Genomic DNA, 111,215 nt, shown 5'->3' on the forward strand with positions numbered 1-111,215 from the left:
CGAGTTGGAGATCACGCATGCCATCCAGTGGCTGATCGACGCCGGGCGCGATGTGCGCTCCACGACGATCTCCGGGTACTGGAAGGACACCGGGAACGTCACCGACATGCTCGAGGTCAACCGCTCGGTGCTGGAGACCCTGGAGCGCCGGATCGACGGCACGGTCGACGACGACAGCGAGATCATCGGCCGGGTGCGGATCGAGCCCGGGGCGAAGGTGACCGGCAGCCGGATCGTGGGCCCGGTGGTCGTCGGCGCGAACACCGTGATCACCGACTCCTATGTCGGCCCCTTCACCTCGATATCCGGCGACTGCCGGATCGAGGACAGCGAGATCGAGTACTCGATCGTGCTGCGCGACTCCTCGGTGAGCGGCGTCCGGCGGGTGGAGGCCTCCCTCATCGGCCGCAACGTCGAGGTCACTCCCGCGCCCCGCAAGCCCGCCGCCCACCGTTTCGTCCTCGGCGACCACAGCAAGGTGCAGATCTCGTCATGACGACCCCTTCCTCTCCCGCCCGCCCGACCCGGATCCTGGTGACCGGCGGCGCCGGTTTCATCGGCTCGCACTACGTCCGCACGCTCCTCGGCCCGGCCGACCCGGGCGATGTGGCGGTCACGGTGCTGGACAAGCTCACCTACGCGGGCAATCCGGCCAACCTCGACGCGGTGGGCGATCACCCCGGATTCGCCTTCGTCAAGGGCGACATCTGCGACGCCGAGCTGGTCGACGAGTTGCTCGCCCGGCACGACGAGGTCGTCCACTTCGCCGCCGAGTCGCACGTGGACCGATCCATCGACGGCGGGGCGGAGTTCGTCCGCACGAACGTGGTGGGCACGCACACCCTGGTCGACGCCGCCCACCGGGCCGGGATCAGGACCTTCGTGCACGTCTCCACCGACGAGGTGTACGGCTCCGTCGACTCCGGCTCCTGGCCGGAGACCGACCCCCTGCGCCCCAACTCCCCGTACGCCGCATCCAAGGCGTCCAGCGACCTGATCGCCCTCGCCTACCACCGCACCCACGGTCTCGACGTACGGGTGACCCGCTGCTCCAACAACTACGGGCACCACCAGTTCCCCGAGAAGGTCATCCCGCTCTTCGTCACCAACCTGCTGGACGGCAGGAAGGTCCCGCTGTACGGCGACGGCGGCAACATCCGTGACTGGCTGCACATCGACGACCACGTCCAGGGCATCGAGCTGGTGCGCACCAAGGGGCGGGCCGGTGAGGTCTACAACATCGGCGGCGGCACCGAGCTGTCCAACAAGGAGCTGACCGCCCTGCTGCTGGAGGCCTGCGGCGCGGGCTGGGACACGAGCGTCGAGTACGTCGCCGATCGCAAGGGCCACGACCGCCGCTACTCCGTGGACTGCGCCAAGATCCGCACGGAACTCGGCTACGAGCCCCGCAAGGACTTCGCCACCGGCCTTGCGGAGACGGTCACTTGGTACCGCGAGAACCGCGCCTGGTGGGAGGCGCTGAAGGAGCGCGTGGCGCCGTGACCTCCACGTGGCTGATCACCGGCGCCACCGGGATGCTCGGGCAGGACGTCGTGGCGCGGCTCCGCCGGGACGGCGAGAAGGTCGTCGGCCTGGCCCGGGAGGGTCTCGACATCACCGACGCCGGCGCGGTCCACGACGCGGTCGACGCGCACCGGCCCCGGATCGTGGTCAACTGCGCCGCGTGGACGGCCGTCGACGACGCCGAGGCGCGCGAGGCGGACGCCCTGCGGGTCAACGGCGACGGGCCCGGGCACCTCGCCGAGGCGTGTGCGAAGACCGGCGCCAGGCTGGTTCAGGTCTCCACGGACTACGTGTTCGCGGGCGACGCCGCCGGCCCGTACCGCGAGGACGCCCCGACGGCACCGCGCAGCGCGTACGGACGTACGAAGCAGGCGGGGGAACAGGCCGTGCTGGCCGCGCTCCCGGACGCGGGGTATGTCGTGCGTACGGCCTGGCTGTACGGGGCGGGGGGCCGGAATTTCGTCAGCACGATGATCGGACTCGAGTCCGTCAAGGACACCGTCGACGTGGTGGACGACCAGTACGGACAGCCCACCTGGACCGTGGACCTCGCGGACCGGCTGGTACGGCTCGGGCAGGCCGCCCTCGCCGGTACCGCGCCCGCCGGGATCTACCACGGCACCAGCGGTGGGGAGACGACCTGGTGCGGCCTGGCCCAGGAGATCTTCCGGCTGCTGGGCGCGGACCCCGGACGCGTCCGGCCGACCACCAGCACCGCTTTCGCGCGGCCCGCTCCCCGCCCCTCGTACAGCGTCCTGGGGCACGACCGCTGGCGCCGGGCGGGGATCGAACCCATCCGTCCCTGGCGCGAGGCGCTGGAGGCGGCTTTTCCGGCTCTGCTCGACGAAAAGAGAGGTCCAGCCCGGTGAGCTTCACGATCCAGCCGACCGCACAGGTCGACGAGACGGCCACGGTCGGTGACGGAACGACGGTCTGGGATCTGGCCCAGATACGGGAGGACGCCCGGCTGGGCAGCGGGTGCATCGTGGGCCGGGGAGCCTATGTGGGGCCGGGGGTGCGGATCGGCGACCACGTGAAGCTCCAGAACTACGCCTTGGTCTACGAACCCGCGGTGCTCGGTGACGGGGTGTTCGTCGGCCCGGCGGCGGTGCTCACCAACGACTACTTTCCCCGTTCGGTGGACCCGGAGGGCCGGCTGAAGCGCGGTGGTGACTGGCAGGCCGTGGCGGTGGTGGTGGCCGAGGGGGCGTCGCTGGGGGCCCGTTCGGTGTGTGTGGCGCCGGTACGCGTCGGTCGTTGGGCGCTGGTCGCGGCGGGTGCCGTGGTGACGCGGGACGTGCCGGACTTCGCGCTCGTGGCCGGCGTTCCGGCGCGCCGGATCGGCTGGGTCGGCCGGGCCGGCGTACGACTGGTCGAGCGCGAAGGGGAGTCGGGCGGATGGGAGTGCCCGGAGACGGGCGCGCTGTACGACGAGAAGGACGGCGAACTCGTGGAACGCGCATGACACCTGATTCTCCCAAAACGCCAATCCTCGAACATCCGCAGGCATAACATGTGTGCGAACTGTGCAGGCCGGGCACAGTGAGCACACATGCCAGTAGTGCCCAGGGGGGGTACCGGGTGGGGACACCTGTGTCTGCAGCGAGGAGTGACGACCGCTCCGGCGCCTGACGTCTGACGTCTGCCTTCCGCCGCGTGACCTTCGGCGACGCGGCGATCACGAGTCTGTTCAAAACACAGGACCCACAGGGGGGTTGGTGTGTCCCAACGATGACCATCACACGTCTGCAGGCGCTCGGTCATGAGGAACCGCCGCTGCTCGCACTCGCCCAACGACTCCTCGCGGTCGCCGAGTCGGGGCTCGGGTCGATGCTGCTCCCCGGCGGCGAGGTCTTCGCCTTCACCATGGCCGGGCGGCAAGCCCCCGACGGTTCCTGGACCTTGGAGCGGCGCGGGACCAGTACCCGGTACGCGGCCATCACCGCGCTGGGCACCCGGTTCCTCCCCGAGGACCGCCAGCGTGCGGTGCTCGCGGGACGTACCGCCCAGGAGTTCACGGGTCTGCTGATCGAGTCACTGCCCGCGGTGACCAACCTCGGTGACGCGGCGCTCATCGCCTGGGCCGCCGCCGAGACCGGGCACCCCAAACTGTCCGACGCCCTCGCGCGGGTCGAGGCCCTGGACGAGGAGGGCCGGCCGCAGTACACCGTCGAGGCGGCGTGGGTGCTGTCCGCCCTCGCGGCGGCTCGCGACACGGTCGACGTGGAGAGACGTTTCACCGCAGCCCGCGACCGTCTGCTGCGGGCCCGGATCGGCGACAGCCCGCTGTTCCCGCACGCCACCGGGCCCGGTCTGGTGCCCTGGTACCGGGCGCATGTGAGCTGCTTCGCCGACCAGACCTACCCGCTCCAGGCCCTGGCCCGCGCACACGCCAGTGGCGACGGCGACCCGGAGGCGCTGGCCGCGGCCGAGGCGTGCGCGGCACGCATCTGCGAGCTGCAGGGGGACGGCGGGCAGTGGTGGTGGCACTACGACGCGCGCACCGGCGGTGTCGTGGAGGGCTACCCGGTCTACAGCGTCCACCAGCACGCGATGGCACCGACCGCCCTGTTCGATCTCACCGACGCCGGCGGCACCGACTTCGGCGCGTCGATCCGCAAGGGCCTGCGCTGGATGACGGACGTGCCCGAACTGGCCGGCGCGGAACACCGGGAGCCGTTGATCCTCGACAAGCTGGGCGTCACCTGGCGCAAGGTCTACCGGGGCGATCCGAAGAAGGCCGTACGCGCCGCCCGAGGGCTCGGGACCCGCATCGCTCCGAACCTCCGGCTGAAGTCCCTGGACCGGGTGTACCGCCCGGTCTCCGTGGACCGCGAATGCCGGCCGTACGAGTTCGGCTGGATGCTCTACGCCTGGCAGGGGGGCCGGATATGAGCGAGCGTCAGTCTCTGTTCGGGATCGAGCTGGACCCGCTGACCATGGACGAGACCGTACAGCGCTGCCTGGAGGCGGTCCGGGACGGCAGACAGCTCGAGGTCGGGGTGGTCAACGCCGCCAAGCTGGTGAACATGCGGCGCGACCCCCGGCTCGCCCGGGCCGTGGCCGGCTGCGATCTCGTCGTCGCCGACGGGCAGGCCGTGGTCTGGGCCGGCCGGGTCCTGCGCGCCCCGTTACCGGAACGGGTGGCCGGGATCGACCTGTTCCTGCGGCTGCTCGCCGAGGCGGAATCGGCGGGCATGTCCGTGTACTTCCTCGGCGCCAGACAGGACGTGCTGGAGGAGATGCTGCGCCGGGTCGCCGACCGCTTCCCCGGCCTGAAGGTGGCCGGCAGCCGCAACGGCTACTTCGACGACTCCCAGCAGGAGGCCGTGGCGGACGCGATCGCCCGCAGCGGCGCCCAGATGCTGTTCCTCGGCATGACCTCGCCGAAGAAGGAGATCTTCACCGCCGCCTACGGCGCACGCACCGGCGCCCGCGTCGTGCACGGAGTCGGAGGCTCCTTCGACATCCTGGCCGGAGTCACCAAGCGGGCCCCCGAGACCTGGCAGCGGTGGGGACTCGAATGGCTCTACCGCGCGCTCCAGGAGCCGCGCCGCCTGGGCCGGCGCTATCTCACCACCAATGCTGCCTTCCTCGTCATGACGGCGCGCGAGTTCATCCGGCTCACCCCGTCGCCCGCTTCCGCGAACAGGAGTCACTGATGCGCGTCGTCGTGGTCGGACAGGGATACGTCGGCCTGCCACTGGCCATCCGCGCCGCCGAGGTCGGACACGAGGTGATCGGCTACGACGTCGACGCCCGGCGGATCAAGAGCCTTTCCGCCGGTGAGTCCTTCGTCGAGGACGTCTCCTCCGAGCGGATCCGCGCGGCACTGGACCGCGGTGCCTACCGCCCGAGCGAGTCGGCCCGCGACTGCGGCGGTTTCGACATCGCCGTCGTGACCGTCCCGACCCCGCTGCACGAGGGCAGCCCCGACCTGCGGTACATCAAGGAGTCGGCGGCCACCCTCGCCCGCTACCTTCGCCCGGGAGCCACCGTGGTCCTGGAGTCGACCACCTATCCCGGCACCACCCAGGAGCTGTTCGCCCCGATCCTGGAGGACGGCTCGGGCCTGACCGCGGGCACCGACTTCCACCTCGGCTACAGCCCGGAGCGGATCGACCCCGGCAACGCCGTCTGGGGCCTCAAGGAGACCCCGAAGGTCGTCTCCGGCGTCGACGCGGCCTCCCTCAAGGCAGTTCAGGACTTCTACGGCCAACTCGTGGACACCACCGTGCCGGTGGGCTCGCCGAAGGAGGCCGAACTCGCCAAGCTGCTGGAGAACACCTTCCGGCATGTGAACATCGCGCTGGTCAACGAGATCGCGATGTTCGCCCACCACCTGGACATCGACGTCTGGCAGGCCATCGACGCCGCCTCCACCAAGCCGTTCGGCTTCATGAAGTTCACGCCCGGACCGGGCGTCGGCGGTCACTGCCTGCCGATCGACCCCTCGTACCTGTCCTGGCGCGTCCAGCGCGAACTCGGCCAGAGCTTCCGCTTCGTGGAACTGGCCAACGACATCAACAACCACATGCCCGAGTACGTGGCACGCCGTATCAGCGACCTGTTCAACGAGAGACGTCGTTCCGTGAACGGCTCGCGCATCCTGCTGCTCGGCCTGGCGTACAAGAAGAACACCGGTGACGCCCGCGAGTCGCCCGCCCTGCGCATCTCCCAACTGCTGCTCGACATGGGGGCCAAGGTCAAGGCGGCGGATCCGCACGTCGTCGAGAGTCTGCCGGTGGACACCCGGCTGGTGCGGGTCGAACTGACGGCGGAGGAGCTGACGGATTCCGACGTCGTGGTCCTGCTCACCGACCACGACAGCTTCGACTACGAACTCGTCGCCGAACACGCCCCCTTCGTCCTGGACTGCCGCCGGCGGCTGTCGTCCGGACCCACGATCGAGGTGCTCTGACCCATGCCGCGAGTCGTCTGCGTCGCCGGGGCGCGGCCCAACTACATGAAGATCAAACCGGTGATGGACGCCCTGGAACGCCGGGGCGCCGAGGTGCTCCTCGTCCACACCGGCCAGCACTACGACCCGGCCATGAACGACGTGTTCTTCGCCGACCTCGGCATCCGGCCGCCCGACCGCTTCCTCGGGGTCGGCTCCGGCACCCACGCCGAGCAGACCGGACGCGTGATGACCGCGTTCGAGCCACTTCTCGGCGAGGTGTCCCCGGACATCGTCGTCGTGGTCGGCGACATCAACTCCACGCTGGCCTGCGCCCTGGTCACCGCCAAGGCCGGACCGCTGCTGGCGCACGTGGAGGCCGGCCTGCGCAGCCGCGACTGGAGCATGCCGGAGGAGGTCAACCGCGTAGCCACCGACCGCGTCAGCGACTACCTGTTGGCCCCCTCGCCCGATGCCGTCGTGAACCTGCGCGCGGAGGGCTACCGGGACGACCAGATCCATCTCGTCGGCAACGTCATGATCGACACGCTGCTGACCAACCTGGAACGGGCCCGGGCCTCGGACGTCCTCGGCCGATACGGCCTGTCCAGAGGCGAGTTCGGCCTGGTCACCCTGCATCGCCCCGCCAACGTGGACGACCCCGAGGTCCTCGCCGGGCTACTGAAGGCCCTGGGCGAGATCGCCGACCGCTGCCCGCTCCTGCTGCCCGTGCACCCGCGCGCGGCCGGACGGCTGGCCGAGATCGGCGTCCCCGGAGGCGTCCGGCTCGTACCGCCCGCCGGATACCTGGACTTCATCGCCCTGCAGGACGCCGCCCGCCTCGTGCTGACCGACTCGGGCGGCGTACAGGAGGAGACCACCGCGCTGGGCGTGCCCTGTGTGACCCTGCGGGACAACACCGAGCGGCCCATCACCGTCGAGCAGGGCACCAATGTGCTGGCCGGCCGGGATCCGGCGCGGATCGTGTCCACCGTGCACCGGGTGCTGGACGATCCTCCGGCGCCGCGCCGGCCCGACCTGTGGGACGGCCGCGCGAGCGACCGTATCGCCGAGGTGCTGCTGGAGGGAGGCACCGCGCGCACCCGGCCGAGACCGACCGACCAGCCGAGGCCCACGGACCGAACGCTCCCCATATGATCCGCTTGCAACATATGCTCGTCGAACGTCTGGTCGTAAGGGGGGACCACCATGGATCTCGCTGAGATCTTCCGGGTCATGCGCAGGCGCTGGTACGTCCTGCTGCCCGGACTGCTGCTGACCGCCGGCCTGATCGTCGGCGTGACCATGCTGGTTCCGGTCAACTACCAGTCGCAGAGCACGGTGGTCCTGCTGAACTCCCAGAAGGCCACGCTGGCTTATGACGGCAACCCCTTCCTCAGCACCCAGACCTCGCTCACCGGCATGGCCGACAGCCTGGCCCGCAACCTCAACTCCGACGACTCGCTCCGGGAACTCAAGTCCCGTGGCGCCAAGGGCACGTTCGCGGCCAAGCTCGCCGACAACGCGCAGGGGCCGCTGATGTGGCTCACCGTCACCGGCACCGACAGGGCCTCCGTCCTGGCCTCGGACAAGATCCTTACCGCGTATGCCAAGGAGCGGCTGGACCAGTTCCAGCAGCAGCAGTCGGTCGCCCCGAAGGCCATGATCCGTATGACGACGATCGTGCCCCCGCAGAACCCGGTGGCGCAGACCAAGACGCGGATCGAGTACCTGGTCATGGCCGGGGCGCTGGGCCTGGTGGTCACTCTGGTCGCCGCCTTCTACGTGGAGGCGCGCAAGCGGCCGCGCAAGCCGGAGCCGGCGCCGGAGACGACCGCCCCCGTCCCCTCGACCCCCTCGACCCCCTCGAACGTCTCGACCCCCTCGACCGGGGAATCGGTCGTGGAAGAGACGCTCGCCATCCGGCGGCCGCCGAGCTGGTCGCGGTCCGCCGAGGACGAGGACGGTCCGGACGCCGCAGAGCCCACAGCGCCACGGCCCGTCATGGCCGGGGCGTCCGCCACAGAGCCGCTCGACGAGGAGTCGACTCATGGACACCGCCCGCGCACCGGGCAGCGAGACCGGTGAGACGAGCGACGCCCCCGCTCCTCCCCCTCCCGCACCCCCCGCTGCCAACTCCCTCGGCCGCAAGGTCCGTTCGGCGGCCCGCTGGAGCCTGATCAACACGGTCGTCCTGCGCCTGGGCAACTTCGCGACCGGCATCGTGCTGGCGCGCTTCGCCCTCGGCCCCGCGGAATGGGGCGTGTACGGCATCGCCCAGACCGTGCTGCTGGTCCTGCTGTCCGCGAACGAGCTGGGCGTGGGACTGGCCATCGTGCGCTGGGAGGGGGACGCACGGCGGTTCGCGCCGACCGTACTGACCCTCAGCACCCTCTCCAGCGGCCTGCTGTACGTGGCGCTGTTCTCGGCGGCCCCGGCGGTGGCCGGCCTGCTCGGCTCGCCGGACGCCGCGGGCGTCCTGCGGGTGATGTGCCTGTGCGTGGTGATCGACGGGGTGGCACAGGTGCCCGGCGGCTTCCTCACCCGTGAGTTCGCCCAGGGCAGGCGGATGATCATCGATGGGCTCAACTTCGTGGTCGGTACCGCGGTGACGCTGGTGCTGGCCTTCGAGGGCTGGGGCGCGATGAGCTTCGCCTGGGGCGCCGTGGCGGGCAACGTCGTGACGCTGATCGGCTGCGGGCTGGCGGCGCCGGGCACCCTGAAGTTCGGCTGGGACCCCGGGCAGGCCCGGGCGCTGCTGCGGTTCGGGCTTCCGCTGGCCGGGGCGAGCCTGCTGGCCCTGGCGGTGGTCAACGTCGACACCATGGTGGTGGGCGCGACGCTGGGCAACGTGTCCCTGGGCTTCTACGTGCTCGCCTTCAACATCTCCGGCTGGCCCGTGCGGATCATCTCCGAGGCCGCCCGCCGGGTCTCCTTCGCCGGATTCTCCCGCCTGGCCGACTCGCCGCAGGCGCTCGCCCAGGGATTCAGCCGTGCCCTGGGGGTGGTGATCACCGGCACCGTCCCGCTGTGCGTCCTGCTGGCCGGCCTCGCGGAGCCGGCCATCCAACTGATCTACGGAAGCCAGTGGACCCCCGCCGCCGCGGCACTGCCCTGGCTGATGGCCCTCGGCCTGATCCGCATCGGCTCCGAACTCGCCTACGACTGCCTGGTCGCGATCGGACAGCGTCGTTCGCTCTTCCTGGTGCAGGGCCTGTGGCTGGCAGCCCTGATCCCGGTGCTCCTCGTCGCCGCCCGGCTGAACGGCATCGTCGGCGTCTCACAAGGCCATGTGCTGGTCGCCGGCGGCATGGTGGTGCCCGTGTTCCTGATCGCCCTCAGCCGTGGCGGCATCGGCGTCGGCCGGATCGCCAGGGCCTGCGCCTGGCCCTTCCTCGGCGGGGCCGTGATGGCCGCGATCATCCTCGGGCTGCAGGGCCCGTTGGGCGACGGCCGGCTCGCGCTCCTCGCCATCGGCACGATCGCCCTGGCCGGTTACACGGTGTGCGTACTGCCCAGCCGCGACTTCCTGCGCGGCGTCGACCGCGGCGACCGGCCCCACCGCGGCCGGCACCGGGCGTCCGCACCGGTTCGGTCTACCCAACAGGACATGAGGTGAGCCGGATGTCACGGCGTATCAGCCGGAACTCGCTCGCGTGGGTGATGCTCGCGGCCTTACTCGCGGTCGTGGGCGTGGCCTGCTCGGGATCGGACCGGGCCGCGGCACCGGACTGCCCGGACGACGCGCTCACCTGCCCTGCGAGCGGGTCCTCGGCGGCACCGAGCGCCGGCCCGTCGGCCTCGGCCGGCGAGACGACCGGGAACCCCGCCGCCTCGCCGTCCCCGACGAAGACGCCCACCGCGACGACCGGTACGAGCGGCGCGTCCGGGAAACCCGCCGCCAAGAACGCGTGCGCCTCTCCCAGCGCCTGCGGCTTCCCCGACGCCCGCACCACCGGCCCCCGCATCCCCCTCAAGCCCCACAAGACCGGCTACCTGGCCGTCCGTAAGAACGGGCTCGTCATCCGGGGCTGGGACATCACCGGCTCGCTCGACATCTACGCGAACGACGTCACCGTCATCGACACCAGGATCACCTCGGACAGCTGGTGGGGCATCAACCTGCGCCCGGGCTACAGCGGCCTGCGGATCCTGCACACCACCATCACCGCCGTACCCGGCAAGGGGCCGGACAACGGCGGTGTGGACTACGCGGTGTCGAACATGGGGACCAGCTCCATCGAGGTCGGCTGGTGCGACGTCTCGGTGTTCGGCGACGCCCTGGCCATGGGCCAGGGCAATCTGCACGACAACTACGTGCACGACATCGCCCCGTTCATCAACAAGGGCGGCGAGTGGCAGCACACCAATGCGGTGATCAGCAGCGGCGGCAACACCGGCCACCTGATCATCCGCCACAACACCCTGCTCAACCCGACGAGCCTCAAGCAGGGCGCCTCGGGAAGCATCGGTCTGTTCGCGGACACCGGAGTGGTCCGCAACGTCACCGTCGACGACAACTGGATCGCCGGCGGCGCCTACGCCCTCTACGGCGGTGACACGGGCGCCACCGGGATCACGGTCACGAACAACGTCTTCTCGACGCAGTACCACCCCGCCTCCGGCGGCTACGGCACGGTCGCCCACTGGAACGCGGGCGGCGCCGGGAACGTGTGGCGGAACAACCGGATGTCCGACGGCCGCCCGGTCCAGCCGGAGCCGGCCTCGTGAGCGGGGCAATCACGCGCCGTGTCGCGCGGGCGCCCTGGACGCTGCTCAAGGCGGTGTTCGGCTGGCTGGTGCTCTTCGAGGCCAGGAACAAGGTCCTGCTGGCCTCCACCGCGGTGCGGCTGCGCCGGTTCGAGGACGCCGAGACCCGACGGCTGGCCGCCGGTCTGCCGTCGCCGCCCTCGGCGCTGGTCGCCACGGTGATCGCCACCCACCGGCGTCCCGAGGCGCTGCGTGCCGCGGTGCGCTCGGCCCTGGACCAGACCGTTCGCGACCAGGTCGTCATCGTGGTCGACGACGGCGCCGGACTACCCGAACTCCCCGACGATCCACGGCTGTTCGCCGTCTCGCTGGCGCACAACACCGGCGTGGCGGGCGTCGTGCGCAACGTGGGCATCCGCCTCACCCGCTCGCGGTACGTGGCGTTCCTGGACGACGACAACCTGTGGGAACCCGACCATCTGGAACGGACGTTGGCGGTCCTGGAGTCCCCCGACGGACCCGACGGCGTCTACACGGCACTGCGCCGCGTCCTGCCCGACGGAAGCGAGAAGGACGTCCTGTCGGTGCCCTTCGACCGGCGCCGGGCCGCCCGCGAGGCCTTCCTGGACACCAACGCCTTCGTCGCCCGCCGCACCCGCTCCCTGCACTTCAGCCGCCTGCGCCGGACGCCCGAGGTGCTGCCCCGGGAGGACTGGGAGCTGATCCGCCGGTACGGCCGCAGGCACCGGGTGCGCCATGTGCCGCACCCCACCGTCCGGTACCTGATGAACCCGGCCAGCTTCTACACCCAATGGCGACAGCCCAGTTGAGGCTTGCTCCCTCCCTTTCCGCTCCGACCTCAGGTGGTTGATCCGATGCCCCGCTCCCGCGCTCTCAGAAACAGATTCGTCGACGCGCCCGGCTCGCTGGGCGAACGACTCCGCATCGCCCGCTGGGAGCGGTTCCGGCGCTGCTTCCCCGGCATCGAGAACATGAGCGTGGTGGACCTGGGCGGGACGGCCGAGATGTGGCTGCGCGCACCGGTGCGCGCCAAGCACGTCCACCTGATCAACCTGGAGGCACACCCCGCCGAACTGCCCGACTGGATCACCGCGGAGAACGCCGACGTCACCGATCCGGCGGTCGCCGCCGAACTGAGCGCCGACGGCGGCTACGACCTGGTGTTCTCCAACTCGACCATCGAGCACGTCGGCGGCCACAGCCAGCGGCAGAAGTTCGTCTCCGCCGTCGAGCAACTGGCGCCGCTGCACTGGATCCAGACGCCCTACCGCTACTTCCCCGTCGAGCCGCACTTCGTGGCCCCCGGCTTCCAGTTCCTGCCCCTGAACGCCAGGGCACGTCTGGTACGGCACTGGCCGCTCGTCCACAGCCGTCCCGACAGTCCGGAGTCGGCGATGAACGCCGTGATCAACATCGAGCTGCTGACCCGCGCCGAGATGCGCTACCTGTTCCCCCGGTCGGCGCTCCTCAGCGAGCGGGTGCTCGGTGCACCGAAGTCGCTCATAGCCGTAAGAACGGAGCCCGCATGCTGAACAACCTGATCAACAGACATGACGCGGACCGGCTGCTGCGCAAGGTGCGGAAGCTGGACCTGGACCCGGTGCTGGCCAAGCTGCGGGTGCGCGGGGGCGCCCGGGTCGTCCAGCACTGGTCCCAGGTCGACCCGTCGCTGACCGAGTGGTGGGCGATACCGGCGGTCATCAAGCGGTGGAACCTGCTGATGACCGGCGACGCGGACACGTCGTTTCCCGAGTACGTGGCCGCCAAGCACTTCGCGCCGCACACCGATCTGCGCGGCCTGTCGCTGGGGTGCGGCACCGGCGGGAACGAGCTGCTGTGGGCGAAGACCGGCGCGTTCGGCCTCCTGGAGGGCGTGGACGTGGCACCAGAGCGGATCGACTTCGCCACCCGGGCCGCCGCCGAGCACGGCCTCGCGGACGTCCTGCGCTTCCGGGTGACCGACGTCAACCAGATGACGAGCGACGGGGAACGCTTCGACGTCCTGCTGGGCCTGCAGTCGCTGCACCACTTCGACAACCTCGACGAGACCCTGCCGCGCCTTGCCCAACTGATCGAGCCCGGCGGGACGTTCGTGATCGACGAGTTCGTCGGACCCACCCGGTTCCAGTGGACCGACGGTCAACTGGAGGCGGCGAATGCGCTGCTGGCGCGTCTCCCCGAGGAGCGGCGGCGCCTGGCCGACGGGCGGATCAAGCGCCGTGTCGTACGGCCCAGCAGGCTGTCGATGGTGCTGGACGACCCCTCGGAGGCGGTCGACGCGGCGGCGCTGCTGCCGGGCCTGCGGCGCCATTTCGAGGTGGTCGAGGAACGGCCGTACGGCGGCACGGTGTTGCACATCGCGTTCTCCGGCATCGCGCACAACTTCCGTGACCAGGAGCCGGAGACGCTGGCCCTGCTGGAGCGGTGCTTCGCCGCGGAGGACGCGGCCCTGCCGGAGGTGGGGCACGACTTCATCGCCATGGTCTGCCGACCGCGGGGTGCGAGCTAGTACTACTGCTTACGGGGCTCTTGGGGGGTTCATGAGTGCAGTTGAGGTCACCGACAGATCGGACAGACCCGCCAGAACGCAGGCCGACGGATCGAGGCTCCCCTCGCTGACGGGGCTCCGGTTCGTCGCCGCGTTCCTCGTCTTCTGCTTCCACATCTCGATATCGGGGCTGTTGGCCCCGTCGTCGACGCAGCACGCGTTCGCTCGCACGGCGGGTGCCGGCGCCGTAGGCGTCTCGTTCTTCTTCGTCCTCAGTGGCTTCGTCCTGACGTGGTCAGCGCGGCTGGGCGACACCGCTCGTGCCTTCTGGCGGCGTCGAGCGGCGAAGATCTACCCGAACTACTTCGTGGCCTTCGTCATCTCCGTCGCCGGCCTGTACGCGACCGGCCACGCCGTCGGGTTCCTCGTCGGAGCGGCGAACCTGGGGCTCGTTCAGGCGTGGTGGCCGGACCCGGGCGTCTACTTCGGCGCGAACTCGGTCAGTTGGTCGCTCGCGTGCGAGGCGTTCTTCTACGCCCTCTTCCCGGCGCTGCTGCCCGTGTTGAGCCGCATTCGTCCGGAGCGGCTGTGGGCGAGCGCCACGGTGTGCGTAGCGGCCGTGTTCGCGGTGCCCGTGGTGGCGATGCTGCTGCCTGCCGAGCGGCACTACTGGTTCGTCTACATCTTCCCGCCGGTCCGCTTGCTGGAGTTCGTGCTCGGGATGCTGATGGCGCTCATCGTGAAGAGCGGGCGTTGGCCGCGGATTCCTGTGTGGTCCGTCGCGGTACTGCTCGTCGTCGCGTATGCCGTGACGCCGTACTTCCCGCCGGACGCGGAAACGTCGGCCGTCACCGTGATCCCGTTCGCGTTGCTCATCCCCGCCGTGGCTGTGGCCGACGTCGAGGGGAAGCGGAGCGTGTGGCGGAGCCGGTCCGCGGTGTGGCTGGGTGAGGTCTCCTTCGCCTTCTATCTGATCCATCAGTCGGTGATCGTGGATCTGATGCGGGGGCTCGACGCTCAGGGTTCGGCACCGGCCAAGGCATGGACGCTCACCGTCGGAGCGCTCGCTCTGTCAGTGGCGCTCGCGGGGCTCATGCACCGGTTCGTCGAGGTGCCGGTGATGCGGCGACTCGGACGCCGGAAGACGCGCCCCTGAAGTCACGGCCCCGGCGTGGCCCGCAGGGCGCCCGGTCGGGCGAGGGCGGCGGCGGCGGCTCGGCTGGCCGGGCGGCCGAGCACGGCGCGTGAGGTTTCCCGGAGCAGGACGGCGGTGCGGAAGGCGGCCGTGGCGAGGGGGCCGTGCCGGCGCCGGTACAGACGGACACGGTTGAGGGTGAGCAGCGTCCACAGCCGGGGCGACACCTGGGAGTCGCCCCCCAGGTGAACGGCCTCGGCCGTCGGCTCCAACCGCGTGCCGTATCCCCGGTCCCGCGCCCGCAGGCAGTACTCGGTCTCCTCCGAGTAGAGGAAGAAGGACTCGTCCCAGGGACCGCAGGCGGCCAGGCAGTCCCCCGATATCGCCATGAGCGCGCCGGTCGCCCAGTCCGCGCGCGTGGGCCGCCGATATGCGGCGGGGTCGGTGACCATCTCGCTCAGGGCCGGGAAGCGCCCGGCCCGGGTGTTGCCGATCACGGCCTCGCCGAGGGCCCGGAGCACGCTCGACTCGCGGCGCAGCGAGTGATGGGGCGTGTCCCTGCCCTCTTCGTACAGGAGGGGTACGGCGATCCCGACCCCGTCCCCGAGGCCGTCGACGAGACGTTTGGCGCAGCCCTGCCGCATCCGGATGTCGGGGTTGCAGATGAGCGCGGCCCCGTACGCACCGGCCGCACGCAGCGCCGCGTTGACCCCGGCCGCGTACCCGGCGTTGCGGCCGGTCTGGACGACGGTGGCGTCGGGGGCCAGCGCCCGCAGGACCTCGACGGTGTCGTCGGCGGAGTCGTTGTCGGCCACGACGAGCCGCCAGTCGAGGCCGGCCATGCCGTCGGGGAGCGCGGCGAGGAACCCGGGGAGCACCGAGGCGCTGTTCCAGGTGACGACGATGACGGCGACGGGGTTCATCGGGACTCCGCGAGTTGGGGGAGCTGGGCTTCGGCTGTCTTACGGGGGGCGGGGACCTCTACGGGTACCGCGGCGGCGGCCTCGCGGCGGATGAAGCCGAGGTAGCTGCCGCCGGCGCCCAGGGTCAGGAAGAACATCCCGGCGTACATGGGGAAGCTGAGCGCGTCGAAGGTGGCGCTGATGACCAGGGCGACCAGGGCCGAGGCGAGGAAGGCCTGCCCGAGCTCCCGGTCCGACTCGGTGCGCGCGAGCCGGCGGATGGCACCGCCTTGGTGTATCCCGGTGACGAACAGGACGAGCAGCGCGACCAGCCCCACGGCGCCCATCTCGGCCAGGGTGAGCATGTACTGGTTGTCCGTGAAGAAGTACAGGTCGGGGGTGAAGGTGCCGAATCCCCGTCCGGAGCAGGGGCGTTCGCTGAGGTAGGGGACGATCGCGCTGTACTTCACCGTGCGCGCCTGGGTGCTGCTGTCGGAGTTGGACAGGAAGCTGGCGAACAGGTCGGTGATGGTTCCGATCAGCCCGGGAATGATCACCTTGAAGCCGGCCACCGAGCCCAGGATGATGCCGAGCGCGGCCCAGCGCCGCTGCGGCTTCCAGCGGGGCACCATCACCAGGATGACGATGAAGACACCGATGATGGACGTCCTGGACACCGTCAGCGGAAGAGCCCCCGCCATGATCGCCACCGGGGCCCAGCGGCGCAGCGCGCCGGCGTGCCGGCGCACCGGGTCGAACGCCTGGTGGACGGCGAAGGGAACCAGGATGGCCAGCATCCCCCCGAACTCCAGCGGATGGGCCGTGGTGGAGCGTGGCCGGGTGAACGAGCCGCGGTCCATGGCGCTCATCCCGGCGGTGCTCGAATGCAGGCCCGGGATGTGGATGGAGTCGGCGATGTTGGTCGCGGCGAAGAAGTCGTAGTAGCCGATCAGGGCGACCACCGTGCCCAGGACGACGAGCCGGCGCATCAGGGTCTCCAGCCGGCCGCGCTCCTGGATGCCGGCCGAGGCCAGCACCACCAGCGCCACCCACACCCCGAGTCCGATCAGCCCCCGGTCGGCCCCGAGGACCTCCTCGTGCGAGCTCTCGCGGGTCGCGGCCGCGAGGTACGACAGCAGCACCGCCGCGGCGAGCACGCACATCGCCACGCGCGGCAGCCTGGTGCCCGGCGCCGGCAGGATGCGGCCGCCCAGCCAGGTCGCGAGGTACCAGAGAAGTCCCAGCAGGGCGAAGACGTTGGCCGGGGTGCCCACGCCGCCCAGCGCGGGCAGGGTGAGGTTCGACGGGACGAAGAAGGCCAGCGCCAGATAGCCGGTGAGGATCGTCGTCGCGTCCAGTCTCCGCACCAGCAGGCCCTTGGGCCGCTCGGGGGGCCGGGCGCGATGGCGCCGGGGCACGTATCCGGCCAGGGCGCGTCCCCGGCGGCGGACCACCGCGACACCCTCGGCCAGGATGGACAGCAGGAACGCGCTGACCATCCCGACGATGACGACCGCCGCGATGCCCTGGTACCGGCCCTTCGACTGCGAGACAGGTGTCTGCGGCAGGACGACCGGCGCGGTCTGTACCGCGTACACCGCCGGCACCTTGGAGGCGGCCTGCAGGGCCTTCAGCTGCTCCCCGGTGAACTTGGTGAGGATGGTGGTCTCCCGGAGCACCTTCGCCCGGTCGGTTCCGGTGACGCTCAGGGTGAGCAGCGGGCTGTCGGCCTGTGGCGCGAAGCCGACCGTGTACTGGTCCGTGACGCCGCGGGAGTGCAGTTCCTTGGCCGAGTCGCTGGACTGGAGCGTCCTGATCAGCACGTCGGCCGTGACGACCAGCGAACCGCCCGCGTTCGACAGGGGGTTGCCGAAGGTCGGCGCCAGATCGGCGATCGCCGTGGAGTCGAGGAGCGTGACGGAACTCTGCGACTCGTAGGACACCGGGATGGTCCGGTACAGATACCCGCCCGCGAGAACACTGAGCAGCGTGAGGGGCACCATGAAGTACCAGCGCCTGCGCATGATGGCCAAGAGGTCGGCAAGGCTCACGAGAACTCCCATGGGGTGGCGGCTCGTCCCGGCGCCTGCGAGGATCGGTGGCGACGGAAGGAATCCCTGTGTCGCCTCGTGACGTCGCCGAAGCGCTGCTCCGCCGCTGGTACGTTCTGGTGCTCTCGCTCGTGCTGACGGCCGGCGGAGCCTACCAAGTGCTGCACCCCGCACCGCAGTACCTGAGTTCGGCGGTCGTCGTCCTCAAACCGCCCGTGACGGGCAACCAGCCGAACCAGCTGACGAATCTCCAACCGCCGCTCGCCACCCTCTCGTACGGGGTTATCCAGCAGCTCGAGTCGCCCGCCGGGCGCAAGGAGCTGGACTCCGTGGGCGTGCACGGGACGTACCAGCTGATCCCGCGCAACAGCGGCACCAGCGCGACGCCGCGCTATCTGATCCCCTCGGTGCAGGTGCAGGCGCAGCGGTCCGGCGCCGTGGAGGCCGACACGGCGGTCCGCCGGGTCATCGAGGTCTACACCCAGCACGTGACGGCCCTGCAGGACGCCCAGGGGATCGCGCCCGCGTCGCGGATCAGCGCATCCGTCCTGGTCGCCCCGAGCGCCGCACCCGTGCAGGGCACCAGGTCCCGCGCACTGGCCGGTACGGCACTGCTGGGCGGCATCGCCGGGATCCTGGGCGCCCTGTGGCTCGACCGGTACGCGCTGCGGCGCAGGAAGCGCACGGGCGGCTTCCCGGACCCGGTCCGCCGCACCGCCGGGGTTCCGGTGGCCGGCTGAGCTGAACTGATCACGCATCAGATACCGCGGCGCTTCCACGACTCCCACCACAGCCACTCCCGTCCGCGCTCGGCCACGGCCGACCACACCAGGGGCTGCAGATACGGCATGGCCTTCGGCCCGATGCGTCTGCGCAGCCGCAGCGCGCGGTACTCGGGCAGCGCCGCGTATCCGGGCAGGCACTCCTCGGCGAACGCCACGCACGCGTCGACGGGTACGACTTCGGTGCGGCCCCGGTCGTAGGCCCGGTAGGCCCGGCGCAGCGCGTAGCGGGCGAGGCGGGTGTGGACCTGGTCGGCCAGGCGGTCGGCGTGGGGCAGCCGGTCGCCGCACTTGGCGAGCACGGAGTCGAAGGCGACGAGGCGCTGGCGCAGGTCGTCGAGCTGGCCGCCGAAGTCGACGGTGGACATGTTCTTGCCGTGGACGCGGTAGAAGGCCTGGTCGGCGCCGCGGATGTAGCCGACGTCGGCGTGGGCGGCGAGCCGCATCCACATCTCGATGTCGCCGGCGTGCGGAAGGGCGGGGTCGTACCCGCCGACCTCGCGCTGGAGGCCGGTGCGCACGACGACTTCCGGCGAGGTGATGCAGCCGGTGCCCTCGCGGAAGCGGCGCTCCAGCCACCACTGGCCGGGGTAGACGACCGAGCCGGTGCTCTGGGTACGGGCCTCGGGCAGCGGGCCGCCGTGCTGGAAGCGCAGGGGGCGCCCGTAGGCGAACCCCGCCTCGGGATGGGCGTCCAGGAGCGCGGCGGCCCGCACCAGCGCGCCCGGGACCAGCCGGTCGTCGGCGGACAGGAGGGCTACGTAGTCGCCGTCGGCCCACTCCAGCAGGCCTTCGTTGTATGTGGCGATGTGGCCCCTGTTGGTTTCGTGGACGTGGACCTCGATGCGCGGGTCGGCGGCGGCCAGCTTGAGCGCGACCTCCGCCGAGTCGTCGGGCGAGGCGTCGTCGATGATGAGTACCCGGACGTCAACGCCGTCCTGCTCGTCCAGGACGCTGCTCACGCAGTCGGCGAGGAAATGGCCGTACTTGTAGCAGGGGATCACAACACTGACGGTGCTCATCTGATGGGGGCAGCCAATCCCCGGTGGTGGTCTCTCGCGCGTTCGCGGGAGACCACCACCGGTGGGTTCCGGTCGGTCAGTTCTTCTTCTTGTGGACGGTCGTCTTGCTGGTCAGCGTCCAGCTGGGGGACTTCACCGTGTTCCGGTGCCTGTCCTTGGCCGTGACCGTGATCGTGAACCGGGTGCCGTCCGGCAGCGGGGCGGACAGATGGACGGACACCTTGTGGGTGGCCCGGTCGTAGGAGACGACGGCCGTGACGTGGAGCTTCCTGGCGGCCTTGGAGCCCCGCAGGATGGTCACGGTCGCCTTGACGGACGACACCTTGGCGTCGGCGGGCAGGGTCGTGACGAGCGGACTGCCCGCGTCGGCGGTGTGCGACAGCAGGGACGCGGTCACCTCCGAGGAGGTGGCCGTCGTCAGCTGTGTGCCGGGATCGTCGGCGGTGAAGACGGGGCCGACCCAGTAGTTCGCGGATCCGTAGGAACCGTTGGGGAAGGCCGAGTCGGTGCCGTACTTGTAGAGCCCGTTGTGGTGCGTGGTGGTGTCGGCCGTGGCCGTCAGCGGGTAGGACTTGTGGGCCGCCGCGAAGTAGCCGCCGTCCACCGCGTAGTTGCCGTGCGGCGCGTGGTAGGAGACGACGTACGGGGTGTCGGCGGTGATCGCCACCGGAGTGGCGAAGGTCAGCGTCTGCCAGCCGGAGGCCGTCTCGCCCGTGAAGGTGCCGCTGGCGAGCAGCGTGCCGCCGTCGGTCCACAGGCTGCCGGTGTGGGTGCCCGTGTTGCCGGTGCCCTTGTAGAAGGTGACACCGGTGACCCAGCCGGCCGCCGAGGACGTGAACCGGGTGCCCAGCTCCACGGAGTTGGGATCGGCGGTCATGTCGGTGTTGGCCGGCACGGCGGAGGAACTCCACAGCGTGCAGGGGCAGGTGACCGCGGGAGGGGTGGAACTGGTGGTGAAGGACCAGGTCACCGGGTTCGCCATGGCGTTGCCCCACACGTCGGAGGCCTGGACGGACGCGGTGTACGTGGTGTGCAGCTCCAGCTCCGTCGACGGAGTGAAGGTCGCCTTGTTCGACGCGGGGAAGGTGACGGCCCCCGGCACGGTGTTGCCGTCCGGGTCCTTCAGGGTGAACGTCACGCTGTCGGTGTCGACGGCCGAGCTGAAGGTGGCCGACACCGGTGCCGTGATCGCCGCGACGGTCGCCCCGGACGTCGGGGAGGTCGAGGAGACGGTGGGCGGGGTCGTGGAGGCCGTCGAGGTGTCCAGCACCACGTCGACCCAGTAGTTGCTGCCGGAGGACGCCGAGGACGGGAAGGCGCTGGTCGAACCGTAGTGGTAGACGCCGTTGCCGCCGTCGGTGCCGGTCTTCAGGGCCGTGAGCGGGGCCAGTCCGGCGTCGCTGCCCGCGAAGGTGCTGTCGTAGGAGTATCCGCCGTTGGGGGCGAAGTACGAGGCGACATAGGTGGTGTTGGCCTTGACGGTCACCGGGGTGGAGAAGTTCAGCTGCTGCCAGCCGGAGGCCGTCTCGCCGGTGAAGGTACCGGTGGCCAGGCGGGTGCCGGAGGCGGTCCACAGGCTGCCGATGTGGGTGCCGGTGTTGGCGGGCGACTTGTAGAAGCGGACGCCGGTGATCGAACCGGCCACGGTGGTACGGAACTTGACGCCCAGCTCCACCGAGCCGCCGTCGCCGGCGTTGACGGTGCCGGGCACGGCCGAGGCCGGCCAGATGGTGCAGGGGCAGGCCTGGGGGCCGACGGTCAGCGGGACGGTGGTGACGGCGCCGATGTTGACGCTGTCGTCGACCGCGCGGACCTTGATGGACGCGGAACCCGGGGTCGTGGGCGTCCAGCTGTAGCTCCAGGACGCAAGACCCTTGGCGGCCTGCCAGGTCGATCCGCCGTCGGTGGACACCTCCACGCGGGCCACCACTCCCCCACCGGAGTCGGCGGCGGTGCCGGTGATGGTGACCGGCTTCAGCGCCGGGACGGTGGCCCCGGAGGCCGGGCTGGTCACGGTGACGGCCGGGCCGGTGGTGTCGGTGGAGGCGGTGGCGGCGACGAGGTTGCTCTGCAGGGTCTTCGGCTGGGCCCCCATGTCGGCCAGGACGTTCACCGTCGCCTGCTGCATACGGGAGTCCTCGGTGACCACCGTGTCATCGGGATTGTAGGTGGGCACGTTGGTCAGACCCCACGACCACTGCACGGTCCCGGTCCCGAACACCAGGGCCCCGGAGTCCTGGTCGCGGAACTCGACGAGATTGTGCGTCGCCGTGCCGTTGCCGTACAGGTTGCCCCAGTCCAGACGGTACGTGCCGTCGGTGATGTCCACCGTCGTGGACGACACGTCGATCTCCCCGGCGGGTCTGGTGCTGTTGTCGAGGTCGCTGTCCCACTCGTAACCGAGCGTGCCGGTCGGGAAGGTCGCGGTCTGGCCGGAGGTGAGGTTGGCGATGGAGGTGTTGCGCCAGATCCGGTTCTTGCCGTACGAGCCGGGGACGGTGATCGCGTCGCTGCGGTAGCCGTTCGCCTGGAACATGGAGCCGGTGAGGATGTTCGGCGGCTGGTAGGTCTGGCCGTAGTTGGTGCTGGCCGGATCCATCCAGGTGCCGGTCCAGGTGCCGCTGGGGTCGGCGATGCCGTTGTTGAACGCCATCTTGGTCATCTTGTAGCAGGCGAGGGTGCGGTCGGCCGTGTTCGTGCCGTCGATGCTGGGGGCCAGCCGCGTCTTCCAGAAGACCTCGTTGCCGCTGAAGAAGCCCTCGCGGACGCCGGCCTTCCGCGCCGCCAGGACGTTGGAGTACTGGCTCTGCGTCCAGTACTCGTCATGGCCGGACGACATGTACACCTTGTGCTTCTTCAGCAGGGTGGCGCCGTTCGACGACGACACGTCCACGCCGGACGTGTAGCTGACGTCGTAGCCGTTGCGCTCCAGCCAGGACAGCATCATGAACTCGGAGCCGTAGATGCCGTTGTCGCCGCCGATGTCCAGCGGCCGGTTGTAGCTGACCTCGTAGGCGCGGCCGTCCGGAGCGGGCCCGGTGCCGCCGTACAGGTCCTGGCCGCCGTAGTCGTTGTACGCCTGCCAGGTCTGGTCGCTGGTCTGTACGACGATGTCGGAGGTGCTGGAGTCGTTGCGGACGACGAAGGGGTACGGCATCAGGCCGTCGCCGTTGGTCTGCGTGATGTTCGCGATGTACAGGCCGGACACGGCGTCGCTCGGCACGGTCCAGGTCGCCGTCACCGGCCAGTTGCCACAGTCGACCAGGCCGGTGCTGCTCTTGGTGGTGCAACTGGCGGGCTTGGAGATGAAGTTGGCCGGGTAGGTCACGGCCGCCTGGGCCGCGGTCGACATCTGACGCGCGCCGTCGCCGCCGTACCAGCCCAGCCGGTAGATCTGGATGTTGTACGAGACCGGCGACTGGACCTTGAACTGGACGGTGTCACCGGCCTGGACACTTTCCTTGGTGGTGAAGCCCTTGATGTCACCGTAGGCGTTGGGCGAGAACCATTCGGACTTGGGGGTGCCCGTCTTGGAGTTCTCGCAGACGACCGGGTTCGAGCCGGAACCGCACGGATCGGAGGCCGCCTGGGCGGACCCGGCCAGCGGGAGCACCGCCAGTATCAATGCTGCTGCGACGGCGAGGCGCCCGCCCCGGATCCGTCTGCTCCATTTTTTCATGTGTACCTCTCAGCGGTGCTGTGCTGGGCCCGACCGTGGGGTGGTCGGAGGTGGAGCGTGAAACTCTGGGGACCGGGTCAGCTGCCGAGCGCGTCGGTGAACGCGTCCACGACGCGCTGCTGCTGGTCGGGGGTGATCTGCGGGTAGAGCGGAAGCGACAGGATCCGGTCCGCCGCCTTCTCGGCGTTCGGGAAGTCGCCCCGGACGTGGCCGAGATGGCGGTACGCCGGCGTGAGGTGGACCGGGGCGGGATAGTGCACCCCGGCGCCGATGCCCTCGGCGTTGAGTTTGCCGACGATGTCGTCGCGATCGGCGTCGGCGACCTGGACGACGTACAGGTGCCAGACGTGGACGTTGCCGGCCGCCGCCGTCGGGAGCACGACCCGGCCGGCCGTCGCGAGGTCGGCGAGCAGCGCGTCGTAGCGGGCCGCGGCCGCACGCCGGGCCGCGTTGCCGGCCGCCAGCCGCGCCAGCTTGGCCCGCAGGACAACCGCCTGCAGTCCGTCCAGGCGGCTGTTGAACCCGGGTACGTCGTGGCGGTACTTGGCGACGCCGCCGTGGTTCGCGATGGCGCGCACCAGGCCGGCCAGCTCCTCGTCGTCGGTGAGCACGGCACCCGCGTCGCCGTAGGCACCCAGGTTCTTGCCCGGGTAGAAGCTGGTGGCCGCGATGCCGCCGCTGCCCGGCGTACGGCCGTCGCGGGTCGCGCCCTGGCACTGTGCGGCGTCCTCCACGACGCGTACGCCGTCGGGCAGTCGGGCGGCCAGCTCCGTCACCTCGGCCAACTGCCCGTAGAGATGAACGGGTACGACCGCGCGGGTGGCCGGGCCGACCGCGTCCAGGGCGGCCTGGGGGTCGAGCAGGTAGGTGTCGGGCAGGCAGTCCGCCAGAACCGGTCGGGCGCCGATTCTGGCGACCGCGCCGGCGGTGGCGATGAAGGTGTTGGCGGGCACCACGACCTCGTCGCCCGGGCCGACCCCGCTCGCGCGCAGGGCGAGTTCGACGGCGTCGGTGCCGTTGGCGACGCCCACGCAGTGCGCGACACCGCCGAAGTCGGCGTACTCCCGCTCGAACTGGCGGACCTCTTCGCCGCCGATGAACGCGGTGCGGGCCAGGACCCGTTCGAATCCGGCCCGTACGTCGTCGGCGACTTCCTCGTGGGCCGCCTTGAGGTCCACGAGCGGAATCTGGTTCATGTCAGCGGTCCCCCCACTGTTCGCGACGCGAGTTCTGTTCGCATCGCAAGTTCGTCGAGCGCGGGCGCGTCCGCCGCGCGCAGCCGTCGGGCCGGGCTCCCCACCCAGACCTCGCCCGGCGGTACGTCGCCGAGCACGGCGCTCCCCATGCCGATCAGCGACCAGGCGCCGACCGTCGTAGCCTCCCTGACCAGGGCCCCGGAGCCCACGTAGGCACCCCGTTCCAGCCGCGCTCCCCCGCCCAGGCGGACGCCGGAGGCGATCGTCGCGTAGTCCTCCACCACGTCGTCATGGGTGAGGACGACCTGCGGCATCACCGCGACATGCGCGCCCACCCGTACGGCGGCGGTCAGGACGCAGTGCGCGAGCAGGACCGATCCGGGGCCGACCTCGGAGGTCGCCGACACCGCCGCCGTCGGGTGGATCACGGTGGCGTAGCGTTCCTCGGTCAGGCCGAGCCTGCGGACCAGACGGGCGCGGGCCGCGTAGTCCCTCGGGTTGCCCACGCAGATCACCACCCGGGCCCCGGGCAGGTCGTGGACCAGGTCGCAGCCGCCGAGGACGGGTACGCCGTCCACCTCGGTGCCGTGCAGGGCGGGGTTGTCGTCCAGGTGCCCGAGCAGCTTGAACGCGCCCGCGTCCGCTACGGCCTGGGCGGTCTCCCGGGCGAAGCCGCCCGCGCCGATGATCACAAGTTCGTTCATCTACGGGCCTGTTCGCGCAGTGCTGCCACGACGCGGTCCTGCTGGGCCTCGGTCATCGTGTGGAACAGCGGCAGGATCAGCGAGTCGCGGGTGAGGTGCTCGGTGACCGGCAGCGGAGCGCGGGGGTGGTCCGCGTAGGCGGGTTCGAGGTGCGCGGCCATGATCCCGCGCCGGGCGGAGACGCCGGCCTCGGCGAGCGCGGCGAGCAGGTCGTCCCGGCCGACGGGGAAGTCCTGGTCCAGGAGCACCCAGTAGGACTGGAAGTTGCTCTGCCCGTGCGCGGGGTCGCGTACGGGGGTGAGGCCTGGGACATCGTGCAGCAACGCGTCGTAGCGGGCCGCCAGTTCGCGGCGGCGGGCGATCATCGCGTCGAGTTTCCCGAGCTGGACCAGGCCGATGGCGGCCTGGACGTCGGTCATCCGGTAGTTGAAGCCGACCTCCAGGTAGCTCTCCAGGACCGGCCTGTTGCTCGCATGGCGCTCGGCCGCCGAGGCGTTCATCCCGTGCTCGCGCAGCCGGCGCAGGCGGGCCGCCCACGTGGCGTCGTCGGTGGTGACCATGCCGCCCTCGCCGGTGGTGACGAGCTTGCGGGGGTGGAAGGACCAGGCGGCGATCAGCGCGCCGTGCCCCACCGGCTTGCCGCCGACGGTCGAGCCGATGGCGCAGGCCGCGTCCTCGACCAGGGGCAGGTCCCACTCGGCGCAGGCGGCGCGCAGGCTGTGCACGTCGGCCGGCACGCCGCCCTGGTGGACGGCGAGGACGGCCTTGGTGCGGGGCGTGCGAACCGCCTCCACGGTGGCCGGGGTCAGGTTGCCCGTGACCCCGTCGACGTCGGCGAACACGGGCTCGGCGCCGACGTAGCGCACGGCGTTGGCGGTGGCGATGAACGACAGCGAGGGCACCACGACCTCGTCGCCCGGCCCCAGCCCGAGCACGACGAGCGACAGGTGCAGGGCGGTGGTGCACGAGCTGACCGCGATGCCGTGCTCGGCGCCCACCCGCTCCGCGAAGGCCCGCTCGAACTCGGCGACCCGGGGCCCCTGGGCGACCCACCCGGACAGCACCGCGTCCGAGGCGGCTCTGGCCTCCTCCTCGCCGAGCCAGGGGATCATCACCGGGATGCGGTCGGTGCTCACTGGGCCGCCTCCCGCTCCGCGCGCCACCACTCGACCAGGTCCCGCAGACCGGTGCGCAGGTCTATCTGTGCGGTGAAGCCGAGCCGCTCGGTGGCCTGCGAGGTATCGGCAAGCCGCCGTACCACCGAGTTCACGCTGCGAGCGGGCCCGTGCACCGGCTCCAGACCAGTCGCCCCCATCGCCTCCAGCAGGCCCTCGGCGAGTTCCTTCAGCGAGGTCTCCGTGCCGCCCGCGATGTTGAACACCTCGTCGGTGAGATCCGACTCGGCGGCCAGCACATTGGCCCTGGCGATGTCCCTGACGTCGACGAAGTCCATGGTCTGCGTGCCGTCGCCGAGGATCAGCGGCGGCTCGCCGGCCTCGATGCGCTCCATCCAGCGGATGAGCACCTCGGTGTAGAGGCCGTGGATGTCCATCCGGGGGCCGTAGACGTTGAAGTAGCGCAACGCCACGTAGTCCAGTCCGTACATGGCGTGGAAGCTGCGCAGCATGCCCTCGTTGAAGGCCTTCGCCGCGCCGTAGAAGGTGTCGTTGTTGTACGGGTGGTGGCGCTCGGTCGTCGGGAAGGTCTCGGCCATGCCGTAGACGGACGCCGAGGACGAGGCGATCACCTTGGCCACCCCGGCCTCGGCCGCCGCCTCCAGGACGTTGAAGGTGCCGTCGACCAGGACCTCGTTGGCGAGCCGCGGCTCCTCGGCGCACTGGGTGATGCGTATCGCGGCGAGGTGGAACACCAGGTCGGCGCCCTCGGTGACCTTCCGTACGGTGGCGGCGTCCCGGATGTCGCCCTCGACGACCTCCACGACGCCGCTGGGCAGGGCCTGGGCGAGGTTGGCCCGCCGCCCGCGCACGAAGTTGTCGAGTACGACGATCTCGCGGGCGCCGCCCTCGGCCAGGAGGTCGACGAGGTTGGAGCCGATGGTGCCCGCTCCCCCGGTGACCAGGATCTTCTTCCCTCGTACGCTGCTCAACTGCCTTGCCCTCTCGGTGAAGTGACTTCGCTCAACGCCCGGCCCGCAGGCCGACGACCGCGCCCTTGAATTCCAGGCTCCGGGACGCCGCCTCGAGAATGTCCAGCACCCTGAGGCCCGCCCGGCCGTCGGTCAGCGGCGCCCGGCGCTCCCTGATCGCGCCGCCGAACTCCTCGACCATGCTGCGCAGCGCTTCCTTCTCGCCGATCGCGGGGGCGACCATGTCCCCGGAGCGGTACGAGACGAGCATCTCCCGGCGCTCGTCCGCGCCGATCTCCTGCGGCGCGGCCAGGTCCACACCCCGGTCGTAGATCGCCACCCGCTGCACGGGGTTGAGGTCGTCCCAGATCAGGGTGCGTTTGGCGCCGCCCACCATGGTGGTCCGTACCTTGGTCGGGGACAGCCAGTTGACGTGCACGTGGGCGATGGCCCCCGTGTTGAGCTGGAGCGTCAGATAGGCCACGCAGGCCTGTCCCGCGCCGATCGGGTCGGCCCCGTGGGCGGCGACGGCGACCGGCTCGACGTTGTCGGGGAGGATGAAGTCCAGGATCGACAGATCGTGCGGGGCCAGGTCCCACATCACGTCGATGTCCTTCTGGACGAGCCCGAGGTTGATGCGGACCGAGTCGACGAAGTGGATCTCGCCGAGTTCACCGGAGCGGACCAGTTCCCGGATGCGGCCCACGGCGGGTGTGTAGCAGTAGGTGTGATCGCACATCAGGGTGAGCCCGCGCTCTTCCGCCTCGGCCACCAGGCGCATCCCGTCGGCGTAGGTCGCCGCGAGCGGCTTCTCCACGAGGACGTGCTTGCCGGCGCGCAGGGCGGCCAGGGCGATGTCGAGGTGGGTTCCGGCGGGCGTGGCCACGGCGACGGCGGCCACGGAGGGGTCGGCGAGGACGGCCGCGTAGTCCGAGGTGGCCTGGACCGTCGAGTAGCCGCCGAGGACCCGCTGGGCCCGGTCCACGTCGAGGTCGCACAGCCAGCGCAGCCGGAACTGCTCGCTGCCCTGGAAGTTGCGTACGAGGTTGGGGCCCCAGTAGCCCGCCCCGACGACCGCGACCCCCAACGGCTCTGTGGTCTGCGCCACTTGACTCCTCTTCCCTCGGTCCATCAGTAGGCCCCCGTTCGTCGCACCACCACGGACCCGGTGCGCAGCAGGATCGACAGGTCGAGGCCCATCGACCAGTTGTCCACGTATCCGAGATCGAGCCGGACCGCCTCGTCCCAGGGCAGGTCGGAGCGGCCGCTCACCTGCCAGAGCCCGGTGAGGCCGGGCTTCACGAGCAACCGGCGCTTGATGTCCGGCGTGTACTCGTCCACCTCCTCGGGCAGCGGCGGGCGCGGGCCGACGAGCGACATGGTGCCCCGGACCGCGTTGATCAGCTGGGGCAGTTCATCGAGCGAGCTTCGCCGCAGAAACGATCCGACCCGGGTGATCCGCGGGTCTTCCTTCACCTTGAACAGCAGTCCGTCGCTGTTCTGGTTGAGGTGCGCCAGTTCCGCCCGGAGCGTCTCCGAGTCCTGCCGCATCGTGCGGAACTTGAGCATGGTGAAGTGGTCGCCGTACCGGCCCACCCGCTGCTGCCTGAACAGTGCGGGGCCGGAGCTGTCCAGCCGGACGATCAGGGCGATCAGCAGCATGGGCAGCGCGAGGAACACCAGGAGCACCGCCGCGAGCGACCGGTCCAGCAGTTCCTTGGGCACCCGGGAGATCCGGGAGAGGTTCGGCGCCTGTATCCCCACCAGCGGTATCCCGTTGGTGGGCCGTACCGCGAGCCGGGAGGCGGACACGTCGGTCAGCACGGGGGCCAGCAGGAAGTCGACCTCCTGCACGGCCGCGATCCAGGACATCCGGCGCAGGACGGAGGCGTCGAACTCGGGCGCGGGCAGCACCGCCACGGTGCTGATGCCCAGGGCCCGGAAGACATCGGCCATGTCGTCGACGCCACCGAGGAGGGGAAGCCCCAACTTACGGATCTCTGTGGCGTTCTCCGGATCGCTCAGGCACACTCCGGCGACCTGCAGTTCCTGTGCGCCACCGCGCCGCAGCACGGTGACCAGCTCGACGATGCCGTGCGACGGCCCGACCAGCAGGGTCGCGCTCCGGTCCCGGCCGCGTGCCCAGCGTCTGTGCATCCGGCGGCGGAGCAGGTACCGGCCCGACAGTGCGATCGCGACAGCCGGCACTGTGGCCATGATCATGTCATGAAAGAGTCCTGAATCGTGCGTGAACAAGTAGTACGCACCCGCGGCCAGCGCCGGCAGTGCCACGGCGCCGCGCAGCACCCGTCGGTACTCCTCGGTCCCCAGACCCAGGGTGCTGCGATCGTAGGAGCGATGGGCCAGCATGGCCACGATCCATGTCGGGGGCAGCACCAGGGCCACCGCCCAGCGGCCGTATGCCGCGTGGATCACGAAGGCCGCGACAGCGGCCGCCGAGCCGTCCGCGACCAGCAGAACTAACCGGTACCTCTGCTCCCAGCGTCTTCGGCGAACGCGCGGACTCCTGCGTTCCACAACCAAGTGCTCATGCGTGACCTCAATGGTCATGCTCCCCCCACCACATGCGCGGCTACCCCTGACCGAAGTGCCCTCCACACAGCGGCACCGGAAAGCGAGGGAGCTTCAGCGGTTCCCCAACCGCCCCATGCCCCCAGCATGCTGGTTACTGACTGCTCAAATCGGTTCTCGAAGCCGTACCGTGACATGCAGTCAAGGACAAGAATCCCCACCCAAACCGGTCCGGCGGACCTCAATCTAGACCACGGGACGCAGTCGCGGGAACAGTTGGACGAAACACACATCGCAATAGCGACACCGGCGCCATACTGCCCAGGTGACGAGCATCGTGATCCCGGCCCACAACGAGGCGCGAGTCATCGGCCGGCTCCTCGATTCACTGCTGGCCGACTCCTCCGAGGACGAGGACGAGACCGACATCGTGGTCGTGTGCAACGGCTGCACGGACGACACCGCGCGGATCGCGACCGCTCGCGGCCCGCGCGTGCGGGTGGTCGAGATCCCCGTCCCCTCCAAGCACGCCGCCCTGCGGGCGGGTGACGATCACGCGCACGGCTTTCCCCGTGTCTATGTGGACGCCGACGTCGTGATCACGGGCGCCGACGTACGGGCGCTGACCGAGCCCCTGCACGACGACGCCTCGGGCGTCCTCGCCACCGCCCCCGAACGGCAGATCCCGCTGGACGCCTGCGCTTGGCGGGTGCGTGCCTACTACCAGGTGTGGCAGCGACTGCCCGCCGTACGCGAGGGGCTGTTCGGCCGAGGGGTCATCGCGGTCTCCAAGGCCGGGCACGCCCGGATCGCCGCGCTGCCTCCGCTGATGGCGGACGACCTGGCGGCGTCGCTGGCCTTCGCTCCTCAGGAGCGGCTCGTGGTCGGCGCGGCCCGTGTCGTGGTCCACCCGCCGCGCACCTGGCCGGACTTGATCAAGCGGCGGATCCGGGCCGCGGTGTCCACCGCCCAGGTCGAACGGCATCAGAGTCCGGAAGAGGCCTCGGCGCGCACCAGCAAGGCAGACCTCACAGGGCTCCTCCGCAGGGAGCCGAAGCTGTTCATGGGTGTCGTAGTCTTCGTCGCGGCGGCGGTCGTTGCCCGGCGGCGGGCCGGAAAAGCCATCCGGGCACAGGACTTCGGCACCTGGCTGCGGGACGAGAGCAGCCGGCAGACCTGATCGCACCGCGTCTGGAGTCCTCGATCATGTATCTCACCGACCGCTCCGCGTCTCCGGGGGCGGAGACCGGCCAGGGCCGAAGACGCGGCGCGGGGCCCAGGGTCGCCCCGGTCGTGCTCGTGCTGGGCGCGGTCAGCCTGATCACCGACATCTCCTCGGAGATGGTCACCGCCGTCCTGCCGCTCTACCTCGTCACCAACCTCGGCTTCAGCCCGCTGGGCTTCGGCACCCTCGACGGCGTCTACAACGGCGTCAGCGCGCTGGTCCAGCTCACCGGCGGCCACCTCGCCGACCGCATACGCAACCACAAGCTGCTGGCCGGGCTCGGCTACGGCCTGTCCGCGGTGTGCAAGCCGCTGCTCCTGCTCGCGAGCAGTATCGGCGCGTTCGGCACGGTCCTCGCGCTGGAACGGATCGGCAAGGGCCTGCGCACCGCCCCGCGCGACGCCATGATCTCGCTGTCCACGCCGCCCGAGAACCAGGGCCGGGCCTTCGGCGTGCACCGGGCGATGGACACCACCGGCGCGATGCTCGGCCCCCTGGCGGCCTTCCTCATCCTGCGCGCGGCGGCCGACGGCTACGACGCCGTGTTCGGCGTGAGCGGGTGCGTCGCCGTGTTCGGCGTGCTCGTACTGGTGCTGTTCGTACCCCGTAGACAGCAGGCCGCGCAGACGGACGAAGCAAGTGCGCCGGGCGGTGGACAGCCCGTCCGCGTACGCGAGGCGCTGGCGCTGCTGGGCCTGCCGCGGCTGCGGGCGCTCGCCGGCTGTGCCGCGCTGCTCGGCCTGACCACCGTCAGCGACGCCTTCGTCTACCTGCTCCTGCAACGGCGGGCGGGCATCGGCGAGCAGTGGTTCACGCTGCTCCCGCTGGGCACCGCCGTCGTGTTCCTGCTGCTGGCCGTGCCCGTCGGGGCGCTGGCCGACCGGGCCGGGCGGCGCACCGTGTTCCTCGCCGGGCACGTGGGTCTGCTCACCGCCTACGCCCTCCTGCTGTGGGCCCCGGCCACGCCGGTCCTCCCCTTCCTCGTACTCGCCCTGCACGGCACCTTCTACGCGGCCACCGACGGTGTGCTCCCGGCCGCCCTCGCCGGCATCGTGCCCGAGCAGCTGCGCGCCAGCGGTCTCGCCATCGTCGGCACCAGTCAGGCACTGGCCCGGTTCTGCTGCTCGCTGGCCTTCGGAGCCGCCTGGACGGTGTGGGGAGACGGCCCGGCGCTGGCCGGATCGGCGGTCGGCCTGCTGTGCTGCGCGGCTGTCGCGGGCCTGGTGCTGCGACCCGCCGGCGGGACCCGATGACCACCTCAGCCACAAGGATCCACATGACATCACTGCGCCGTCGCCTGCTCATACTCGTCGCGGCGGTCCTGGTGCTCGCCGGCGTCGGTACCGGTGTGGTCCTGCACGCCGCCGACCGCGCGGACCGGGCGAACCGGCCGCAGTCGGGCGGTCCCGCCGTCGGCATCGGCAAGTTGACGCTCGGCCAGAAGAACCGCCTGACGTTCATCAACACGGCCGCCGGCCCGCACCGCACCGCGGTCGCCTCCGTCCCGTCGACCGATCCCAGGGCCGGACGGACCGCGTCGAGCCTGAAGTGCGCGCGTTTCTATGCGGCAGCCGGCACGGGCATCTGCCTCCAGTCCAACCCCGGCGTCCTCAAGCAGAGCAACCGCGCCCTGCTCCTGGACGCCGGCCTCCGTACCAAGCGCACCTTCCCGCTCGCCGGCACCCCCAGCCGGGCCCGGGTCTCCCCGAGCGGCCGCTTCGCCGCCTGGACCGTCTTCGTCTCCGGCGAGTCCTACTCGTCGGCCTTCTTCACCACCAGGACGTCGATCCTGGACACCCGCGCCATGCGGCTGACGCCCAGTCTGGAGACGTTCTCCATCGTCAAGGACGGCAAGCCGTACCACGCCAAGGACATCAACTTCTGGGGCGTCACCTTCGCCTCCGACGACGACACCTTCTACGCCACCCTCAACACCGCCAACACCACCTATCTGGTGCGCGGTTCGCTGTCCCGGCGTACGGTCACCATCCTGGTCCAGAACGTGGAGTGTCCCTCGCTCTCCCCGGACGGGACCCGTGTCGCCTTCAAGAAGCGGATCCTGTCCCGTACGAATCTGTGGCACGAGTACGTCCTCGACCTGCGCACCCTGAAGGAGACGGCGCTGGCCGAACGCCACAGCGTCGACGACCAGGCGACCTGGCTCGACAACGACACCGTCGCCTACGCGCTCCCGACCAACGGCAAGGTCGGCAGCAGCGACCTGTGGAGCGTGCCCGCGGACGGCACGGGCACCCCCCGCCTGCTGATCGCGGGTGCCTCTTCCCCGGCGCCGTTGTAGACCCCGATCGCCTCGTCCCGCACGGCCCGGGGTGTGTCACGGGTTGAGGCTGCGGAAGTCGCCGGGGGTGGTGCCGGTGTGGCGGCGGAAGAACTTGCCGAAGTCGGCCGGTTCGGAGAAGCCCAGGCGGTGGGCGATGGTGGCGACGGGCTCGTCGGTGTGGGCGAGCAGGCGCTGGGCCTGGAGGGCGACGCGGGCGTCGATGACCTGCTTGACGGGCTTGCCGGTGGCGGCCTGGCAGGCGCGGGTGAGGGTCTTGACGGTGTAGCCGAGGCGGTGGGCGTAGTCCTCGGCGCGCCGGCTGGTGGCGTAGGAGCGTTCCAGTTCGGCGCGGAAGCGAGCGTAGACCTCGCCGCCGGCCTGCGGGTCGGCGTGCGGTCCGTGGCGGGGCAGACGGTCGATGTGCAGCAGCAGCGCGCCGACCAGCAGGCGCAGGATCTCGGGGGAGGATCGAGACCCCGCGCCACCTCAACCGCCGCTTCACCGGCGGCTACTGACACGCGACCAGGTGGCCGACCCAGAAAGGGTGGGCGGGAGCTTTCCATCCGGCGGTTCCTGAACCGCCTCGCCCACTTCACCACCGTCTTCCCCCTGCCCTCCGCTCCAGGAGAAGGCTCCTTCACTGTGTGTCGTGCCCCGACTACCCGTCCGGGTCCGATCGATGCGGCCGTCCGTCACCGGGCGGCACGTGTGCCGGCGGTACGGCCGTACGGGCGTGGGTACCCGGCCGTCGCGGATCGCTCGGCCGCTGGAAGGGGCGGAGCGGCGCCTCGACGACCTCACGTGAAGGGACAGGAGCAGAGCCGCATGAGACTTTCCTTCCTCGAACCCCTGTACAAGCAGCCGGGTCCCTTCGCCTCGGTCTATCTGGACACCTCCCGCGACAGCGTCGTCGAGGATCCCGACGCCGCCATAGAACTGCGCTGGCGACATCTGCGGGACGCCCTGACCTGCGAGGGAGCCGACCAGGACTCCCTCGCCGCGGCGGCGGAGGCCGTGGGCAGCGACACCGACGTCCCCGGCGCCCACGGGCAGGCGGTGTTCACCGCGCACGGCCGGCTGGCCCTGCTGGACGAACTGCCCGACCCGCCCGCACGGGACACCGCGCACTTCGGAACCCTGCCGTACACCCTGCCGCTGATCGTCCAGCACTCCCCCGGGATCCCCTACCTGGCGGCGTACGTCCACTACAGCGGCCGGCACTCCACGGACGCCCCGGGCAGTGTGCGGATCGAGGCGGAGATCGGCGTATGGCCCCTGACCAGGGTCACGCCGGGGCACCGGCTCGACGAGGAGATACCGGTGACCGACTGGCTGAACGCCGCCCAGGTCATCGGCCGGGAGCTGGAGGGCCACGCGCGGCGCATCGACGCCGAGGATGTGGTCGTGGCGGGAGATGTGTGGGCGCGCGGCATTCTCGTCCGCCGGCTCCCCCAGGCCCTGCTCGGACGGGTCGTCACCGTCGAGGGCGCCGGTGAGTCCCGGCCGGGCCGGGCACTGCTGGAGCACCGGCTCGAAAGCCTCTTCGGCGGACGTATGGCCGCGCACGACCGGTCCCTGCTGGCGGCCTTCCTCGCCGAGTGCGCCCACGGCGGAGCGTCGGCCGAAGGCCTCGCCCCGGCCGTGTCGGCTCTGCAGCGCGGTCAGGTCAAAGCCCTCTTCCTCAACCACCACCCCGAGTCGCCGCTCCGTCTGTGGGCCGGCCCGGAACCCGGCCAACTCGCCCTCGCCGAACAGGAACTGCGCTCCTACGGCGTCCAGGACGTCCGCGAGGAGCGTGCCGACGCGGTACTCACCCGCGCCCTGGTCGGTACTCGGGCCGAGCTGGTCCTGGTGCCCGAGCAGCAGGTGAGGCTGTACGAGGGCGTGGGGGTACTGCTCCGCTACACCGAACCGGAACCCCGCGTGTGACCGCACGACGCGTCCCGCTCGTGCCGTCGGCGGTTCGACGAACAGGCAGCGTGACAATCGTCATTGACAAGCCAAATCCCCGAAGGTTGTCATGAACACATGATGCGCCACCCACAGAACACAGGGTGGGCGGCTGCCGGGGGCGTACGGGTGTTGACGGGGCGCCGCGAGCTGCTCGACACCGCCGGGGCCGAGCTGACGGCCCGTCCCGGAGTGCTCTTCCACGGTCCGGCGGGGATCGGCAAGTCCATGCTCGTGGCTGCCCTCATGACGTCCGCGGCCAGGCAACCGGGCGGCACGGTGCTGCACTGCTCGCCCGCCGAGGAGGACGCCCGGCTTCCGTTCGCCGGCCTGATCGACCTGCTCGCGCGGGTGCCGGAGAGCTTCCTCGGGACCCTGCCGCCCGAGCCCCGGGCGGCGCTGAGGGCGGCCCTGATGCGTGGCCGGGAACCGGACGGCGACCAGAGCCGGCTCGCGTTGCGCGTCGCCGTCGTAGAAGTGCTGCGCACGCTCGCTGCCACCGGCCCCGTTCTGCTGGTCGTCGACGGCCTCCAGTGGCTCGACGAGCCGAGTGCCGAGGCGCTGGCCTTCGCCGTGCGCCGCGTCGGGGGTCTCGACATACGGGTGCTGGCCACCGAGCGCGTGGCCCATGGGGAGCAGCCGGAACGGCTGTGCTGCTGCCCGCCCGGCACCGTCGAACTTCCCGTGCCGCCGCTGACGGACGACGAGGTGGCAGATCTCGTGCGCACCGGCGTCGGTGCCGACCTGCCATCGGCGGTGACGCGGGCGATCCAGGACACCGCTGCCGGAAACCCTTGGTACGCACTGGAGTTGGGGCAGGTCGCCCCGCGCGACGGAGCCTCCGTCGGCTTGGGCCGGACGCTGCCCGTACCCAAAAGGCTGCGTAACCTGCTGCTGAACGACCTGCGTACGCTGCCGGAAGCGGCGCGGCGCACCCTCCTCGTCACGAGCGCCGCCGCCCGCCCGAGCCTCACTCTGCTGCGTGGCGCCGGGATCCCTGACCCCGTCGCGGACCTCGCGGAGGCCGAACGGCTCGGCATCGCGACGGCCGACGCCCACGGAACCGTGCGTTTCGCGCATCCGCTGATCCGGGCCGCCGTCTATGCCGACGCCCCGGAGTACGGCCGCCGGGAGGCACACGCCCTGCTGGCCCGCGCGGTCACCGAGCCCGTGGAGCAGGCCCGCCACCTCGGGCTCGCCCACCCGTACGAGGACGAGAACACCGCCCGCACGCTGATGTCCGCGGCCGAGCACGCACGGCTCGACGGCGCCGCCGCTGCCGCTGCCGCCTTCGAACTGGCCGGGCTCGCCGCCCGGTGCACTCCCGGCGACCGCCCGGCGGACCGCGCCGAGCGGCTGCTGGCCGCGGCCGAGTACGCCTGCGACGCGGGACAGCTGGAGGAAGCGGGGCAGGCCGCCGAGACCGTCCTCGCCGGGTCGGGCTCCGCACGGCAGCGGGTACGGGCCCGGCTGATCCTGCTGCGCAACGCCGGTCAGGCGCTGCAGGGTGCCCGTGAACTGATCGAGGAAGGGCTGCGGGACGCCGACGGCGATCCGGAGGCCGAGGCATGGCTGCACTACTGGGCGGCCGTACGCGGGCTGCTGTGCGGGGAGTTGGAGGAGGCGGCCCGGCATGCCCGGCGCGCTGCCCGGCAGGCGGACCGGGCAGGCGACCCGGACACCAGGATCGGAGCCCTCGCCACCCTCGCCCGGGTGCGGTCCCTGGCCGGGGATCCGGCGGCCGCCGGCGCCGCGCTGGAGGAGGCGCTCGCCCTGGCCGGTGGCGCCGACGCCGGCCCGGAGAGCTGGGGACTGATCCGGATGCGGGCGATCCTCGCCCTGGACTCCGACCAGGTCACCGAGGCCGGGGAACAGGTCACCCAACTCCTCGCGGACATCGGTGAGTTGGCCGGAGTCGAGGAGGTCATGGCGACCCTGGTGGCGCTGACCCGTATCCAGGTGCGCTCCGGGCACTGCCGGGAGGCGCTGCGCACCGCCGCCCGCTGCACGCGCGCCCTGGCCGAGACCGGCGTGCAGGCGGCTCCGGCCCTGTACGCGGCGGCGCTCGCGGCGACCGCGGGCGGCACCGCCGACGAGGCCCGGCGCCTCGCCGAGCAGGCGGTACGGGCCTCGGAGGCGGACGGAGACCGGCTGTTCCTGCTGCGTGCGCTGGCCGTGCTCGGGCAGGCCGAGCTGCTCGCCGGCGACCCGAGAGGCGCGGCGGCCGCGGTGGAGGCGCTGCAACGCGTCAAGCAGCTCGGCGAGGCGATGTGCGCCGCCGACCCGCCGTTGCTGCACTGGTACGGCGACCTCGCCGAGGCCCTGGTGGTCCTCGGCGAGACCGACGCGGCCGGGACCGTGCTCCGCGAGGCCCGCACGCGCGTGTCCGGCGATGCGCCCGGGAGCGTACTGGCGGCTCTGGAGCGGGCGGAGGGGCTGCGCGAGGCGGGGCTCGGCCGGGCGAAGGAGGGTGCGGTACGGCTGCGGGGCGCGGTGGACCGGCTGCGTCGACTCCCGTTGCCCGTGGAGCTGGTGCGCACCCTGATCGCGCTCGGCACGGTCGAACGCCGCTCGCGCCGCAGGAGCGCGGCGCGGACGGTCCTCGGCGAGGCGCTGGAGACCGCGACCCGGATCGGCGCCGCTCCCCTGGCGGCGCGGGCCAGGGACGAGCTGGCGCGGCTGGAGGCCGGAGACCGAGGTGGTGAGACAGGCGCGGGCGGCCCCGAACTCACCCCCACGGAAGCGCGGATCGCCGAACTGGTCGGCGGCGGGGCCACCAACCGGGAAGTCGCCGCCGAGCTGTTCATCAGCGTCAAGACGGTGGAGGGCACCCTCTCCCGCGTCTACCGCAAGCTGGGCGTCCGCTCGCGCACCGCGCTCGCCCATGCGATGGCGGTCGCCGTCATCGCCTCCGGAGCGGGTGTACCTACCGCCGATGACGACCAAGTCAAGCCCGCAGCACAGACAATGACAGTAAGCCAGTCGGGCCGTATCCGAACTCCCCGCTCGACACACGCCGTTGACGTGACACCTGTAGTTAACACATAAAGCAAGGGTTCCCCCGCTTATGAGGGTGGGGCTGCTGTTCCTACGGTGAAGCCGTTCCCCTTCCGGGACATCACCCCCACTCTCCGGAGGACCTCAGTGAAGTCACGTCTGAAACTGCTCGGTCTGGTCACCGTGCCGGCCCTGCTCGCCGCGGCCGTCCCCGCCGCCTACGCGGCCAACGCGGCTGAGCCCCACTCAACTCGCGCGGCCATCACCGGAGATGTCCTCAAGGGCCTGAACAAGGACGCGACCCGCACCGGCAACATCGCTGCCGGCAAGCGGATATCGGTGGCGATCAGCCTGACCCCCAGAAACGACAAGGCACTCGACACCTTCGTGGCCAAGGTCAGTGACCCGCGATCCAGTTCATACGGCCACTACCTGACGAAGCGCCAGTTCGCGGCCCGCTTCGGCCGGACCGACGCCGAGATCAAGCAGCTCAAGGACTACCTGCGGGCGCAGGGCCTCACCGTCACCGCCGTCCACTCGGGCAACCTGCTGGTCGACGCCAAGGGCACCGCCGCCCAGTTGCAGAAGGCCTTCGGCACCAAGCTGTCGACCTGGAAGGACGCCAGGTCCGGACGCTCGTTCTACGCCAACGACAGCGCGCCGACCCTGCCGACCGCCATCGCCTCCCTCGTCAGCGACGTGGCGGGCCTCAACAACCGGACCCAGCTGCACCACCAGGCACCCTCCACCGTCACCCCGCACAACGGTCCGGGCGGCGGCTACACCCCGGCCCAGCTCAAGGGCGGCTACAACGTCTCCGGCACGTACACCGGCAGCGGCCAGAACATCGCGCTCATCGAGTTCGACGGCTTCCAGCAGTCCAACATCACCACCTACGACAACAACTACAGCCTGGGCTCGCCCACCCCGACCGTGAAGAAGGTGGACGGCGGCTCCGGCGCGCTCGGCGACGGCCAGGTCGAGGTCGAGCTGGACATCGAGGTGCTGCACGCGATCGCCCCCAAGGCGAACGTCACCGTCTTCGAGGGCCCGAACTCCGACGCCGGCGAGGTCGACACCTACCAGGCCATCGTCGACGCCGGCATCCCGACGACCTCGATCAGCTGGGGCGCCGCCGAGAGCGCGCGCACCACGTCCAACATCAACGCCGTCGACGCCGTGTTCAAGGCCGGCGCCGCCCAGGGCCTCGGCTTCTACGCGGCCTCCGGCGACGACGGCTCCGACGACGCGGGCGACGGCGGCACCTCCGTCGACTACCCGGCCAGCGACCCGTACGTCACCGGCGTCGGCGGCACCAAGCTGACGGTCACCTCGTCCAACGCCTGGAGCAAGGAGGTGGCCTGGTCCGGCGGCGGTGGCGGCAAGTCCTCCGTCTTCAAGATCCCCAGCTGGCAGACCGCGGTACAGAAGAGCGCGGGCGGCGGCTTCCGCCAGGTCCCGGACGTCTCGGCCCACGCCAACCCCAGCCCCGGTGTCTCGATCTACTCGCAGGGCTCCTGGTCCTCGGTCGGCGGCACCAGCGCCGCCGCGCCGGAGTGGGCGGCGTTCGCCGCGCTGTACAACCAGCAGGCCAAGGCGGCCGGCAAGGCCAACCTCGGCTTCGCCAACCCCGCCCTCTACTCGGCGAGCAGCACCGGCTTCCACGACATCACCAGCGGCAGCAACGGCGCCTACTCCGCCGCCAGCGGCTGGGACTTCACCACCGGCTGGGGCTCGTACAACGCCGCGACCCTGGCGAGCAAGCTGCTCGGCTGACGCCCAGCGGCTGAAGCCCACAACCTCAGCGCGGGCCGGGATCCTCCCGGCCCGCGCCGTCGACCGCTGTCTTCAACTCTTCGCCGGTTAGGGCTACATCCTGGAGTACCCGATCGCCCGGCTCTACGCGGACGCCCGTATCGCCCGCGTCCACGCCGGCACGAGCGGGGTCATGAAGGTCATCATCGCCAAGTCCCTGGGGTTGTGAGACATGCTGGTGGACGACTTCTCCGGCCGGCCCGGCCTCGCGTTCGTCGCGGGCGGCACCGGTGGCATCGGCGCCGCGATCGTCCGGACGCTGGCCGAACGCGGCAGCGACATCGCGTTCACCTACCGCACCAACGAGCAGGCGGCCGAGGGGCTCGTCGGGGAGGTGAAGGCGTACGGCCGCCAGGTCACGTCCCTGCGCGTGGACCTGACCGAGGAAACGGAGACGGCCGGGGCCGTGACCGGGGCCGCCGAGACCCACGACGGCATCCACACGCTCGTGTACGCGGCCGGGCCGCACGTGCCCATGACCCACCTGAGCGAGGTCACGCCCGGCCGGTACCGCGCCCAACTCGAGGCCGACGCCGTGGCGTTCTTCAACCTCGTCCACCCCGCGCTGCCGCTGCTCCGCGCGAGCCGGGGCAGCATCGTCGCCGTCACCACCGTCGCCACGCGCCGCTTCCCGGTCCGCGACGGGCTGTCGTCCGGCGCCAAAGGCGCGGTCGAGGCGGTCGCCCGTGCTCTGGCCGCCGAGGAGGGCCGCTACGGCGTCCGCGTCAACTGCGTCGCCCCCGGCATGCTCACGGACGGCATCGCGGCCCGGCTGATCGACACGGGAGAACTCGACGAGGAGGCCCTGGCCGTCGCCCGCCGCAACATCCCGCTCCGCCGGTTCGGCCATGCGCAGGACATCGCGGAGGCGGTCGCCTTCCTCGCCTCGGACCGGGCCGGATTCGTCACCGGGCAGGCGCTGGGCGTGGACGGCGGGTACAGCGTCTGAGGCCTCCGCCGGGCCACTGGTTCCTGATCGCCTCGCCTCGACGGTGATCGCCAACTGCCCCTCGCCCCGGGCGACATCGCCTACCTCCGCGCCAAGGAGGGCCAGGCTCAACACGCTGCTGCGGACACAGGCGCGGGCCGCCGGCGCCATGTACGTCGACACGTATACACCGTCCCGCGGCAGCCGAAGCCGCGGGCGGATGCTTTTGTTGGGACGTCCTGACATACCTGTTGACATCCCCCATGGCGCGCCCCATAGCACGAGCCACTAGAGCGCGCTAATAAAGCGCTCTAGTGGCTGGAAACGCTCGGTTACCTGAACCGCACAGCGAGGTGCAAGGGACATGCACAGAAACCATCGAGCCGCCGCCTGGGCCGCCGTCGTTCTCACCGGCGTTCTTGTCGCCACCGGCTGCTCCAGCAGCTCCGGCGGCAAGAAGTCCGAGGAGGGCGGTGCGGCCGCCGCCGCGGGCAAGGCCGACACGCCCCGGATGACGGTGGCCATGGTCACCCACGCCTCCCCCGGCGACACCTTCTGGGACCTCATCCGCAAGGGTGCCCAGGCCGCCGCCGCCAAGGACAACATCAAGCTCGTCTACTCCAGCGACCCCAACGCCGGCAACCAGGCCAACCTGGTGCAGAACGCGATCGACCAGAAGGTCGACGGCATCGCGCTCACCGCGGCCAAGCCCGACGCCATGAAGGACGTGGTCGCCAAGGCCAAGGCGGCCGGCATCCCGGTCGTCGGCTTCAACTCCGGCCTGGACAACTGGAAGCAGCTCGGCATGCTCGAGTACTTCGGCCAGGACGAGAACATCGCCGGCCAGGCCTTCGGCCGGCGCCTGAACCAGATCGGCGCCAAGCACGCCCTCTGTGTCATCCAGGAACAGGGGCAGGTCGCACTGGAGGCCCGCTGCGCCGGCCTCAAGAAGGGCTTCAACGGCAAGACGGACATCCTCTACGTCAACGGCACCGACATGCCCTCGGTGAAGTCGACGATCACCGCGAAGCTCAAGGCCGACTCCTCCATCGACCAGGTGGTCACCCTCGGCGCCCCGATCGCGCTGACCGCCGTGCAGTCGCTGTCCGACGCGGGCAGCAAGGCCAAGGTCGCGACCTTCGACCTCAACCAGCAGCTCGTCAAGGCCGTCCAGGACGGCACGGTCGAGTTCGCCGTCGACCAGCAGCCGTACCTGCAGGGGTACCTCGCCGTCGACTCCCTGTGGCTGTACAAGAACAACGGCAACTTCAGCGGTGGCGGCACCGCACCCGTGCTGACGGGCCCGGCCTTCATCACCAAGGACAACGCCGACACGGTCGCCGGGTTCGCCGCGAAGGGCACCCGGTGATGAGTGTGCCCCAGCATGCCGAGCCGGCGGTGACCACCCGCACCGTTGATGATCGGCCTCTTCTCCCTGCTGATGCCCTTACGCCGTCCTCGCGATGACCGTCGCCTTCCTGGCCTTCCCTGGTCGCCGGCACCGGGATCCCCTGACCCTCTTGTTCGCATGTCCTAAGGAAACGACCATGACCGTACGTGTGGGAGTGATCGGCGCCGGCTGGATCGGCAAGGAGCACATCCGGCGGCTCACCGACACCATCACCGGAGCCCGCGTCACCGCGGTCACCGACATCGACGCCGCCCGGGCCGCGGAGGCGGCGCCGGTCGGCGCCCGAGTACTACCCGACGGCGCTTCCGTGGTCGCGGCGGACGATGTCGACGCCGTCCTCGTGACGTCCTGGGGCCCGACCCACGCCGAACACGTGCTGAACGCGATCGCCGCCGGAAAGCCGGTGTTCTGCGAGAAGCCCCTGGCCACCACCGCCGAGGACTGTCTGAAGATCATCGAGGCGGAGCAGGCCCACGGCCGCCGGCTGGTCCAGGTCGGCTTCATGCGCCGCTACGACGCCGGGTACCGGCAGATGAAGCAGGTCATCGAGTCCGGCCGGATCGGCGAGCCGCTGATCGTGCACTGCGCCCACCGCAATCCGACCGTCCCGGAGTCGTACACCTCCGCCATGGCCGCCCTGGACACGGCCGTACACGAGGTGGACGTGCTGCGCTGGCTGCTCGACGACGAGATCGTCTCCACCCAGGTGGTCACCCCGCGGGCCACCGGCAAGCGGTTCGAGCACCTGAGGGATCCGCAGATCATGCTGTTCGAGACCGCCAAGGGTGTCCGTATCGATCTGGAGGTCTTCGTCAACTGCCAGTACGGCTACGACATCCAGTGCGAGGCGGTGGGCGAGGAGGGCCTGGTCCGCCTGCCCGACCCGGCCGCGGTCGGTGTGCGCAGCGCGGGACAGCACAGCACGGAGGTGCTGACGGACTGGGTGGGCCGTTTCGCGGACGCCTTCGACACCGAGTTCCGCGAGTGGATCGCGGCGGTCGACGCCGGCAACGAGCCCACCGGCCCCTCGGCCTGGGACGGCTACGCCGCCACCGTCATCACCAGCGCGACCGTCGAGGCCCTGGAGTCCGGCCGCGTCATCGCCACGGACCTCAAGCCCCGCCCCACCTTCTACGGAGGCATCGCGTGAAGATCGCCCTCGACCCGTACATGTTCCGCGCGCTGCCGATCGACGACATGGTGCGCACGGTGGCCGAACTCGGCTACGGGTACATCGAGTTGTCCCCGCGCGACGACTTCATACCGTTCTTCCTGCGCCCGAGGGCGGACGACGGGCGCATCGCGGAGCTGAAGAACTCCCTGCGCACGCACGGCGTCAAGCTGTCCTCCGTGCTCCCCCTCTACAAGTGGTCCTCGCCGGACGAGACCGAGCGGCAGGCCGCCGTGCGGTACTGGAAGCGCATGATCGAGATCACCGCCGATCTCGAATGTCCGCTGATGAACTCGGAGTTCAACGGCCGCCCGGAGCGCGCCGCCGAGAGCGAGGCTGCCTTCTGGGGCTCGCTGGAGGAGCTGCTGCCGCTGTTCGAGCGCGAGGGCATCGCCCTCAACCTCGAAGCCCACCCTGACGACTTCTGCGAGGAGAACACCCCCGCGGTCGACCTCGTCCGGGCGATCAACAAGCCCTGGGTGAACTACCTCTACTGCGCCCCGCACTCCTTCCACCTCTCGGGTGCCGACCCGACGGCGGACATCGCGGCGATGATGCGCTACGCCGGCGACAAGCTCCAGCACGTGCACATCGCCGACTCCTTCAACCACAAGGGGTCCTCGGGTCTGCGGTACATCCTCAACCCGCCGGGCACCACCGCCCGTATCCACCAGCACCTGGACATCGGCCAGGGTGAGGTCGACTGGGACGCCTTCTTCGGCACGCTGCGCGAGCTGGACTTCGACGGCGTGGCCACGGCCTGCGTCTTCGCCTGGGAGGAACGCGCCCGGGAGTCCTCCGCGTTCATGCTGGACCGCATCAGCAAGGAGTTGGCTTCCTGAGGCTGCCGCTCACCGCGCGAGCGGCAGCCAGAGCACCGGGGAGGGCCGGTCAACNNGTTGACCGGCCCTCCCCGGTTCTCACTTCACGCGCGGAAAGAGGCGCTCGACCGCGGCCACCAGTGCGGCGCGGCGGGCCGCGGTGGACGGATCCGCGGCCCGTTCCTCGGCGACGGCGCCGATCTCGGGCTGCCCTGCCCAGGTGGAGGCGATCTGGTTGATCAGCGCGAGGACGTCCACCGGGTCCCAGGCCGGGTCGAGCAGCCCGGCGCGCTGTGCGTCGCGCAGCTGCTCGCACTTGCGGACGATGATCGCCTGGAGGGAACCCGCGACGTCGGCGGTGGAGTCGCCCAGCTCCAGGCGGCCCCAGGTGATCAGGCGGTAGTGGTCGGGGCGAGCCGTGAAGTGGTCGAAGAGGAGGCCGGCGTAGCCGGGCAGGTCCGCCGCGTCCATCTGCGTGGCCTCGGCGAGTGCGGCCAGCTCACGTTCGGCGACGTGGGCGTAGAGGGCCTCCTTGCTGCGGAAGTAGGCGTAGACCCGCTCCTTGCTGGTCCTGGCCTGCTTGGCGAGGCGGTCCACGCGGGCGCCGGCGATGCCGTACCGGGCGAACTCCTCCTGGGCGGCGGCGACGATCCGCTCGCGCGTGGAGTCGACGGAGTCGCCTGCGGCGGCACCGGAGGTCTGACCAGAGGAGGCGGAGCGAGGCATGCCCTCAGGATAGAGGACCAAACCGTTTGGTTTGCATCGGGCCGATCCCCTGCCTAGACTCAAACCAGACCGTTTGGTTTGACCCATAGGGTCGACAACACCCCCCACGAGGAGAGAACTCATGCAGCACCGCCCCCTGGGACAACAGGGCCTGCGCGTCTCGGCACTCGGCCTGGGCGTGATGGGCATGACCATGGCCTACGGCCCCTCGAACGAGGACGAGGGCATCGCCACCATCCGCCGCGCCCACGAGCTCGGGATCGACTTCTTCGACACCGCCGAGTTGTACGGCCAGGGCACCGGCAGCAACGAGGTCCTGCTCGGCAAGGCCGTCAGGGGCTTCCGTGACGACGTGGTCCTGGCCACCAAGTTCGGCTTCGACATGACCGCCGAGCCGTTCGGCTCCGGTGTCGACAGCCGTCCGGAGAACATCCGCAAGGTCGCCGAGAACAGCCTGCGCTACCTGGGGACCGACCGTATCGACCTCTTCTACCAGCACATCTCCGACCCCGATGTGCCCGTCGAGGAGGTCGCCGGAACCGTCGGCGAACTGATCGCGGAAGGCAAGGTGAAGTACTTCGGCCTCAGCAACGTCGGCCCGCAGTACATCCGCCGCGCCCACGCCGTCACCCCGGTCGCCGCCCTGCAGTCCGAGTACTCGGTCTTCGAGCGGGAGCTGGAGGAGAAGATCCTGCCGGTGCTCCGGGAGCTGGGAATCGGCCTGGTGCCGTACGCGCCCCTCGGTCGCGGCTTCCTGTCCGGCGCGGTCAAGCCCGCGAGCGAGTACCCCGAGGGCGACATGCGCCGCTGGGACGAGCGCTGGCAGGGCGAGAACTACACCTACAACCTGCGCGCCACCGAACAGCTCAAGGAGTTCGCCACGGCCAAGGGCCTCACCGTCGCCCAGCTCGCACTGGCCTGGCTGCTCGCCCAGGGCGAGGACATCGCCCCGATCCCCGGCACCCGCAGCCCCGAGCGCGTGGCGGAGAACGCCCACGCCGCCGACGTCCGGCTCACCGAGGCCGACCTGACCCGCATCGCCGAGATCCTCCCCCAGGGCTCGGCGGGCAGCCGCCTGCCGGCCGCGCTGATGCCCAACTTCATCACCGACTGACGGGCCCCGTACCGCGCGCTGCCCGACCTGCCCGGTCCCGCGTCCGACAGGGCGCCGGACCGGGCGGGTGGCTCCGGAGCCTGTGCCGTATGCGCAGGCCCCAGTGACGATCCCGCGCCCACCTTCAACCTGTTGCACCGGGGGCGGGTGCGGGTTGGGGAACGTCGCGCATGTGGCGGAGCGGGGAGAAGAACACGAACCAGCCGGCCGCCCAGGAACCGATGAACGCCAGCCAGAGTGCGGGCCGCACCCCGATCAGCGTGCCGAGCACCCCGCCGAGCACACCGCCGATCGGCAGCGTGCCCCACACGACCCAGCGCACGGCCGCGTTCATCCGGCCCATCAGCTCCGGCGGCGTCACCGACTGCCGGTAGCTGACCTGCGCGACGTTGTACACCAGCGCGGAGAAGCCCGTGACGGCCCAGCCGAGCGGGAACAGCAGCACCCCCCAGCCTCGCCAGGCAGCCGCCGCGATGACCTGCGGTGCGCTGAAGACCAGCATCGACACCCAGATGACCCGCGCCGAGCCGATCTTCTTGGCGAGCCGGCCGGCGAACACTCCCCCGGCGATCGCGCCGATGGCCGAGCCCGCCATGATCAGCCCGGTCAGCGCGGGGCGCACGTGCAGCACCCGGACGAGGAAGACCATCGCCAGCGCCGAAGTCATGCCGGAGAACAGGTTCGCGGTGCCCGCGCACGCCACGACCCTCCGCAGAATCCTGTGCCGGGCGACGAATCCCAGTCCCTCGGCGATCTGACTCCGCAACGTCTCGTCCGCTCGCCGCGGGGGCGGCGGCTCCTCGCGCTTCCTGATGCCGAACAGCGAGACGACCGAGACCGCGTAGGAGATCGCGTCGGCCGTCATCGCCCCCGCGGCGCCGAACGCCGCGACCAGTCCCCCGCCCAGGCCGGGCCCCCCGAGCTGCGCGAACGCCCCGGTGGCCCCGAGCTTGCCGTTGGCGTCCATCAGGTCCTCGGCGCGGACCAGCGACGGCACATAACTCTGGTACGAGACGTCGAAGAACACCGTGCACACGCCGGCGGCGACAGCGACGACGTAGAGCTGCGTCATCGTCAGGGTGCCGAGGGCGGCCGCCACCGGAATCGAGCCGATGATCACCAGGCGGAGAACGTCGCAGACGATCATGACGGAACGCTTGGGGCGACGGTCCACGAGCGCACCTGCGGGCAGCGCGATCACCGCGAACGCCGTTGTGGTGGCGGCGGTCAGCAGCCCGACCTGGAACGTGCTCGCCTTGAGCACGACGACCGCGAACAGCGGCAGTGCGATCTGGGTGACCGCCGAGCCCATCTCGCTGACCGTCTGGCCACTCCACAGCAGCAGGAAATCCCGCTGCCGCCAGAGGCTCGAACCGGCACGCTCCGGCTCGGCATCCGGTAAGTCCTTCGCTACTTCCGGCACAGCACCAACTCCGCTCCCAGATCCACGGCCCGGATCACGCCGCTGATCACCAACACGCCGACACGGTGTTCTTGGTTCTCCCTCACAGGAGTCGGACCGGTCCGTCCGCGGGAGGAAGCTCAGGCAATGGCCAGCGGCGGCGCCGTCGTGCCCCTCACTTCCAGCGAAGGAGTCGCCAGGTCGACCGTGGCGGGCCGGGCCGGGTCCGCGATGCGGTCGAGGAGGTGCTGGGCGGCGCGGCGGCCCACGTCACGGCTGGCGTTGTCCACGGTGGTGAGCCACAGGTGCCGAAGCTGGGAGAGGTACGTGTTGTCGTACCCGACCAGGGACAGGTCCCGGGGTACGACCAGACCGGACGCCTCGGCGGCCGACATGGCGCCGACGCACGTCATGTCGTTGACCGCGAAGACGGCGGTCGGACGCTCCCGGCGGTTCAGGAGCCGGACAGCGGCCCGGTAACCGCCTTCCTCGGTGAGGTCGCCCTGTTCCACCACGGCCGTGTCGGCCAGGCCGTGCTCGCGCATGGTGGCTTCGAAACTGCCGCGGCGCAGGTCACCCACGGCGCCCTGGCCGGCGATGTGGGCGATGTGCCGATGCCCCAGGGCGATGAGGTGCTCGGTGGCCAGACGGGCACCGTGTTCGTCGTCGTTGGCGACGATGTCCACGGCGGGCAGGATGGGCTCCCGGGTGCCGGCCACGACGGTGGGCACACGATCGGCCGCGGTGCGCAGCACCCCGGGGTCCTGCAGGGTGCCGACGGCGATCAGACCGTCCACGCGCAGCTCGGTGAACGTGCGGGTGAGGTCCTCCCCGAGGCGCCGGTTGAGGTGGCCGTCGGCCAGCAGCATGCGCAGACCGCTGTCGTACAACCGCGAGTTCAGCCCGTCGAGCAGCTCCACGAACCAGGGGTTGCGCATGTCGTTCAGCAGCACCCCCACCGTGCGGGTACGGCGCTCGCTGAGGCTGCGGGCGGCGGCGTTGGGCCGGTAGCCGAGTTCCTCGACCGCGGCGAGCACTGCCTGCCGCTTGTCCGGGCGGACGCCTTCCGCGCCGCGCAGCACCAGGGAGACCAGCGACTTCGACACGCCGGCCCGCGCGGCGACGTCGCGGATGGTCGGAGTCCTCATGACGTGGACCGTTCCATAGGGCGGACTCCTTTGTAAAGGTCTTGACACGTGCGGAGATGCCCTCCACTGTGTGGCCGAAGGTTTGTGGACCGGTCCAAAAAGGGGCAGTCATGGTGAGTACGCTCGGCGTCGCCGTCGTGGGGTTCGGCTGGATGGGACGGGTGCACACCCAGGCGTACAGCCGGATCCGGCACCACTATCCGCAGTCGGCCCGTCTGCCCGAGCTGGTGACGGTGGCCGAGGAGGTGCCGGGCCGGGCCGAGGAAGCGGCCGCGCAGTTCGGGTTCGTGTCGACGACCCGGGACTGGCGGGAGGTCGCCGCCGACCCCCGCGTGCAGGCGGTCAGCATCACCGCACCGAACTTCCTGCACCGGGAGATCGGTGTGGCGATGGCCCGGGCCGGCAAGCACATCTGGATCGAGAAGCCGGTCGGTCTGACAGCGGAAGACGCCGGCGCGGTCGCCGACGCGGTCGCCAAGGCCGGTGTCCAGGGCACGGTCGGCTTCAACTACCGCAACGCGCCGGCCGTGTCGTACGCCCGTGAGCTGATCGCCTCCGGTGAGATCGGCACGGTCACGCACGTCCGCATCCGTCTCTTCAGCGACTACGCCGCCCACCCGGAAGGCGCCCTGACCTGGCGCTACGAGCGAGGGCGCGGCGGCAGCGGCGTACTCGGCGACCTGGCCTCGCACGGGGTCGACCTGGCCCGTTTCCTGCTCGGCGACATCGCGTCGCTCGCCGCCGACACCGCCGTCTTCATCCCCGAGCGGGCCCGCCCCACCGGCGCGACCGCGGGCCACACCCGTGCCACGGGCGGCGAGTTGGGCCCGGTCGAGAACGAGGACTACGTCAACTGCCTGCTCCGCTTCGCCTCCGGCGCCCGGGGTGTCCTGGAGGCCTGCCGGGTCTCGGTCGGCGAGCAGAACAACTACGGCTTCGAGGTGCACGGCACCAAGGGCGCGGTCTTCTGGGACTTCCGGCGCATGGGCGAACTGGGCGTGAGCCGCGGCACGGCCTACCAGGATCAGCCCGTCAGCACGGTGTACGTGGGCCCCGGCCACGGCGAGTACGGCGCGTTCCAGCCCGGCTCGGCCACCAGCATGGGCTACGACGACCTGAAGGTCATCGAGGCCCACCACTTCCTCCGCTCCATCGCCGACGGCACCGCACACGGGCCGACGCTGGAGGACGCGGTGCGCAGCGCCGCCGCCCTGGACGCCATGAGCCGGTCGGCCGAGCAGGGATGCTGGGTGAGCCTGGCATGAGGACGGTACGGATCGGAGTCGTCGGCGCCGGCACGCCACTGACGTACCTCGAACCCCGCAGCGCCCACGACGCCCTGCACTTCGAGGCCGCCGACGTGGCTCGCTGCGTCGCCGCGGGCCGCCTCCAGTCCGCGCACCGGCCGCTGGACGACTCGGTCACCACGCTCCGGGCCATGGACGGCATCCGCGGACTCTGCGGCATCTCCTTCCCCTCGTAGGGGCAGGGACGGCGCAAGGGCAGGGGTGGCGCCAGAGCAAGGGTGACGCCCGGGCAGAGGTGGCACCCATCAGGACAAAATCCTCCAATGTAATAAATTCGTGCCATGGGGATCGACGTCGACACCTTCCTGACCGAGATCGCGCTCCGGCTCCGGCGGCGCTCGGATGAGCTGGCCACCCGCATGCTCGCGCGTACGCGCGAGGAGATCCCCACCGTGTGGGCCCATGAAGACCTCGCGAACCTGGCCACGCAGGCGTTCCAGCAGCACGTCGACACCGTGCTGTCCTTCATCGAACACAGGCTCGACACCTCGGGCGTCCAGGCTCCGCCCGCCGCGGTCGGCTTCGCCACCCGTCTTGCCGAGCACGGCGTACAGATCAGCGAGCTGCTGCGCACCTACCGGCTCGGCCACGCCACCGTGCTCGACCTGCTGCGGGAGGAGACGAGCCACCTCACCACCGACCCGAAGGTGCGCGACGCGCTGACCGAAATCCTGATCGCAGGCACGTTCGACTATGTCGACCGCACCTCGGAACAGGCGGTCACGGCGTACCAGCGCGCGCGTGACAGCCGGCTGCAGCGGCGGCTCATCGTGGTCAACGAGGCGAGCCGACGGATCGGCACCAGCCTGGACATCGCCCGCACCGCTCAGGAGCTGGCCGAACTGGGAACCGACCATCTGGCCGACTTCGTCACCGTCGATCTCCTCGACGCCGTACTCCGCGAAGAGGGCCCGGTTCCGGCGCAGGACGTCATGGTGCTGCGCCGCATCGCCCAGCACTCGGTCCTGGCGGGCTGCCCGGAGTCGGTGGTGCCGACCGGCCACACGCACAGCTTCCCGCGGGGATCGGGCCCCGATCGCGCCCTGGCCACCGGGCATCCACTGCGCTACCGCATCACGTCCACCGACCTCCCGGCTTGGCTCGCGGGCTCCGAAGCCCGCAGGCGCGCCGTCAGTGTCTTCGGCATGCGTGCGATGCTGCTGATCCCGCTCTGGGCCCGGGGCAGCCCCCTGGGCGTCGCCCAGTTCTTCCGGCACCGTGACGCGACGCCGTTCGACGACGACGATCTGCTCCTGGCCCAGGAGATCACCTCCAGGGCGGCCGTCTACATCGACAACGCCCGCCGGTACACCCACGAACGCGCCACCGCCCTGGCCCTCCAGCGGAGTCTGCTCCCGAACCGCGTGCCCCGGCACGGCGCCGTCGAGACGGCCTCCCGCTATCTGCCCTCCGGCGCCCGGGCCGGTGTGGGAGGCGACTGGTACGACGTGATCCCGCTCTCCGGGGCCCGGGTCGCCCTCGTCATCGGTGACGTGGTCGGCCGTGGTCTGTACGCCTCGGCCACGATGGGGCGGCTGCGCACGGCCGTGCGGACGCTCGCCGACATCGACCTGATGCCGGACGAACTCCTCACCCATCTCGACGACGTGGTCATCCGGATGCAGCACGAGGAGAGCCAGGACTGCGACGAGATCAGCGCCACCTGCCTCTACGCGGTCTACGATCCCGTCTCGCGGATCTGCTCCCTGGCCAGCGCCGGACACGTGTTGCCCGCTGTGGCGCTGCCGGCGGCCGACGGCGATCCCGCGGGCCGGCCGCGGGTGCACTTCGCGGACGCGCCGATCGGCCCGCCCCTGGGTCTGGGCGGGCTGCCCTTCGAGACCGCCCAGGTCGAGCTGCCGGAAGGCAGCCTCCTCGCCCTCTTCACGGACGGGCTCGTCGCGGGCCCCGGCCCCGGCCGGGACCCGGGCGGCGGACTGGCCAGGCTCTGTGACGTCCTGGCCCGGTCCGGTGCCTCGTTGGAGGACACCTGCGACCGGCTTCTGGAGAACCTGCTCCCCTCCCGGCCGACGGATGACGTCGCCCTCCTCCTGACCCGCACACACACGCTGGACGCCGACCACGTCAGCACCCTGGAGCTGCCCTCGGATCCGACGATGGTCTCCCGGGCGCGCGCCCACGCGATGGGCCGACTGGCCGCCTGGAACCTGGACGAACTGGCCTTCAGCACGGAACTCATGGTCAGCGAACTCGTCACGAACGCGATCCGCTACGGACGAGAGCCCATCAGCCTGCGCATGATCCTCCAGTCCACGCTGACCTGCGAGGTCGCGGACGCCGCCAGCACGGCTCCCCATCTGCGCCGGGCCAGGACCTTCGACGAGGGCGGCCGCGGCCTGTTCCTCGTCGCCCAGCTCGCCGAGAACTGGGGCACCCGGTACACCCGCGAAGGGAAGGTGATCTGGGCGGAACAGCCCCTGCCCGGCTCTTCTTTTTCTTCCCCGCGGCGTTGACGATGATCTCCTTCTTCCGGTCGGTGATGTGCAGCCGTCCGGCGTCGTCGAGGTGCCCGATGTCCCCGGTGCGCAGCCAGCCGTCGGCGGTGTACAGCTCGGCGGTGGCGTCCGGCAGGTTGCGGTAGCCGGGTGTGTTGCCGGGGCTCTTCAGCTCGATCTCGCCGTCCTCGGCGATACGGACCTGCGCCCCGTGCAGGGGCAGACCCACGCTGCCCCGGCTCTGGCCGCCGAGCCGGTCGCCCACGGACACACCGGCGGTCTCGGTGAGCCCGTATCCGTTGTGGATGTAGATGCCGAGCGAGGCGAAGAACGCGGCGACGTCCTCGCGCAGGACGCCCTCGCGGGCCAGTTCGGCGGCGGTGCGGAGTCGCGCCGGGACGGGGGCGTCGTCCACTCTCAGGCCCCACTCCTGCGCCAGGGTCGCCCGGTCGGCTTCGAGAGCCTGCCGGTGGGCGTCCATGAGCGACGAGTCCAGGAACGCCTTGGCGCCCTGGGCGAGTTTCTCCCAGACGCGGGGCACCGCCATGAAGGTGCTCGGCCGGTGCCGGGTGAGGGCGTCGAGCAGGTCCTTGGTGTCGGGCAGGCAGTGGATGTGGCCGCCCAGTTCGAGGGAGACGTAGATGCTCCAGAGCCGCTCGGCCACATGGGCGAGGGGCAGTGAGGAGATGGCCCGGTAGTCCCGGTCGAAGGCGCCGGTGCGCACCATGGCCTGCGCGTCCCACAGCAGGTTGTGGTGGGTGAGGGTGACCCCTTTGGACAGGCCGATGGTGCCTGACGTGTAGATGTAGGTGAGGGGGTCGTCGGGCTTCAGGGCGCCGACGCGGCGTTCGATCTCCTGGGCGAGGGCGGCTCGATGCTCGGCGCCGGAGGCGAGCAGGTCCGCCCAGGGTGTCGCCGCCGGATCCGGCGAGGCCGTCCCGAATCCGCCGGTCCGCTCGGGCAGGACGATCAGGTGCGGGGTGTGCTCCCTGACCCAGGGCACCTTCTCGATCCGCTCCCTGGCGCCCTCCTCCACGACGATCAGCTGCGGTTCCGCGTCGCCCACCACATGGTCCAACTGCTCGGTGGAGAGCGTCTGGTAGAGGCTGACGAAGGGCGCGCCGCAGTGGGAGGCGGCCAGGTCGGCCGCGAGGTGTTCGACGCGGTTTCCCGCGAGGATCGCGACCGTCCGGCCCGGTTCGAGTCCGAGTCGCAGATACCCGGAGGCCACGTCGAGCACGAGTGCGCGGTACTGCTGCCAGGTCAGGACGGTCGTGCCGCCGTCGGCCGCGCGCCACGACACGGCGGGGTACGTCGCCCGGTCCGCCGCGCGGGCGGCGAGGAGTGCGGGAAGGGTGCCCGGTGTGCCCCAGCCCTCCGGGGGCTCCTTCGGGGCCGCGGCGCCCATCACTTGCCTTCGAAGACGACGTCGGCGTGGTTCTCCAGGAACTCCCGCGAGCCCTGACGGAGCAGCAGGCCCACGCCGTGCTGCATGTCGCGGGTCTCGAACAGCGGGATGGCGGCGTCCAGGAGGTAGCGGTCGGTCGCGCGCGGGCCGTGCGCGAGGGAGTGGTGCACCAGGGCCTTGCTGACGGCGTGCGCCCGGGTCGGTCCCTTGGCCAGGCGCTGGGCCCAGGCCAGGGCGTCCTCCCGCAGCCGGTCGGCGGGTACGACACGGTTGATGATGTTCCACCGCTCGAACGCCTCGGCCGGGTACTGGTCACCGGAGAAGACGATCTCCAGGGCACGGGCCGAGCCGCAGCGTTCGGCGAGGCGGTAGACGCCGCCGAGGAAGGTCGCGGCACCGATCAGGGCCTCGACCTACGCGAACCGGGTGCCCTCGGCGGCGATCACCAGGTCGGCCGCGAGGGCGATCTCCAGTCCGGCGGCCAGGCACAGCCCGTGCACCGCCGCGATCACCGGGAACGGTGCGTCCTCGATCGCTCCGATCAGCGGCAGGACCTCCTCGAACATCTCCCGGGCCTCGACGGCGGTGCGTTCCGCGAAGAGGTTCACATCGGCGCCGCCGGAGAAGATCGGGCCGTCGGCCTGGATCACCATGGCCCGCTTGCCCTCGGTGCGTGCGCGGCGCAGGCCTTCCGCCAGGCCGTCGGTGATGCCGGCGTCGAAGAGGTTGGCCGGTGGATTGGCCAGGGTCACGACGGCGACGTCACCGATCGCCTCGTACTTGGTGTGGCTCATGCGTGTCTCCCTACTGGTCGTCATCGACTCATGGGGTTTCGACAGAGCGGGGCGGCTCCCCACGGCGGCTGAACTAAATCGGCTGAGCTAAATCGTCTAGACTGAACCGTCAAGTAACAAAGAAGCCCGAGGTCCGCACAGGGGCGCGACTATGCTTGAGCCTTCGAAATAGGGTGTGCAGCACCCCGAAGCCATCAGGAGTGTCGGTGAGCCCGCAGCAGCGGACAGAGATGTCCCACAAGGAGCGCCTGCTCAGGCAGGGGATGAAGCACTTCTACGCGTACGGCTACCACGGCACGACCGTGGACTCCGTCCTGGCGGCATCCGGCGTCCCGAAGGGCTCCTTCTACCACCACTTCGGCTCCAAAGAGGCGTTCGGCAAGGCCGTGCTCAAGCTCTACATGCAGTACCAGCTGAACCTGCTGCACAAGTGGATCGAGCAGTCCGACCTGCCCACACCGGAGAAACTGACCGGCTACTTCGACGAGATGGTCGACGAGTTCATCAGGTCCGGCTACCAGCGCGCCTGCCTGGCCGGCAAGTTCTCCACCGAGGTGTCCGCCACCTCCGAGACCTTCCGTGCCCAACTCGACAGCGACCTGCGCGACTGGCGCACCTTCCTCGTCACCGCGCTCGCCCGCGGCCAGGAGCAGGGCGACGTCCGCAAGGACCGGTCGGCGGAGGAACTCGCGGACGCGCTGCTGGCGTTGATGCAGGGAGCCTTCGTCATCGCGCTCTCCTCGCGCAACGAGGAGTCGCTGCGGGCCGTGAGCACCACGATCCCGCTGCTCGTCGGTACGTCTCCTGCCGCCATGTGAGGCGCCGGCCTCCGGCCGGCACCGATCCCGCACGACAGGCGAGGTCAGCGAGTGGCGCCGCTGTCGAGGTGAGCGAAGAAGTCGAGCAGCGCCGCGTTCACCTCGGCAGGGCGTTCCTGCTGGGTCCAGTGCCCGCACCCGGGCAGCGTCAGCTGGGCGTGCAGACGGGGCGCCACCTTGCCCACGTCGGCGCGGACGCCTCCGGGGCCGCGCAGCGCTGTGACCATGTCGCGGTCGCCCACCACATACAGGGCGGGAACGTCGATCCCGCGCCCCTGGAACGCGGCCAGCAGCTCGTGATTACGCTCGATGTTCCGGTACCAGTTGAAGGCGCCGGTGAAGGCATCCGCGCCGTGCAGGGCGAAGTCCTCCGCGTAGGCGCGGATGTCGTCCTCCGTCAGCCATGCGGGCAGTGCGGGCGGTTCGGGCATGGTGTCCAGGGGGGTCATGCCCTCGGGGATGACCCACGGCCGGGGCTGCTGTGCGCGCGGGTTGTCGCCGGAGGCGCCGTACAGGACCCGGCGGAAGGAAGAGGCGATGTCCTTGGCGAACTCGGCATCGACCACGCCGGGCTGCTGGAAGTAGATCTGGTAGAACCGCTCGCCGTACAGGGTGCGGGTGATCGACGGGGGTACGAGTCCCGTGGGAAGCACCGGCGGGACGCTCAGCCCGGCCACACCGCTGACGACGTCCGGGCGCAGCATCGCGGTGACCCAGGCGACGGGTGCCCCCATGTCGTGGCCCACGAGGATCGCCCGCTCCTCGCCCAGTTCCCGGATCAGGGCGACCACATCGCCGACCAGATGGAGCATGGTGTAGGCGGTGACGTCCGCCGGCTGCTCGCTGCGGGCGTAGCCCCGCTGGTCGGGGGCGACCACCCGATAGCCCGCGGCGGCGAGCGGCTCGAACTGGTGCCGCCAGGAGTACCAGCTTTCGGGCCAGCCGTGCAGAAGCAGCACGAGCGGGCCTTCCCCCTGCTCCGCGATGTGCAGTCGAACGCCATTGACGTCGATGTGGCGGTGGATGAGCTTCCCGCTCATGGGGGACCTCCTGCCTAGCGCCCAGCATGGGAAACCGAACGGTTTCTCGCTACGGTAAACCGATCGGTTCCGAGGCTCAAGTCGAGAAACCCGAAAGGGCTTGCGCCGCGACAGGCGCCGCAAGCAGCGGCTTGGAGCGCAGCTCGCACCGTGACGCCGGAGATATCACCCAAATACAATTCATATAACTATGCCCGATATTGTCGGCAAAAGAGAGGTGCGGCCATGGATGGTATTGCCGACATGGGAGGAGCCCCGGGCTGGGGCTCCATGCATCCGCCGAGACGGGATGAACCTGTTTTCGCAGAGCCCTGGGAGAGCCGGGCATTCGCGCTCGCGATCCTCTCGAACCGGGTGTCCGGGGGAAACCTGGACTCCTTCCGGCACGCACTGGAGCGCCTGGACCGAGCGCACTACATCGACGACGGCTACTACGGGCGCTGGCTCAACGCCGGAGAGCTGAGACTCCTCGACAGCGCCGTCTTGGCACCTGGCGCGGTCGACGCCCGCGCCCGCAACCTCCGCGGCGAGCACGTGGAGGAGCCCCCGATCCCGGAGCCGGCCAAGCCCGACTACGCGCCGACCGCCGAGGGCACGCTGCGCTCCCTCGACACCGCGCCCGCCTTCGCCGTCGGCGAGCGCGTGCGCGCCAAGGACATGTCGCCTTCCGGACACACCAGACTCCCGCGCTACGTACGAGGGCATGTCGGCGTTGTCGACATCATCCAGCCCGCCGGCGTGCTGCCGGACACCAACGCGCACTTCCAGGGCGAGAACCCGCAGTACGTCTACTCGGTGCGCTTCGACTCACATGACTTGTGGGGCACCGACGCCGAGCCGTTCGAGCTCACCGTAGAACTGTTCGAGAGCTACCTGGAGACCACCTCATGACCACCACCGCTGGATCGACCGAGCACCTTCCCCCGGCCCTGCGCACCGAGGCGCTCGAGCAGTTGCTCACCGAGCGGGGCCTGATCGACCCGAAGGCCATGAACGGGCTCATCACCACCTATGAGACCAACATCGGACCGCTCAACGGCGCGAAGGTCGTCGCCAGGGCCTGGACGGACCCCGAGTACCGTCGCCGACTGCTCGAGGACGGCACGGCCGCCATCAAGGAACTGGGCTTCGGAGGGTTCCAGGGCGAGCACATCGTCGTGGTGGAGAACACCGCGACCACGCACAACGTGGTGGTCTGCACGCTGTGCTCGTGCTACCCCTGGCCGGTGCTCGGCCTGCCGCCGAGCTGGTACAAGGATCCCGCTTACCGCGCCCGGATGGTGAAGGAACCGCGCGCGGTACTGTCCGAGATGGGACTCGAGTTGGCCGACGACGTACGGATCACCGTCCGCGACTCCACCAGCGAGGTGCGCTGGCTGGTGCTGCCCGAGCGGCCGTCCGGCACGGAGCATCTGACCGAGGAAGAACTCGTGCCTCTGGTGACGAGGGACGCAATGGTCGGCGTGGCCAAGGTGGCGGCACCATGAGCGCGCCTCTGGACATCGAGGGCCCCGCCGCACCGCCCCGCTCCAACGGCGAACTGGTGTTCGCCGAGCCGTGGGAGAGTCGCGCCTTCGGGATGGCCGTCACCCTGTACGACGCGGGAGCGTTCACCTGGCCGGAATTCCAGGCCGCACTGATCGCCCGGATCGCCGCCTGGGAAGCCTCGGCGGAGCGGGGCGAACCGTACAACTACTACAGGCTGTGGCTGGCCGCCCTGGAGGATGTGCTCACGGGCTTGTGCGCCGTGTCCACGGACGAGGTCACCGCGCGCGCCCAATCCCTGGCCCAACGCACCCCCGGCCACGACCACCGTGACCACTCCGACCACCCAGGCATCACCCCCCCTGTGCGGCGCTGAGTGTGTAGGTGGTTCCGACGCTGGTCTGCACCCATGCGTCCGGGAGGGCTGCGGCGAGGGTGTGCTGGGCGCGCCAGCCGGTGCAGTGACCGGGGACGATCAGTTCGGGTGCGAGTTCGGTGAGCGCGGCCACCGTCGGGCCGATGACCGGCTCGAAGGCGGGGCCGCTCAGGTGGAAGCCGCCGATGAGGGCCAGCAGTTCGCCGACGCCGGTCAGCCTCATGGCGTGCCGGATGATGTTGACCACTCCGGCGTGGCCGCACCCGGTGATGATGACAAGCCCCCGGCCGCGCACGTTGATGACGAGTGCCTGGTCGTCGATGACGGCGGGGTCGTGCCGCCAGCCGTTCCCGTCCCAGGCTTGGTGTGCCTGCGGCATGCCGTGCTCGAACTCGGTGACGCGGTCCACCTCGCCGGTGATCAGGATGCCGCCGGCCAGCAGCGACGGGTGCCGCCGCTCGATCACCTCGAACCCTTCGCGTTCCAGGGCACCCCGTGACAGCGTGGGCATCTCCAGACCCTGTCCGGCGGGTAGTACCAGGCGACGGCGGGTCCAGACCGCGGGGTGGACGGTCAGCGGCAGGCCCGAGCGCCCGCGCAGCCGGGCCAGGCCGTCGAAGCCGCCCGCGTGGTCGAAGTGTCCGTGGCTGAGCACGACGCCCTGCAGGCCGCCGACATCGATGCCAAGACGCTCGGCGTTCACCGCCAGCCCGTCCGGCGACGCGCCGGTATCGAACAGCAGCGTGCTGCTCGCGTTCCCGCTTCGGACGGTGACCAGGGCGGAGAAGCCGTGCTCGGCACGCAGCCCCGCGAGGGCCTCGCCGTCGGCGAACTGCCGCGCGGCGGTGCGCCCGGCACCCATCGACGCCCGCGTGACGCCTTCGGCAGAGACCAGCAGGGCGTCGAAGGTGTTGTCGACCATCGTCGTGATCCTGACCTCGTCGACCTCGGGCAGCGCCACCGGGTCGACAGCCGGTCCCTCCGCGACCCGAGGCGCTGACCACGCCGCCTCGGCCGCCGAGCGCCCGTGATCGTCGCACATGCTAGAAAGCGCCTCCCCGCCGATACGACCGGCCAGGGAAGCGGATCCTGGCGCAAGCCGCAGGCCCACGGCGGTCACGCCGGCCGGAACGGCCGCAGGCGCGGTGCGGTGTCATGCTTCCACTCGCGCGGGCGGTACGACGACGTCGATGAGCCCGGTGGCCACGTCGTACACGAGCCCTGAGACGAAGACTCCGGCCGGAAGCTTCCGCTTGAGGGTTTCGACGTCGACGCGGACGGCGGCGACCGGGTCGGTGACCGCCTTGGCGTCCAGGTCTCCGGCCGGAACTTCGAAGTAATCGGCCAGCAGCTCGGGGAACGCGGCCAGGTCCGTGATCCCGCAGTCGGTGTGGTGCAGGACCGCATAGTGGATGTCGCCCGGGCGAGGGCCGCCCGCGCGGGCCTGGACGACCTTCGAGAGCATCTCCAGCGTCCGGAGTGTCGCGGGCGTGACCCGCCCTCCGACGTTGCGCATCACCGCTGCCTCGCCGAGCTTGAGCCCGAGCACGTCGGACGGGTCGACACGAGGGTCGACACATCCGATGACCGTCAGACTGCCACTGGGCATGAGCCTGAGGTCGGCGAATGATCCGCGTTCGGCGAACCCGGCGTTCCGCTTGGCCAGCTCGTCCGTGTCGATCACTGTGACGGTAACCCCTTCTTGCTCTGGGCCTGGAGTCCCGGTGACGCCGACGGCGACTTCCCAGTGCCGCCCATCGTGGCCCGCCGCTGCCTCCCTTGCCACTCGGCTTTGCGGCAAATCGTGATCATGCAGGTCAACGCGTTGCGTGATCCGACACGGCGAGTGGGCGCCAAGGTGCGATGCGTACCTGAGGGCCGTCACCTCTCCGGGCACCAACCGCCGCAAGATCAGGAAGTGGCTGGACACTCTCGCCCTCGGTGGCGAACGCCCACGGCGCCGCACCGCCACCCTCGAAGCGGCCTGAGGCGTCCTCCTGAGCGCGGATCGCCACACACACAGGGGCCGCAACCGCTTCAGCGGCTGCGGCCCCTGCCTGTCCGCTCCGGCTACGCCGGAACCGCGGTCTTCGTCTGCTCCGCGGCTTCACTCGGGATGCGGTGCAGCCCCTTGCGGTCGTAGAGGCGGGTCGCGCCGAAGCCGAAGAGCAGGGCGAGGGCCAGGCCGACGGCCATCATGATCCAGCCGCGGGTCAGACCCGCGTCGCCCTGGGCGTCGTAGTACAGGATCGAGCGGACACCACCGGTGATCTGCCGCAGCGGCTCGAACTCCGACAGCCAGCGGTAGAAGTCCGGCAGCGCGTACAGGGGCGTGGTCGCGCCGGCCGTCGGCACCGCCATGGCGATGTAGATCAGCGTGACGAACAGCATGCCGGGCGTGCCGAAGACGGCCAGGAGGGTGAGCGCGCCGATACCGCACACCGCGATGGCGGTCACCGAGTACAGCCACAGCAACGGCAGGTGCGAGGCGTCCATGCCCATGATGCCGACGGCTCCCGCCAGCACCAGGCTGCCCATCACCAGGGACAGTCCGAGCATGATCGTGCTGCTGATGGCCAGCGTCTGCACGCGGGTGGCCCGCAGCAGTGGACGGTGGATGCGCAGCGGACCCATGTCGTTGTGGGTGTAGCCCAGGGCGTGGTCGACCTGGCCGCTGATCACGTTGGCCGCGAGCATGCCGCAGACGACCAGGACGAGCGAGTAGTAGAACGCCGTCAGGCCCATACCGCTGTGCGCGTCGAGCGGATGCCCGTCCTTCACCGTCACCGCCGCCGGGTCCGCCAGCAGGACGCGTGCGGCCGCGGGGAGCTTGCCCTTGTGCACCTCGGCCTGCGCCGTCAGCTGCTTGCCGATCTGCAGGGAGGACGACTCGGCGGCCTGTGTCGTCGCGGCCCGGGCCAGACTCGACCCCAGGCTGCCCGCGGACTGGTTCGTCAGCACCGTCAGTGTCGGCCGCTCGGTCGCGGCACTTTTGGGACTGGTCAGGCCGGCCACGGAGGCACTGAAGTCGGCGGGGACGACCAACGCGCCGAACAGCTTCCCCTGCCCCAGCTCCTCCTCGGCCTTCTTCTGGCTCATCACCTTCCAGTCGATCTTGTCACCACCCGCGGTGGACTTCTCGACCGACCGGGTGATCTGCGCCCCCAGGTTCAGCTTCTTGCCGCCCGCCGCCGCCCCCTTGTCGGCGTTGACCAGGCCTACAGGCAGTTTGTGCAGGTGACCGGCGGGATCGATGTTGGCACCGACGTAGAACACGGTGAACAACACCGCCAGCACACCGACGATCACGCCGTTCGCGATCCACAGACGCGGTACGCGCAGAACGCGGAAGGGATTGAGGCCGTTCAAGAGTCACTCCGATGAGTTCGGCGGGGCGGCAGCACGCACGGACCGGACTTGGAAACCGATCGGTTTCGCCCTACCGTAAACCGAACGGTTTCCCAGTTCAAATCGAAGGCGGCCGGATCGCACGCCCCCCGGCTGCACGTTGACGGAAGAACCACCCGCATGCCCCGCTTGCTGATCGTCGACGATCACGCCCTCAGTAGCCGAGCCCTCAGCATGGCCATGGCCGGCCTTCCGGGCCTCCAGGTCGTCGGCGAGGCCACCCGCCACGACGCCGTCCACCGAAGCGCGCGGCTCGGCCCGGACATCGTCGTCTGGCACACGGAAGACCTCGACCGCGAAAGCCTCGGCATCATCCGCGGCATCAGCGCCCGCCCGGCCTCCGGCCGCGTGCTGGTGCTGTGCGGGGCCGACCTCGCGCCGCTGGCGCGCCAGGCACTTCATGCGGGTGCCAGCGGCTTCCTGCCCGACAACTCACGGCGATCCGTGCCGTGTCCGTCGGCGGTGCCGCGATCTCCCCGCGCCTGACCCGCGACCTGATCGAGTTCTTCAGAGGTGGGCCCCTCGACGCGTTGCGTGAACGGCATCGACTCGACACCCTCACCTCGCGTGAACACGAGGTTCTCGCCGCCATGGCACGCGGATGGACCAACACGGAGATCGCCCGGCACATGCGCCTGGCTCCGACGACGGTCAAGACCCACGTCAGCAGAATCCTGACCAAGACAGGCGCACGCGACCGCCTGCAGGCCGTCGTCCTCGCCCTCAACGCGCCCGGGTGTGAGTAGTTGAGGTGCAGGAAATCCCGGTGAGATTGATCTTGTTCGGGTTCGCCTAATTCGCGGGCGCTTCGAGCTGGTGGGGGAGGGCGCCCGCGCGCAGCTCTCGAAGGTCGGGGATGTGGTTGTAGAGGGTGCCCGGGGAGACGCCCAGGAGCTTGGCGATCGAGGTGATCGAGCGGCCAGGGTCGGGCAGGAGGTCGCGGGCGGCACGGATGACTTCGTCGGTGGCGACGCTGGGGCGTCCGCCGACGCGGCCGCGGGCGCGGGCGGCAGCCAGGCCCTCGTTGGTGCCGATGACGATGAGTTCGCGGATGAACTCCGCGAGGGCGGCGAAGACGTGGAAGACGAGACGGCCGCCGGGCGTCGTGGTGTCGAGGTTCTCGTGTAGTGAGGTGAAGCCGATCCCACGCTTCCGCAGGTCGGCCACCATGTTGATGAGGTCCTGGAGGCTGCGGCCGTAGCGGTCGAGTGAGGGGACCACAAGGGTGTCGCCGGAATCGAGGAAGGCGTGGCACGCCTTCAGCTCGGGGCGGAGCGCGTTCTTGCCGGACTTCTTGTCCGCGAAGATCTTCCGGCACCCGGCGGCGGTGAGCGCGTCGAGCTGCCGTTCGAGCTTCTGCCCGCCAGTGGAGACCCGGGCGTATCCGGCCCCGGTCTCCTATCCCTGACCCACGGTGCAAAGTAGCGGGACGCTCATGCGCTGGTCTGCCTGTGCCGCCGCTCCTCGCAGTCGTCCCAGGCGATCTCGTTCTTGATGGCGTGGTTGGCGCTGGCGCCGGAGCACGCGGAGCAGAGGACCAGCACGGTGACGTGGGAGCAGTAGGTCACGTCGGGCAGGTCGCTTCCGTCTAGCGCTTCGTACTGCTCGCAGGCCCGGTCGAGGCAGTCCCACGGGCCGACGGGCAGTCTTCGAACGCCATCTGGCGGCCCACGTGCATCGTCCTCGTGGCCACGGAGGACGAGGCCCGGAAGATCGCTAGCCGTGAATGGGTGGGGATGGGGCTGTGACCCCGGCGGGCCCGACCCGGTGATGAACTCACCTGGGTCGGGCGCGCGCTTGCTCAATCCGCCCGTCGTCCGACGTGCCGCGCGAGAGCCGGATCGTCCCGTCATCTCGTGGCTCGAAAGCGATGTCGAGCACGGCCCCCACGGCCTCACGCGTCGAAGCGTCAGCAGGTGCTCCTGAGTGAAGACGACCTCGCCTCTCAGTATCAGGAACATATACCTACAGAGCGTCACGAATCACCGATTGTGACATGGCTTCTCACCAGCATCGAGGAATTGCAGATCGAGCTGTGTGCCGGGCTGGAAAGACTTCAGCTGCGGGAGCGCAGTATGCGGCGCATCCTGTCGGCCTGGTCCAGGAGGTTCGTGCGGACGACCGGGACAGCCTCTGCCGCCAGGTCTTCCGCTCGTCCCACGAAGGTCAGGTCGATACCGAACAGCGGGAAGAGCCATTTGGTGTAGGTCCTCGCCGGCACGGTTCCGCTGTGGTGGATGGTTGGCACGAGATCGAGGTAGGCCTCCGCGTGGGGCCTCAGCAAGTCGTCCTGGCCGGCGCTCCAGAACAGTGCCGCAACTGAGTGGACCGAAGCGATAGGCACCGCGCGGTCCGTCACCAGCCTCTGCCACACCGCTTTCTTCTCGGCCGCGTCCGGGGTCGCAGCGCTGACCTGGAGCCTGCTGACCCACGCATCGGGATCCGGGTCGCGGTCGAGCAGGGCCTGAGCCTCGGCTGCGGTCGGGCTTCCGAGCTGAGCCTTGCGCACCAGAGCTCGCCACTGGAGATCGATGTCCTCCCCGGCCTCGGTCTGGAGCCAAGCCACCTCCTCCACCTCGGCCGCAGTGCGAGCGAAGCCGCGCAACGCCGCTTTGCGGTAGGCGCCGACGCCGGAGAGGCTGCGGCACGCCGCAGCCACTGCTCGCAGCAACTCGTCCCGATCCGACTCCGGGCTCCACAGATCCGCGGCCTCGACAGCCAGGTTGAGATACGGCTCGATCACCGACGCGGACGTCTCGACAGCCAGCACTCCAATCAGGCACTGCACAGCTTCGGCGGCTGTCGCCTCGCCGTTGATCAGCATGTCCCAGGCCGTGGTGACGGCGACACCTCGCGCGGTCGCGGTGGGCAGGCGGGCGGCGTTGCGGAAGAACGCGTCTCTGGTCGTGGCGTCAGGTCTCGTCGAGGCGAAGGTCAGGTCTTCATCGTTGACCAGATACAGGTCGGCTCCTGCTGGCAGGTCGAGCCGGGTCCGTTCGCCCGCTACCTCGACTGCGACGAGTGCCATCCGCTCAAGATGATCCCCGGAACCCTCGTAGGCGCCGACGGCAAGCACATGCGGGCGCGGCCGGCCCCCCGGACCCTGGGCGACCAGGGTGAACCCGTCTGTGTCGCGGTCGAGAGTCAGCCGGTCGGTGCCCGCTGTTTCCAGCCATCCCGCACGCCACTGGTCCAGGTCACGTCCGCTGGCATCGGCGACCGCATCGATCAGGTCCTCCAGCGTGGTGTTGCCCCAGGCATGCGTGGCGAAGTAGCTGGTCAGACCCGCCGAGAAGTTTGCCTCGCCGACATATGTCATCAGCTGGTGCAGCACGGACGCGCCCTTGGGGTAGGTGATGGCGTCGAAAGTCGCTGCGGCCTCGGAGACGTCGCGGACCTGCTGGCGGATCGGGTGCGTCGTCGGTCCCTGGTCCATGAAATACGCTTTGAGTTTCTCGCCGGCCAGATGTGCCGTCCAGGCATCGGTGTACGACGTCACGCTCACCGCGGCCCAATTACTCGCGAACTCCGCGAACGCCTCGTTCAGCCACAGGTCGTCCCACCAGCGCATCGTGACGATGTTGCCGAACCACATATGCGCGAGCTCGTGCAACAGGTACCGCGAGAAGATGTCCCACTCCGCCCTGGTCGGCGTGCTCCTGCGCAGGAACCAGTCCATCCAGGTGACGCAGCCGAAGTTCTCCAGCGCGCCAGGGAACTCGGGCGTGAAGACCTGGTCGTACTTGTGCTGCGGAAACGGCATGCCGAACTTGCCGGCGAAGAACTCGAGCCCCTGGGTGGTCAGGGTGAACAGCTCGTCGGCGTCCCGGTCCAGGATCGAAGCTAGCGACTGCCGGCAGAAGAGCCCGAGATCATGACCAGCTCCGCGACGCCGCAACTCGTAGTACGGGCCCGCATTGATCACAGTGTTGTACGCCGCCAGCGGCGGCGTCGGCGGGAAGGTCCAGCGTCGCACCGAGCCGAGGTCTTCGACCTGCGGGTCACCGCTGTTGCTCAACACCCGCCAGCCGACAGGAGCGGTCACGGTGAACGCCCACGGCGCCTTGAGATCCGGCTGATCGAAGCAGGCCAACACGTACCGGGCGTAGTCGGGACTGAAGTCGGTGAAGAAGTACGCCTCGCCGTCGGCGGGATCGACCGCCTTGTGCACGCCCCGGCCATCGGCCGAGCACTCCGTCACCGAAACCACCGTGAGGACGTTGCTCTCGGCAAGATCGGTCAGCGCGATCCGGCCCTCAACAGCCGACCGCAACACGACCCCGTTGAGCGTGGCGCTCTCAACCATCGCCGCACAATCGACAAAGGTCTCGGCCCCGGGCCGGTGACACGTAAAGGTGATCGTCGACGCGCACCGGACCCGCGAGCCGGTCAGCAGATCCGAAAGGTCCACGGCAACGTCATACCGCTCGACCGTCAGCAGGCTCGCCCGCCCCTCGGCCTCAATTTGGGTCAGACTCCTGTCGCTCATCACCATCCCTCTCGAAGATTCGTTCATTCGCGGCGAACCACTGGCCTTGGGGACCAACAGAACAGCCAGTAACGCTAAGCAGTTGATCTTGCTGCGTTCGCCTACAGCTCGAACGCCGGCTGCCCGGAGGCTTCGAGCGCGGTACGACGGGCTTCGGCCCGGGTGCGGGCGTGGTGGTCCTGGTCGTAGTGCAGGTGGCATCCCTGGCACATGGCCTTGAGGTTGGTCGGGTCGCAGTTCTCCGGCGCGTGGTCGAGGTGCGCGGTGGTCATGATGACGCGCGAGCCGGTGCCGTACGCGGGCTGTCCGTGCCGGTTGGGGCACCGGCCGGGGTGGGTGCCGCGTCCGCACTCGCCCTCACATTCGCACCGCCAACCGGCGTTCCTTGATGCTCTTGGAGATCTCCGGCCAGTTGTCGGGGTAGCGGTCGCGGTTCTCGGGTCGGATCGGCACGCGAGGGTCACCGCTCCGTGGCGTCGAGCTGGCGTGGCACGGCGCGCAGTTCGCGCAGGTCGGGGATGTGGTTGTAGAGGGTGCCCGCGGAGACGCCGAGGAGTTTGGCGATCGAGGTGATCGAGCGGCCGGGGTTGGGCAGGAGGTCGCGGGCGGCCTTGATGACTTCCTCGGTGGCGACGGTGGGGCGTCCGCCGACCCGGCCGCGGGCGCGGGCGGCGGCCAGGCCCTCGCGGGTGCCCTGGACGATGAGTTCGCGGATGAACTCGGCGAGGGCAGCGAAGACGTGGAAGACGAGCCGGCCGCCGGGGGTGGTGGTGTCCAGGTTCTCGTGCAGCGAGGTGAACCCGATACCACGGTCACGCAGGGCGGCGACCATGTTGATGAGGTCCTGGAGGCTGCGGCCGTAGCGGTCGAGCGAGGGAACCACGAGGGTGTCGCCTGCGTCGAGGAAGGCGTGGCACGCCTTGAGCTCCGGGCGCAGGTCGGTCTTGCCGGACTTCTTGTCGGAGAAGATCTTGCGGCACCCGGCGGCGGTGAGGGCGTCGATCTGCCGTTCGAGTTTCTGCCCGCCGGTCGACACCCGCGCGTACCCGATCTTGATCTCGGTGCGCACCAGCGGCTCGGCGACGAGGAGTTCGGGGTGGCCGGACGGCTCCGGGAGGTCACTCATGACCCCGGATCATGTCAGAAAACGGTGGTCCGAGGTTCTTGAATGACCCAGGTTTTTGAAGGGTTTTTTGAAGGCCCCTGAGGGGGTTGCGGGCCCCGCCCGGTGATCTTCAGAAAACGTTGGTTTTCTGAAGATCCCTCCCGGCTGAGGACCTGTGATGACGGCGTGGATCGCGCCGTTGATCAGTGCTTCGGCGGCGCGACCGGCTCGTCAGCGCGTCCACCGAGGTTGGGCGGGCTGGGCGTCGCCGCGCCCGGCAGAACGCAGACTCCCGTGCCTGGATCGCAATAGCCATCCGCTGCTCCGTCCATGATCACGAGTGGGGCGGTGGTCTGCGGGGCCGTGTCGTCAGTCATTGATCTGCTCCCATGCCTGGTTGATCGCGTTCGTGTACTGCTCCACGCTCACCGCGCCGGGAATGCCCAGGCGGCCGCCGAGCACCGTGAAGGGCACTCCGCGCGCCCCCAGGCGCACGGCCTGGTCCTGGTCGGCGCGCACGCGGTCGGCATACCGGTCACCGGCCAGCACCTCACGGATCTGCTCTCCGGGGATGCCCAGCCGCTCCCCGAGCCGGACCAGGGTGGTGTGCTCGAAAGCGTCGGCGTTACCGCCGAACACCTCGGCCTGCATGGCTTGCAGGTACTTCCAGGCGACCTCGTGCTCCGCGCCCAGATGCACCAGTCGCAGCAGGTCAAGGGTGTTGCCGGCAGGCCGGTCCACCACGTAGGGCAGGCCCTCGGCCGCAGCCTGCCGCGCCATGTTCTCCTCCATGGTCCGCGCCTGCTCCTGGCTCGCCCCGTACTTCCCCGCCAGGTACTCCAGGGTCGGGACGGTCGTGGTCGGAGCATCCGGATCGAGCTGGAAGGAGTGCACCCGCAGGTCGATGTTCGCCGCGTGCGGCGAGGACGCGATGGCCGTGTCCAGCCGCTGCTCGCCCAGGTAGCACCACGGGCACAGCATGTCCGCCCAGACGTCGACGGTCAGCCGGGTGATGGCGGGGACTCCTGTGGATTGCATGGTGACTGGCCTCCAGTCGGTTGAGTGGGCCCTCAAGACGGGCCTCGGTGCGCCGGGCCTGACGGCCCGGCGCACCGAAGACGTCGTTTGCTTGGTTCGGCAGGCACTGTGCTCGGCGGGCCCGCCCGTGGCGGGTCAGATGCCGACGGTGGTCTCGAAGGTGTCGCGTGCCTGAGCCAGCTGGTACCAGCGCTCGGCGAGGGCGTCCGGGTCGCCGTCGCCCGAGCCGGGGACGATCGGGACGCCGATGGACAGGTGGCCGACCCAGACGCCTTCCCCGGCGAGGTCCTCGTGCAGGCCGCGGGCCCAGGAGCGCAGTCCGGCCAGGGCGATGCCGGAGTTGCTCATGCCGGGAATGGGGGCGAGGGCGGTCGTGCCGGTGGTGAACAGCAGGGCGCCGTCGCCAGCCTCGCGCATCGCCGGCAGGACCGCGGCGGCAGCGGTGAGGGCACCGCCGACGAGCATGTCGATCATGGGCTGCACGGATTCGGGGGTGGTCTCCGCGGCGGGGGTGAATCCCAGCGCCTTCAGGTCGGGCACCTGGCCGGCTTCACTGGGGAAGGTGGGGGCCGGGCTGTAGGAGAGCACGCCGATCCGCCCGAGCTCGGCGGCGGCCGCCTCCAGCGCGCCGGACAGCCCCTTCGCGTCGGTGACATCGGCCGGGTAGGCGCGGGCGGTGACGCCCTCGGCGGCCAGAGCGTCGGCGAGGCCCGCCAGCTTGTCGGCGTTGCGCGAGATCAGGGCCACGGGGTGCCCGGCGGCGCCGAAACGGCGGGCGATGGCGCGACCCAGGCCCGGACCGACCCCGACGACAGCGACTGCGGGAAGGGTGGAAGACATGCTGCTACCTCGCTTGGTTACGATTAGTACGTAGCCCCACCATAGGGATGCAGCGAGGACCCCACAAAAGGCACATTGATGTACGCAAAGCACACCACTGACCCTGACCGTGCCGCCCCGCACCCGTGCGAGGCCTGGCCTGCCGATGCCCCTCATCCCTGCGAAAGCTGGCCGGATAACGGCCGGGGATTCCGCGAGACCCTCGACCGGATCGGCGACAAGTGGTCGGTTCTGGTCATCGGCATCCTCAGCCGCGGACCCCTGCGGTTCGGCGCCCTGCACCAGCGGGTTCCGGGCGTCTCCCAGCGCATGCTCACCCTTACCCTGCGCCACCTGGAACGCGACGGAGTCGTCTCCCGCACCGTCTACGCCGAGGTACCCCCACGCGTCGAGTACCAGCTCACCCCCCTCGGCGAGAGCCTGCGCACCATCGTCCACGCGCTCGCCCAGTGGGTCACGGACCACCATGACGAGATCGAGAACGCACGCCACCGCTACGACACCGCGTGAAGACCCTGCCCTGCCGTAGACCGCCGCGCCCCTGGTGATCCGCACGGAAGACCCACTCGCAGACGCCCACCACTCTTGGGGCTGGGCCCAAAGGCACATCGTCGTTCCGCTGCACCGGCCCACGGAGCGGGCGCCCCGGTCGTCAGTCTTCGTCTTCGTCGTCCTGGATGGCGTCCGGGTCCCGCAGCGGGCGCAGGCCCTGGCCGGGGCCGCTGGCCTTGATGTTGAACAGGTAGCGGCCCAGGAAGTTGATGTGCCGGTCCTTGAGCGGGGACAGGCGGACGACATCCTCGTCCTTGATGTCGTGGCCCTCGGCGCGGAGCTGGGCGACGGCCGCGTCGAGGTAGCGGGTGTTCCACAGGACCACGGCGTTGAGGACCAGGCCGAGGGCGGCGAGCTGGTCCTCCTGGCCCTCCCTATACGCCTGGCGGATCTGGCCTCGGCCGCCGTGGCAGATCGCGCGGGCCAGGCGGTGGCGGGACTCCTGCACGGTCAGCTGCCGGTTCATCAGCCGGCGGTAGGTGTCGTCGACCGGGTCGACCAGGGCGAGCAGGTGCATGGTCTTGTCGATGCGGCCATACTCGGCGAACGCGGCGCCGAGCGGGGTCGGGTGGCCTTCGCGGCCGAACATCCGCAGCAGGTCGTAGGCCCGGACCTGGTTGGTGATGAGCGATCCGGCGACGCGGAGCATGTCCGGCCAGTGCGTGGCGATCCGCTTGAGGTTCACCTTGTTGCAGGCGACGGCCTCCAGCGGCCCGTACCCGGCGGCCGGCGCCTCGCCGTCGGGCAGGTCGGCCCGCCAGAACCTCTGGTCGGCGAGGTCGCGGAAGCGCGGGGCGAAGCGGAAGCCGAGCATCTTGTACAGGCCGAAGGCCATGTCGGAGTACGAGGCGTTGTCGGTCGCGACCATCTCCGGCTTCACCCCGCCGTCGAGGTTCAGCAGCGTGTCCAGCGTGTACAGGCTGTCGCGCGGGGTACCGCGTACGACCATCGCCCCGATCCCGGCGACCTGGTCGTTGACGGCGTTGAGCCAGGTCACGCCGCGTTTGTAGCCGTAGTACTTGGGTGAGGGCCCGGTGTTGATGCTCTTGACAGGGACGACGAAGCGCAGGCCGTCGACGGAGGCGAGCAGGCCGCCGCCCCACATCTGGGCCAGCTCGATGCGGGACTGGGCGTTGATGAGCGCGGCGTTTGCCGCGGCGAGGGTGTCGGCGCGCAGGTAGTTCTGGTCGACGTGGGACAAGCGCGAGCGGGTCAGCGCCTTGTTCTCCGGGTCGATGACCGGAGTCAGGCCGATGTTGCAGCTCTGCGAGACCAGCAGCGCGACGATGGAGACGAGCAAGCCCTCCATGCGGGTGCGCCGCTCGGAGACGTGGCCGAAGGCGTCGAGGAACGAAGTCCAGGAGTGGACCTCGAACAGCAGGTCCGGTAGGTCGATCCTCGGGAGCATCGCCTCGGTGGTGGCCTTGAGCCAGGTCAGCGACTCCGGCTCGCCCACGGCGCCGAGCTTGTCCACCGACAGGCGGGCGCGTCCGCCGCCCTCGGGGACGACGATCTCCACCTTCGCGTCAGCGCCGGCCTCCTCCAGGCGGTCGGCCATCTGCCGCCACGCCGCATCCAGCCCCCGGGCAAGCTGGGCCAGGTGCTCCTCGGCGTCCTCGGTCAGGGACAGGCCCGCGAGCACGTCCGCGCGCATCGCCTCCCACCGCAGCCCGTCCAGCAGCCGGGCACGCGGGTCCGCCCATCGGTTCGACGGGGAAGCGAACACATCACGCCGGTTCAGCGCACGGTGCAACTGCTCCAGGACGCACACCACGTACGCGTCACGGTCGACCGCTCCCTGCGGCAGCTTGCCGTTGGAGAACACCGCGCGCTTCCACATCGCCGGCACCAGCTCGGCGTCGACCTCGCGGGGCAGCAGCGGCCGGTCCTTGACCCGGCGCCGGGAGAGCGCGGGCAGGCGGCGCACGGCCTTGAGGATGCGCCGCCCGGCCGGGGCGGCGCCCAGCGCGTCCGACTCGCCGAGCAGGGACAGGAAGGGGCGTACGGTGTTGTAGCGCAGGGCCAGCTTCTCGCGCATCGCGGCCTCGGCCGATCCGTCATCCTCCGGCACCAGGGCCTCAACAGTCGCAACCGCCCCGGCCACCGTCGTTCGCGGAACCACCTCCTCCACCGCCGCCCACAGGGCCTCGACGTCCAGGTCCGCGTCGTGCTCGGCAACCAGGTCCAGCTCCTCGGCGAGGATCTTCGACGCCTTCGCCAGGATGCGGGCCGCCTTCTCCAACTGCGGCAGCATCGCCAACCGGTCGCGGTCGGAGGCCCGCCGCGCCGGGCTGATCAGCCGGCTCGCCATCAGCACCGCGAACAGGTCGAGCGCGTCGTCGACCGCCTGCGCCTCCAGCTGGCGCACCACCGCCGTGAGCAGCGCGGTCCGCCGCGGCTCCGGCGCCCGCTCGATCGTCTGCGCCTTGCTCAGCTGCCCGTACCGGGCCAGCGCGGACAGCCGGTTCACCGGCACCCGCGACAGGTTCACCCGCCCCAGGGCGAACGCGGAGATCTCCTCGACGCGTTCCATGGCCCGCACCATCGCCGTGCCCGTCGACTTCACCGGAGGCGTGCGCAGCCGCTCCAGCTCCGAGACCCGCCTGCCCTCCGGCACCACCAGCAGCTCCGCCAAGGCCGGCGCGAGCGTCGCATCCGCCTGGACCGTCGCCCGGGCCACCGCCTCGTACAGGCGCCGCTCGGCCGCCGTACGGGCCTCCGACACCTGCCGGGCCAGCACCGAGACGCCCGGCAGCAGCACCCGGTTCTTACGCAGCCACGTCACCGCGTGGTTGAACAGCGCCACCGGCCCCTCGGCGTGCGTCCATGCCCGCCCGTACAGGAAGCTGCGGAACTCCCGCCCCCACTTCCGGTCGGTGAAGTCCCGGTACTTGAACCGCCTCTGGATCTCGTCCGCGTGCTCGTACACCGTCGAGCGCCGCTCGGCGTACCGCTTCACGCACGAGGCGTCCGCGATGCCGAGCTGCCCGGCCAGGTACTCCACGACCTCCCACGGCACGGCGAGCGGGTCCTCGCCCAGGAACCGGCCGACGTAGCGGACCGTGCAGATCTGCACCGCCATACCCAGCCGGTGCGCGTCCGCACGACGCAGCGCGATCAGATCACGGTCGTCATCGTCGAGGAAGAAGAACCGCTCCAGCTCCGGGCGCGTGGGCACATCGGTGAACGTCCCGTACGCCTCGGCCTGCTCATCAGTCAGAAACTCCACCGGCACGAGGCGGACCGTAGCGAGCACCGGTACGCGCTCGACGATCTTTCCGTGAACCTCAGCGAGGCCGTAGAACGGTGTGCTAGCTGACCAAGATCAATCTCACCGGGATTTCCTGTACCCCGACTACTCACACCCGGCGCCGCCGACGTCGCACGGCGAGAGACCGCCGTCGGCCTGAAGCGCGGAGCGCGGCGCGGGTGGGCGCCGCACCGGCATGGCGGGCGCCCCCCGTGGCCTGTCAGCGCTTGCGCAGCACCACCGTGCTGCCCGGTCGCACGGACAGCGTGGCGTTGCCGGTCACCTTCGCGCCGGTGAGGAGGTTCCGTGCGGCACCGAAGCCCTTCGTGGAGAACGTGTAGGTGCGGTCCGCGGCGGTGTTCATGGCGATCAGGTACGGGCCGTACGCGCACCGGTAGAAGGACGCGCGTCCCGCGAACGGGCTCTCCTGGCCCGGCGCGGTCCTCGGCGCGTCCGCGGGCGCCGCGGCCAGCGGCAGCGCCTGCCCGGCGAACGCCTGGTGCGGGACGTCTCCGGGCGGGTTGTAGCCGCCGGCCGGGACGGGCAGGTCCGGCGTGGTGAACTCCCAGTTGATCCAGTCGGGTTCGGTGAAGGAGCGCCCGTCGGGGACGTACCGCACGTCCTGCCACACCGTCGCGGACCGCTCGATGCCCTCGGCGGTGATGAGGTGCACGCGGGCGAGCCAGTTGACGCCCCACCGGGCCCGCCAGTACAGGGAGGCGTAGAGGATCTCGTCGCCGTGCTTGACGGCGACCAGGCCGTTCTCCTCGTCGGAGAACACGAAGTCCGGCTGTCCGGGCGTCATCGGCAGCGGCGCCCCGCCGCCGGTGGAGCCGGTGACGTAGGCGTAGTCGTCGGCGATGGAAAGCAGTTGGAGGTTGGTGCGGGCGGAGGCGCCGAGGTCGTAGGCCTCCTGCAGCACCTGGAAGACCTGGTTGTCGGCGACGGACTGCCGTGCGTACGAGGTCAGGTCCGGGTCCTTGAGCAGGGTCGCGAGGCGCAGCGGGTGGCCGTCCCACTTGTTGCCCTCGTCGTAGGCGACCTTGCCGGGGTATCCGCCGTCGCGCCAGCCGACGACGGCTTCGTAGCGCATGGCCGTGTAGCCGTCGGAGTCCAGCGCCGGGTAGTGGAAGACGGCGCGCGCCTTGACCATCTTGACCAGGTGGTCATGGAGTTCGGTGTCCTGGACGCCGTCGATGCCGATGACCGCGTCGTGGACCAGCGCCAGCCAGTCCTGGAGTTCCCCGTAGTTGCCGGCGTAGCCGAGTTCCTTCGAGATTCCCTTCCTGCTGACCTGGTAGTACGCGCCGCCCAGCGGCTTGGTGGGGTTGCCGTCCTTGTCCTCCGGGCCGAGCCAGGGGGCGAGGCCGACGGACTGGCGGAGGTAGCCGCGGGCCCTGGTCTCGCCCCAGGCCGTCTCGGCGCCGAGCCAGCTCAGGCCGCGGTCGGCGAGGTAGAGACCGAGGGCGCAGATGATGGCCTGGTTGGTGTACTGCGGGACGTTCTGCCGCCAGTACTCGCGGCTGTCCAGCAGCATCTTCGCCCAGGCGTCCCGGCGGACGACAGGTGCGTCGGCCGACCCGGCGGGCGCGACCAGGGTGACGTCGTCGAACCAGGCGGTGCCCGGGCCGGACAGGCGCAGGTGCAGCTCCGTCCGGGTGGCGCCGTCGGGAGTGTCCAGGTCGAGGGAGACGTACTCCCAGTCGTGGGTACCGGTGGTGGCGTACTGGCGGTGGTCGCCGCCGATCAGCTTGCCGTCCGCGTCGAAGAACAGCGGGTCGATGTGGGCTCCGGCGCCGGTGACGCCGTCGGTCCTGACCCAGGCGCCGTAGGTGTATCGGCCCTTGCCGATCTTCGTCTTGGGTGTGGAGTAGACGGTGATGAAGCCGTTGGACTGGGTGGCCTGGACCTTGAGGGAGGCGCCGCCGTGGCGGGCGACCGTGGTGTCCCTGGACCAGCTCGCGTCGGCGGTCCTGCCCCAGCCGGGTGCCGTCCAGCTCTGCGGGGTGTCGGTGCCGTGCTCGAAGCCGGCGTTGGCGATCACGCCGGGCGAGCCGATCACGAACTCGTCGAGCAGCGGCTCCAGTTCGCCGGCGAGGGCCAGCATGACCAGGCCCGCGCGGCCCAGGCCCATCCACTGCTGGCTGGAGTTGATGACAACGTTGGCGTCGGACAGGTGCTGCCAGTAGATCCCGTCCAGACTGCTCGCGATCTGCCCGGGAACCGCGCTGTCGCGGTAGGCCCCAGTCGCCGGCATGCGGTACGCGCGGGCCAGGAACTCCAGGTACCACAGGTCGAGTTGGGGCACGGTGCGGGACGCCTCGGCCGCGGCCTGGGCCAGCACCCGCGCGTTGATCTTCTGCACGACCTCGATGCCGGGCGAGGGCCGCTTCGCGGGGGCGGGCAGCGTCCCGGTGATGTCGTCGGGGTCGGGGTCGAAGTACGGCTGGTCGTGGGTGTAGAGGCGGTAGACGGTACGGCTGGGGCCGGTCATGTCCTTGAAGTAGTCGGCGGCCGTCAGGGCGTAGCCCGCCACCTGGCCCATGGCGCGGATCTCCAGGTCGACCGCGTGCTTGCCCGCGGTGAGTTCCGGGGGCAGCGGCAGCGTGTGGAAGTAGAAACGGTCCGGGGTGCGCGGGTCGGCACCGGCGATGTCCAGCGGGTCGACCGCGCCGAGGTGGAAGTGGCCGACCTGCTTGCCCTCGGCGAACAGCTGGAGCCGGCCCAGGTCCTCGCCCTTCTCCGAGCCCCACAGCTTGATGGTGACGTAGGTGGCGCCCTGGGGGCGGCAGGCCAGGGTGGCGGCCAGCCTGCCGCCCCAGAAGCCCTTGGTCTCCGCCGGATTGAGCACCCGGGCGGGCTGACCGAGACCGCCGGTGACGGTGTCGGAACGGGTGGCGGTCAGCGTGTGTGCCGTCTCCGAGGTCGTGTCGCCGAGGACGAGGGTGTCCAGCGGGCCCGGGCAGGCCTCCGCCGCCTCGGTCGGGGCGGCTTCGGTCTCGGCGGCCTGCGCGACACCGGTCTGCCACAGCCATCCGGTGGCGGCGGTGCTGGCGGCCAGTTTGAGCAGGGATCTGCGCTGAACGGGTTCGGACATGACAAAGTTCCCTTCGGCTCTGGGACTGAGGTGCTTGCTGGGGGGGGGTGACGTGTCGGTCGGGTCGTGTCACCGGCGAACGGACGCGTCGGCCCATTCCTCGATCAGCCGGACCGTGCGCTCGGGCTGCTCCTCGTGCACGTAGTGGCCGAAGCCGGGCCAGTGGTCGACCCGGGAACCAGACGTGCGGAGCGTCGTACGCTCCCATGCGGCGGCCTCGGCCGAGGTCCACACCGTGAGCGCTGCCTGGGTGCGCCTGCGCAGGTACGCCTCGCTGTGCGGGCGTACCCCGACGGCGCCCGGGTCGGTGTACGTGCCCGCGTACGCCTGCGCGAGGACATGGCCCGGCGTGCCGAGGACGGTGCGCAGGTGCGCGGTGCGCAGCCCCGCCGGGGCCTTGTCCGAGAACGCCCCGGCGACGAAGGCGGCTGCCGCGCGGGAGCCCTGGGTGCGGTACTCGTCCAGGCGCGCGGGGATGCCGGCCACCTCCTCGCCGTGTGCGCCGTGGGCGGGTTCCAGGGCGATGACCGAGCGCACGGTGTGCGGATGGTGGACGGCGAGCAGGTTCACGACCTGTCCGCCCATCGAGTGGCCGACGGCGACGACCGGGCCGGTGCCCAGGGCGTCGGTCAGAGCGGCGAGGTCGTGCGCCATCTCGGCCGGCGTGTTGCCTTCCCCGGGTGCCTCCGAGCGGCCGTGCCCGCGCAGGTCCGGGACGATCACCCGGAACCGCTCCGCCAGTACCTCGGCGTGCGGCGACCACTCCCTGCCGTCGCCACCCCATCCGTGCACGAGGAGCAGGGCGGGACCGTCGGCCGGACCGAGGCTCGTGCAGAACAGGCGGACGTGCCCGACGTGGATCATGAGCCGAACTCCTCGTACGTGGCGTACCCGAAGTCGGCGTGCACACCCGTCCCGTCGAGGTCCTGGACCCACAGGCCGAGCATGGCGCCGGTGAATCCGAGCACCCGGAGTTGACCGTCGTGGAACTCGTCCGCGTGCTCGTCGGAGAGGACCGTGGTGTCCAGGGTGAGGGGCAGCTCGCGCGGGCCGCCGCCCGTGTCGTACGAGAAACGCAGGGTCGGGCCGTCGAGTTCGGCCCGCAGGACGATCGGCTGCCCCTGTTCCAGCGGCACGGTGACCGGGTGGGCCACCAGGCGCCCGGCCGCGCAGCTCAGCGCCGTGAGCACGGGAGCGCCCGCGTCGTCCGCGGTCAGGTACAGGTAGTGCCAGTTGCGGGTGTTGTAGTAGGCGGTCAGCCCGGCCAGGTGGTCGGACGTGCGCGGGGCGAAGGTCAGTCGTGTCTCGAAGGAGCAGTGCCGTGCGGTGACCCGGCGGGCGACCAGGCTCGGTGTACGGCGGCCGGCCGGCGACTGGCCGCCCCTGACACGCAGTCGGCCGGGTGCGGGCTGGATCCAGTCGGGGGAGGCGGGTCGCCGGAGAGTCGACCAGTCGGGGCCCAGCGTGTCGAAGCGGTCCGTCACCGGCCGCGGCGGGACGGGTGCCGGGGGGAGGTCCGGGGCCGGAACCGTGACGGCGGGCACCCCGCCCGCGATGCGCGGCCAGCCGTCCTCCGTCCAGGTCAGCGGTTGCAGCGCGGTCTCCCGGCCCAGCACACAGCGGCCCCGTTCGCCGTACGGGCGGGCGGCCAGGTGAGCGGCGTACCACTCCCCCGTCGCCGTCCGGACCAGCGAGCAGTGACCGGCCTTCTGCAGTTCCAGCGACGGATCGTGCCGGGACGTCAGGAGAGGTCCGGCCGGGTCCGGCTCGTAGGGGCCCAGCAGATCCCGGGAGCGTGCCACGGCCGCTCCGTGCTCGTAGCCGGTGCCGCCCTCGGCGTGCACGAGGTAGTACCAGCCCTCCCGGCGGTACAGGTGCGGGCCCTCGGCGACACCGGCGGCGGTGCCGAGGGAGATCGTCCGGGGCTCGCCGAGCAGCTTGCGGGACGAGCGGTCGTACTCCTGGATCTCGATCCCGGCGAAGGACTCCCGCGCGGGCCGCCAGTCGAACCGCATGTTGAGCAGCCAGCTGCGCCCGTCCTCGTCGTGGAAGAGCGAGACGTCGAAGCCGCGCGCGTGCAGCGGGGCCGGATCCGACCAGGGGCCCTCGATCGACGGCGCCGTCGTCACGTGGTTCGGCAGGTCCTTCCAGCCCTCCGCGTAGGTGTCGACGACGGTGAAGACGAGGTGGAACAGGCCGTCGGCGTACGACAGTCCGGGCGCCCAGATGCCGCCGGAGTCAGGGACGCCGGTCAGGTCGAGGAGCCGCCGGCTGTCCAGCACCCCGCCCAGCGGGCGCCAGTTGACCAGGTCGCGGGAGTGGTGGACGCGGACACCCGGGTACCACTCGAAGGTCGACGTGGCGAGGTAGTAGTCGTCGCCGACGCGCAGGATCGCCGGGTCGGGTTCGAAGCCACGCAGGACGGGGTTGTGGATCAACGGTCTCAACGGGACGTCCGATCGGAGGGTGGAGTCATTTGAGGCTGCCCATGAGGATTCCGCTGCGCCAGTACCTCTGGAGCGCGAACATGAACACGGCCAGCGGGATGATCGACAGCAGGGATCCGGAGAGCACCAGGGTGTTCATGTCGCGGGAGGCCTGCGCCTGTTGCACCCAGGAGAAGAGGCCCAGGGTCACGGGGAAGGTGCGCTCGCCATTGAGCATGAACAGGGGCAGGAAGAAGTTGTTCCAGATGTTGATGAAGTCGAGCATGAAGATCGTGATGCCGCCGGTGCTCATCAGTCGCAGGGCGACCGAGACGAAGATGCGTGCCTCGCCCGCGCCGTCGATCCGGGCGGCCTCCATCAGCTCGTTCGGCACCGAGCTGTCGGCGTAGACCTTGCCGAGGTAGACGCCGAAGGGATTGATGAAGTACGGGATCAGGACCGCCCAGACGGTGTTGGTGAGCCCGATCTTCGCGAAGACGAGGTAGAGCGGGAAGGCCAGCAGGGTGCTCGGCAGCAGCGAGGCGCCGACGATGACGGCGAACAGGGCGCCGCGGCCCCGGAAGGCGAACTTGGCCAGGCCGTAGCCGGCGGCCAGCGAGATCAGGGTCGAGCCCGCGGCGCCCACGGTGGAGTACAGGACGGAGTTCCAGATCCAGCGGCCGAAGACACCGTCGTGGTAGCTCCAGACCGCCTGGAAGTTGTCGGCGAGGTGGTTGGAGGAGAACCAGAGGCCGAAGGTGGAGTACAGGTCCGTCTGGTTCTTGGTCGACGCCACCAGCAGGAACCAGGTGGGGGCGAGCGAGTACAGGAGGAAGACGACCAGCAGGCTCGTGGTGAGGGCGACGGCCCGGCGGGTGGGGCGCGCACCGCCCCCGGGGGCGGCCGCGGCCTTCGTGACGCTGCTCATGACATCTTCCTGTTCGTGACGCGGTAGAAGACGAAGGCGAGGAGACCGGTGACCACGGCGAGGACCAGCGACTCGGCGGCGGCGTACTGGTAGTCACCGGCCTTGAAGGCACGGTCGAAGATCTCCATCATCGGCGTGAAGTCGGTGTTGATGGACTCCGGGGCGACATAGCGCAGGAAGAGCGGCTCGGCGAACAGCTGGAGGCGGCCGATCAGGGAGAACATGCCGGTCAGGACGAGAATCCCGGTGATGTTCGGGACCTTGACGGACCAGGCGATCCGCCACTCCCGCGCCCCGTCGAGCCGGGCCGCCTCGTACAGCTCGCGGGGCAGGGCCTGCAGGGAGGCGGAGATCAGGATCATGTTGAAGCCGATGCCCTGCCAGGTGAGCACGTTGCCCAGCGAGAGATAGGTGTTGAGGCCGCCGAAGAAGTCGAAGTGCGCTCCCGCGCGGTCCGCCACGTCGAGGATCGGGCTCGCGGTCGGGCTGTACAGGAACAGCCACATCAGGGTCGAGACGACGGCGGGGATGACGTACGGCACGAGCAGCGCGGCCCGGAAGAAGCGCACCGCACGGGCCGCGACGCCGTCGAGGAGCAGGGCCAGCAGGAGGGAGATCCCCAGCATGACGACGATCTGCGCGGCCCCGAAGAGCAGCGTGCGCAGCATGCCGGTCCAGAAGGTGCCGTCCGCGAAGATGGCGGCGAAGTTGCTGAACCCCGTGTAGACGACCTTCGTCGGGCCGAAGCCGATACCGCTGCTCTTCTTCTCGTGCAGGCTCTCGCTGAAGGCGTAGGCGATCGGCGCGACGTAGGTGGCGAGGAAGCCGATCAGGAAGGGGAGCGTGAACAGGACACCCTTGTAGGCTCCCCGCTTCCCGGTCCGGCGCGCGGAGGTCCGCCGGACCGGGGAGTCGGTGGCGACCCGCGGGGGCCGCGTCAGGGTGGACACGGAAGTCTCCAAAGTCTTCAGGTGCGGGCGGGGTCAGCTGCCTGCGGCGACGGCCTTGACGCCCTTGTGCTTCAGGTCGGCCAGCACCCACTCCTGAAGGTGCGTCAGCATCGCCTTGACGGTCATCTGCTTCTTCATGACCTTGCCCCACTGCTTCTGCATCTCGGAGTACATGGAGGCGTAGTCGGGCCCGTACTGCCACTGCTCGCCGACCCGGGAGGCGGCGGTGGTGATGATCTGCGCGCTGTCCGACTTCCCGTTGAACATCTCCTTGGGGATGATCTTGTCGACGTACGGCGAGACGTCCTTGACCGCCGGGAAGAGCCCGGACTTGGACGCGGGGTCGGTGAGCGCCGTCAGCGACTCCTTGCTGCTGCTCATCCAGGTGGCGAACTGGGCCGCGCGGTCGGGGTACTTGCAGCCCTTGAGGAAACCGACGGTGTCGAAGTTGCTGGAGGTCTGCGGCTTGGCCGGGTCGAAGAGGGGGGCGTCCGCGAGCTGCCACTCGCCCTTGGACTTGGGGAAGTTGGTGTCGTAGATCGGCAGCTGCCAGGTGGACGTGGTCATCATGATGGTCTTGCCGAGGTCCCAGGTCTTGAAGACGCCCGGGTCGGCGTACGACGCGTTGGAGGCGAGGTTGTCGTCGACGAGCCGCTGGACGACATCGCCCGCCCTGAGTGCCTCGGGCGAGGTGAAGCCGATCTCCCAGTGGTCGCCGGCCACCTTGTACCACTGGGCTCCGGACTGCCAGGACAGGTCGACGAGGGTGCTGGGGTCCTCGCCCGCCATGTTGTAGATCTTGACGTTCTTGTCCTTCCGCTGCGCGGCCTTGCCGGCGGCGATGACGTCGTCCCAGGTCGTGGGCGCCTTCAGGCCGTACTTCTGGAACAGGTCGGCGCGGTAGGCGGTGAACAGCGGCGAGGAGCCCATCGGGATGCCGTAGGTGGCGCCGCCGGGGCTGACCGCGTTCCAGGCCGCGGCGGTGTACCGGGACTTGTACGGGGCGGCGATCTTGGTGATGTCGGTGAGGAGACCGTCGGCGGCGAAGGTCGCCAGGTTCATTCCGTCCATCTTGGCCAGACACGGGGCGTTGCCGGAGGTGATCGCGGCACGCAGCTTCTGGTAGACCGTGTCGCCGGCCGCGTTGACGTACTTCACCTGGGTGTCGGGGTGGGCCTTGTTCCACACCGCGACCTGCTGCTGGATGCCGTCGGTCCAGCTCCAGAACTCCAGTTGGACCTTGCCCTGGGTGGTGGCGCTGGTGTCGTCACCGCTGGAACAGGCGGCGAGGACGAGGGAGAGCGAGAGGACGGCGGCCGCGCCGGCGGTGGCTCTCTTACGGAAGGTGCTCATCGGGGTCCTCCACGGACGGACAGGACAGCGACTGCGATGGGGGGACGGCGCGGTCGGCTGGAAGGAGGCAAAGGGCGTACGGACAGAACGGCTGAAGCCGGTTCAGTAACCGTTTGCTGTGGACCGTAGGGCCTGAACGGCGCCGACGACAAGAGGTAGGAACACAAGCGTTTCGTCGACCTTTCGCCCGCGTTACGCATCAAGCCCTGCTGAGCTGGCAGTTAGGTCGGACTCGGCATCCTGAGACCCGTTCCGTCGCCCTGGAGGAGTCCCGACGGAAAGCGTTGACCGGACCCCGCATCCCTCTCTAGCGTGGAATACGTTTACTAAGCGCCGGCGCCGGCGCTGCCCTTCCCTGTCCCTTCCCGAAGCGGGAGACCCATGCCCACGTCGCAGCTGCCCCGTGCCCTGTTCGCCATGAACCCGGTGCACCTCCCAGAGCTGTTCCCGCCCCGGCTGATGCGGCGGCTCCGGTCGTCGGCCGACGTCGATGCCGCCCTCGTCGTACGGGACTTCGGCGATCCGGCGATCGCAGGGGTTCTCGCCGAGGCCGAGCTGCTCCTCACCGGCTGGGGCTGTCCGCGCATCGACGCCGCGGTACTGCGCCGGGCACCGCGCCTGCGGGCCGTCCTGCATGCCGGAGGCAGCGTGCGCGGCTGGCTGGACGACGCCGTGTGGGAGCGCGGGCTGGCCGTCTCCAGCGCGGTGCAGGCCAACGCACTGCCCGTGGCCGAGTACGCCCTGGCCGCGATCCTGTTCGCCGGCAAGGACGCGTTCGGGCTGCGTGAGCGCTTCCGGGTGGAGCAGGTGCGCCCGCCCGCCGGCGCTCTGGCCGGCGTCGGCAACCTCGGGCGGCGCGTCGGGATCATCGGCGCGTCCCGGGTCGGCCGCAGGGTGCTGGAACTGCTCGCGCCCTTCGAGTTCGAGGTCGCGCTGTACGACCCCTACATCGACGGCGCCACGGCCACCGCGCTCGGCGCCGTACCCCTGCCTCTCGACCAGCTGCTGGCCACCAGCGACATCGTCAGCCTGCACGCCCCCGACACGCCCGAGACCCACCGCATGCTGGACCAGCGGCGGCTGGCCCTCATGCCGGACGGCGCGGTGTTCATCAACACGGCGCGCGGCGCCCTGGTCGACCCGGACGCGCTCATGACGGAGCTGATCAGCGGGCGGATCAGCGCGATCCTCGATGTCACCGAACCGGAGCCGCTGCCCGCCCGGTCACCCCTGTACGACCTGCCGAACGTCTTTCTCACCCCGCACCTCGCCGGCTCTCTCGGCAACGAGCTGGAGCGGCTCGGCCGAGCGGTCGTGGACGAAGTGGAACGGCTCGCCGCCGGGGAGCCGCTGCTGCACGCGGTGCACCATGCCCAGCTGGCCAACAGCGCCTGACGCGTGTGGGCAGCACCACTCACGGGCCCGTCTTGCAGATTTGCAACATCAGGTTAGGGTGGAGAAAGTTCTTGAATCATCAAGCACTTCCTTGTCTCCACCCTGAAGGAGTCCCTCGTGAAGTCCACCCGCAAGGCTTGGGCCGGGGCCGTCGCCCTCGGTGTGCTCGCCGCGAGCGGCGCCACGGTCGCCGCCGCCACCCCCGGCGCGAAGAGCCCGGCGCAGCGCACGAGCGAAGAGGCCCAGTTGCAGAAGCTGTACAAGGACGCCGTGGCCGAGGGCGGCCGCCTCGTCGTGTATGCCGGTGGCGACAAGCCGGGCCAGGCCGACTACCTCAAGGACGCGTTCGTCAAGAAGTTCCCGAAGATGAAGGTCGACATCGTCGTCGACTTCAGCAAGAACCACGACGCCCGCGTCGACAACCAGGTCGCCGAGCACCACGTGGTCGCGGACGTCGTGCACTTCCAGACGGTCGACGACTTCCCGCGCTGGAAGAAGGAAGGGATCCTGCAGAAGTACCGGCCGGTCGGCTGGAACAAGGTCGACAGCCGCATCAAGGACAAGGACGGCTACTACACCGGCCTGTTCTACTTCGCCTTCGCCAACGTCACGGCGACCAAGCTGGGTTCCGGCGCACCGGTCGAGGCCAAGGACTTCCTCAAGCCCGGGTTCAAGAACAAGCTCGTCTTCACCTACCCGAACGACGACGACGCCGTCCTCTACTACTTCAAGCAGCTCACCGACAAGTACGGCTTCGGCTACCTGAAGAAGCTCCTCGCCCAGAACCCCAAGTTCGTGCGCGGCACCCAGGACTCCGCCGACCTCGTCGGCACCGGCGACTACGTCGCGAACTTCGGCAGCGGGGGCAGTGCGAGCGGCCTGTCGCAGGTGACCATCCCGAAGAAGTCCCCGTGGGTCGCCTGGCCGCAGACCGGCGCCATCCTCAAGGACGCCCCGCACAAGGCCGCCGCCAAGCTCTACCTCAGCTGGATCCTCTCCAAGGACGCCCAGCAGCACTCGATCGGCACCTGGAGCGCCCGCACCGACGTCGCCGCCCCGGCCGGCGCCAAGGGCATCTTCGACTACAAGAACATGAACCCGCTCGGCCTCGGCGAGTTCATGAGCAACCGCACCGCCCTCGACCGCTACAAGGCCCGCATCAACCTCTACGTCGGTGACGTCCAGGGCGTGAACCCCTCCGACCCCAAGGGCGTGCTCGGCCTCTACCCCGTCAGCCAGGACGGCACCCAGGGCTGAGGTGTGTTCGGCGTGTCCACGCCGACCGGATGATGGGGGGCGGGTCACATCCCCGTGACCCGGCCCCCTTCACAACCGGTCGTTCCTGCGTCAGGTCAGCCGCTCAACGGCCTTGAGGGTCTGGCCCGTTCCGTCCTCGGTCGCCATGTGCTGGGCGGCTCGCGCGGCGGCTCGTGCGTAGGTCTGCTGCTTGACGACCTGGTCGAGTGCGTCGGCCAGGCGCTCGGCGGTGAGGGATCGGTAGGAGATCGGGGTGGGGGCGGCGCCGAGGGCGGCGAGGCGTGCCGCCCAGAACGGCTGGTCCGCGGTCACCGGTACCGGCACCGCGGGAACACCGGCGCGCAGCGCGGCCGCCGAGGTGCCGGCTCCGGCGTGGTGGACCACGGCGGCCAGCCGCGGGAACAGCAGGGTGTGCGGCACGTCCCCGACGGTGATGACGTCGTCGCCGTCGGCCGCGAGTCCGGCGCTGCCACTCTGGAGGATGCCGCGGAGCCCGGCGCGGCGCAGCGCTCGTACCGCGATCTCGCTCAGCCGTTCGCCGTCTCCGGCCGCCATGCTGCCGAAGCCGATGAGGACGGGCCGGGGTCCGGCGCGCAGGAAGTCCTCCAGGTTCGCGGGCAGTTGTGCGGCCGGGTCGTGGTGGGGCCACCAGTTTCCGACGACCTGCAGGCCGGAGCGCCAGTCGGCGGGGCGCGGCACGAGGGCCGTGCTGAAGCCGTGCAGGACGGGCCGGTTCGCCTGTTCCTGACGGCGGCGTAGCGCGGCGGCGGAAGCCGGGGGCAGCTGGAGGCGGTGGCGCATCTCGGCGACCGCCTGCTCGTAGACGCGGTCGGCCATGCGGAGAGCGAAGCGTCCGGTCGCGCGGTTGAGGGGGCGGCCCAGGGAGCCGGGGCTCATGACGGTGCTCGGGAAGTCGCCGGTGGGTGCGGTGGGCTGGAGGTAGACATCGAGGCTCGATATGCCTGTCGCCTCGGCGAGTTGCCAGCCGAGTGGGGCCGTGGTGGTCGACAGCAGGAGCAGATCCGCGCCTTCGGACACCGCGTCGGCGAACCCGTGGCCCAGTTCGGTGACGAACGCGGCGGCGGTACGCATCAGTTCGCGTCGCCCCGTCCCCTCGCCGCGCATCCGCGGGTCGGCGGGCAGGGCGCGGAACTCCAGCCCGGCGTCGCGCACGAGGGGCGCGAAGGCGTCCGTGGTGGCGAGGGCGACGTCGTGCCCGGCCCGGCGCAGTTCGGCGCCCAGGCCCGTGTAGGGCACGACATCGCCGCGCGATCCGGCCGCGGTGATCAGGATCCTCATCACTCCTCCTCGGAGCCGGTACGGCCGCCTGCGTGGCGGGCCGCGTTGGCATGGACCGCCTTGCGCAGGTAGGCGGCCAGGCCCGGGCGTTGCCGGGACGGCGGTACGACCAGGGCGAAGGCGCGCGGATCGGCGGCGAAGTCGTCCGCGATGCGCCGGTGCATGTCGGGCGGGCAGGAGGTGAACCAGCGGGAGATGTGCAGGCGGTGCTCCTCGGCGAGGTCCGTGGCCCGCTGTCCGTCGGCCGGCTCACCCTCGTCGAAGGCCGCGAGCAGCTCCGCGCGCCAGGCGGCGGCCTCGCCCATGAGCTGCCGCCAGTCCTCCTTGGTGTGGGCGGCCGCGCGCGCCATCGACTCGCGCTGTCCCTCCGAGTCCGCCCACTTCAGCTCCGCCTCGGTGGCGTAGCTGAGGTCGAAGGTGATCTCGCCGAAGACCTCGAAGCGTTCCTGAGGGGTGAGGGACACCCCGGTCCGCTGGACCTCGATGGCCCGTTCCGCCACCTCGGCCAGCTGCTGCAGCCTGGCGATCTCCTCGCTCAACTGGCGCTGCCGGGCCGTCAGATACTCCAGGGCGTTCGTCTCCGGGTCCTTCACGATCTCGGTGATCTCGTCGAGGGTGAAGCCGAGTTCGCGGTAGAAGAGGATCTGCTGGAGGCGGGCCAGGTCCGCGTCGCTGTAGAGGCGGTAGCCGGTGCGGCTGCGGCCGCTGGGCGAGAGCAGCCCCGCCTTGTCGTAGTGATGCAGCGTACGCACCGTCACCCCGGCGAAGGCCGAGACCTGTCCCACCGAGTAGCTCATCCACCTGTCCTTTCGTCGGCTCCCAGCCTCGAGCCTGACGTAAGGGGAGGGTCAACTCGACCCGGTGCGGCACGGCGGGTCGTACGGTGGCCGGCGGGAGCCCTTCCGGAGCCCGATCAGTCGCCCCGTGGCCGGCGGACCGCGCCCGTGCCCAGAGCGATCACGGCCCGGGGTCGCATCGGCTCGTCGCCGCGCCGGGAGAGCAGGACCACCTCCTCGACCACGGTCGACCGCGCGCCGAGCCGGGCAGCGCACTCCGCGGCCAGCCGCTGCGGGTCCTGCGTCCGGCCGAGGGACAGATGCGGGGTGAAGCGGCCGCCACGCCCGCCGCAGAGCGGGAAGCGCAGCTCCAGCGCCCGGTGCAGACGGGTCCAGGGCGCCGCGTCCGCCGAGGCCGGATCGAGCCACACCGTCGCGTAGTGCCGGTGCCGGAAGTACCGCACCCCGGCCAGCCGCGCCGGGAACGGCGCGGTCTGCGCCGCCCCTGCGGAGAGCAGCGGCACCGCCCGCTCGAACTCCTCCTCCGGCACGAAGCCGAACAGCAGATTCACATGCGGCGGCCAGCGCCGTACCTGCGGGTCGTGCTCCCAGCGGATGTCCTGGATCGCCGGCCACAGCTCCCGCGGCGGCAGCCAGGCCACCGCCGTCCGGGCCGTCGGCGCCACCGCGAGCACGGCCGTCGGCTCGGCCCCGTGGAATTCCGGGCTCCCGTCCACACTGCCATCGTCCGGAGCGCGTCCCGATCGCGCGAGTCGGCGAACGCCGCTGCGGCGGATCTCGGCCGGTCGAGGATCTCCGAGAAGACCATGCGGATGGTGATCAGCCCCTTCGGGTTCTCCTCCGCACGTCCTTTTCTGCGTACGCCGGGAGTCGTAGCAAGACCGCCCCGCAGATGGATTCGCTTGCCTCGGTGGACACGAAATGGTCGTTCCGTCCTGGAAGTTGACCGAAAGGAACGGCCATCGTGCGGATAGGACGCATGGCGCCCTTGCTCGCCGTGGGGGTCACGGCAACGCTCGTCCCCACCCTCGCCACGACGCAGGCATCCGCGGCGGAACCGCTGCAGAGGTTCGCGAACCAGAAGCCCGCGTGGCACAGATGTGACGCGTCGCAGCCCGCCGCGTTCCAGTGCGCGACGATCAAGGTCCCGCTGGACTACAGCCGCCCCGGCGCCAAGACGATCAAGCTGGCCATCTCCCGCGTGAAGACGAGTGTCCCGGGCAAGCGGCACGGCGTGATCCTCTTCAACCCCGGTGGTCCGGGCGGCGAGGGCCTGGACATGCCGGTCATGATGAAGGACGTGATGCCCAAGAAGGTCCGCGAGCAGTACGACCTCATCGGGTTCGACCCGCGCGGCGTGGGCCGCAGCAGCCCGGTCACCTGCGGTCTCACGACCAAGGAGCAGAACACCGAACACCCTTACCGGCCCGAGACGTTCAGCCATGACGTCAAGTGGGCCCGGACCGTCGCCGACAAGTGCCGTGCCAAGAACGGCGACAGGCTTCCGTACATCACCACTCGCAACACCGCCCGCGACATGGACGTCATCCGCGGCGTCCTGGGCGAGAAGAAGATCTCCTACCTGGGCTACTCCTACGGTACGTACCTCGGTGCCGTCTACGCGCAGATGTTCCCCGAGCGGACCGATCGCTTCGTGCTGGACAGCTCCGTCGACCCGGCACGGGTCTGGCGGGGCATGATCCAGGTCTGGGCGGAGGGCACGGAGCCGGCGTTCACCCGCTGGACGAAGTGGACCGCGCAGCGCCACCGCACCTACGAACTCGGCGACACCCCGGCCAAGGTGAAGAAGACGTTCTGGGACCTGATCGCCCGGGCCGACCGCTCTCCCATCGACGACGGCGGTGAAAAGCTCACCGGGGACGACATCCGCGCCGCCCTGCGCCCCGAGTTCTTCAGCCCCAAGTACGCGGCCGAGGCGGTCGTCGAGCTCAAGAAGGCCGCCGACGGCCATGCGGTCACCCGCCGTTCCCCGGCGCCGGACGATCAGCAGGGACCGCGCCGGTCCGCGGCCCGGGCCGCTCAGCCGCCGGCCGACAACGAATCCGTCGCGTTCTGGACCGTGGTCTGCGGCGACACCGCGGCCTGGCCGCGCGACCCGGAGCAGTACCGGCGTGACGCGATCCGGGACAAGGCCAAGTATCCGCTCTACGGCGACTTCGGCTCCAACATCACGCCCTGCGCGTTCTGGGACAAGCCGGCCGAGCCCGTCACCGCGGTGGACAACAAGGTCGGCCTGCTCACCGTGCAGAACCAGTGGGACTCCCAGACACCCCTGGTCAGCGGCCTCGGCATGCACCACGCCCTGAAGGGCTCGCGCATGGTGTACGTCAAGGGCGGCGAGGGCCACGGCGTCTACTCCGTGGACCCCCGCTCCTGTGCCGACCGCACCGTCAACGCCTACCTGAGCAACGGAAAGCTGCCGGCGCAGGACGTCACCTGCAAGCCCGGTCGCCAGAGCCCCGGCGCGAACCCGGGCGTCGTCCCGATGCCGCGGCACACACCGCAGGCGCCCCGCTTCTGACGCGCCTTCCTGAACCGACGACGACAGCACCGGGAGAAGGCTTGTCAGCTACGGCTTGACCAGGACCTTCAGGGCCTCGCGGTCGGCCATGGCGCGGTAGCCGGCGGGCACCTCGTCCAGGCCGACCGCGTGGTCGAAGACACGGCCCGGCTCGATGCGGCCCTCCAGGACGTCCGGCAGCAGTTCCTCGATGTAGGCGCGGGCCGGGGCGACACCACCGGTGAGGGTGATGTTGTTCATGAACTCCGGGAAGCCCAGGGGGACTTCGCCGTACTGCGGGGCGCCGACCCGGCTGATGGTGCCGCCCGGGCGGACCGCGCCGATCGACATGTGCAGGGCGGGCAGGGTGCCGACGCACTCCAGCACGGTGTGGGTGCCGTGGCCGCGGGTCAGTTCGCGAACGCGCTCGATGCCTTCTTCGCCGCGTTCGGGTACGACGTCGGTGGCGCCGAAGTCCCGGCCCAGGTCGGTGCGGTCCTTGTGCCGGCCCATGAGGATGATGTGCTCGGCGCCGAGCCGCTTGGCCGCGAGGACGGCGGAGAGGCCGACCGCGCCGTCGCCGACGACCGTGACGGTCGTACGGGGGCCGACCCCGGCGGTGACCGCACAGTGGTGGCCGGTGCAGAAGACGTCGGACAGGGTCAGCAGGGACGGCAGCAGCGCCGAGTCCTCCGCCACGGGCAGCTTGACCAGGGTGCCCTGGGCCTGCGGTACGCGCACCGCCTCGCCCTGACCGCCGTCGATGCCGTCGCGGGCCCACAGCCCGCCGTGCAGGCAGGAGGTGTGCAGGCCCTCCCGGCAGAACTCGCAGGTGTTGTCGGACCAGACGAACGGCGCGACCACCAGGTCGCCCGCCGTCAGCGCGGACACCTCCGCGCCGGTCTCCTCGACGACGCCGAGGAACTCGTGGCCCATGCGCACGCCGTGCTCGGAGGCGGGCATCGCCCCGTACGGCCACAGGTCGCTGCCGCAGACGCAGGACCGCAGGACGCGCACGACCGCGTCGGTGGGCTGCTGGATCGTCGGGTCCGGGACGTTCTCGACGCGGACGTCGCCGGCGCCGTACATCAGTGTTGCTCGCATGTGGTCTTTCCCAGTTCGGTGGTTGTCGGTTCTTCGCCGGCGTGGATCAGGTCGAGCCGGACGTCGCAGGTGTCCTGACGGCGTCGAGGTCGGCGCGGACTCCATGCGGCTCCTGCGCCAGTGGCATGTTGGCCTCGTCCCGGACGGCGTCCAGGGCGCCGGGCGCGTCCTGGTCCAGTGCGGCGAACAGCGGGCCCATGTCGCCGGGAGCGGGGCCCTGTTCCGCGACCAGTTCGAAGGTCCGGCCCAGCGCCTCCGGAACCGTGACGGCCTGCACCAGCACCTGGGCGACCTGTTCGCGGGCGATGACGCCGTCGGAGGGGGTGCCGGAACGCCGGGTGTCCCCCTGCAGGAAGACGAGTCGGTGCTCGTCGGGGGCGTTCATGTCGAACCAGCCCGGCCGCACGATCGTGTACGGCAGGCCACTGGCCCGGACGAGCCGCTCCGAGCGGCGCTTCCAGTCGAGCAGATGGTCGTACGCGCTGCCGCGGGCGGTGACGCCGATGGCGGTCATCAGCACGATGCGGGGCGTCTGTCCGGACCGGGCGGCCAGGATGTTGCGGACTCCGGCGTAGTCGACGTTCTCCGGTGAGGAGTGTGCGGTGCCGTCGGCTCCGAGTGTCAGCACGATGGCGTCGACGTCGGCCACGGCCGGGGGCAGCGTCTCGGGCCGCGTGACGTCGGCGACGGCAAGCTGTGCCTCGGCGGGGAGCTGCCGTCGGGCCTTCGCGGCGTCGCGTACCAGCGCACGGGTGGTGTGCCCCCGCGCGATCGACTCGGCCACGACGAGTCGTCCGATGCTGCCTGTCGCGCCGACCACCAGAACGGTCGGGGGTGCGGTCGCCATGAGTCAGTCCTCCTTGTGTCGGGGGCTTGAGCAACGTGGGGTGCCCGGTCAGGGGAGCGTGAGTTCCCCGGCGCGCAGTGCGGCGGTCACGCCGCCGTCCATGAGGAGGTCGGCGCCGGTGATGAAGCCGGACTGGCGGCCCAGGAGGAAGGCGGCCGCGTCGGCGACCTCGTCGGGCGTGCCGAAGCGCCCGGCCGGCGACACCTTGCGCACCTGCTCGAACCACTCCTGGCGGGGGCCGGACAGCTCGTCCAGGGCCAGCGGCGTGATGATGACGCCGGGGCTGACGGCGTTGACGCGGGCGCCCCGCTTGCCCCACGCCACGGCGGCCGTCTGCACCCGCAGCGAGTTGGCCCGCTTGGAGAGCGCGTAGGCGTGGACGGTGGAGCCGACCTGGTCGGGGTGGAGGAACGGCAGCGCGAGCAGCTGCGACGTCTCGGTGGTGGCGAGCGCGTGCTCGGTCTCCGGCGCGTAGGGGCTCTCGCGGTGCCCGGCCATGCTGGCGATCACGAGACCGGCGCCGCCCGGGGCGACGACGCGGGCGAACGCGTCCAGGACCATGGCGGTGCCCAGCAGGTCGACGTGCAGGATCCGCTCGATGCTCGCCTGGGTGGGAGAGACACCGGCGGTGTGCACCACCTGGGTGACCGGTCCCAGAGCGGCGGCCGCGGCGGCCAGTGCCTCCACCGCGTCGTGGTCGGAGACGTCGGTGACCCGGGTCGTCACGTCGTACCCCTCGCCCCGCAGTCGCTCGGCGGCACCCGCGGCCGCCTGCTCTCTGTAGTCGGCGAGCAGCACGGTGCGACCGGCACCGACGCGGCGGGCGATCGCGAGGCCGATGCTGCCGGAGCCGATGACGACGACCACTTCCTTCGCGTCCCTGCTCATGTCTGCAACCTCTTCTCTCTGCGCTGTCGCGCACCGCGGAACCACGGACCGGCATCCAGGCTGCGGGAAGCGCGCGCGAGGTGGCAGGCCGTGCTGTGCCGGGGAGTGACAGGGCCCCCCAGACACCTCCTCCACAGGTCACGGCATGGGGACACGGAAGGGCACGCCACCTCAGGCGCGAACCCGGTGCCGCAGCTCCGCGAACCACCACGTCTCCACGGCCGCGAGCACCGCGAGCACCACGACCACCCCGGCCAGGGCCGCCAAGGGTGGCAACGCGGCCGCCGCCGGCGTCCAGGCGGCAACCACGACCAGGGCCACCAGGCGGAACGGTCCCCACACGTTCACCGCCAGCCGCCCGAAGAGCAGCAGGCCGCCCAGATAGAGGGCCGCTCCCCCGCACAGAGCGCCGGCGGAGAACCAGCCCAGCCCGTGGCCGCTGCCCGCGTGGCCGACGACTCCCTCGACACCGAGCGCGGTGAGCACGATGCCCGCGACGACGGGGAAGTGTCCGACGCCGTAGGCACCGGCCGCGAGCGCCAGCCGGTCCTCGCTCCCCGCCTGGTGCAGCCTGCGCCGCGCCACCAGGGTCACCACGTCGAAGTACAGCCACCACAACGCCATGGCCGCCCCTACGCCCAGGGCGGCCGCGGCCAGCAGCGACAGGCTGACCGGCAGCTCGGCGGCGCCCACGCCCAGGGCGGTCAGCGACTCGCCGAGGGCGATGATGACGAACAGCTCGTACCGCTCGGCGAAGTAAGGGGCGCTGTGGATCCGCCAACCGCCTCTTCGGGACGTGGCGTACACCACCCCCCAGTCCAGCGCGATCGCCGCCGTGAACAACACGGTCTGCACGCCGCCACCGATCGCCGCGCCCGCCAGCAGGAGGCCGGCCCCGGCCAGCACCGGCGGCCAGGAGACGACGACCTGCCGCACCAGCTCCCGGCCGCCCCGGGCGAGCAGGCCGTACACCACCAAGTGCACGCAGCGCACGAACAGGTACGCCCCGGCCAGCACCAGCGGACCGTTCAGACCGCCCGGCGCGTCGTGCCATGCCTCCGGGACGGCGAGCGCCACCACGAAGACCCCGGCCATCGCCAGTCCCATGCCCGCGCGCAGCATCCCGAGGTCGGCCCGTGCCTGGTTGCCCAGCCAGGCGTAGGCCGACCAGGACCACCACAGGAGCGCCAGCAGCAGCACTCCTCGCAGCACACCCGTGCCGCTGTGAGCGTGGGCCATGAAAGCGGTGACCTGAGTGAGGGCGAAGACGTACACCAGGTCGAAGAACAACTCGAAGGTCGTCACGCGATGGCTCGTCGTCACCGTGTGCGCGGCCGTCGACGGTCTCCCCCGCCGTAGCTGCTCACCTGTTTCGGCCACAGTCCTCACTCGTCCTTCGCGCTCTTCGGTCCGGATCGAGCCTGCCGATCGTGTGTGGCGGGTGACAGGCCGCGCTGTTCGGGGGTGTGACAGGGCCCCCCTACCGGCTGGCACAGCAGGTCACACGGCTCACAGACTGGAACGCATGACTGATCCGCAGCACGACAGCACACTCACCCTCAACAACGGCGTGACCATGCCGGCGCTCGGCTTCGGGGTCTTCCAGAGCCCCGCGGAGGAGACGGCTGCCGCCGTGGAGACGGCGCTGCGCACCGGGTACCGGCACATCGACACGGCGGCGGCCTACCTCAACGAACGCCAGGTCGGCGAAGGCCTGCGCCGCTCCGGGGTGGACCGGGCCGACGTGTTCATCGAGACGAAGGTCTGGGTCACGGACTACGGCTACGACGAGACGCTGCACGCCTTCGAGAAGAGCACCCGCAAACTCGGCGTGGACCGACTCGACCTCCTGCTCCTGCACCAGCCGGTGCCCGAGCGGTTCGACCGCACCGTGGACGCCTACCGGGCGCTGGAGCGGCTGTACGCGGAGGGCAGGGTCCGGGCGATCGGCGTCAGCAACTTCATGCCGCATCACCTCTCGGCGCTGCTGGAGCGCACCGGCGTCGTCCCGGCCGTGAACCAGGTCGAGCTGCACCCCTACTTCACCCAGCCCGACGTCCAGAAGGCGAACGCCGAGCACGGCGTCCTCACCCAGGCGTGGTCTCCGATCGGCGGGATCACGTTCTACTGGGACAAGGACGGGACCGGACGCAGCACGCTGGCGGACCCGGCTGTCCAGGCCATCGCGCAGGCGCACGGGAAGACGCCCGCGCAGGTGATGCTGCGCTGGCATCTGCAGCAGGGGCGCAACGCGATCCCCAAGTCGACCAACCCGGCGCGGATCGCTGAGAACTTCGCCGTGTTCGACTTCGAACTGGGCGCGGACGAGCTGGCCGCGCTGGACGCGCTCGACACCGGGGTGCGTGGCGGCCCGGACCCGAACGTCACGAGCCCCGAGCGGTTCAAGCTCGTCATTCCCGAGGACTGAGAGCCGGAGAAGACCTGGGCGTTCTTCTTTATTGCTAATGGGATCCATTTTCATGTAGCGTCTTCCTCGCCCACCCGAGGAGGAGAACCATGGCCGTCCCCAAACGCAGGATGTCCCGCAGCAACACCCGTCACCGCCGCGCCCAGTGGAAGGCCGCCACGCCGACGCTGGTCCCGGTCACCGTCGACGGGGTGCGTCACCTCGTACCGCAGCACCTGGTCAGGGCGTACGAGCGCGGGCTGCTGCGCCCCGAGGGGTGAAGGGGACGGGTATGGCGTACGACCGGCTGCCGGTGACCGTGCTGTCCGGCTTCCTCGGCGCGGGGAAGACCACGCTTCTCAACCATGTGCTCGGCAACCGTGAGGGGCTCCGCGTCGCGGTCATCGTCAACGACATGAGCGAGGTCAACATCGACGCGGCGCTGGTGCGCGGCGGCGAGGCGGCGCTGTCGCGGACCGAGGAGCGGCTGATCGAGATGACCAACGGGTGCATCTGCTGCACCCTGCGCGACGACCTGCTGGTGGAGGTGGACCGGCTGGCCCGCGAAGGCCGCTTCGACTACCTCCTCATCGAGTCCAGCGGCATCTCCGAGCCCATGCCGGTCGCGGCCACCTTCGCCTTCGCCCGCGACGACGGTGCCACCCTCGGCGACCTCGCACGCCTGGACACCATGGTCACGGTCGTCGACGCCGCCGGCTTCCTCCCGGAACTGGCGAGCGGGGACGAGCTGGTCGAGCGCGGACTCGATCAGTACGAGGACGACGAACGGACCGTCAGCGACCTGCTGATGGACCAGATCGAGTTCGCCGACGTCATCGTGCTCAACAAGCTCGACCTGGTCGACGACGCCACCGCCGACCGGCTGCGTGCGACGCTCGCCCGCCTCAACCCGGTGGCCCGGATCGTGCCCGCGGTCCACGGACGCGTGCCCGTCGAGGACGTACTCGGCACCCGGCTCTTCGACCTGGAGCGGGCCCAGCAGGCCCCGGGCTGGGTCAGGGAGCTGAACGGCGAACACGTCCCGGAGACCGAGGAGTACGGCATCTCCTCCACCGTCTTCCGCTCCGGACTGCCCTTCCACCCGGGGCGGTTGTGGCGGTTCGTCACCGAGGAGATGGACAGCGGGGCCTACGGGCAGGTCCTGCGTTCCAAGGGCTTCTTCACCCTGGCCAGCCGCCCGCGGGTGACCGGCCTGTGGTCCCAGGCCGGCTCCGTGGCCCGTTTCGAGCCCTCCGCCGCCCGCGACACCGACGGCCCGGGCGGCCAGGAGTTGGTCTTCATCGGCACGCACCTGCGTGCCGAGGCGCTCCACGCCGCGCTCACCGACTGTCTGTCTGCGGACGGCGAGGAGCTGCCGGCGGACGATCCGTTCCCCGCCTGGCACGGCTACGGCATCGACGACACGTGCGACCACGCATCTCCGATGCTCGTGGCGCGGACTTGAGGCCACAGCGACTCGGCGAGCCGACGTGGAGGCGGCGCAGGCCGGTCAGGTGAGCGACAGCAGGACCTTGCCCCGGCCCGTGCCCGTCTCCAGGAGTTCGTGGGCCTTCGCCGCCTCGGCCAGGGCCAGGGTCCGCGTCACCCCGGGCCGGATCCGGCCCGCCGCGAGCAGCCGCAGGGCTTCGGCGAGGTAGGCGCCGATCCGCTCGGGAGCCCGGCGGGCCAGGTCGCCGATGTTGAACCCGGCGATGGTCCGGTTGCCCTTCCACAGGTCCCACACCGAGGCCGTCCACTGCTCGTGCCGCCCGAGGTCTCCGTAGGCCACCAAGCGACCGAAGGGCGCCAGCACGGTCAGGCTCTGCTCCCGGACCGGCCCGCCGACGGGATCGAGGACCAGGTCCACGCCCCGGCCACCGGTCACCTCGGCCAGCGGCTCGGCGAAGCTGTCGCGGAGGAACACCTCGTCGTAGCCCAGCTGTGCCGCGTACGGGATCTTCTCCGCCGAGCCGACGGTGCCGTACACCCGGGCGGCCCCCAGCTCCCGGGCCAGCTGCGCGGCCGCCGAACCCACACCCCCGGCCGCGGAATGGATCAGCACGCTCTCCCCCTCCTGCAGCCGTCCGGCGTCCTTGAGCACGCCGAAGGCCGTCGGAAAGACGCAGGGCAGCCCCGCCGCCCCGGCCAGGTCGGCCTCTCCCGCCGCGGTGCGCAGCGACCTGACGAACCGGACGTCCGCCGCCACCACTTCGGCGTAGCCGCCGAACGCCGGCAGATAGGCCGCGACCGGCTCGCCCACCTCCAGCCCGCCGACCTCCGCACCGAGCGCGACGACCGTCCCGGAGACCTCGAGGCCGGGGACGTCGACTCCGCCAGGGCCGTCCGGGGCCCCGAACTCGCCCCGCCGGTGCTGGATCTCCGCGAAGTTGACGCCCACGAAGGCGACGCGCACCGCGACCTGTCCCGCGGCCGGCACCGGCTCGGGCAGATCCAGCTCCTCCAGTACCTCGACGCCTCCGTTGGTCCGGAACCCGACCGCCCGCATCCGACGCTCCCCTCATCGTCGGGCCCGTCCCATGCGGGCCGTCGAGGGAACGGCAACGCGGGTGACGATCTTGCTATTCCCGGAACGCCCTTGACACTCGCACGGGCGGGCGACGTACGTTGAACCTGCAAGTTCCTGACGGGTGGAGGCCCTCGATGCACGTACCTGGCTCGGCACCGCACGGTGCCCGCGCGGGTACGCGGCTGATCACCCGGCGGCATGTCGACTACTGCCGCACCTCCTCCGCGGTCTGTCCTTCCGTACACGTCTGACCCTGCCGGCCCGTCCCGCCGGCCGTCCTGTCGTGCCCTCACGGCTGCCTTTTCCCGTGTACCCGGAAGGATCGCCCATGTCCGGCCCCGCCCTGCATCTCGCCGTCGAACTCGACGGCGAGGGCGCCCATCCCGCGGCCTGGCGCCGCGCCGCCCACTCCCCCGACCAGTTCTTCACCCCGCGCCGCGTGGCCCGTGTCGCCGCCACCGCCGAGAACGCCGGGTTCACCCTGATCACCCTGGACGACGGCGTGCTGCCGCCCGGCGCCGCACCGGATCCGGTGGGCCGTATCGGCGCGGTGGAGCGGGCGGCCTTCGTCGCCGCGTCCACGAGCACCATCGGCATCGCACCCGTCGTACCGGTCACGTACGCCGAACCCTTCCATGTCTCCAGCCAGTTGGCGTCCCTGGACCACATCTCCGCCGGCCGGGCCGGGTGGGTGGTGACGGAGGAGGACCGTCCCGAGGCGGCCCGCGCCTGGGGGCGCCCCGAGGTCGCCGACGCCGCCGCGCGGGCCCGGGAGTCCCGCGACGGCGTCGAGGTGGTCCGCGCCCTGTGGGACTCGTGGGAGGACGACGCGGTCATCCGGTCCGTGGCCACCAGTCGCTACCTCGACCGCGACCGGCTCCACTACATCGACTTCACCGGGGAGACCTACGCGGTCAAGGGCCCGGCGATCGTGCCGCGCCCGCCCCAGGGACAGCTCGTCGTCCTCGGCCGGCCCGACCGCGTGCCCGCCGCGCAGCTCGATGTCGCTCTCGTCGAGGGCCGGGACCTCACGGCGGTCGCCACGGCCGCCGCTGCCGCCGGCACGCCCCGCGTCTTCGCCGAGGTCGAGGTCGCGCTGGACACACCGGGCGCCACGGCCGCGGAGCGCGTCGCCGACCTGGAGCGGTACGCGCCCTGGACCGACCGGGGCAGGCTGCGGCACATCGGCTCGGTCGGTCAACTGCTCGCACTTCTCGATCAGTTGAAGGACTCGGTCGACGGCGTACGGCTGCATCCCCTGGTGCTGGACGAGGACCTGCCCGTCCTGTCCGGCCTCGTCCTGCCCGCCCTCGTCGAACGGCGCCTGGTCGCCCGCCCGCTGCCCGGCAGGTCCCTGCGCTCGACCCTGGGGCTGCAGCGCCCCGCCAACCGCTTCGCCGCCGCTGCCGCCGCCGTCCAGGAGGAATCCCGATGACCCGTACCGATCCCCTCGACGTCCCCCGGCCGCACGCCCAGCTCCACTTCGGGGTGTTCTTCCAGGGCGTCAACCACTGGACCATCTGGTCCGCCCCCGAGAGCGGCTCCCAGATCGACCCCGCCTCCTTCCGGCAGGTCACCCAGACCGCCGAACGGGGCCTGTTCGACGCGTTCTTCCTCGGCGAGGGGCTCCGGCTGCGGGAGGTAGACGGCCGGATCCACGACCTCGACGTGGCCGGACGGCCGGACGCCCTCACCCAACTCGCCGCCCTGGCCGCCGTCACCCGCCGGATCGGCCTGGTCAGCACCTCCAACTCCACCTTCAACGAACCCGCCGACCTCGCCCGCCGCCTGTCCGGACTCGACCTGCTCTCCGAGGGCCGCGCCGGCTGGAACGTGGTGACCACGGACAACGCCTGGACCGGCGCGAACTTCCGCCGCGGCGGCTACCTCGACCACGCCGACCGCTACCGGCGCGCCGAGGAGTTCCTCACCGTGGCCCGCGCCCTCTGGGACGGCTGGGAGGACGGCGCCGTCGCCGGTTCCGTGGGCGCGCCCGCCTGGTCGGCGCCCGGCGGGGTGCGCCAAGTGCGCCACCGTGGAACGCAGTTCGACGTCGATCTCGCGCCCACCCTGCCACGCAGCGCCCAGGGTCATCCCGTCATCTTCCAGGCCGGGGACTCCGGCGAGGGGCGCGACTTCGCCGCCCGCAACGCCGACGTCATCTTCTCGGCGCACGGCAACGACTTCGACGACGCGCTGGCGTTCGCCGAGGACATCCGGCGCCGGCTGCGGGCGGTCGGGCGGCCCGAGGACGATCTGCGGATCCTGCCCGGCACGGAGATCATCCTCGGTGCCACCGAAGAGGAGGCGCTGGAGAAGAAGCGCTGGATCCGAAGGCAACAGGTCACTCCTGCCACGGCGTTGGGGATCGCGGGACTGCTGTGGGGCATCGACCTGTCCGACCGCGACGCCGACGGGCCGCTGCCGACGGAGGATCCGGTCGTCGCCGAGAACGACGGCTCCTTCGGTGCCCGGCGGATCGCCGACCCGCGTACGGTCGTGGGCGAATGGCGGGCCAAGGCGGAAGCCCACGGCTGGTCGCTGCGGGAGACCGTCATCGCGCTGGGCCCGCAGCGCGGGCACGTCGGCACCCCGTCCGGCCTCGCCGACAAGTTCGCCCGCTTCGTGCGGCACGGCGCGGTCGACGGCTTCAACGTCACGCCGTACCTGATCCCGGACGGCCTCGACGACATCGTCGGCCTGCTCGTCCCGGAGCTGCAGGAACGCGGCGTCTACCGCACCGAGTACGCCGGTACGACGCTGCGCTCACACCTCGGCCTGCGTGAACCCCTCACCCACCGGTCGGCACCCGAGCAACGACAGGCGGGCTGACCGCCCCGGCGACGGTTCGCGCAGCACCACTCCGGCACACGTGGGCCTCACGTCCGCGGAGGGCAACAGCCGTCGCCAGGGCCCGTTTCCATGCGGCAGAAGCAGGACGCGGTGATCGGTACGTCCGCCGTCGCGGCCGCGATCTTCAGCTGCTGGGCCACGATTTCGGCCTCGCCCGTCCTGCCGAGCCGCTGGAGGCATTCGTGGAACCCGTGCAGGGACCAGACGTTGCCGGGGTGCTGCTGCGGGCGGGGCAGTGTGTCGTCGAGTCCCAGGTCGGCGCGGTAGACCGCCTCGGCCTCGGCGACCCGGCCCCGCTCCAGCAGCAGGGCGCCGTAGGCGTGCCGGGTGGGCTGCATCCATCCCCACGGTTCGTCGTAGGGGAGACCGTCGTCCAGTTCGATCGACCGGCGCAGCTCGGCGAAGGCCTCGTCGTATGCGCCCTTGCGGTACGCCAGCTCGCCGTCGAGCATGGCCGAGGCGATCTCCAGGATGTCCGCGCAGGTGTTGTTGAACAGCATGCGGGTCTGCGGCACTCTGGCGACCGCCTCCCGGAAGAGTGCGCGTTCTGCCTCGGCTTCGGCGGTCCTGCCGGTGGCGGAGAGCGCGACACCGCGGGCGTAGTGCAGCATCGCGGTGCTCACGCAGTACAACTGCGGGTCGGTGGGCACGGGAAGCCGCAGGATGTCGTCCCACCGGCCGAAGCGGATCAGGACGTGCACCCGCATGGCGAGAAACCCCTCCAGCCAGTCGGCCATGGGCGGACTCTCCACGCGCAGCAGTTCCTCGGGCACGGCGGCCTCGAGTCGTTCCGTCGTGTGCAGCGCGTCCTGGAAGCGGCCCAGGAACAGCGCGCCGTAGATCCTGAAGTGGTAGTTGTGGCACCGGTAAAGGGTGTAGAAGTTCATCGCGCCGCCCCGTGCGAGGAACTTCTCGTCGGCGGCGATGGCCGCGGTGTTGTCGGAGACGACTCGGCGGTAGTCGCCGCAGAGCACCTCCAGGTGTGACGGCATGTGCTGCAGGTGACCGGCGTCGGGCACCAGGCCGCGCAGCCGGTCGGCGACGGGGAGGGCGGTCTCGGGCGTCGGGGACATCTCCATCAGGTGGATGTACAGGTGCAGCAGGCCGGGATGCCAGGTGCCCGCCTCGGTCGCCATGGCGCGCTCGAGCACGGCCCTGGCCTCCGGCGTGCGTGCCCCCGCGGCCGGCCGGCCCGTGCGGATGTCCCACAGTTGCCAGGGGGTGAGGTTCATCAGGGCGTCGGCGTACAAGGTCGCCACGTCGAGGTCGTCGGGCGCCAGCTGGTGGACGGTGCGCATCCTGTCGGCGTAGTCCGCGTTCCACACCGAGCAGGTCTCGACGCCCTTGGCCGCGCCCTGGGGGTAGCGGGCGCGCAGGGCCTCGATGAGTGCCCGTTCCACCGGGCTGGCGGACGCCGCCTTGGCGTGCGCGCGCTCCACGGCGTCATGGGCGCGCGCCACGGACTGTGCCAGGTCCTGCTCGTCGAAGGAGTCCCAGGGCTTGTTGTAGTTGGGGCCGAGGGCGTAGGCGATGCCCCAGTAGGCCATGGCGCAGTCGGGGTCCGCCGCGGCGGCCGTCTCGAAGCAGCGTACGGCCTCCTCGTGATGGAAGGCGTACGTCCAGTTCAGTCCGCGGTCGAACCAGCACTGGGCCTCGGGGGACGACGTCGTCACGCGCCGGCCGTGGTTGCCGAGGTCGTAGTAGGTCACATGCGCTCCCGGAGAGTGTCTCGACCAAGACGGGACCAGGTGAAGAACTTACCCGTTCATCCCGCATCAACCGGTTTGGCGTGTGAATTCCCCGGAAAGCCCCGGGTCGGCGCCCGCGGGCCGGCTCAGGCCGCCCGTCCCGTGGGCGATCCGGTGCGCAGGGTGTGGCCGACGGCCTCCAGGGCGAGGTCGCGGGACGGCACGTCGGGCAGGACGCGGGAGGTGCACTCCAACAGCAGGGTCGCCACGGTCAGTTCCAGGTGCAGGCTGGGCAGCGCGGGCTCCGGGATGCCGGGGCGCGGGCCGGTGACGGCCGCGGTGAGCCGGGTGCGTGCCCAGTCGACGAGGGGCGCCGTCATCTGCCGCCCGTCGGGGTGTCCCGCGGCGTGGAGCACGACGGGCAGGGCGTCGGCCAGGCGGGCGAGGACGGCCTCGCGGTGGTCGCGCAGCAGGATCCGGTACGCGGCCCGCGCGGGCGGACGCCCGCCCCGCGCACCGGGGCGCGGAGCCGTCCACGGCGGCTCCACCCGGCTGAGGCCTTCCTGGAGAGCCGCCGCGAAGGTGCGGCCCACCACTTCCATGGTGTCCCCGAAGTCGGGGACGAATGAGACGGTCTTTGTCACCGTGACTCCTAGGTGTCATTCGAAGACGGGCCGACCACCGCTGAATGAGATTTCCACTGCGGTAATCAAGACGATTTCCGAATGAATCTATCCGCGTCACTCCCCCGGCGGACCACGCGCCGGTAATTCGCAACTCCCCTGCGCGGATGAAGAGTTCGAGGACCACACGTTACCTGCGCACCGAATCACCCACCCCCCACAGGACTTGGCTGAAACTTTACCCTCAGGGGGTGGTGCCGCCGTGATATGTACAACTCATTTCAGCCCGACAGCACCGCTGGTTGTCGGGTTAATGTGAGCGCATGCGATTCGGGGTGCTCGGACCACTTGAGGTGCGGACCGTGACGGGGAGGCCGGTTCGGGTTCCCGAGGTCAAGGTCCGTGCGCTGCTGGCGAATCTGCTCGCCCACCACGGCCAGGTCGTGCCTACGGTCCGGCTCATCGAGGCGCTGTGGGGCGGCACACCCCCCGCCAATCCCACGGCGTCGCTCCAGGCGAAGGTCTCGCAGCTGCGCCGCGCCCTGGAGGACGCCGAGGAGGGTGCCCGGGATCTGGTGGTGCACCGGGCGCCGGGCTACACCCTCCAGGCCCCGCAGGACGCGGTGGACTCCCTGCGCTTCCGGACCCTGGTGGCCCGGGCGCGCACACTGGACGACCTGCGGGCCCGCGCGGCCGCCCTCGAGGACGCGCTCGCGCTGTGGCGCGGGCCCGCCTTCGCGGACTTCGCGGACGAGCCGTTCGTCCACACCGCCCTCGCCCAACTGGAGGAGGAGCGGCTCACGGCGGTCGAGGAGCACTTCGAGACCCGGCTCGAACTGGGCGAGCACAGCCTGCTGATCGGGGAACTGGCTGCGCTGGTGACCGCCCATCCGCTGCGCGAGCGGCTGCGGATGGCCCACATGCGCGCGCTGCACCAGGCCGCCCGCTCCTCGGAGGCGCTGGCCAGCTACGCCGACCTGCGCCGCCATCTCGACACGGAACTGGGCCTGGTGCCCAGCGAGGCCGCGGACGCCCTGCAGCAGGCCATCCTGCGGCAGGACCCGGCGCTGCGCGGGCCGGCCGCACCGGCCACCGCCGAGGCCGCGCCGCGGGCCCGCACCAGCCTGCCGGACTTCCCGAACGCGCTGGTGGGACGGGACGACGCGCTGGAGGAAGGGCGGCGCATGGTCGCCCGGAGCAGGCTCGTCACCTTCACCGGTCCCGGGGGCGTCGGCAAGACCAGGCTCGCGGTCGCCGTGGCCGCCCGGGCCGCCGACGCCTTTCCCGACGGGGTGCGGCTGGTGGAATTCGCCGGGCTGCGGCCCGCGGACCAGGACGGCCGGCCCTGGTGCCTGGCACAGCACGTGCTGGCGGCGCTCGGCATCCGCGAGGGCGCCGACCAGACCGGCGCCCGGCCCGGCGAGGGCTGCGGTCCGGAACATCATCTGCTGGACTTCGTGGCCTCCCGCCGGCTGCTGCTCGTACTGGACAACTGCGAGCACGTGCTGGACGACGTGGCCCTGCTGGTACGACAGCTGCTGGAACAGGCGCCGGGCGTGACCGTACTGGCCACCAGCCGGGAACCGGTGCGCCTCCAGGGGGAGACGGTGTGGCCCGTGCCCCCGCTGGAGCTGCCCCGGTCGACGGAGCGGGTGGCGCTCGAACGCTCCAGCGCGGTCCGGCTGTTCGTCGAGCGGGCCCGTTCCGCCGACCCCTCCTTCGTCCTGGACGCGCAGACCGCGCCCGCCGTCGCCGCCGTGTGCCGCCGCCTGGACGGCATCCCGCTGGCACTGGAACTGGCCGCCACACGGGTACGGGCGCTCGGCGTGCACGAGCTGCTCGACCGGCTCGACGACCGCTTCCGCGTGCTCAACTCCGGCTACCGGGGCGCCCCGCACCGCCAGCAGACGCTGCAGGCGACGATCGAGTGGAGCTGGAGTCTGCTCGGGCCCGCGGAACAGGCCGTGCTGCGGCGGCTGTCGGTGCACGTCAAGGGCTGCGCGCTGGCCGCCGCCGAGGAGGTGTGCGCCGGCGGCGAGGTGGCCGCCGGCGACGTCGTCGACATCCTGTCGCGGCTGGTGGACCGGTCGCTGGTGATCCGCGGCGACAGCCCCGCCGGCGCCCGCTACCGGCTGCTGGAGTCGGTGGGGGCGTATGCCCGTGCCCGGTTGGCGGAGGCCGGCGAGGCCGCGCAGGTCACGCGGCGGCACACCGTGCACTACACCGAGCTGGCCGAGCGGGCCCGGCCGCATCTGCACGGACCCGAACAGCAGCGCTGGTTACGGCGGTTGTCGGCGGAGACCGCCAACTTCCGCCAGGCCGTGCGGGAGGCCGCCGACGGCGGATCGCCCGAGCTGGCGCTGCGCTTGGTCAACGCGCTGGCCTGGTTCTGGATCCTGATGGGCCGGCTCACCGAGGGCCGGCGCTGCCTGGCCTCCGCCCTGGAGGCGCCCGGCCCGTTGCCCGGCCCGCCAGGGGTTCTCGAGGCGGCCACCTGGTGCGAGGGGATCGGGCTGCTGCTCGGCGAGATCGAGCCGGACGAGCAGTGCCGGGCGCCCCGGGAGCGGGCCCCGGCGCAACGGTCCGCGGGGCTCGCCCGCGCCAAGTGGTTCGTGGGGCAGGCGCTGTGGGACGTGGGCGCGCTGGCCGCGGCCGAGAGCTGGGTCAACGAGGCGCTGGTGGACTTCCGGGCGCTGCGCGACGCCTGGGGTGTGGCCGCCGCGCTGAGCAGCCGGGCCGCACTGGCGATGGCCCGGGGCAGCCTGGCCGCGCTGCACGACGACGCCCTGGAGGCGCGCGCCCAGTTCTCGGCCCTCGGCGACGCGTGGGGGCAGTTGAAGGCGGCGCAGGCCCTGGCCGTGCACGCCGAGATCACCGCCGCGTACGACGAGGCGGCGCAGCTGCACCGCGAGGGGCTGCGGATCGCCGAGTCGCTGGAGCTGTGGCCGGAGGTGTCGCGCCAGCTGTCGGGGCTGGGGCGGATCGCTCTGCTGTCGGAGCGGTACGACGAGGCGGAGGAGCTGCACGACCGGGCGCTGCGGCTGGCCATCGAGCAGGGCAACCGGCCGGCGGAGCAGATGGCGGAGCTGGGCCTCGCGCTCGGCGCCCGCCGCCAGGGCGACCTGGCCGCGGCGGACCGGCATCTGCGGCCCTGGCTCGAGTGGAACCGCACCCGCGGTGCGATCAACGGCCTCGCCCTGGTCCTGGCCGAACTGGGGTTCTGCGCGGAGCTGCGCGGAGACGCCGCGGCCTGCCTGGACCTGCACCGGGACGGGCTGACCGCCGCGCTCGCCACCGAGGACCCGCGGGCCGTCGCGCTCGCACTGGAAGGCCTCGCGGGGGCCCACTCGCTGACGGCCCGCACGGCCCGGGCCGCCCGGCTGCTCGGCACCGCGGCAGCGACCCGGGAGCGCTCCGGGGCACCCCTGCCCGAGGCGGAACGCGCCGATGTGCAGCGCATCTCGGCCCGGGTGCGCGGCGCGCTCGGCGCGCAGACCTATGCCGCCGAGTACGCCACCGGGCAGACCGTGGGGTACCGCGAAGCGGCGGAGGCGGAGCTGGCGGGACCCGAGGCGCCGGGGGAACACCGGCTGGTGGAGGGCCCGCAGGTGGTCCGGCCCGGCGATGCGGTGGCCCGGACGCTGCCGCGCCGCATCCCGCGTTCGGCCTGACCGGCCGCGTGACAGGCGTTTTTCGGCCATCCCGGCGCTGCCGTCAGCGCTGGGACTCGTCCGTCCACAGGCGGCTGCTCAGGTCCGAGCCGCGCAGCACCTGGACGCGCCACGGGTCGATCCGGATGACGTGGTATTCGGGGTCCTCCGGTCCCAGACGCCAGAAATTGCGCGGGTTGTAGCCGACGCCCTGCGGGCTGCCCTTGGCGTACAGATCCCAGGCGTACTTCTTTACCTCCGGATCATCCACCCAATGGGAGAGGCTGTCGATGAAGACCGCGTTCTGCCGGGGATTCCAGTACGAGTAGGTGGTGTGCGGATTGCCCGCCAGATGGGCCGCCTTGACGGGGGTCTTGTACGCGGCGAGCCAGCCGACCGGACGGCCGTCCACGGTCTCCCAGATGGGCAGCAGAACCCGCGCCCGGGGGCGGCCCTTGCTGTCGACCGTGATCATCGTGCAGTACACGATGTCCTGGATATACGTCACGAAGGCGCTCTCGATCTCCGAGAACGAATCCACCTTCACAGCACCCATCGCGGCACCTCAAAAGAGTCGGAAAAGCAGGACACGGCCATTCACCGCCGGTCGACCTCAGCGTGCCGCACCCTTCGGTATCAGAGAAGAAGGCACTTTGAAGTCACCGACTCACCGCCGGGGAACCCGGCGGCGGACGGAAACCTTCCAGAACGCGGGAATCAGCCGGCCCAGACTCCGCTCGCGGCGGATTCCCCGACGAATTCGGTGAAGTCCCGCGGCGGTCGGCCCAGAACGCGTTCCACGGTGTCGGTGGGCGCGGAGTTCAGGTTCTCGCGGATCTGCCCGACGAGGTCGGCCACGAACAGCGCGTAATCGGCGGGCACGTCGTAGGAGACGAGTTCCGACACATAGGCGTCGTGGGCCACGGGCTCATAGCGGACCGTCCGTCCGGTCGCGCGGGAGATCTCCTCGGCCGCCTCGGCGAGCGTCAGGGGCCGCGCGCCGCTCAGGTCGTACACCCGGCCGTCGTGCCCGTCCTCGAGCAAGGCCGCCGCGGCCACCTCGGCGACGTCACCGGCGTCCACGAACGGCTCGCGGCCCTGCCCGGCGGGCAGGCGGAGTTCGCCCGAGCGTACGGCGTCCAGGAGCACGCCCTCGTCGAAGTTCTGGAAGAACCAGTTGGGCCGCAGCACCGTCCAGGCGGCGCCGGACTCGCGCACGCCTCGCTCGCCGGCGCTGAGGTCCTTGCCTCCGACCAGGCCCGTGGTGCGCGCCTGGAGCAGCACGAGCCGGCGGACGCCGGAGTCCGCCGCCAGCTTGGCCAGGGCGGCGATCTCTGCCGCCGCGTCCCAGCTGCCGGGCTGGTCCTGACGGTCCACCAGGTAGGCCGCGCGGACTCCGGCGAGGGCCGGCTCCCAGGTGTTCTGGTCGTTCCAGTCGAAGCGGACCGGGGCGGTCCGGCCGGCCGGCCGGACCGAGGCGCCCCGGGCGCGCAGGGCCTGGACGACCCGGCGTCCGGTCTTTCCGGTACTGCCCAGGACCAGGATGTCTGACTGACTCATGGATTCGCCTCCCGTACTGGGGGTGGGATGTGCCGAAGGTGGGCGCAGGGGGCACCGGGCGGAGGATGGCCCGGTGCCCCCTGCGGGCGTACGGCTGCACGGAGCGGCGCTCGAAGATGCGCCGCCCCGTGGCGCGGTGATCAGAGGAACGGGGTGTCCGGGGCCAGGCCGAGGAGGGCTCGGCCGTGCACTTCCTGGTTGGTGTTGAAGGCGAACAGGGCGTGCAGGGCGAGGCCCCGCAGATCGCGGTGGAAGCGCTGGAACGGCACGTCCCGCATGATCACCGAGGCGCCGCTGGCCTCGAACAGCTCGTCGACGGCCTCCTTGGCGAGCTGGATCGCGTACCCGGCCTTGCCGCGCACCGCGGCCCGCTCCTCCAGCGACGGCTGTGTGCCGGCGTCGGCGTGCTCCTGCAGCAGCCGCAGCCAGGTGTCCTGGAGCGCCTCGGCCGCGGCGACCTTGTTCGCGGCGGTGGCGACCTGGATCTGGGTCAGCGGGGACTGGCTCTGGTCGGTCCACGACGTGTAGGTGATGCCGCGGCCGGGGAGCCGCTCCAGGAACAGGTCGAGAGCGCCCCGGGCGATGCCGAGGTAGGCGCTGGCGCCCTGGGCCATGAAGAACGGGATGAAGGCGTAGTTGCGGCCGGTGGCACCGGTGTTGGACCGGCCTCCGGTGGTGCCGGTGAGCACCTCGGGCAGGCTGACCACCCGGCGTGCCGGGACCTTGACGTTCGCGGCGGTGACCGTGGAGCTGCCGGTGCCGGCCGCCGCGGAGGCGTGCCAGTCGTCGGCGATGTCGAGCTGCGTGAAGGGCACGAGGGCGGCGTGCGGGACGGGCGTGCCGTCGGGGGCGGGCAGCAGGGCGGCGAGCAGGGCCCAGCCGGCGCCACGGGAGCCGGAGATCCACTTCCAGCTGCCGTTCAGGACGTAGCCGCCGTCCTCGGCGGTGAGGGTGCCGGTGGGGGTGAAGCCGGTGGACACCCGCAGGGAGCCCTCGGCGTACACCTCCTTCTGGGTCTCGTCCGGGAAGAGGCTGGGCACCCAGGAGCTGGACACCCAGATCATCGCGACCCACCCGGTGGCCGTGTCGGCGCGGGCTATCTCGCTGAGGATCCGCACCTGGTCGGCGACCGGCGCCTCCAGACCGCCGAAGCGGCTCGGCACGTTGAGGCGGAACACCCCGGCCTTTTCCAGCAGTTCGATGTTCTCGTCGGGAATCCACCGCCGTTCCTCGGCCTTCGGACCGGAATCCCGGAACCGACCTGCCTGGGATTTCACCTCGTCGAACACCGCGGCGATCGCACCGTCGTTCGTGGTCATTCTTCCTCCTCAGCGGTTTTCTTCCGGCCGTGCGGGATTCAGTCTGGCGAACGGCTCTCATGGCCCGGTAACCGCGAAATCTTCCCCGGGCCCGCCCGGTGTCCGGGCGGTGTGTGCGCGGTCAGTGGCCGGTAAGTCGCGGGTACCCACGCATAAAGGCCCGTGCGGCGCGTGCCGCACGGGCCCTTCGGAAAACCCCGGGAAAAGGGGTCGCCCCAGGCCCGGGGGAATGGCCTGGGGCGAGTTCGGGGCGGCCCGGCGTGCGCCGGGCCGCGGTCGGGTCAGCGCGAGGTCTCGGCGGACTCCAGGACGGGACCCGCGGCGGCCGGCTCGGCGGCTGCCGCACCGGACCGGCCGCGCAGCCCGAACACGCTGACGAGGACGGCGATCGCGGCGGCCACCAGGGGGACGACCAGAGCCGCCCGGTAGCCGTCGAGCATGGCCTGCGGGCCGGTCCCGTCCGTCGCGGCGTCGATGGCCGCGGTGGCCGAGGACAGGCCGAGGCCCGCGCCGAACTGGAAGCAGGTGTACAGCAGACCGCCGGCGACACCCTGCTCCTCCTCGTCGATGCCCTCGGTGGCGACGATGGTCAGCGGACCGTAGGCCAGCGAGAAGGACAGGCCGAGGACGATCAGGCTCGGAAACATCATCAGGTAGGTCCAGTCGAGCCCCAGCGGCAGCATCAGCGCGTAGCTCAGCACGGCCAGCAGCAGGCCGCCGAAGATGACACGGGCGTTGCCGAACTTGTCCACCAGCTTCGGGGTGAGGGTCGGCGACAGGATCGCGTCGATGCCGATGACGATCATCGCGAAGCTGGTCTGGATGGTCGACCAGTCCCGCAGCTCCTGCAGGTAGAGCACGATGATGAACTGGAAGCCGAAGAAGCCGGCGGCGAACAGCAGGCCCGCCAGGTTGGCGCGCACCAGGCTGCCGCTGCGGAAGATGCCGAGCCGGACCAGCGGCGCGGACGTCTTGCGCTCGATCAGCGCGAAGGCGAGGAACAGCAGGAGGCTGGCGGCGGCGGTCAGCGCGGTCTGCGCGGCCGGTGCGTGCGTGGCCCGCTCGACCGAGAGGACGAGCAGCAGGATCGCCGCCGTCACGCTGACCGCGCCGGCCACGTCCATGCCCTGACCGCCCCGGTCGGGCCGCGGCGACTTGGGGATGAGGGCCGCGCCGGTGAGCAGGATGGCGAAAGAGAGGATGACCGGAGCGAAGAACACCCAGCGCCAGTCGGCCGAGGCGAGCAGGCCACCGACGACCAGGCCGATGGAGAAGCCGCCGGCCGCGGTGCCGGAGTAGACGAGCAGTGCCTTGTTGCGCTGCGGGCCCTCCTCGAAGCTGGTGGTGATGATCGACAGGCCGGCCGGGGTCATGAACGCCGCCGCGACACCGGTGACGAACCGGGCGAGGATCAGCGTCCAGCCCTCGGTGGCCAGGCCGCCGAGCCCGGAGAAGAGCAGGAAGACCGTCAGCCAGAACAGGAACATCTGGCGGCGGCCGAACAGGTCTGCGGCGCGGCCGCCGAGCAGCATGAAGCCGCCGTAGCCCAGGACGTAGGCGCTCATCACCCACTGGAGCGTGCCGGTGGACAGCCCCAGGTCGGCCCGGATGGACGGCAGGGCCACGTTGAGCATGGCCACGTCGACGCCCTCAAGGAAGATCGCACCACACAGCACGAACAGCACGCCCCAAGCGCGCCCACTCATGCGATCGGTGCCGCTGTCCGGAGAGGATTGCAGTGCGGACACGGAAATTGACTCCTCGGTAGAGAAAACAGGAAGGCCGGAATCGGGACGACCACTCGGAACACCAACTCTTCCTGCCGACATGCGGGGGGAGTTGGCGGCGGTTCCCTCTTGTAACCACAGGCATCATCGGGCAGGCTCAATGACTATGGAAGAAGGCACTTTGAAGTCACCGACTCACTGCACGGGTACCGAAGCCGATTACGAGGTGATGCAGTGGGACACCCGGCAGGGCTGTGAGGTACGCCAGATCCTGGACCGGGTGGCGGACAAGTGGTCGCTGCTGGTGATAGCGCTGCTGGACCGCCGCACGCTGCGCTTCAGCGAACTGCGCCGGCTGATCGAGGGCGTCAGCCAGCGCATGCTCACCGTCACGCTGCGCCAGTTGGAGCGAGATGGCCTGGTCAAACGCACCGTGCACCCGGTGGTGCCGCCGCGGGTGGAGTACGAGCTGACCCCCCTCGGGGCGACGCTCCACGACACGATCCGCAGCCTGGTGATCTGGACGGAGGAGCACCAGGTCGAGATCGCCTCGGCCCGTTCGGAGTACGACCGGCGCACGGCTGCGGCGTCCTGAGCGGGGGTGGGCGGATGTGGGGCGGTCATTCCCCGGTAATTGCCTGGTAATTGACTGGAGTTCATTGCCGGTTCGGTACGAATTACCGGCCGATGACCGCGGAATTATCTCCGAATGACCCTGGAATGAGTGCAGAACTACCGCGCGGTTCCTGGCTGCTGCCCCATGAGTTTCATTGGGTCCGGGCGTGGGATCGCGCGGTGGCATTTCCCGGAGTAGGGCTGCGCGTATAGCTGCGTGTGAAGCCGCTCGTAAAGCTGTGCGTGGGGCCGCTCGTAGGGCCGGGGCAAGTGCCGGCCGCCGCCCGCGATGGCGCG

At 70.7% G+C, this 111,215-nt stretch carries 91 protein-coding genes and 5 pseudogenes (1 of these 96 cut by a window edge); 48 read left to right on the forward strand and 48 right to left on the reverse strand.

Annotation, left to right across the window (positions count from 1 at the left end; genetic code table 11):
* The 15 genes from BEK98_RS25885 to BEK98_RS25955 form a co-directional block, all read left to right on the forward strand.
* Positions 1–496, forward strand: partial view of a glucose-1-phosphate thymidylyltransferase gene (locus BEK98_RS25885; protein WP_094219147.1) — the 3' end only. Its footprint begins 572 nt before the window's first position; the window shows 496 of its 1,068 coding nt (coding positions 573–1,068); its start codon lies off the left edge, out of view; its stop codon occupies positions 494–496.
* Positions 493–1,503, forward strand: coding sequence for a dTDP-glucose 4,6-dehydratase (gene rfbB, locus BEK98_RS25890; RefSeq protein WP_094219059.1), 1,011 nt, complete (start codon positions 493–495; stop codon positions 1,501–1,503). The genes BEK98_RS25885 and rfbB overlap by 4 nt, the downstream gene beginning before the upstream one ends.
* Positions 1,500–2,393: a dTDP-4-dehydrorhamnose reductase gene (gene rfbD, locus BEK98_RS25895; RefSeq protein ID WP_094219060.1), complete on the forward strand. Its 894-nt coding sequence runs from the start codon at positions 1,500–1,502 to the stop codon at positions 2,391–2,393. Before rfbB ends, rfbD begins: the two co-directional genes overlap by 4 nt.
* Positions 2,390–2,989, forward strand: a complete 600-nt coding sequence (locus BEK98_RS25900) for an acyltransferase (RefSeq protein ID WP_094219061.1) — start codon at positions 2,390–2,392, stop codon at positions 2,987–2,989. The genes rfbD and BEK98_RS25900 overlap by 4 nt, the downstream gene beginning before the upstream one ends.
* Before the next feature lie 266 nt (positions 2,990–3,255).
* Positions 3,256–4,419: a hypothetical protein gene (locus tag BEK98_RS25905; RefSeq protein ID WP_094219062.1), complete on the forward strand. Its 1,164-nt coding sequence runs from the start codon at positions 3,256–3,258 to the stop codon at positions 4,417–4,419.
* Positions 4,416–5,186: a WecB/TagA/CpsF family glycosyltransferase gene (locus BEK98_RS25910; protein WP_094219063.1), complete on the forward strand. Its 771-nt coding sequence runs from the start codon at positions 4,416–4,418 to the stop codon at positions 5,184–5,186. Before BEK98_RS25905 ends, BEK98_RS25910 begins: the two co-directional genes overlap by 4 nt.
* Positions 5,186–6,445, forward strand: coding sequence for a nucleotide sugar dehydrogenase (locus BEK98_RS25915; RefSeq protein ID WP_094219064.1), 1,260 nt, complete (start codon positions 5,186–5,188; stop codon positions 6,443–6,445). The genes BEK98_RS25910 and BEK98_RS25915 overlap by 1 nt, the downstream gene beginning before the upstream one ends.
* A gap of 3 nt (positions 6,446–6,448) precedes the next feature.
* Positions 6,449–7,582 (forward strand): non-hydrolyzing UDP-N-acetylglucosamine 2-epimerase, encoded by a 1,134-nt coding sequence (gene wecB, locus BEK98_RS25920; RefSeq protein ID WP_094219065.1) that lies wholly within the window; start codon positions 6,449–6,451, stop codon positions 7,580–7,582.
* Between the two features lie 51 nt (positions 7,583–7,633).
* On the forward strand, positions 7,634–8,512 hold the full coding sequence (locus BEK98_RS25925) for a YveK family protein (RefSeq protein WP_094219066.1): 879 nt from the start codon (positions 7,634–7,636) through the stop codon (positions 8,510–8,512).
* Entirely contained in the window at positions 8,475–10,043 is a 1,569-nt protein-coding gene (locus BEK98_RS25930; RefSeq protein WP_094219067.1) for an oligosaccharide flippase family protein, read from the forward strand. The genes BEK98_RS25925 and BEK98_RS25930 overlap by 38 nt, the downstream gene beginning before the upstream one ends.
* Before the next feature lie 5 nt (positions 10,044–10,048).
* On the forward strand, positions 10,049–11,155 hold the full coding sequence (locus BEK98_RS25935) for a hypothetical protein (RefSeq protein WP_244201976.1): 1,107 nt from the start codon (positions 10,049–10,051) through the stop codon (positions 11,153–11,155).
* Positions 11,152–11,964, forward strand: a complete 813-nt coding sequence (locus tag BEK98_RS25940) for a glycosyltransferase family 2 protein (protein ID WP_094219069.1) — start codon at positions 11,152–11,154, stop codon at positions 11,962–11,964. The genes BEK98_RS25935 and BEK98_RS25940 overlap by 4 nt, the downstream gene beginning before the upstream one ends.
* A 45-nt stretch (positions 11,965–12,009) precedes the next feature.
* A complete protein-coding gene (locus tag BEK98_RS25945) occupies positions 12,010–12,687 on the forward strand; it encodes a class I SAM-dependent methyltransferase (RefSeq protein ID WP_094219070.1) in 678 nt (225 codons plus the stop codon).
* Complete coding sequence (locus tag BEK98_RS25950; protein ID WP_094219071.1) at positions 12,681–13,664, forward strand: class I SAM-dependent methyltransferase; 984 nt, start codon at positions 12,681–12,683, stop codon at positions 13,662–13,664. Before BEK98_RS25945 ends, BEK98_RS25950 begins: the two co-directional genes overlap by 7 nt.
* A gap of 31 nt (positions 13,665–13,695) precedes the next feature.
* Entirely contained in the window at positions 13,696–14,799 is a 1,104-nt protein-coding gene (locus BEK98_RS25955) for an acyltransferase family protein (RefSeq protein ID WP_167444265.1), read from the forward strand.
* A 2-nt stretch (positions 14,800–14,801) separates the two neighbouring features.
* On the opposite strand, the gene BEK98_RS25960 is transcribed toward BEK98_RS25955, so the two are convergent.
* The gene (locus tag BEK98_RS25960; protein ID WP_094219072.1) at positions 14,802–15,701 is read right to left on the reverse strand and encodes a glycosyltransferase family 2 protein; all 900 of its coding nucleotides are present in this window, start codon (positions 15,699–15,701) and stop codon (positions 14,802–14,804) included.
* Entirely contained in the window at positions 15,698–17,731 is a 2,034-nt protein-coding gene (locus tag BEK98_RS25965; protein ID WP_094219149.1) for an O-antigen ligase family protein, read from the reverse strand. The genes BEK98_RS25960 and BEK98_RS25965 overlap by 4 nt, the downstream gene beginning before the upstream one ends.
* 68 nt (positions 17,732–17,799) lie before the next feature.
* Between BEK98_RS25965 and BEK98_RS25970 the strand changes: the two genes are divergently transcribed.
* The gene (locus BEK98_RS25970) at positions 17,800–18,471 is read left to right on the forward strand and encodes a YveK family protein (protein ID WP_094219073.1); all 672 of its coding nucleotides are present in this window, start codon (positions 17,800–17,802) and stop codon (positions 18,469–18,471) included.
* Positions 18,472–18,488: 17 nt separating this feature from the next.
* On the opposite strand, the gene BEK98_RS25975 is transcribed toward BEK98_RS25970, so the two are convergent.
* The 8 genes from BEK98_RS25975 to BEK98_RS26010 all read right to left on the reverse strand — a co-directional run bounded on the left by BEK98_RS25975 (position 18,489) and on the right by BEK98_RS26010 (position 29,771).
* Positions 18,489–19,535 carry a glycosyltransferase family 2 protein gene (locus BEK98_RS25975; RefSeq protein ID WP_094219074.1) on the reverse strand — a complete coding sequence of 349 codons (1,047 nt, stop codon included), beginning with the start codon at positions 19,533–19,535 and terminating at the stop codon, positions 18,489–18,491.
* A 76-nt stretch (positions 19,536–19,611) separates the two neighbouring features.
* Entirely contained in the window at positions 19,612–23,214 is a 3,603-nt protein-coding gene (locus BEK98_RS50925; RefSeq protein ID WP_094219075.1) for a DUF4082 domain-containing protein, read from the reverse strand.
* 77 nt (positions 23,215–23,291) lie between these two features.
* A complete protein-coding gene (locus tag BEK98_RS25985) occupies positions 23,292–24,410 on the reverse strand; it encodes a DegT/DnrJ/EryC1/StrS family aminotransferase (protein WP_094219076.1) in 1,119 nt (372 codons plus the stop codon).
* Entirely contained in the window at positions 24,407–25,114 is a 708-nt protein-coding gene (locus tag BEK98_RS25990) for an acetyltransferase (RefSeq protein ID WP_094219077.1), read from the reverse strand. Before BEK98_RS25990 ends, BEK98_RS25985 begins: the two co-directional genes overlap by 4 nt.
* Positions 25,111–26,250 carry a DegT/DnrJ/EryC1/StrS family aminotransferase gene (locus tag BEK98_RS25995; RefSeq protein WP_094219078.1) on the reverse strand — a complete coding sequence of 380 codons (1,140 nt, stop codon included), beginning with the start codon at positions 26,248–26,250 and terminating at the stop codon, positions 25,111–25,113. Before BEK98_RS25995 ends, BEK98_RS25990 begins: the two co-directional genes overlap by 4 nt.
* A complete protein-coding gene (locus tag BEK98_RS26000; RefSeq protein WP_094219079.1) occupies positions 26,247–27,221 on the reverse strand; it encodes an SDR family NAD(P)-dependent oxidoreductase in 975 nt (324 codons plus the stop codon). Before BEK98_RS26000 ends, BEK98_RS25995 begins: the two co-directional genes overlap by 4 nt.
* 31 nt (positions 27,222–27,252) lie before the next feature.
* A complete protein-coding gene (locus BEK98_RS26005) occupies positions 27,253–28,308 on the reverse strand; it encodes a Gfo/Idh/MocA family protein (RefSeq protein ID WP_208643227.1) in 1,056 nt (351 codons plus the stop codon).
* A 23-nt stretch (positions 28,309–28,331) separates the two neighbouring features.
* Positions 28,332–29,771, reverse strand: a complete 1,440-nt coding sequence (locus BEK98_RS26010; protein WP_094219081.1) for a sugar transferase — start codon at positions 29,769–29,771, stop codon at positions 28,332–28,334.
* Between the two features lie 286 nt (positions 29,772–30,057).
* On the opposite strand from BEK98_RS26010, the gene BEK98_RS26015 reads away from it, so the two are divergent.
* From BEK98_RS26015 to BEK98_RS26025, 3 genes are read left to right on the forward strand one after another with little or no spacing between them, the layout of a single operon-like run.
* On the forward strand, positions 30,058–30,912 hold the full coding sequence (locus BEK98_RS26015; protein WP_094219082.1) for a glycosyltransferase family 2 protein: 855 nt from the start codon (positions 30,058–30,060) through the stop codon (positions 30,910–30,912).
* A gap of 26 nt (positions 30,913–30,938) precedes the next feature.
* Positions 30,939–32,210, forward strand: a complete 1,272-nt coding sequence (locus tag BEK98_RS26020) for an MFS transporter (RefSeq protein ID WP_208643228.1) — start codon at positions 30,939–30,941, stop codon at positions 32,208–32,210.
* A 23-nt stretch (positions 32,211–32,233) separates the two neighbouring features.
* Positions 32,234–33,256, forward strand: a complete 1,023-nt coding sequence (locus BEK98_RS26025) for a TolB family protein (RefSeq protein ID WP_094219083.1) — start codon at positions 32,234–32,236, stop codon at positions 33,254–33,256.
* 36 nt (positions 33,257–33,292) lie between these two features.
* Here BEK98_RS26025 and BEK98_RS26030 read toward each other — a convergent pair.
* Positions 33,293–33,703 (reverse strand): annotated as a pseudogene (locus BEK98_RS26030) (helix-turn-helix transcriptional regulator); the annotation flags it as partial.
* Between the two features lie 360 nt (positions 33,704–34,063).
* On the opposite strand from BEK98_RS26030, the gene BEK98_RS26035 reads away from it, so the two are divergent.
* The 8 genes and pseudogenes from BEK98_RS26035 (at position 34,064) to BEK98_RS26070 (ending at position 44,352) form a co-directional block, all read left to right on the forward strand.
* The gene (locus BEK98_RS26035) at positions 34,064–35,167 is read left to right on the forward strand and encodes a baeRF2 domain-containing protein (protein ID WP_094219084.1); all 1,104 of its coding nucleotides are present in this window, start codon (positions 34,064–34,066) and stop codon (positions 35,165–35,167) included.
* 99 nt (positions 35,168–35,266) lie between these two features.
* A complete protein-coding gene (locus BEK98_RS26040) occupies positions 35,267–38,236 on the forward strand; it encodes a helix-turn-helix transcriptional regulator (protein WP_244201977.1) in 2,970 nt (989 codons plus the stop codon).
* 96 nt (positions 38,237–38,332) lie between these two features.
* Positions 38,333–39,961 carry a S53 family peptidase gene (locus BEK98_RS26045; protein ID WP_094219085.1) on the forward strand — a complete coding sequence of 543 codons (1,629 nt, stop codon included), beginning with the start codon at positions 38,333–38,335 and terminating at the stop codon, positions 39,959–39,961.
* Positions 39,962–40,013: 52 nt separating this feature from the next.
* Positions 40,014–40,169, forward strand: a pseudogene (locus BEK98_RS26050) (acyl-CoA dehydrogenase family protein); the annotation flags it as partial.
* Positions 40,170–40,172: 3 nt separating this feature from the next.
* Positions 40,173–40,949 carry an SDR family NAD(P)-dependent oxidoreductase gene (locus tag BEK98_RS26055; RefSeq protein WP_094219086.1) on the forward strand — a complete coding sequence of 259 codons (777 nt, stop codon included), beginning with the start codon at positions 40,173–40,175 and terminating at the stop codon, positions 40,947–40,949.
* 343 nt (positions 40,950–41,292) lie between these two features.
* Positions 41,293–42,297 carry a sugar ABC transporter substrate-binding protein gene (locus BEK98_RS26060; protein WP_094219087.1) on the forward strand — a complete coding sequence of 335 codons (1,005 nt, stop codon included), beginning with the start codon at positions 41,293–41,295 and terminating at the stop codon, positions 42,295–42,297.
* A gap of 178 nt (positions 42,298–42,475) precedes the next feature.
* Positions 42,476–43,489, forward strand: a complete 1,014-nt coding sequence (locus BEK98_RS26065) for a Gfo/Idh/MocA family oxidoreductase (RefSeq protein ID WP_094219088.1) — start codon at positions 42,476–42,478, stop codon at positions 43,487–43,489.
* The gene (locus BEK98_RS26070) at positions 43,486–44,352 is read left to right on the forward strand and encodes a sugar phosphate isomerase/epimerase family protein (protein ID WP_094219089.1); all 867 of its coding nucleotides are present in this window, start codon (positions 43,486–43,488) and stop codon (positions 44,350–44,352) included. Before BEK98_RS26065 ends, BEK98_RS26070 begins: the two co-directional genes overlap by 4 nt.
* A 78-nt stretch (positions 44,353–44,430) precedes the next feature.
* On the opposite strand, the gene BEK98_RS26075 is transcribed toward BEK98_RS26070, so the two are convergent.
* Complete coding sequence (locus BEK98_RS26075; protein ID WP_167444266.1) at positions 44,431–45,057, reverse strand: TetR family transcriptional regulator; 627 nt, start codon at positions 45,055–45,057, stop codon at positions 44,431–44,433.
* A gap of 121 nt (positions 45,058–45,178) precedes the next feature.
* Between BEK98_RS26075 and BEK98_RS26080 the strand changes: the two genes are divergently transcribed.
* Entirely contained in the window at positions 45,179–46,171 is a 993-nt protein-coding gene (locus BEK98_RS26080; protein WP_094219091.1) for an aldo/keto reductase, read from the forward strand.
* A gap of 124 nt (positions 46,172–46,295) precedes the next feature.
* Here the strand turns inward: BEK98_RS26080 and BEK98_RS26085 are convergent, their stop codons facing one another.
* Together BEK98_RS26085 and BEK98_RS26090 are read right to left on the reverse strand one after the other, a co-directional pair.
* Positions 46,296–47,594: an MFS transporter gene (locus BEK98_RS26085; RefSeq protein WP_094219092.1), complete on the reverse strand. Its 1,299-nt coding sequence runs from the start codon at positions 47,592–47,594 to the stop codon at positions 46,296–46,298.
* A 119-nt stretch (positions 47,595–47,713) separates the two neighbouring features.
* The gene (locus tag BEK98_RS26090) at positions 47,714–48,721 is read right to left on the reverse strand and encodes a LacI family DNA-binding transcriptional regulator (RefSeq protein WP_094219093.1); all 1,008 of its coding nucleotides are present in this window, start codon (positions 48,719–48,721) and stop codon (positions 47,714–47,716) included.
* A 110-nt stretch (positions 48,722–48,831) separates the two neighbouring features.
* Here BEK98_RS26090 and BEK98_RS26095 point away from each other — a divergent pair, with 110 nt between their 5' ends.
* The 3 genes from BEK98_RS26095 (at position 48,832) to BEK98_RS26105 (ending at position 52,502) form a co-directional block, all read left to right on the forward strand.
* On the forward strand, positions 48,832–49,986 hold the full coding sequence (locus tag BEK98_RS26095; protein WP_094219094.1) for a Gfo/Idh/MocA family protein: 1,155 nt from the start codon (positions 48,832–48,834) through the stop codon (positions 49,984–49,986).
* Complete coding sequence (locus BEK98_RS26100; protein WP_244201978.1) at positions 49,983–50,204, forward strand: hypothetical protein; 222 nt, start codon at positions 49,983–49,985, stop codon at positions 50,202–50,204. Before BEK98_RS26095 ends, BEK98_RS26100 begins: the two co-directional genes overlap by 4 nt.
* Before the next feature lie 105 nt (positions 50,205–50,309).
* On the forward strand, positions 50,310–52,502 hold the full coding sequence (locus tag BEK98_RS26105) for an ATP-binding SpoIIE family protein phosphatase (protein ID WP_094219095.1): 2,193 nt from the start codon (positions 50,310–50,312) through the stop codon (positions 52,500–52,502).
* Between the two features lie 136 nt (positions 52,503–52,638).
* On the opposite strand, the pseudogene BEK98_RS26110 reads toward BEK98_RS26105, so the two are convergent.
* Together BEK98_RS26110 and BEK98_RS26115 are read right to left on the reverse strand one after the other, a co-directional pair.
* Positions 52,639–53,892 (reverse strand): annotated as a pseudogene (locus BEK98_RS26110) (AMP-binding protein); the annotation flags it as partial.
* Positions 53,892–54,710, reverse strand: a pseudogene (locus tag BEK98_RS26115) (enoyl-CoA hydratase/isomerase family protein). The pseudogenes BEK98_RS26110 and BEK98_RS26115, both read right to left, overlap by 1 nt.
* A 182-nt stretch (positions 54,711–54,892) precedes the next feature.
* On the opposite strand from BEK98_RS26115, the gene BEK98_RS26120 reads away from it, so the two are divergent.
* A complete protein-coding gene (locus BEK98_RS26120; RefSeq protein WP_244201979.1) occupies positions 54,893–55,504 on the forward strand; it encodes a TetR/AcrR family transcriptional regulator in 612 nt (203 codons plus the stop codon).
* A gap of 44 nt (positions 55,505–55,548) precedes the next feature.
* Here the strand turns inward: BEK98_RS26120 and BEK98_RS26125 are convergent, their stop codons facing one another.
* Positions 55,549–56,544 carry an alpha/beta fold hydrolase gene (locus tag BEK98_RS26125; RefSeq protein WP_094219096.1) on the reverse strand — a complete coding sequence of 332 codons (996 nt, stop codon included), beginning with the start codon at positions 56,542–56,544 and terminating at the stop codon, positions 55,549–55,551.
* Between the two features lie 225 nt (positions 56,545–56,769).
* Between BEK98_RS26125 and nthB the strand changes: the two genes are divergently transcribed.
* Genes nthB through BEK98_RS26140 form a run of 3 tightly spaced genes read left to right on the forward strand, consistent with a single transcriptional unit; the run spans position 56,770 to position 58,405 of the window.
* Positions 56,770–57,435: a nitrile hydratase subunit beta gene (gene nthB / locus BEK98_RS26130; RefSeq protein ID WP_094219097.1), complete on the forward strand. Its 666-nt coding sequence runs from the start codon at positions 56,770–56,772 to the stop codon at positions 57,433–57,435.
* On the forward strand, positions 57,432–58,031 hold the full coding sequence (nthA, locus tag BEK98_RS26135; RefSeq protein WP_094219098.1) for a nitrile hydratase subunit alpha: 600 nt from the start codon (positions 57,432–57,434) through the stop codon (positions 58,029–58,031). The genes nthB and nthA overlap by 4 nt, the downstream gene beginning before the upstream one ends.
* Complete coding sequence (locus BEK98_RS26140; protein WP_094219099.1) at positions 58,028–58,405, forward strand: nitrile hydratase accessory protein; 378 nt, start codon at positions 58,028–58,030, stop codon at positions 58,403–58,405. The genes nthA and BEK98_RS26140 overlap by 4 nt, the downstream gene beginning before the upstream one ends.
* Here the strand turns inward: BEK98_RS26140 and BEK98_RS26145 are convergent.
* The 3 genes from BEK98_RS26145 to BEK98_RS26155 all read right to left on the reverse strand — a co-directional run bounded on the left by BEK98_RS26145 (position 58,383) and on the right by BEK98_RS26155 (position 61,774).
* On the reverse strand, positions 58,383–59,447 hold the full coding sequence (locus BEK98_RS26145; protein ID WP_094219100.1) for an MBL fold metallo-hydrolase: 1,065 nt from the start codon (positions 59,445–59,447) through the stop codon (positions 58,383–58,385). The two genes, BEK98_RS26140 and BEK98_RS26145, sit on opposite strands and share 23 nt — an antisense overlap.
* A gap of 111 nt (positions 59,448–59,558) precedes the next feature.
* Positions 59,559–60,089: a carbonic anhydrase gene (locus BEK98_RS26150; RefSeq protein ID WP_094219101.1), complete on the reverse strand. Its 531-nt coding sequence runs from the start codon at positions 60,087–60,089 to the stop codon at positions 59,559–59,561.
* 386 nt (positions 60,090–60,475) lie between these two features.
* Entirely contained in the window at positions 60,476–61,774 is a 1,299-nt protein-coding gene (locus BEK98_RS26155; RefSeq protein ID WP_094219102.1) for a YhgE/Pip family protein, read from the reverse strand.
* A gap of 159 nt (positions 61,775–61,933) precedes the next feature.
* On the opposite strand from BEK98_RS26155, the gene BEK98_RS26160 reads away from it, so the two are divergent.
* Positions 61,934–62,299 carry a response regulator gene (locus BEK98_RS26160; protein ID WP_094219103.1) on the forward strand — a complete coding sequence of 122 codons (366 nt, stop codon included), beginning with the start codon at positions 61,934–61,936 and terminating at the stop codon, positions 62,297–62,299.
* Positions 62,263–62,559 carry a response regulator transcription factor gene (locus BEK98_RS26165; protein WP_094219104.1) on the forward strand — a complete coding sequence of 99 codons (297 nt, stop codon included), beginning with the start codon at positions 62,263–62,265 and terminating at the stop codon, positions 62,557–62,559. The genes BEK98_RS26160 and BEK98_RS26165 overlap by 37 nt, the downstream gene beginning before the upstream one ends.
* Before the next feature lie 46 nt (positions 62,560–62,605).
* Here BEK98_RS26165 and BEK98_RS26170 read toward each other — a convergent pair.
* The 7 genes and pseudogenes from BEK98_RS26170 to BEK98_RS26195 form a co-directional block, all read right to left on the reverse strand.
* Positions 62,606–63,199: pseudogene (locus tag BEK98_RS26170) on the reverse strand (recombinase family protein); the annotation flags it as partial.
* Positions 63,200–63,246: 47 nt separating this feature from the next.
* The gene (locus BEK98_RS50930) at positions 63,247–63,381 is read right to left on the reverse strand and encodes a hypothetical protein (RefSeq protein ID WP_279635482.1); all 135 of its coding nucleotides are present in this window, start codon (positions 63,379–63,381) and stop codon (positions 63,247–63,249) included.
* A gap of 488 nt (positions 63,382–63,869) precedes the next feature.
* Positions 63,870–66,302, reverse strand: a complete 2,433-nt coding sequence (gene pepN, locus BEK98_RS26175; RefSeq protein WP_094219153.1) for an aminopeptidase N — start codon at positions 66,300–66,302, stop codon at positions 63,870–63,872.
* A gap of 101 nt (positions 66,303–66,403) precedes the next feature.
* On the reverse strand, positions 66,404–66,574 hold the full coding sequence (locus BEK98_RS50155; RefSeq protein ID WP_244201980.1) for a hypothetical protein: 171 nt from the start codon (positions 66,572–66,574) through the stop codon (positions 66,404–66,406).
* Positions 66,575–66,762: 188 nt separating this feature from the next.
* Positions 66,763–67,428 carry a recombinase family protein gene (locus BEK98_RS26185; protein ID WP_094219105.1) on the reverse strand — a complete coding sequence of 222 codons (666 nt, stop codon included), beginning with the start codon at positions 67,426–67,428 and terminating at the stop codon, positions 66,763–66,765.
* A 348-nt stretch (positions 67,429–67,776) separates the two neighbouring features.
* Positions 67,777–68,445, reverse strand: a complete 669-nt coding sequence (locus BEK98_RS26190; protein ID WP_094219106.1) for a DsbA family oxidoreductase — start codon at positions 68,443–68,445, stop codon at positions 67,777–67,779.
* 135 nt (positions 68,446–68,580) lie between these two features.
* Positions 68,581–69,285 (reverse strand): SDR family NAD(P)-dependent oxidoreductase, encoded by a 705-nt coding sequence (locus BEK98_RS26195; protein WP_167444267.1) that lies wholly within the window; start codon positions 69,283–69,285, stop codon positions 68,581–68,583.
* 78 nt (positions 69,286–69,363) lie between these two features.
* Between BEK98_RS26195 and BEK98_RS48635 the strand changes: the two genes are divergently transcribed.
* On the forward strand, positions 69,364–69,795 hold the full coding sequence (locus BEK98_RS48635; protein WP_143684160.1) for a winged helix-turn-helix transcriptional regulator: 432 nt from the start codon (positions 69,364–69,366) through the stop codon (positions 69,793–69,795).
* A gap of 142 nt (positions 69,796–69,937) precedes the next feature.
* Here BEK98_RS48635 and BEK98_RS26200 read toward each other — a convergent pair whose 3' ends face one another.
* The 7 genes from BEK98_RS26200 to BEK98_RS26230 form a co-directional block, all read right to left on the reverse strand.
* Complete coding sequence (locus BEK98_RS26200) at positions 69,938–73,072, reverse strand: Tn3 family transposase (RefSeq protein ID WP_094219154.1); 3,135 nt, start codon at positions 73,070–73,072, stop codon at positions 69,938–69,940.
* A 235-nt stretch (positions 73,073–73,307) separates the two neighbouring features.
* A complete protein-coding gene (locus BEK98_RS26205) occupies positions 73,308–76,184 on the reverse strand; it encodes a Tat pathway signal protein (protein ID WP_094219108.1) in 2,877 nt (958 codons plus the stop codon).
* A 69-nt stretch (positions 76,185–76,253) separates the two neighbouring features.
* Positions 76,254–77,048, reverse strand: coding sequence for an alpha/beta fold hydrolase (locus BEK98_RS26210; protein WP_094219109.1), 795 nt, complete (start codon positions 77,046–77,048; stop codon positions 76,254–76,256).
* The gene (locus tag BEK98_RS26215) at positions 77,045–78,622 is read right to left on the reverse strand and encodes a glycoside hydrolase family 43 protein (protein WP_094219110.1); all 1,578 of its coding nucleotides are present in this window, start codon (positions 78,620–78,622) and stop codon (positions 77,045–77,047) included. Before BEK98_RS26215 ends, BEK98_RS26210 begins: the two co-directional genes overlap by 4 nt.
* 34 nt (positions 78,623–78,656) lie before the next feature.
* Positions 78,657–79,538 (reverse strand): carbohydrate ABC transporter permease, encoded by an 882-nt coding sequence (locus BEK98_RS26220; RefSeq protein ID WP_094219111.1) that lies wholly within the window; start codon positions 79,536–79,538, stop codon positions 78,657–78,659.
* Positions 79,535–80,488: a carbohydrate ABC transporter permease gene (locus BEK98_RS26225; protein ID WP_094219112.1), complete on the reverse strand. Its 954-nt coding sequence runs from the start codon at positions 80,486–80,488 to the stop codon at positions 79,535–79,537. Before BEK98_RS26225 ends, BEK98_RS26220 begins: the two co-directional genes overlap by 4 nt.
* Positions 80,489–80,521: 33 nt before the next feature.
* On the reverse strand, positions 80,522–81,841 hold the full coding sequence (locus tag BEK98_RS26230) for an ABC transporter substrate-binding protein (protein ID WP_094219113.1): 1,320 nt from the start codon (positions 81,839–81,841) through the stop codon (positions 80,522–80,524).
* 381 nt (positions 81,842–82,222) lie between these two features.
* Here BEK98_RS26230 and BEK98_RS26235 point away from each other — a divergent pair, with 381 nt between their 5' ends.
* Together BEK98_RS26235 and BEK98_RS26240 are read left to right on the forward strand one after the other, a co-directional pair.
* Entirely contained in the window at positions 82,223–83,236 is a 1,014-nt protein-coding gene (locus tag BEK98_RS26235) for a hydroxyacid dehydrogenase (protein WP_094219114.1), read from the forward strand.
* Positions 83,237–83,353: 117 nt separating this feature from the next.
* Positions 83,354–84,493, forward strand: coding sequence for an ABC transporter substrate-binding protein (locus tag BEK98_RS26240; protein ID WP_094219115.1), 1,140 nt, complete (start codon positions 83,354–83,356; stop codon positions 84,491–84,493).
* Positions 84,494–84,583: 90 nt separating this feature from the next.
* On the opposite strand, the gene BEK98_RS26245 is transcribed toward BEK98_RS26240, so the two are convergent.
* The 3 genes from BEK98_RS26245 to BEK98_RS26255 all read right to left on the reverse strand — a co-directional run bounded on the left by BEK98_RS26245 (position 84,584) and on the right by BEK98_RS26255 (position 87,305).
* Complete coding sequence (locus tag BEK98_RS26245) at positions 84,584–85,792, reverse strand: glycosyltransferase (RefSeq protein WP_094219116.1); 1,209 nt, start codon at positions 85,790–85,792, stop codon at positions 84,584–84,586.
* A complete protein-coding gene (locus tag BEK98_RS26250) occupies positions 85,792–86,589 on the reverse strand; it encodes a MerR family transcriptional regulator (RefSeq protein ID WP_094219117.1) in 798 nt (265 codons plus the stop codon). The genes BEK98_RS26245 and BEK98_RS26250 overlap by 1 nt, the downstream gene beginning before the upstream one ends.
* A gap of 116 nt (positions 86,590–86,705) precedes the next feature.
* Positions 86,706–87,305 (reverse strand): 2'-5' RNA ligase family protein, encoded by a 600-nt coding sequence (locus tag BEK98_RS26255; protein ID WP_094219118.1) that lies wholly within the window; start codon positions 87,303–87,305, stop codon positions 86,706–86,708.
* A gap of 248 nt (positions 87,306–87,553) precedes the next feature.
* Here BEK98_RS26255 and BEK98_RS26260 point away from each other — a divergent pair, with 248 nt between their 5' ends.
* Positions 87,554–89,131 (forward strand): alpha/beta hydrolase, encoded by a 1,578-nt coding sequence (locus BEK98_RS26260; RefSeq protein WP_244201981.1) that lies wholly within the window; start codon positions 87,554–87,556, stop codon positions 89,129–89,131.
* 48 nt (positions 89,132–89,179) lie between these two features.
* Here the strand turns inward: BEK98_RS26260 and BEK98_RS26265 are convergent, their stop codons facing one another.
* The 4 genes from BEK98_RS26265 to BEK98_RS26280 all read right to left on the reverse strand — a co-directional run bounded on the left by BEK98_RS26265 (position 89,180) and on the right by BEK98_RS26280 (position 93,254).
* On the reverse strand, positions 89,180–90,214 hold the full coding sequence (locus tag BEK98_RS26265; RefSeq protein ID WP_094219120.1) for a zinc-dependent alcohol dehydrogenase family protein: 1,035 nt from the start codon (positions 90,212–90,214) through the stop codon (positions 89,180–89,182).
* Positions 90,215–90,260: 46 nt separating this feature from the next.
* Positions 90,261–91,061, reverse strand: a complete 801-nt coding sequence (locus tag BEK98_RS26270; RefSeq protein ID WP_094219121.1) for an SDR family oxidoreductase — start codon at positions 91,059–91,061, stop codon at positions 90,261–90,263.
* 48 nt (positions 91,062–91,109) lie between these two features.
* A complete protein-coding gene (locus BEK98_RS26275) occupies positions 91,110–91,949 on the reverse strand; it encodes an SDR family oxidoreductase (protein WP_094219122.1) in 840 nt (279 codons plus the stop codon).
* 171 nt (positions 91,950–92,120) lie between these two features.
* On the reverse strand, positions 92,121–93,254 hold the full coding sequence (locus BEK98_RS26280) for a low temperature requirement protein A (RefSeq protein WP_244201982.1): 1,134 nt from the start codon (positions 93,252–93,254) through the stop codon (positions 92,121–92,123).
* A 220-nt stretch (positions 93,255–93,474) separates the two neighbouring features.
* Between BEK98_RS26280 and BEK98_RS26285 the strand changes: the two genes are divergently transcribed.
* From BEK98_RS26285 to BEK98_RS26295, 3 genes are all read left to right on the forward strand, one after another.
* A complete protein-coding gene (locus BEK98_RS26285) occupies positions 93,475–94,377 on the forward strand; it encodes an aldo/keto reductase (RefSeq protein WP_094219124.1) in 903 nt (300 codons plus the stop codon).
* Positions 94,378–94,466: 89 nt separating this feature from the next.
* On the forward strand, positions 94,467–94,637 hold the full coding sequence (rpmF, locus tag BEK98_RS26290; RefSeq protein WP_094219125.1) for a 50S ribosomal protein L32: 171 nt from the start codon (positions 94,467–94,469) through the stop codon (positions 94,635–94,637).
* 11 nt (positions 94,638–94,648) lie between these two features.
* Positions 94,649–95,821 (forward strand): GTP-binding protein, encoded by a 1,173-nt coding sequence (locus tag BEK98_RS26295; protein ID WP_094219126.1) that lies wholly within the window; start codon positions 94,649–94,651, stop codon positions 95,819–95,821.
* Between the two features lie 45 nt (positions 95,822–95,866).
* On the opposite strand, the gene BEK98_RS26300 is transcribed toward BEK98_RS26295, so the two are convergent.
* Positions 95,867–96,862 carry a quinone oxidoreductase family protein gene (locus BEK98_RS26300; protein WP_094219127.1) on the reverse strand — a complete coding sequence of 332 codons (996 nt, stop codon included), beginning with the start codon at positions 96,860–96,862 and terminating at the stop codon, positions 95,867–95,869.
* 349 nt (positions 96,863–97,211) lie between these two features.
* Between BEK98_RS26300 and BEK98_RS26305 the strand changes: the two genes are divergently transcribed.
* Positions 97,212–98,318 (forward strand): LLM class flavin-dependent oxidoreductase, encoded by a 1,107-nt coding sequence (locus BEK98_RS26305; RefSeq protein ID WP_094219128.1) that lies wholly within the window; start codon positions 97,212–97,214, stop codon positions 98,316–98,318.
* Positions 98,315–99,715, forward strand: a complete 1,401-nt coding sequence (locus BEK98_RS26310) for an NtaA/DmoA family FMN-dependent monooxygenase (RefSeq protein WP_094219129.1) — start codon at positions 98,315–98,317, stop codon at positions 99,713–99,715. Before BEK98_RS26305 ends, BEK98_RS26310 begins: the two co-directional genes overlap by 4 nt.
* Positions 99,716–99,762: 47 nt before the next feature.
* Here BEK98_RS26310 and BEK98_RS26315 read toward each other — a convergent pair whose 3' ends face one another.
* Both BEK98_RS26315 and BEK98_RS26320 read right to left on the reverse strand, forming a co-directional pair.
* A complete protein-coding gene (locus BEK98_RS26315) occupies positions 99,763–101,445 on the reverse strand; it encodes a hypothetical protein (RefSeq protein ID WP_094219130.1) in 1,683 nt (560 codons plus the stop codon).
* Positions 101,446–101,570: 125 nt separating this feature from the next.
* The gene (locus BEK98_RS26320) at positions 101,571–102,068 is read right to left on the reverse strand and encodes a hypothetical protein (RefSeq protein WP_094219131.1); all 498 of its coding nucleotides are present in this window, start codon (positions 102,066–102,068) and stop codon (positions 101,571–101,573) included.
* 341 nt (positions 102,069–102,409) lie between these two features.
* Between BEK98_RS26320 and BEK98_RS26325 the strand changes: the two genes are divergently transcribed.
* Positions 102,410–105,718: an AfsR/SARP family transcriptional regulator gene (locus BEK98_RS26325; protein ID WP_244201983.1), complete on the forward strand. Its 3,309-nt coding sequence runs from the start codon at positions 102,410–102,412 to the stop codon at positions 105,716–105,718.
* Positions 105,719–105,761: 43 nt separating this feature from the next.
* On the opposite strand, the gene BEK98_RS26330 is transcribed toward BEK98_RS26325, so the two are convergent.
* From BEK98_RS26330 to BEK98_RS26345, 4 genes are all read right to left on the reverse strand, one after another.
* Positions 105,762–106,253 carry a pyridoxamine 5'-phosphate oxidase family protein gene (locus BEK98_RS26330; RefSeq protein WP_167444268.1) on the reverse strand — a complete coding sequence of 164 codons (492 nt, stop codon included), beginning with the start codon at positions 106,251–106,253 and terminating at the stop codon, positions 105,762–105,764.
* Between the two features lie 161 nt (positions 106,254–106,414).
* The gene (locus BEK98_RS26335; RefSeq protein WP_094219133.1) at positions 106,415–107,257 is read right to left on the reverse strand and encodes an NAD(P)H-binding protein; all 843 of its coding nucleotides are present in this window, start codon (positions 107,255–107,257) and stop codon (positions 106,415–106,417) included.
* A gap of 140 nt (positions 107,258–107,397) precedes the next feature.
* A complete protein-coding gene (locus BEK98_RS26340; RefSeq protein ID WP_094219134.1) occupies positions 107,398–108,576 on the reverse strand; it encodes an acyl-CoA dehydrogenase family protein in 1,179 nt (392 codons plus the stop codon).
* Positions 108,577–108,857: 281 nt separating this feature from the next.
* On the reverse strand, positions 108,858–110,282 hold the full coding sequence (locus tag BEK98_RS26345) for an MFS transporter (RefSeq protein WP_094219156.1): 1,425 nt from the start codon (positions 110,280–110,282) through the stop codon (positions 108,858–108,860).
* 187 nt (positions 110,283–110,469) lie between these two features.
* Between BEK98_RS26345 and BEK98_RS26350 the strand changes: the two genes are divergently transcribed.
* Entirely contained in the window at positions 110,470–110,898 is a 429-nt protein-coding gene (locus BEK98_RS26350) for a winged helix-turn-helix transcriptional regulator (RefSeq protein WP_094219135.1), read from the forward strand.
* Positions 110,899–111,215: the final 317 nt, after the last annotated feature.

The sequence above is a fragment of the Streptomyces diastatochromogenes genome (assembly GCF_002242805.1).
Taxonomy (GTDB): Bacteria; Actinomycetota; Actinomycetes; order Streptomycetales; family Streptomycetaceae; genus Streptomyces; species Streptomyces diastatochromogenes.

Coding starts and splice junctions, on each gene's coding strand:
- rfbB (WP_094219059.1), top strand. CDS start 493: ATGACGACCCCTTCCTCTCCCGCCCGCCCGACCCGGATCCTGGTGACC.
- BEK98_RS25905 (WP_094219062.1), top strand. CDS start 3,256: ATGACCATCACACGTCTGCAGGCGCTCGGTCATGAGGAACCGCCGCTG.
- BEK98_RS25910 (WP_094219063.1), top strand. CDS start 4,416: ATGAGCGAGCGTCAGTCTCTGTTCGGGATCGAGCTGGACCCGCTGACC.
- BEK98_RS25915 (WP_094219064.1), top strand. CDS start 5,186: ATGCGCGTCGTCGTGGTCGGACAGGGATACGTCGGCCTGCCACTGGCC.
- wecB (WP_094219065.1), top strand. CDS start 6,449: ATGCCGCGAGTCGTCTGCGTCGCCGGGGCGCGGCCCAACTACATGAAG.
- BEK98_RS25925 (WP_094219066.1), top strand. CDS start 7,634: ATGGATCTCGCTGAGATCTTCCGGGTCATGCGCAGGCGCTGGTACGTC.
- BEK98_RS25930 (WP_094219067.1), top strand. CDS start 8,475: ATGGACACCGCCCGCGCACCGGGCAGCGAGACCGGTGAGACGAGCGAC.
- BEK98_RS25935 (WP_244201976.1), top strand. CDS start 10,049: ATGTCACGGCGTATCAGCCGGAACTCGCTCGCGTGGGTGATGCTCGCG.
- BEK98_RS25945 (WP_094219070.1), top strand. CDS start 12,010: ATGCCCCGCTCCCGCGCTCTCAGAAACAGATTCGTCGACGCGCCCGGC.
- BEK98_RS25950 (WP_094219071.1), top strand. CDS start 12,681: ATGCTGAACAACCTGATCAACAGACATGACGCGGACCGGCTGCTGCGC.
- BEK98_RS25955 (WP_167444265.1), top strand. CDS start 13,696: ATGAGTGCAGTTGAGGTCACCGACAGATCGGACAGACCCGCCAGAACG.
- BEK98_RS25960 (WP_094219072.1), bottom strand. CDS start 15,701: ATGAACCCCGTCGCCGTCATCGTCGTCACCTGGAACAGCGCCTCGGTG.
- BEK98_RS25975 (WP_094219074.1), bottom strand. CDS start 19,535: ATGAGCACCGTCAGTGTTGTGATCCCCTGCTACAAGTACGGCCATTTC.
- BEK98_RS50925 (WP_094219075.1), bottom strand. CDS start 23,214: ATGAAAAAATGGAGCAGACGGATCCGGGGCGGGCGCCTCGCCGTCGCA.
- BEK98_RS25985 (WP_094219076.1), bottom strand. CDS start 24,410: ATGAACCAGATTCCGCTCGTGGACCTCAAGGCGGCCCACGAGGAAGTC.
- BEK98_RS25990 (WP_094219077.1), bottom strand. CDS start 25,114: ATGAACGAACTTGTGATCATCGGCGCGGGCGGCTTCGCCCGGGAGACC.
- BEK98_RS26010 (WP_094219081.1), bottom strand. CDS start 29,771: ATGACCATTGAGGTCACGCATGAGCACTTGGTTGTGGAACGCAGGAGT.
- BEK98_RS26020 (WP_208643228.1), top strand. CDS start 30,939: ATGTATCTCACCGACCGCTCCGCGTCTCCGGGGGCGGAGACCGGCCAG.
- BEK98_RS26025 (WP_094219083.1), top strand. CDS start 32,234: ATGACATCACTGCGCCGTCGCCTGCTCATACTCGTCGCGGCGGTCCTG.
- BEK98_RS26035 (WP_094219084.1), top strand. CDS start 34,064: ATGAGACTTTCCTTCCTCGAACCCCTGTACAAGCAGCCGGGTCCCTTC.
- BEK98_RS26040 (WP_244201977.1), top strand. CDS start 35,267: ATGATGCGCCACCCACAGAACACAGGGTGGGCGGCTGCCGGGGGCGTA.
- BEK98_RS26055 (WP_094219086.1), top strand. CDS start 40,173: ATGCTGGTGGACGACTTCTCCGGCCGGCCCGGCCTCGCGTTCGTCGCG.
- BEK98_RS26060 (WP_094219087.1), top strand. CDS start 41,293: ATGCACAGAAACCATCGAGCCGCCGCCTGGGCCGCCGTCGTTCTCACC.
- BEK98_RS26065 (WP_094219088.1), top strand. CDS start 42,476: ATGACCGTACGTGTGGGAGTGATCGGCGCCGGCTGGATCGGCAAGGAG.
- BEK98_RS26075 (WP_167444266.1), bottom strand. CDS start 45,057: ATGCCTCGCTCCGCCTCCTCTGGTCAGACCTCCGGTGCCGCCGCAGGC.
- BEK98_RS26080 (WP_094219091.1), top strand. CDS start 45,179: ATGCAGCACCGCCCCCTGGGACAACAGGGCCTGCGCGTCTCGGCACTC.
- BEK98_RS26090 (WP_094219093.1), bottom strand. CDS start 48,721: ATGAGGACTCCGACCATCCGCGACGTCGCCGCGCGGGCCGGCGTGTCG.
- BEK98_RS26095 (WP_094219094.1), top strand. CDS start 48,832: ATGGTGAGTACGCTCGGCGTCGCCGTCGTGGGGTTCGGCTGGATGGGA.
- BEK98_RS26100 (WP_244201978.1), top strand. CDS start 49,983: ATGAGGACGGTACGGATCGGAGTCGTCGGCGCCGGCACGCCACTGACG.
- BEK98_RS26105 (WP_094219095.1), top strand. CDS start 50,310: ATGGGGATCGACGTCGACACCTTCCTGACCGAGATCGCGCTCCGGCTC.
- BEK98_RS26125 (WP_094219096.1), bottom strand. CDS start 56,544: ATGAGCGGGAAGCTCATCCACCGCCACATCGACGTCAATGGCGTTCGA.
- nthB (WP_094219097.1), top strand. CDS start 56,770: ATGGATGGTATTGCCGACATGGGAGGAGCCCCGGGCTGGGGCTCCATG.
- nthA (WP_094219098.1), top strand. CDS start 57,432: ATGACCACCACCGCTGGATCGACCGAGCACCTTCCCCCGGCCCTGCGC.
- BEK98_RS26140 (WP_094219099.1), top strand. CDS start 58,028: ATGAGCGCGCCTCTGGACATCGAGGGCCCCGCCGCACCGCCCCGCTCC.
- BEK98_RS26145 (WP_094219100.1), bottom strand. CDS start 59,447: ATGTGCGACGATCACGGGCGCTCGGCGGCCGAGGCGGCGTGGTCAGCG.
- BEK98_RS26160 (WP_094219103.1), top strand. CDS start 61,934: ATGCCCCGCTTGCTGATCGTCGACGATCACGCCCTCAGTAGCCGAGCC.
- pepN (WP_094219153.1), bottom strand. CDS start 66,302: ATGAGCGACAGGAGTCTGACCCAAATTGAGGCCGAGGGGCGGGCGAGC.
- BEK98_RS50155 (WP_244201980.1), bottom strand. CDS start 66,574: ATGACCACCGCGCACCTCGACCACGCGCCGGAGAACTGCGACCCGACC.
- BEK98_RS26185 (WP_094219105.1), bottom strand. CDS start 67,428: ATGAGTGACCTCCCGGAGCCGTCCGGCCACCCCGAACTCCTCGTCGCC.
- BEK98_RS26190 (WP_094219106.1), bottom strand. CDS start 68,445: ATGCAATCCACAGGAGTCCCCGCCATCACCCGGCTGACCGTCGACGTC.
- BEK98_RS26195 (WP_167444267.1), bottom strand. CDS start 69,285: ATGTCTTCCACCCTTCCCGCAGTCGCTGTCGTCGGGGTCGGTCCGGGC.
- BEK98_RS48635 (WP_143684160.1), top strand. CDS start 69,364: ATGTACGCAAAGCACACCACTGACCCTGACCGTGCCGCCCCGCACCCG.
- BEK98_RS26205 (WP_094219108.1), bottom strand. CDS start 76,184: ATGTCCGAACCCGTTCAGCGCAGATCCCTGCTCAAACTGGCCGCCAGC.
- BEK98_RS26210 (WP_094219109.1), bottom strand. CDS start 77,048: ATGATCCACGTCGGGCACGTCCGCCTGTTCTGCACGAGCCTCGGTCCG.
- BEK98_RS26220 (WP_094219111.1), bottom strand. CDS start 79,538: ATGAGCAGCGTCACGAAGGCCGCGGCCGCCCCCGGGGGCGGTGCGCGC.
- BEK98_RS26230 (WP_094219113.1), bottom strand. CDS start 81,841: ATGAGCACCTTCCGTAAGAGAGCCACCGCCGGCGCGGCCGCCGTCCTC.
- BEK98_RS26235 (WP_094219114.1), top strand. CDS start 82,223: ATGCCCACGTCGCAGCTGCCCCGTGCCCTGTTCGCCATGAACCCGGTG.
- BEK98_RS26245 (WP_094219116.1), bottom strand. CDS start 85,792: ATGAGGATCCTGATCACCGCGGCCGGATCGCGCGGCGATGTCGTGCCC.
- BEK98_RS26250 (WP_094219117.1), bottom strand. CDS start 86,589: ATGAGCTACTCGGTGGGACAGGTCTCGGCCTTCGCCGGGGTGACGGTG.
- BEK98_RS26265 (WP_094219120.1), bottom strand. CDS start 90,214: ATGCGAGCAACACTGATGTACGGCGCCGGCGACGTCCGCGTCGAGAAC.
- BEK98_RS26270 (WP_094219121.1), bottom strand. CDS start 91,061: ATGGCGACCGCACCCCCGACCGTTCTGGTGGTCGGCGCGACAGGCAGC.
- BEK98_RS26275 (WP_094219122.1), bottom strand. CDS start 91,949: ATGAGCAGGGACGCGAAGGAAGTGGTCGTCGTCATCGGCTCCGGCAGC.
- BEK98_RS26285 (WP_094219124.1), top strand. CDS start 93,475: ATGACTGATCCGCAGCACGACAGCACACTCACCCTCAACAACGGCGTG.
- rpmF (WP_094219125.1), top strand. CDS start 94,467: ATGGCCGTCCCCAAACGCAGGATGTCCCGCAGCAACACCCGTCACCGC.
- BEK98_RS26295 (WP_094219126.1), top strand. CDS start 94,649: ATGGCGTACGACCGGCTGCCGGTGACCGTGCTGTCCGGCTTCCTCGGC.
- BEK98_RS26300 (WP_094219127.1), bottom strand. CDS start 96,862: ATGCGGGCGGTCGGGTTCCGGACCAACGGAGGCGTCGAGGTACTGGAG.
- BEK98_RS26305 (WP_094219128.1), top strand. CDS start 97,212: ATGTCCGGCCCCGCCCTGCATCTCGCCGTCGAACTCGACGGCGAGGGC.
- BEK98_RS26310 (WP_094219129.1), top strand. CDS start 98,315: ATGACCCGTACCGATCCCCTCGACGTCCCCCGGCCGCACGCCCAGCTC.
- BEK98_RS26330 (WP_167444268.1), bottom strand. CDS start 106,253: ATGGGTGCTGTGAAGGTGGATTCGTTCTCGGAGATCGAGAGCGCCTTC.
- BEK98_RS26335 (WP_094219133.1), bottom strand. CDS start 107,257: ATGAGTCAGTCAGACATCCTGGTCCTGGGCAGTACCGGAAAGACCGGA.
- BEK98_RS26340 (WP_094219134.1), bottom strand. CDS start 108,576: ATGACCACGAACGACGGTGCGATCGCCGCGGTGTTCGACGAGGTGAAA.
- BEK98_RS26345 (WP_094219156.1), bottom strand. CDS start 110,282: ATGAGTGGGCGCGCTTGGGGCGTGCTGTTCGTGCTGTGTGGTGCGATC.
- BEK98_RS26350 (WP_094219135.1), top strand. CDS start 110,470: ATGGAAGAAGGCACTTTGAAGTCACCGACTCACTGCACGGGTACCGAA.